101 protein-coding genes, 1 rRNA gene, 1 pseudogene and 1 riboswitch (1 of these 104 running past the window's edge) are annotated in these 115,343 nt (G+C 59.2%); of the genes and pseudogenes, 63 read left to right on the forward strand and 40 right to left on the reverse strand.

Going from position 1 to position 115,343, the window contains the following annotated elements; genetic code table 11:
* The first annotated feature begins 9 nt into the window (after positions 1-9).
* From rrf to E4633_RS11785, 5 genes are all read left to right on the forward strand, one after another.
* Positions 10-126: ribosomal RNA gene (rrf, locus tag E4633_RS11765) — 5S ribosomal RNA — on the forward strand.
* 207 nt (positions 127-333) lie between these two features.
* Positions 334-1,977 carry a methyl-accepting chemotaxis protein gene (locus E4633_RS11770; RefSeq protein ID WP_246038075.1) on the forward strand — a complete coding sequence of 548 codons (1,644 nt, stop codon included), beginning with the start codon at positions 334-336 and terminating at the stop codon, positions 1,975-1,977.
* 223 nt (positions 1,978-2,200) lie between these two features.
* Positions 2,201-3,838: a DUF3943 domain-containing protein gene (locus E4633_RS11775; protein ID WP_135870464.1), complete on the forward strand. Its 1,638-nt coding sequence runs from the start codon at positions 2,201-2,203 to the stop codon at positions 3,836-3,838.
* Between the two features lie 52 nt (positions 3,839-3,890).
* Complete coding sequence (locus E4633_RS11780; protein ID WP_135870465.1) at positions 3,891-4,697, forward strand: M48 family metallopeptidase; 807 nt, start codon at positions 3,891-3,893, stop codon at positions 4,695-4,697.
* A gap of 81 nt (positions 4,698-4,778) precedes the next feature.
* Positions 4,779-6,230, forward strand: a complete 1,452-nt coding sequence (locus E4633_RS11785; protein WP_135870466.1) for an aminoacyl-histidine dipeptidase — start codon at positions 4,779-4,781, stop codon at positions 6,228-6,230.
* Between the two features lie 5 nt (positions 6,231-6,235).
* On the opposite strand, the gene E4633_RS11790 is transcribed toward E4633_RS11785, so the two are convergent.
* Together E4633_RS11790 and E4633_RS11795 are read right to left on the reverse strand one after the other, a co-directional pair.
* Positions 6,236-6,478: a hypothetical protein gene (locus E4633_RS11790; RefSeq protein ID WP_135870467.1), complete on the reverse strand. Its 243-nt coding sequence runs from the start codon at positions 6,476-6,478 to the stop codon at positions 6,236-6,238.
* Positions 6,479-6,578: 100 nt separating this feature from the next.
* Positions 6,579-8,255 (reverse strand): B12-binding domain-containing radical SAM protein, encoded by a 1,677-nt coding sequence (locus tag E4633_RS11795; protein ID WP_135870468.1) that lies wholly within the window; start codon positions 8,253-8,255, stop codon positions 6,579-6,581.
* Between the two features lie 164 nt (positions 8,256-8,419).
* Here E4633_RS11795 and E4633_RS11800 point away from each other — a divergent pair, with 164 nt between their 5' ends.
* Positions 8,420-9,751, forward strand: coding sequence for a radical SAM protein (locus E4633_RS11800; RefSeq protein WP_135870469.1), 1,332 nt, complete (start codon positions 8,420-8,422; stop codon positions 9,749-9,751).
* A gap of 343 nt (positions 9,752-10,094) precedes the next feature.
* Here the strand turns inward: E4633_RS11800 and E4633_RS11805 are convergent, their stop codons facing one another.
* From E4633_RS11805 to E4633_RS11815, 3 genes are all read right to left on the reverse strand, one after another.
* Positions 10,095-10,430: a hypothetical protein gene (locus E4633_RS11805; protein WP_135870470.1), complete on the reverse strand. Its 336-nt coding sequence runs from the start codon at positions 10,428-10,430 to the stop codon at positions 10,095-10,097.
* Positions 10,431-10,666: 236 nt separating this feature from the next.
* Positions 10,667-12,130, reverse strand: coding sequence for a hypothetical protein (locus E4633_RS11810; RefSeq protein ID WP_135870471.1), 1,464 nt, complete (start codon positions 12,128-12,130; stop codon positions 10,667-10,669).
* Between the two features lie 345 nt (positions 12,131-12,475).
* Complete coding sequence (locus E4633_RS11815; RefSeq protein ID WP_135870472.1) at positions 12,476-13,033, reverse strand: recombinase family protein; 558 nt, start codon at positions 13,031-13,033, stop codon at positions 12,476-12,478.
* Between the two features lie 252 nt (positions 13,034-13,285).
* Between E4633_RS11815 and E4633_RS11820 the strand changes: the two genes are divergently transcribed.
* Together E4633_RS11820 and E4633_RS11825 are read left to right on the forward strand one after the other, a co-directional pair.
* Positions 13,286-14,575, forward strand: a complete 1,290-nt coding sequence (locus E4633_RS11820; RefSeq protein WP_135870473.1) for an HD domain-containing protein — start codon at positions 13,286-13,288, stop codon at positions 14,573-14,575.
* Positions 14,562-15,764 carry a sensor histidine kinase gene (locus tag E4633_RS11825; protein ID WP_135870474.1) on the forward strand — a complete coding sequence of 401 codons (1,203 nt, stop codon included), beginning with the start codon at positions 14,562-14,564 and terminating at the stop codon, positions 15,762-15,764. Before E4633_RS11820 ends, E4633_RS11825 begins: the two co-directional genes overlap by 14 nt.
* Before the next feature lie 359 nt (positions 15,765-16,123).
* On the opposite strand, the gene E4633_RS11835 is transcribed toward E4633_RS11825, so the two are convergent.
* The 5 genes from E4633_RS11835 to proC form a co-directional block, all read right to left on the reverse strand.
* Positions 16,124-16,828: a hypothetical protein gene (locus tag E4633_RS11835; protein WP_135870475.1), complete on the reverse strand. Its 705-nt coding sequence runs from the start codon at positions 16,826-16,828 to the stop codon at positions 16,124-16,126.
* 164 nt (positions 16,829-16,992) lie between these two features.
* A complete protein-coding gene (locus E4633_RS11840) occupies positions 16,993-18,228 on the reverse strand; it encodes a site-specific integrase (RefSeq protein ID WP_162604989.1) in 1,236 nt (411 codons plus the stop codon).
* A 363-nt stretch (positions 18,229-18,591) separates the two neighbouring features.
* Entirely contained in the window at positions 18,592-19,074 is a 483-nt protein-coding gene (locus tag E4633_RS11845) for a DsbC family protein (RefSeq protein ID WP_246038077.1), read from the reverse strand.
* 16 nt (positions 19,075-19,090) lie between these two features.
* A complete protein-coding gene (locus E4633_RS11850; RefSeq protein ID WP_135870478.1) occupies positions 19,091-19,375 on the reverse strand; it encodes an acylphosphatase in 285 nt (94 codons plus the stop codon).
* The gene (gene proC, locus E4633_RS11855) at positions 19,372-20,172 is read right to left on the reverse strand and encodes a pyrroline-5-carboxylate reductase (protein ID WP_135870479.1); all 801 of its coding nucleotides are present in this window, start codon (positions 20,170-20,172) and stop codon (positions 19,372-19,374) included. The genes E4633_RS11850 and proC overlap by 4 nt, the downstream gene beginning before the upstream one ends.
* 161 nt (positions 20,173-20,333) lie before the next feature.
* On the opposite strand from proC, the gene E4633_RS11860 reads away from it, so the two are divergent.
* The 10 genes from E4633_RS11860 (at position 20,334) to E4633_RS11905 (ending at position 34,292) form a co-directional block, all read left to right on the forward strand.
* Complete coding sequence (locus E4633_RS11860) at positions 20,334-21,503, forward strand: MFS transporter (RefSeq protein WP_135870480.1); 1,170 nt, start codon at positions 20,334-20,336, stop codon at positions 21,501-21,503.
* Between the two features lie 878 nt (positions 21,504-22,381).
* Complete coding sequence (locus E4633_RS11865) at positions 22,382-23,713, forward strand: hypothetical protein (protein ID WP_135870481.1); 1,332 nt, start codon at positions 22,382-22,384, stop codon at positions 23,711-23,713.
* A complete protein-coding gene (locus E4633_RS11870; RefSeq protein ID WP_198419434.1) occupies positions 23,703-24,140 on the forward strand; it encodes a cytochrome C in 438 nt (145 codons plus the stop codon). The genes E4633_RS11865 and E4633_RS11870 overlap by 11 nt, the downstream gene beginning before the upstream one ends.
* Entirely contained in the window at positions 24,128-24,778 is a 651-nt protein-coding gene (locus E4633_RS11875; protein WP_135870482.1) for a hypothetical protein, read from the forward strand. The genes E4633_RS11870 and E4633_RS11875 overlap by 13 nt, the downstream gene beginning before the upstream one ends.
* 43 nt (positions 24,779-24,821) lie before the next feature.
* Positions 24,822-26,315 (forward strand): fibronectin type III domain-containing protein, encoded by a 1,494-nt coding sequence (locus E4633_RS11880; protein WP_135870483.1) that lies wholly within the window; start codon positions 24,822-24,824, stop codon positions 26,313-26,315.
* A 94-nt stretch (positions 26,316-26,409) separates the two neighbouring features.
* On the forward strand, positions 26,410-29,517 hold the full coding sequence (locus E4633_RS11885; protein ID WP_135870484.1) for an OmcA/MtrC family decaheme c-type cytochrome: 3,108 nt from the start codon (positions 26,410-26,412) through the stop codon (positions 29,515-29,517).
* A gap of 120 nt (positions 29,518-29,637) precedes the next feature.
* Positions 29,638-30,255, forward strand: a complete 618-nt coding sequence (locus tag E4633_RS11890; protein WP_135870485.1) for a DcrB/PsbP domain-containing protein — start codon at positions 29,638-29,640, stop codon at positions 30,253-30,255.
* Between the two features lie 301 nt (positions 30,256-30,556).
* Positions 30,557-30,988 (forward strand): hypothetical protein, encoded by a 432-nt coding sequence (locus E4633_RS11895; protein ID WP_135870486.1) that lies wholly within the window; start codon positions 30,557-30,559, stop codon positions 30,986-30,988.
* Positions 30,989-31,003: 15 nt separating this feature from the next.
* Positions 31,004-32,485: a glycerol kinase GlpK gene (glpK, locus tag E4633_RS11900; RefSeq protein WP_135870487.1), complete on the forward strand. Its 1,482-nt coding sequence runs from the start codon at positions 31,004-31,006 to the stop codon at positions 32,483-32,485.
* A 193-nt stretch (positions 32,486-32,678) separates the two neighbouring features.
* The gene (locus tag E4633_RS11905) at positions 32,679-34,292 is read left to right on the forward strand and encodes a glycerol-3-phosphate dehydrogenase/oxidase (protein ID WP_135870488.1); all 1,614 of its coding nucleotides are present in this window, start codon (positions 32,679-32,681) and stop codon (positions 34,290-34,292) included.
* 174 nt (positions 34,293-34,466) lie between these two features.
* On the opposite strand, the gene E4633_RS11910 is transcribed toward E4633_RS11905, so the two are convergent.
* The 4 genes from E4633_RS11910 to E4633_RS11925 form a co-directional block, all read right to left on the reverse strand.
* Entirely contained in the window at positions 34,467-35,309 is an 843-nt protein-coding gene (locus tag E4633_RS11910; RefSeq protein WP_135870489.1) for a cytochrome C, read from the reverse strand.
* Positions 35,297-35,731 (reverse strand): cytochrome C, encoded by a 435-nt coding sequence (locus tag E4633_RS11915; protein ID WP_135870490.1) that lies wholly within the window; start codon positions 35,729-35,731, stop codon positions 35,297-35,299. Before E4633_RS11915 ends, E4633_RS11910 begins: the two co-directional genes overlap by 13 nt.
* Positions 35,731-37,035 carry a porin gene (locus E4633_RS11920; protein WP_246038080.1) on the reverse strand — a complete coding sequence of 435 codons (1,305 nt, stop codon included), beginning with the start codon at positions 37,033-37,035 and terminating at the stop codon, positions 35,731-35,733. Before E4633_RS11920 ends, E4633_RS11915 begins: the two co-directional genes overlap by 1 nt.
* A 95-nt stretch (positions 37,036-37,130) precedes the next feature.
* Complete coding sequence (locus tag E4633_RS11925) at positions 37,131-39,896, reverse strand: OmcA/MtrC family decaheme c-type cytochrome (protein ID WP_135870491.1); 2,766 nt, start codon at positions 39,894-39,896, stop codon at positions 37,131-37,133.
* A gap of 387 nt (positions 39,897-40,283) precedes the next feature.
* Here E4633_RS11925 and E4633_RS11930 point away from each other — a divergent pair, with 387 nt between their 5' ends.
* On the forward strand, positions 40,284-40,499 hold the full coding sequence (locus E4633_RS11930) for a GSU3473 family protein (protein ID WP_135870492.1): 216 nt from the start codon (positions 40,284-40,286) through the stop codon (positions 40,497-40,499).
* Positions 40,500-40,501: 2 nt separating this feature from the next.
* On the opposite strand, the gene E4633_RS11935 is transcribed toward E4633_RS11930, so the two are convergent.
* The gene (locus E4633_RS11935; RefSeq protein ID WP_135870493.1) at positions 40,502-42,604 is read right to left on the reverse strand and encodes a coiled-coil domain-containing protein; all 2,103 of its coding nucleotides are present in this window, start codon (positions 42,602-42,604) and stop codon (positions 40,502-40,504) included.
* 65 nt (positions 42,605-42,669) lie between these two features.
* Positions 42,670-42,746: riboswitch (cyclic di-GMP riboswitch) on the reverse strand.
* Positions 42,747-43,090: 344 nt separating this feature from the next.
* Between E4633_RS11935 and E4633_RS11940 the strand changes: the two genes are divergently transcribed.
* Both E4633_RS11940 and E4633_RS11945 read left to right on the forward strand, forming a co-directional pair.
* Entirely contained in the window at positions 43,091-43,297 is a 207-nt protein-coding gene (locus E4633_RS11940; protein WP_135870494.1) for a hypothetical protein, read from the forward strand.
* Between the two features lie 213 nt (positions 43,298-43,510).
* Entirely contained in the window at positions 43,511-44,248 is a 738-nt protein-coding gene (locus tag E4633_RS11945) for a C40 family peptidase (protein WP_135870495.1), read from the forward strand.
* A 75-nt stretch (positions 44,249-44,323) separates the two neighbouring features.
* On the opposite strand, the gene E4633_RS11950 is transcribed toward E4633_RS11945, so the two are convergent.
* The 3 genes from E4633_RS11950 to E4633_RS11960 all read right to left on the reverse strand — a co-directional run bounded on the left by E4633_RS11950 (position 44,324) and on the right by E4633_RS11960 (position 46,216).
* Positions 44,324-44,899 carry a hypothetical protein gene (locus E4633_RS11950; protein ID WP_246038081.1) on the reverse strand — a complete coding sequence of 192 codons (576 nt, stop codon included), beginning with the start codon at positions 44,897-44,899 and terminating at the stop codon, positions 44,324-44,326.
* Between the two features lie 275 nt (positions 44,900-45,174).
* The gene (locus E4633_RS11955) at positions 45,175-45,507 is read right to left on the reverse strand and encodes a hypothetical protein (protein WP_135870496.1); all 333 of its coding nucleotides are present in this window, start codon (positions 45,505-45,507) and stop codon (positions 45,175-45,177) included.
* A gap of 154 nt (positions 45,508-45,661) precedes the next feature.
* Positions 45,662-46,216, reverse strand: coding sequence for an NADPH-dependent FMN reductase (locus tag E4633_RS11960; protein ID WP_135870497.1), 555 nt, complete (start codon positions 46,214-46,216; stop codon positions 45,662-45,664).
* A 214-nt stretch (positions 46,217-46,430) separates the two neighbouring features.
* Here E4633_RS11960 and E4633_RS11965 point away from each other — a divergent pair, with 214 nt between their 5' ends.
* Complete coding sequence (locus tag E4633_RS11965) at positions 46,431-47,618, forward strand: hypothetical protein (protein WP_135870498.1); 1,188 nt, start codon at positions 46,431-46,433, stop codon at positions 47,616-47,618.
* Positions 47,619-48,324: 706 nt separating this feature from the next.
* Here E4633_RS11965 and E4633_RS11970 read toward each other — a convergent pair.
* Positions 48,325-48,699 (reverse strand): low affinity iron permease family protein, encoded by a 375-nt coding sequence (locus E4633_RS11970; RefSeq protein WP_135870499.1) that lies wholly within the window; start codon positions 48,697-48,699, stop codon positions 48,325-48,327.
* Between the two features lie 222 nt (positions 48,700-48,921).
* On the opposite strand from E4633_RS11970, the gene E4633_RS11975 reads away from it, so the two are divergent.
* From E4633_RS11975 to E4633_RS20985, 5 genes and pseudogenes are all read left to right on the forward strand, one after another.
* The gene (locus E4633_RS11975) at positions 48,922-50,019 is read left to right on the forward strand and encodes an MFS transporter (protein ID WP_135870500.1); all 1,098 of its coding nucleotides are present in this window, start codon (positions 48,922-48,924) and stop codon (positions 50,017-50,019) included.
* Positions 49,986-50,411, forward strand: coding sequence for a hypothetical protein (locus E4633_RS11980; RefSeq protein ID WP_135870501.1), 426 nt, complete (start codon positions 49,986-49,988; stop codon positions 50,409-50,411). The genes E4633_RS11975 and E4633_RS11980 overlap by 34 nt, the downstream gene beginning before the upstream one ends.
* A gap of 58 nt (positions 50,412-50,469) precedes the next feature.
* Positions 50,470-50,835 carry a hypothetical protein gene (locus E4633_RS11985; RefSeq protein ID WP_135870502.1) on the forward strand — a complete coding sequence of 122 codons (366 nt, stop codon included), beginning with the start codon at positions 50,470-50,472 and terminating at the stop codon, positions 50,833-50,835.
* A gap of 162 nt (positions 50,836-50,997) precedes the next feature.
* Positions 50,998-52,719 carry a DUF3592 domain-containing protein gene (locus tag E4633_RS11990; RefSeq protein WP_135870503.1) on the forward strand — a complete coding sequence of 574 codons (1,722 nt, stop codon included), beginning with the start codon at positions 50,998-51,000 and terminating at the stop codon, positions 52,717-52,719.
* Positions 52,720-52,871: 152 nt separating this feature from the next.
* Positions 52,872-52,997: pseudogene (locus tag E4633_RS20985) on the forward strand (putative Ig domain-containing protein); the annotation flags it as partial.
* Here E4633_RS20985 and E4633_RS20885 read toward each other — a convergent pair.
* Complete coding sequence (locus tag E4633_RS20885; RefSeq protein WP_281276773.1) at positions 52,997-53,125, reverse strand: hypothetical protein; 129 nt, start codon at positions 53,123-53,125, stop codon at positions 52,997-52,999. The pseudogene E4633_RS20985 and the gene E4633_RS20885 overlap by 1 nt on opposite strands.
* On the opposite strand from E4633_RS20885, the gene E4633_RS11995 reads away from it, so the two are divergent.
* The 5 genes from E4633_RS11995 (at position 53,115) to E4633_RS12015 (ending at position 58,274) form a co-directional block, all read left to right on the forward strand.
* On the forward strand, positions 53,115-54,563 hold the full coding sequence (locus tag E4633_RS11995; RefSeq protein WP_246038082.1) for an outer membrane protein assembly factor BamB family protein: 1,449 nt from the start codon (positions 53,115-53,117) through the stop codon (positions 54,561-54,563). The two genes, E4633_RS20885 and E4633_RS11995, sit on opposite strands and share 11 nt — an antisense overlap.
* A gap of 230 nt (positions 54,564-54,793) precedes the next feature.
* Entirely contained in the window at positions 54,794-55,252 is a 459-nt protein-coding gene (locus E4633_RS12000; RefSeq protein WP_135870505.1) for a tetratricopeptide repeat protein, read from the forward strand.
* Between the two features lie 231 nt (positions 55,253-55,483).
* Positions 55,484-56,065, forward strand: a complete 582-nt coding sequence (locus E4633_RS12005; RefSeq protein WP_135870506.1) for an antibiotic biosynthesis monooxygenase — start codon at positions 55,484-55,486, stop codon at positions 56,063-56,065.
* 62 nt (positions 56,066-56,127) lie between these two features.
* Positions 56,128-57,069, forward strand: coding sequence for a DUF2157 domain-containing protein (locus tag E4633_RS12010; RefSeq protein ID WP_135870507.1), 942 nt, complete (start codon positions 56,128-56,130; stop codon positions 57,067-57,069).
* On the forward strand, positions 57,069-58,274 hold the full coding sequence (locus E4633_RS12015; protein ID WP_135870508.1) for a hypothetical protein: 1,206 nt from the start codon (positions 57,069-57,071) through the stop codon (positions 58,272-58,274). Before E4633_RS12010 ends, E4633_RS12015 begins: the two co-directional genes overlap by 1 nt.
* A 137-nt stretch (positions 58,275-58,411) precedes the next feature.
* On the opposite strand, the gene E4633_RS12020 is transcribed toward E4633_RS12015, so the two are convergent.
* The 6 genes from E4633_RS12020 to shc all read right to left on the reverse strand — a co-directional run bounded on the left by E4633_RS12020 (position 58,412) and on the right by shc (position 65,544).
* The gene (locus tag E4633_RS12020) at positions 58,412-58,768 is read right to left on the reverse strand and encodes a helix-turn-helix domain-containing protein (RefSeq protein ID WP_135870509.1); all 357 of its coding nucleotides are present in this window, start codon (positions 58,766-58,768) and stop codon (positions 58,412-58,414) included.
* Positions 58,737-59,015, reverse strand: coding sequence for a cytotoxic translational repressor of toxin-antitoxin stability system (locus tag E4633_RS12025; protein ID WP_135870510.1), 279 nt, complete (start codon positions 59,013-59,015; stop codon positions 58,737-58,739). The genes E4633_RS12020 and E4633_RS12025 overlap by 32 nt, the downstream gene beginning before the upstream one ends.
* A gap of 184 nt (positions 59,016-59,199) precedes the next feature.
* On the reverse strand, positions 59,200-60,198 hold the full coding sequence (hpnH, locus tag E4633_RS12030) for an adenosyl-hopene transferase HpnH (RefSeq protein WP_135870511.1): 999 nt from the start codon (positions 60,196-60,198) through the stop codon (positions 59,200-59,202).
* Between the two features lie 120 nt (positions 60,199-60,318).
* The gene (dxs, locus tag E4633_RS12035; protein WP_135870512.1) at positions 60,319-62,226 is read right to left on the reverse strand and encodes a 1-deoxy-D-xylulose-5-phosphate synthase; all 1,908 of its coding nucleotides are present in this window, start codon (positions 62,224-62,226) and stop codon (positions 60,319-60,321) included.
* Between the two features lie 276 nt (positions 62,227-62,502).
* Positions 62,503-63,495 carry a hopanoid-associated sugar epimerase gene (gene hpnA / locus E4633_RS12040; protein WP_135870513.1) on the reverse strand — a complete coding sequence of 331 codons (993 nt, stop codon included), beginning with the start codon at positions 63,493-63,495 and terminating at the stop codon, positions 62,503-62,505.
* Positions 63,496-65,544 (reverse strand): squalene--hopene cyclase, encoded by a 2,049-nt coding sequence (shc, locus tag E4633_RS12045; protein WP_135870514.1) that lies wholly within the window; start codon positions 65,542-65,544, stop codon positions 63,496-63,498.
* Positions 65,545-65,773: 229 nt separating this feature from the next.
* On the opposite strand from shc, the gene E4633_RS12050 reads away from it, so the two are divergent.
* The 3 genes from E4633_RS12050 (at position 65,774) to hpnI (ending at position 70,525) form a co-directional block, all read left to right on the forward strand.
* Positions 65,774-68,422, forward strand: a complete 2,649-nt coding sequence (locus E4633_RS12050; RefSeq protein WP_135870515.1) for an MMPL family transporter — start codon at positions 65,774-65,776, stop codon at positions 68,420-68,422.
* A 403-nt stretch (positions 68,423-68,825) separates the two neighbouring features.
* Complete coding sequence (locus tag E4633_RS12055) at positions 68,826-69,371, forward strand: class I SAM-dependent methyltransferase (protein ID WP_407925458.1); 546 nt, start codon at positions 68,826-68,828, stop codon at positions 69,369-69,371.
* Positions 69,371-70,525, forward strand: coding sequence for a bacteriohopanetetrol glucosamine biosynthesis glycosyltransferase HpnI (gene hpnI, locus E4633_RS12060; RefSeq protein WP_135870517.1), 1,155 nt, complete (start codon positions 69,371-69,373; stop codon positions 70,523-70,525). The genes E4633_RS12055 and hpnI overlap by 1 nt, the downstream gene beginning before the upstream one ends.
* A gap of 68 nt (positions 70,526-70,593) precedes the next feature.
* Here the strand turns inward: hpnI and E4633_RS12065 are convergent, their stop codons facing one another.
* Genes E4633_RS12065 through E4633_RS12075 form a run of 3 tightly spaced genes read right to left on the reverse strand, consistent with a single transcriptional unit; the run spans position 70,594 to position 73,210 of the window.
* On the reverse strand, positions 70,594-70,806 hold the full coding sequence (locus E4633_RS12065) for a DUF2905 domain-containing protein (protein ID WP_135870518.1): 213 nt from the start codon (positions 70,804-70,806) through the stop codon (positions 70,594-70,596).
* A 32-nt stretch (positions 70,807-70,838) separates the two neighbouring features.
* On the reverse strand, positions 70,839-71,369 hold the full coding sequence (locus E4633_RS12070; RefSeq protein ID WP_135870519.1) for an epoxyqueuosine reductase QueH: 531 nt from the start codon (positions 71,367-71,369) through the stop codon (positions 70,839-70,841).
* A gap of 8 nt (positions 71,370-71,377) precedes the next feature.
* A complete protein-coding gene (locus E4633_RS12075; RefSeq protein WP_135870520.1) occupies positions 71,378-73,210 on the reverse strand; it encodes a cytochrome C in 1,833 nt (610 codons plus the stop codon).
* Between the two features lie 254 nt (positions 73,211-73,464).
* On the opposite strand from E4633_RS12075, the gene E4633_RS12080 reads away from it, so the two are divergent.
* The 17 genes from E4633_RS12080 to E4633_RS12160 all read left to right on the forward strand — a co-directional run bounded on the left by E4633_RS12080 (position 73,465) and on the right by E4633_RS12160 (position 94,052).
* Positions 73,465-74,763, forward strand: a complete 1,299-nt coding sequence (locus tag E4633_RS12080) for a cytochrome C (protein WP_135870521.1) — start codon at positions 73,465-73,467, stop codon at positions 74,761-74,763.
* A 74-nt stretch (positions 74,764-74,837) separates the two neighbouring features.
* Entirely contained in the window at positions 74,838-75,197 is a 360-nt protein-coding gene (locus E4633_RS12085) for a cytochrome C (protein WP_135870522.1), read from the forward strand.
* A 5-nt stretch (positions 75,198-75,202) separates the two neighbouring features.
* Complete coding sequence (locus E4633_RS12090; protein ID WP_135870523.1) at positions 75,203-77,407, forward strand: methyl-accepting chemotaxis protein; 2,205 nt, start codon at positions 75,203-75,205, stop codon at positions 77,405-77,407.
* 164 nt (positions 77,408-77,571) lie between these two features.
* Positions 77,572-78,378 carry a tryptophan synthase subunit alpha gene (trpA, locus tag E4633_RS12095; RefSeq protein WP_135870524.1) on the forward strand — a complete coding sequence of 269 codons (807 nt, stop codon included), beginning with the start codon at positions 77,572-77,574 and terminating at the stop codon, positions 78,376-78,378.
* A 131-nt stretch (positions 78,379-78,509) separates the two neighbouring features.
* Entirely contained in the window at positions 78,510-79,358 is an 849-nt protein-coding gene (accD, locus tag E4633_RS12100; protein ID WP_135870525.1) for an acetyl-CoA carboxylase, carboxyltransferase subunit beta, read from the forward strand.
* 111 nt (positions 79,359-79,469) lie between these two features.
* Positions 79,470-80,096: a LysE family translocator gene (locus tag E4633_RS12105; RefSeq protein ID WP_135870526.1), complete on the forward strand. Its 627-nt coding sequence runs from the start codon at positions 79,470-79,472 to the stop codon at positions 80,094-80,096.
* A gap of 63 nt (positions 80,097-80,159) precedes the next feature.
* Positions 80,160-81,434 carry a bifunctional folylpolyglutamate synthase/dihydrofolate synthase gene (locus E4633_RS12110; protein WP_135870527.1) on the forward strand — a complete coding sequence of 425 codons (1,275 nt, stop codon included), beginning with the start codon at positions 80,160-80,162 and terminating at the stop codon, positions 81,432-81,434.
* Between the two features lie 119 nt (positions 81,435-81,553).
* On the forward strand, positions 81,554-83,539 hold the full coding sequence (locus E4633_RS12115) for an LPS-assembly protein LptD (RefSeq protein ID WP_246038083.1): 1,986 nt from the start codon (positions 81,554-81,556) through the stop codon (positions 83,537-83,539).
* Positions 83,540-83,673: 134 nt separating this feature from the next.
* A complete protein-coding gene (gene rfbB, locus E4633_RS12120; RefSeq protein ID WP_135870529.1) occupies positions 83,674-84,741 on the forward strand; it encodes a dTDP-glucose 4,6-dehydratase in 1,068 nt (355 codons plus the stop codon).
* Positions 84,742-85,002: 261 nt separating this feature from the next.
* Positions 85,003-85,836, forward strand: coding sequence for a dTDP-4-dehydrorhamnose reductase (gene rfbD / locus E4633_RS12125; RefSeq protein ID WP_135870530.1), 834 nt, complete (start codon positions 85,003-85,005; stop codon positions 85,834-85,836).
* 29 nt (positions 85,837-85,865) lie between these two features.
* Positions 85,866-86,258, forward strand: coding sequence for a cupin domain-containing protein (locus tag E4633_RS12130; RefSeq protein ID WP_246038169.1), 393 nt, complete (start codon positions 85,866-85,868; stop codon positions 86,256-86,258).
* Positions 86,259-87,407, forward strand: coding sequence for a Na+/H+ antiporter NhaA (locus tag E4633_RS12135; protein ID WP_135870532.1), 1,149 nt, complete (start codon positions 86,259-86,261; stop codon positions 87,405-87,407). It abuts the gene before it with no gap.
* A gap of 23 nt (positions 87,408-87,430) precedes the next feature.
* The gene (locus E4633_RS12140; protein ID WP_135870533.1) at positions 87,431-88,504 is read left to right on the forward strand and encodes a mannose-1-phosphate guanylyltransferase; all 1,074 of its coding nucleotides are present in this window, start codon (positions 87,431-87,433) and stop codon (positions 88,502-88,504) included.
* Positions 88,505-88,675: 171 nt separating this feature from the next.
* The gene (locus E4633_RS12145; RefSeq protein WP_135870534.1) at positions 88,676-90,412 is read left to right on the forward strand and encodes an aldehyde ferredoxin oxidoreductase family protein; all 1,737 of its coding nucleotides are present in this window, start codon (positions 88,676-88,678) and stop codon (positions 90,410-90,412) included.
* Positions 90,413-90,431: 19 nt separating this feature from the next.
* Positions 90,432-91,598, forward strand: a complete 1,167-nt coding sequence (locus E4633_RS12150; protein ID WP_135870535.1) for a class II aldolase/adducin family protein — start codon at positions 90,432-90,434, stop codon at positions 91,596-91,598.
* A 198-nt stretch (positions 91,599-91,796) separates the two neighbouring features.
* Entirely contained in the window at positions 91,797-93,365 is a 1,569-nt protein-coding gene (gene murJ, locus E4633_RS12155; protein ID WP_135870536.1) for a murein biosynthesis integral membrane protein MurJ, read from the forward strand.
* A 135-nt stretch (positions 93,366-93,500) separates the two neighbouring features.
* A complete protein-coding gene (locus tag E4633_RS12160; RefSeq protein ID WP_135870537.1) occupies positions 93,501-94,052 on the forward strand; it encodes a methylated-DNA--[protein]-cysteine S-methyltransferase in 552 nt (183 codons plus the stop codon).
* Positions 94,053-94,319: 267 nt separating this feature from the next.
* Here E4633_RS12160 and mazG read toward each other — a convergent pair whose 3' ends face one another.
* The 3 genes from mazG to tgt all read right to left on the reverse strand — a co-directional run bounded on the left by mazG (position 94,320) and on the right by tgt (position 96,712).
* Positions 94,320-95,114, reverse strand: coding sequence for a nucleoside triphosphate pyrophosphohydrolase (mazG, locus tag E4633_RS12165; protein ID WP_135870538.1), 795 nt, complete (start codon positions 95,112-95,114; stop codon positions 94,320-94,322).
* Positions 95,115-95,248: 134 nt separating this feature from the next.
* On the reverse strand, positions 95,249-95,596 hold the full coding sequence (locus E4633_RS12170; protein ID WP_135870539.1) for a c-type cytochrome: 348 nt from the start codon (positions 95,594-95,596) through the stop codon (positions 95,249-95,251).
* Between the two features lie 9 nt (positions 95,597-95,605).
* Entirely contained in the window at positions 95,606-96,712 is a 1,107-nt protein-coding gene (gene tgt, locus E4633_RS12175) for a tRNA guanosine(34) transglycosylase Tgt (protein ID WP_135870540.1), read from the reverse strand.
* Between the two features lie 440 nt (positions 96,713-97,152).
* On the opposite strand from tgt, the gene E4633_RS12180 reads away from it, so the two are divergent.
* From E4633_RS12180 to E4633_RS12205, 6 genes are all read left to right on the forward strand, one after another.
* The gene (locus E4633_RS12180; protein WP_135870541.1) at positions 97,153-97,818 is read left to right on the forward strand and encodes a succinate dehydrogenase cytochrome b subunit; all 666 of its coding nucleotides are present in this window, start codon (positions 97,153-97,155) and stop codon (positions 97,816-97,818) included.
* A 9-nt stretch (positions 97,819-97,827) separates the two neighbouring features.
* Entirely contained in the window at positions 97,828-99,741 is a 1,914-nt protein-coding gene (locus E4633_RS12185; protein WP_135870542.1) for a fumarate reductase/succinate dehydrogenase flavoprotein subunit, read from the forward strand.
* The gene (locus E4633_RS12190) at positions 99,741-100,481 is read left to right on the forward strand and encodes a succinate dehydrogenase/fumarate reductase iron-sulfur subunit (protein ID WP_135870543.1); all 741 of its coding nucleotides are present in this window, start codon (positions 99,741-99,743) and stop codon (positions 100,479-100,481) included. The genes E4633_RS12185 and E4633_RS12190 overlap by 1 nt, the downstream gene beginning before the upstream one ends.
* A 181-nt stretch (positions 100,482-100,662) precedes the next feature.
* The gene (locus tag E4633_RS12195; protein WP_135870544.1) at positions 100,663-100,971 is read left to right on the forward strand and encodes a hypothetical protein; all 309 of its coding nucleotides are present in this window, start codon (positions 100,663-100,665) and stop codon (positions 100,969-100,971) included.
* 213 nt (positions 100,972-101,184) lie between these two features.
* Positions 101,185-102,864: a sensor histidine kinase gene (locus E4633_RS12200; RefSeq protein WP_135870545.1), complete on the forward strand. Its 1,680-nt coding sequence runs from the start codon at positions 101,185-101,187 to the stop codon at positions 102,862-102,864.
* A 19-nt stretch (positions 102,865-102,883) separates the two neighbouring features.
* Positions 102,884-103,621 (forward strand): alpha/beta hydrolase, encoded by a 738-nt coding sequence (locus E4633_RS12205; protein WP_135870546.1) that lies wholly within the window; start codon positions 102,884-102,886, stop codon positions 103,619-103,621.
* A gap of 85 nt (positions 103,622-103,706) precedes the next feature.
* On the opposite strand, the gene E4633_RS12210 is transcribed toward E4633_RS12205, so the two are convergent.
* Positions 103,707-104,207 carry a rubrerythrin family protein gene (locus E4633_RS12210; RefSeq protein ID WP_135870547.1) on the reverse strand — a complete coding sequence of 167 codons (501 nt, stop codon included), beginning with the start codon at positions 104,205-104,207 and terminating at the stop codon, positions 103,707-103,709.
* Between the two features lie 211 nt (positions 104,208-104,418).
* Here E4633_RS12210 and E4633_RS12215 point away from each other — a divergent pair, with 211 nt between their 5' ends.
* Complete coding sequence (locus tag E4633_RS12215) at positions 104,419-105,003, forward strand: exopolysaccharide biosynthesis protein (RefSeq protein ID WP_135870548.1); 585 nt, start codon at positions 104,419-104,421, stop codon at positions 105,001-105,003.
* On the opposite strand, the gene E4633_RS12220 is transcribed toward E4633_RS12215, so the two are convergent.
* A complete protein-coding gene (locus E4633_RS12220) occupies positions 104,996-105,331 on the reverse strand; it encodes a cupin domain-containing protein (RefSeq protein ID WP_135870549.1) in 336 nt (111 codons plus the stop codon). The genes E4633_RS12215 and E4633_RS12220 overlap by 8 nt on opposite strands.
* Before the next feature lie 65 nt (positions 105,332-105,396).
* Positions 105,397-105,873: a tRNA (cytidine(34)-2'-O)-methyltransferase gene (locus E4633_RS12225; protein WP_135870550.1), complete on the reverse strand. Its 477-nt coding sequence runs from the start codon at positions 105,871-105,873 to the stop codon at positions 105,397-105,399.
* A 265-nt stretch (positions 105,874-106,138) separates the two neighbouring features.
* Here E4633_RS12225 and trpB point away from each other — a divergent pair, with 265 nt between their 5' ends.
* The 4 genes from trpB to E4633_RS12245 all read left to right on the forward strand — a co-directional run bounded on the left by trpB (position 106,139) and on the right by E4633_RS12245 (position 110,861).
* Positions 106,139-107,329, forward strand: coding sequence for a tryptophan synthase subunit beta (gene trpB / locus E4633_RS12230; RefSeq protein WP_135870551.1), 1,191 nt, complete (start codon positions 106,139-106,141; stop codon positions 107,327-107,329).
* Positions 107,330-107,572: 243 nt separating this feature from the next.
* Complete coding sequence (locus E4633_RS12235) at positions 107,573-108,262, forward strand: transglycosylase SLT domain-containing protein (RefSeq protein WP_135870552.1); 690 nt, start codon at positions 107,573-107,575, stop codon at positions 108,260-108,262.
* A gap of 180 nt (positions 108,263-108,442) precedes the next feature.
* Positions 108,443-108,856: an LEA type 2 family protein gene (locus tag E4633_RS12240; protein WP_246038085.1), complete on the forward strand. Its 414-nt coding sequence runs from the start codon at positions 108,443-108,445 to the stop codon at positions 108,854-108,856.
* Positions 108,857-108,962: 106 nt separating this feature from the next.
* The gene (locus tag E4633_RS12245; RefSeq protein ID WP_135870554.1) at positions 108,963-110,861 is read left to right on the forward strand and encodes an ABC-F family ATP-binding cassette domain-containing protein; all 1,899 of its coding nucleotides are present in this window, start codon (positions 108,963-108,965) and stop codon (positions 110,859-110,861) included.
* Between the two features lie 198 nt (positions 110,862-111,059).
* Here the strand turns inward: E4633_RS12245 and E4633_RS12250 are convergent, their stop codons facing one another.
* From E4633_RS12250 to E4633_RS12270, 5 genes are all read right to left on the reverse strand, one after another.
* A complete protein-coding gene (locus E4633_RS12250) occupies positions 111,060-111,767 on the reverse strand; it encodes a DnaA/Hda family protein (protein WP_135870555.1) in 708 nt (235 codons plus the stop codon).
* Between the two features lie 7 nt (positions 111,768-111,774).
* The gene (gene ruvB / locus E4633_RS12255) at positions 111,775-112,791 is read right to left on the reverse strand and encodes a Holliday junction branch migration DNA helicase RuvB (RefSeq protein ID WP_135870556.1); all 1,017 of its coding nucleotides are present in this window, start codon (positions 112,789-112,791) and stop codon (positions 111,775-111,777) included.
* Between the two features lie 621 nt (positions 112,792-113,412).
* Positions 113,413-114,012: a Holliday junction branch migration protein RuvA gene (ruvA, locus tag E4633_RS12260; protein ID WP_135870557.1), complete on the reverse strand. Its 600-nt coding sequence runs from the start codon at positions 114,010-114,012 to the stop codon at positions 113,413-113,415.
* Positions 114,013-114,073: 61 nt separating this feature from the next.
* Positions 114,074-114,568: a crossover junction endodeoxyribonuclease RuvC gene (gene ruvC, locus E4633_RS12265; protein WP_135870558.1), complete on the reverse strand. Its 495-nt coding sequence runs from the start codon at positions 114,566-114,568 to the stop codon at positions 114,074-114,076.
* A 120-nt stretch (positions 114,569-114,688) separates the two neighbouring features.
* On the reverse strand, positions 114,689-115,343 hold the 3' portion of the coding sequence (locus tag E4633_RS12270; protein ID WP_135870559.1) for a YebC/PmpR family DNA-binding transcriptional regulator. The gene runs 89 nt beyond the window's last position; the window shows 655 of its 744 coding nt (coding positions 90-744); its start codon lies off the right edge, out of view; its stop codon occupies positions 114,689-114,691.

A 115,343-nucleotide genomic window follows, 5' to 3' on the forward strand; every position in this document is an offset into this window, starting at 1 on the left:
GAAGAGTTTCTCTGTGGCAATGCCGAGAGGGCCACACCCGTTCCCATCCCGAACACGGAAGTTAAGCCTCTCTGGGCCGATGGTACTGCATTGGTAACGATGTGGGAGAGTAGGTCGCCGCAGGGAATTTAATAGAGAAGCCCCACTGGATATCCGGTGGGGCTTTTCGCTTTTCCAGGTTCGTAAATCCTGCGAGATCGTCGCCTGGGGATATCTACCTATTAGATTGACACTTCAACATTTTTAATGTACTAATTGGCATATTTATATGCAATTGGGGCATTTATGTTTTTCCGCAAATATCTTTCCTCACTACGCAGCACTTATATCTTCATGGTTTGCTTTGGTCTCCTCATGGGGGCCGTCTTCCCCTTCTATTCCTCGATCTTCTTCGGCCGCAAGGCCTTCGCGCCTTTATACGCTTTCGGCTGTCTGGCCGCAGGATTCATCGTCGGCACCTTCTGCTATCACATCATCAAGGAAGCCTTGCGGCTTTATGTCGAGCAGCAACTGAAGACGTTGGTCATGATCACCGGTGAGGCTTCTGTCGGTGAAGCGACCGGGACCGGAGATGAACTGCACCGTCTAATCGAGTGCAATGAGGCTTTGATGCAGCGGGTGCTTGTCATGGTCGAAAACGTGACGAGGCTCGCCGCCGACATCTCCGGCAGGCACGACCGGCTTACCGCCGATTTCACCAAGACGGTCGATGACAACGAAAGACAGGCCGCAAGAGAGAAGGAAACGCTTGGTGCCATCGACGATATGAACGCCTTCTTCCGCGACCTTCTCCATGAGATTGAAGACATCGCTTCGCGTACCGACGAGCGCGCCTCAATCTCAGCTGAAATGAGCGCAGCAACCGACGCCATCGCCCTGAGCATCCAGGAATACTCCGCTTCAGTGATGGAGACTTCCGCTTCCATCGAGGAAATGGCCGCCAGCATAAAAGGTACGTCTACCAACATAGAGGCGCTGACCAACTCCACCGAACAGACTTACAACTCCATTCTCGCCATAGGCAACTCGATCGTCGATATCCGCGACAAGGCCAAAGGGACATCGGACTGTTCCGACAAGGTGCGGGTGCAGGCGGCGGACGGTATGGATGCGATGACAGCCACCATCGCCGCCATGACTGAAATAGAGGAGTACAGCGATCACTCAGTAGAGGCGATCAATCGGCTATCCCAACACTCATTGCGTGTGGGGGAGTTCCTTGACGTAATCAAGGAGGTCGTATCACAGACGAACCTGCTCTCTCTCAATGCCTCGATCATTGCCGCTCAGGCCGGTGAACGGGGCAAGGCTTTCGCCGTAGTCGCCGAGGAAGTGCGCGCCCTTGCGAAACGTACCTCCGCCTCTACGGATGAGATCGAGGAGCTGGTCGGCAACATCCAGAAGGAGACCGCTGCCGCCGAGACCGCCGCCAGACTGGGCAAGGACAAGGTTGCCGAAGGTGTGCGGGTTTCGGAAAAAGCTGACGAGGCACTGCACAGGATCGAGGAAAGTGCTGCGGAGGCCTCCCGGATGGTTCAACAGATCGCTGCAGCCACCAACGAGCAGGCGTCGGGGAGCCGTCTCATCACTGATGAAGCCGAGAAAAACCTATCACGTGTCAAACAGTTCAGCCGGGCCATTCAGGAGGAAGAGGCCGGGGCCCAGCTCATCGTTCGCAGCCTCGAGCGAATGCGTAGTCTTTCAGAGAAGATCACCCGTTCCACGGACGAGCAGGTGCGCGGCAACAGGATGTACATGAAGAGCGTCCAGGAAGACAACGACAAGGTCAAACGACTTAAAGAGACCTGCATGGAACAGATCGCCATCGGCGATGTGCTCAGAAACGACGTCACCGAGGTCGATCGGCTGATCCAGGGAACGGCCGAAGAGGCGAAGAAGATGCTGGAAGAGATCGAGGCGATCAACGGCCTGATAGGCGCCGTGCACCGCGAGATGGAGACTTTCCGCAAGTTGTAGCTCTTCTACCCGTATTATTCTCAAAGCCCCGCCGGTATTGCCAGCGGGGCTTTTTTGCGTCTACGGCGCGTGGATAGCTTTCTTGACAAAGCAGGCTACCTGTGTAGATTGTCATATGTTAATTTTACCGACATTTTCTGCCGCAACATGTCCACGGGCTTCGCTTCATGCTGTCTATCCTGCAGTGGCTGGTTCCTTGATCTTCCAGATGACAGGGGGCGGAATGAAGGGTTTTCTCCATGCTTTGGTATCTTCGTCGATCGCCGCGGTGTTTTTGGCGGTGTCGCTTTTTACTACAGGGATAGGTCATGCTGACGAAGGGATCTTGCCAGGTCGCGAAGCTCAAGCCCCCAGCGCGTCGGGCGTCTCGCAGGCAGCAGGCAGCGGCGCCGCCCCGTCCTTTTTTACGTGGAGAACGCCAGAGCGTCTTCATCCACTGTTCCAAATAGCAAAAGCCGATGTCGATCGTCACCAAACAGTTGCCGTAGATTTGAGGCCGGTTCTTTCTTGGGAGACCGGCGAAGGGAAAAGCTACCTCATCCCAGCACTCGAGATACCTGGTTTCATCATCGCCCTCAACGCCTTCGATAGAACCTTTCTCAACGACGATAGAACGGAGGAGGGAAGGAAAACCTACTCAACCAACCCGTCTTCATTCTGGCGCCAGCTGACGCACCAGGACTGGACCTTCGATCAGGACACCTTTCAGGTCAACCAGTTCGGCCATCCCTACGAAGGGGCGACCATGTACGGGCTTGCCCGTTCTTCCGGTCTGAACTTCTGGCAATCGCTGGCCTACAGCAACGCCGGAAGCTTTCTCTGGGAAATGGCTGGCGAGAATTCCAGGCCGTCCTTGAACGACCTCATCACCACCGGAAATGCGGGGAGCCTTCTGGGCGAGGCGCTTTTCCGCATGGCCGAACTCGTTCTTGAGGAAGGTGGGAGCCGCCCGCCCTTCGGTTACGAGTTGGCCGCGGCCGCGATTTCTCCGTCGACCGCCTTCAACAGGGAGGCTTTCGGCAAGCGCTTCGATGCAATCTTCCCAAATCACAAACCGGCGACGCTTTGGATGTGCAGGTTCGGGGCTAGTGTCGACACGCACTCAAACAACATCAGTGCCAAGGTGGCAGCGCGCTCGCGCGAGGGAATCGGCATCCTCGAGTTTTCCATGAGCTACGGGCTTCCTGGTAAACCCGGATACACCTATCACCGCCCCTTTGATTACTTCAACTTTGAAGTCTCGGCGAGGCCCACATCCAACAACCTGGTCGATACCCTGACCGTGCACGGCCTGCTGAAAGGGAAACGGTACGGAGTGGGTGACAATTACCGTGGCATCTGGGGGCTTTACGGGAGTTATGACTACATCTCACCGTACCTGTTCCGTGTCTCGAGCACCGCACTCTCCATGGGAACCACCGGACAGCTTTGGTTGGGGCAAAACGTAGCACTGCAGGGCTCGGTATTGGGCGGGGTTGGTTTCGGCGCCACGGGACTGGAGACCGATGTGGTCGAAGAACGCGGGTATCACTTCGGAGCGACGCCGCAAATGTATATCGGCCTGAGTGGACTCTTCGGGGAAAGAGCGATGCTGGACGTGACAGGGAGAGGGTATTACGTCAGCAGCTTAGGGCCTGATCATGACGGCTCGGAGTCTGTTTTCAGGGGGCACGCGCTTTTCACCTTGAGAGTTCATGGAAACCACGCCCTCGGCATACAATATTCCGAGTCGATACGCCAGACGAACTATGCTAATATAAGCAGCAAATCGCGCTCTGAAGGGACTATAAGTCTTGTGTATAGCTTTGTGAGTGACAGAACGTTCGGTGCGGTTGAGTGGAGGGATTCACCGAAACAGTAAGTACGGCTGCCGATTTATCTGTGTTGTCATAAAAAGAAAGAGAGGTGTGTAGATGAAATACTTGAAGAGGCTTTTGTTGCCAGTCCTGATCAGCCTTTCCATCATTTCCGGCTGTGCCGTCGACAAGTCATCGGTAGGGGGCTTCAACCTCATCTCGGTCTCCGAAGAGCAGCAACTCGGGGACAAGTTTGCCGTGGAAGTGGAAAAGCAGCACAAGGTCATAAGAGACCCGGAGGTGCAGGCTTACATCGATGGGGTCGGCAAAAGGCTCCTGACCGGGGTGCGCAAGCAGGACTTCCCCTTCACCTTCCAGGTGGTTCAGGACGAGAGCGTCAACGCCTTCGCCATCCCGGGGGGGCACACCTACGTGAACACCGGGCTCATCAAGGCGGCATCCAGCGAAACCGAGCTCGCCGCGGTCATGGCCCACGAAATGAACCATGTAGTGGCCAGGCACTCGACGAGGCAAATGACCCAGCAGTACGGCTACAGCCTCATCGTCAGCCTCGTCCTTGGGGGGCAGAGTGGTGAGCTCTCGAAGCTTGCAGCCGACCTTTTCGGCAAGGCGGGGGGGATGTACTACAGCAGGGAGATGGAGAGCCAGGCCGACTACCTGGGCGTCGAGACCATGTACAAGGCAGGGTACAACCCGGATGGCATGGTGAGCTTTTTCAAGAAGCTCGACGCGGCGGAGGAAAGGCAACCCAACACGATCGCCAAGTATTTCTCATCCCACCCCGAGACCATCGACCGGATCAAGGACATCCAGAAGGAAATCGCCCAACTGCCGCCGAAGAGCTGGCCCCCCGAGTCCAACTCGCAGTTCAACCGCATAAAGGTGAAGGTGCAAAAGCTCTGAACGGGGCGTGCATAGTGACAAAGAGGTAATATCATCCCCTGCGGCAGCGCCGCAGGGGCATCTTTATTTATGGGAGCAGTCATGACGGAAGCGATACGAGGTCTTGAACCCCAGATATTCTGGAGCTGTTTTGCGGCTATTGCCGCGATTCCCAGGCCCTCCGGGCACGAGGAGAAACTCGCTGACTACATCCTGAAGCGTGCCGGCGAACTCGGGCTGGAAGGGGCGAAGGATGATTGCGGCAACATCGTGGTGCGGCTGCCGGCCACGCCGGGAAGGGAGGGCGTCCCTTCGGTCTGCCTGCAGTCCCACCTGGACATGGTTTGCGAGAAGAACGCGGACAAGGTGCACGACTTCATGAGCGATCCTATCGAGCTGGTGCGCCGGGGGGATGTGCTCACCGCGAACGGCACCACCCTCGGAGCCGACAACGGGATCGGTGTTGCCACCTCGCTGGCCATCATGGAAGGGGGAAGCGGCGAGCACGGACCACTCGAGCTCCTCTTCACCGTTGAGGAGGAGACCGGCCTCAGGGGGGCGAAGAACCTGAGCCCGGCCCTGGTCAGAAGCCGGACGCTGCTGAACCTGGACTCTGAGGAGGAAGGGGCACTCTACATCGGATGCGCCGGCGGCAAGGACACCGTAGGGCGCTGGCGCCTTGCGACCGAAGCCGCGCCGGATGAGGCCGTGGCGTTCCGCCTTTCCGTGAAAGGGCTGAAGGGGGGGCACTCGGGGCTTGAGATAGACAAGGGGCTTGGCAACGCCATCAAGCTCCTGAACCGGGCGCTGCTTAGGATGGCTGAGCTCGGCGCGCGCCTGGCCGCCATCGACGGCGGCAACATGAGAAACGCGATCCCGCGCGAGTGCGCCGCCGTACTGTACCTGCCGTCCGAGCAGCAGGGGAAGCGCGAGGAACTGGTGGCCGAACTGGAGAGTACCTTCAAGGCGGAGTTGGCCGGGGTGGATCCAGGCGTGCGGCTCACCATCGCACGTGAGGTGGCGCCGCCCAATCAGGTGCTGGAAGGGGACCTGCAGCTGCGCGTCATGCGAGCCATCGCAGCGCTTCCCAGCGGCGTCCAGCGCATGAGCAGCGACATCCCCGGGCTGGTGGAAACCTCCACCAACGTGTCGGTGATCAGCACCACCGGCGATGCGGTCGTCCTCATCACGAGCCAGCGCAGCTCCAGCGCGTCGCGCCTTGCCGAGATGGTGGAGACAGTCGAGTCGACCCTGCAGCTTTCCGGCGCCGAGCTCGAGGTGAGCGAAGGGTACCCGGGGTGGCAGCCCAATATGGACTCGCACGTCCTGAAGGTCGCCAAAGGTTGCTACCGGCACCTGTACGGCAGGGATGCCGAGGTGAAGGCGGTGCACGCCGGGCTTGAGTGCGGCATCATCGGGGAGCGCGTCCCGGGGATCGACATGATCTCGTTCGGCCCGAACATGGAGAAGGTGCATTCCCCGGACGAGCGGGTCTACATCGAAAGCGTGGGCAACTACTGGAAGTTTCTGCTCGAGGTGCTGAAGACGGTGTAGCGGCACTACTGCTGCAGTTCGCAGAAAAAGCGGATCACCATGGGGACGATGGCATTGGTCCGGGAGATGAGCACCCTCTGGGTCATCTCCCGGCACCGTTGCCCGAGCCGGCACTCAAGCGAGATGTCGTGCAGACCGGCGCTGCACTGGAAGACCCGGAGCGTGTCGCCGTTGGTGTTCTCGCCTTGGTATAGCCCGTCTACGCTGACGCTGCCACGGCGCTGGCAGGAAACGGTGAAGTATTCCATGCTCCCCCCTTCCCGTCCTGGATTGGAGACGATTAAGTATCGCCTGCGGCGCCGGGACTGCAAGGGATGCAACGGATGCAACGGATGCAACGGATAGGGGCTAGATGATGACCTGCACCTTAAGTCCTTCCCCCGGTGCGGAGCGATAGACGAAGGTGATCCCGGTCGCCTCCTCGCGCCAAGGGAAGGTGCGGTAGTCCCGCGCGAAGCAGCGGCGATACTGCCTGATCCGCTCGCCGGGGGTGGAGGCCGGGCGTGCCGGGAGGGGGCTCTCCACGGTTTGCCTTAACTTGTCGAAGAAGGGCGGGGTGTTGCCGCTCGGGTAGCCGGTGAGGCAGAAGTCGTAGCAGAGGGCGTCGCGCAGGCGCTCGAGCCCCTCGCCCGTGAGGGCGTTTCCGGCAAAGCGCCATACCGCCTCGAAGAGCGCCGCGAGGGAGAGGTTGCCGTTCACCCCTTCCCCCTCGAGGAACTCCGCCGCCATCGAGAAGAGCTGCGACAGCGGGAAGTGCGAGGCGAACTCGTGCAGGCTCGCCGTGAACCTGCCGCTGTTGCAGACCTGATCGAGCAGGCGGCTGATCCCCTCGATGCGACGGATGTCGTCAAAGGAAAGCCAGGGGGTGCGCAGTATCTTGTACGGTGCCGCTTCCGAGTAGGCGTAACCTTCCTTCCTGGCAATGCCGCGCATCGCGGTTCCCTTCAGCACCTTCAACGGCTCGACCTGGATGTGGTCGGCACCGAGGGCGAAGAGCCCCTGCACCGAGGCGAGAAAGCCCTCCAGCGACTCGCCGGGAAGCCCCGCCACCAGATCGAGATGAACCGTCACACCCGTCGTCGCCTTGAGCCTCGCCACCTTGCCGTACAGTTTCTCCAGGCTCGATTTCCGCTCCACCTTGGCAAGCGTCTCTTCTCCCCCCGACTGCACCCCTATCTCGAAACGGAACACGCCGGCGGGAACCTGCGCCAGGAGGGCCAGGTTATCCTCGGTGAGCAGTTCCGCCGCGATCTCGAAGTGAAACTTGCTGCCGCGGTTGTGTTCGAGGATGAAGCGCCAGATCTCGTTGGCCCGTCCCGCATCGAAGTTGAAGGTACGGTCGGCAAGCTTCACCGTCTGGGCTCCTGCCTCGATAAGTATGAGCAGGTCCTTTTTGATCCTTTCCATGGAGAAGGAACGCACGCCCTGCTCGATCGACGACATGCAGAAGGCGCAGGAGAAAGGACAGCCGCGCGAGGTCTCGTAATAGACAAGCGGCTTTTTCAGGTCGACGAGGGACGCGGAGAAGGGGGAGGGTATGTCGTCGAGGTGCGCCATGGCGCCTCGCTCCGGATTGGCGATCACCTCTTCCCCTTCCCGGTAGGTGAGGCCGGCGATCTCGTCCAGCGGCTGCCCCCGGTGCAGGGCGCCGATCAGCTCCCGGCAGGTCGTTTCCCCTTCGCCACGGACGATGCAGTCCACCGAAGGGTTCCGCACCATGAGGTCGAAGGCTCCGAAGGAGACCTCGGGTCCCCCAAGGGCGATGAAGGCGCTAGGCTGCAGCTGTTTCAGGTCCGAGGCGAGCTTAAGCGTAAGTTCGGTATTCCAGATGTAGCAGGAGAAAAGAACGACGTCTGCCTGCTCCGCGTGGAGTTTCGCCAAAAGCACGTCCGGGTGCTCGTTTATGGTGAGCTCGAGAATGCGGTATTCGACCCCGGGAAGCTGAGGGGCCGATACGGCGAGATATGGGAGGGCCAGGGAGGCGTGGACGTACTTGGCGTGCAGTGTGGTGAACAGTATCTTCATGGGCGGGGATTGTAGCCCATTTATGTGCGGTGGTGACAGAAAAATGGTGGCGCCTCCTGCTTGCCCGCCGCACGCTTTTTTGCTACTGTAAGCGGCTGTCGGCGGTGCCTGGATCCGGGGCCGACCGCGCAGACCGAAACCGGGGAGTGCCCCACAGGGAAGACATGAAAAGAAAGAGACTGCCGAAACTGCTCTACGCCGATAGCCAGGGCAACATCTACGACCACCCGTACCTCACCATGGCCGGCATGAGCGCCAACGAAGCCGTGCTTCCCGAGTCGGTGGAGCTGATCCCGCTCCCCGAGGACAGCCGCCTCTTCACCATACCCGACACACCGCCCGTCGCCTGGGACGAGCGCGAAGGGCGCTTTCGCACCGTGAGCCACGTCAAGGAGGGACGGCGCAGCATGAAGATCCAGGCCGTCTCCGCCTTCATGGCCCCGGGCTACATGCGCACCCTGCTCCCCGCCTGCGAATACGCCGAGAAAAGGGTGCACCTGCCGCTTTGGTCCTACACCGCAGTGGGATGGGACGAGGAGACGGAGCGCTTCGTGGTGGCGGCGACCCGCGTGGACGCCAACGAGAACTGGCTTCCGAAAAACTACGATGACAGGAAGCTAGATCCCCTGGTGCGCAAGATGCTCGCCGAGTTCCCGAAGAACAGGCTGATCGAGCAGCTCTCCCGCTGCGCCGTCGACTACCACTGCTTCGCGGCAAAGAACCTTTTCTTCCGCAGGTGGGAAGCGCCCATCCCGACATCGCCTGTCTGCAACTCGCGTTGCCTCGGGTGCATCAGCCTGCAGCCGTCCGATTGCTGCCCCTCGAACCATGAGCGCATCCCGTTCGTGCCGACACCGGAGGAGATCGTCGAGCTCATGCTGCCCCATCTTTTGCAGGCGCCGGAGCCGATCGTCTCTTACGGCCAGGGGTGCGAAGGGGATCCGATCATGCAGGCGGACACCGTTGCCGAGGCGACCAGGAGGCTCAAAGCCGGCAGCTCACGCGGCACGGTTAACTTCAACTCGAACGGCTCCATGCCGGACCGGATCCGCATGCTCTGCGACGCGGGCATGGACTCCATGCGCTTTTCCATGAACTCGGTGCAGGAGGGGTTCTACAACAACTACTACCGTCCCAAGGGGTACCGCTTCGCCGACGTGGTGGAATCCGTGAAGACGGCCAAGGAGCGCGGTCTCTTCACCATGATCAACTACCTCGTCTCGCCGGGCGTGACGGACAGCCCTTCCGAGGTCGAGGCGCTTCTCAAGTTCATCGACACGACCGGTGTGGACATGCTGCAGATGCGCAACCTCTCCATCGATCCCGCTTTCTACAACGAGAGGATGGGTGCGGAAAAGAGGGGGATCGGGATGTACCGGATGCTGCAGGAGGTGAAGCTGGCGTTCCCGAAGATCCAGTACGGCTACTTCAACCGGACGCGCGAGAACTTCTTCCCGGAGGGATATGAGAAAGGGTGGCCAATTTCAGGTACTTAGCGGATTCGGCGGGATGCCGCGTACGTCCAACTTTCCGTCTCTGGTTGTACAGTTAGTAGTACATCCTGTCAAGCAGTTTGGCCTTTTTTTGCTTCAAATTCCCCCTACAGCCCACGAAAAGGAAAGGGGCATACTTCTCGTATGCCCCTTTTCGCTCCGGCTAGGTTTTAACACTTTAAGCTGCTTGTTTCCATACCTTCCTAGCTATTCTACGCATTAACTCTAATTTGATCGGATCGCACCTCAGCGGAGTGCAATCGGTGCATTCCTTTTGTTCATCCCAAACAGGGGAAAAAATGCAATTACACACCTTGCAATGCTTAACTTTTGGGAAAACCATATCTTAGACCTCCAACGCCATGAGGTCATTTAAATTGCCGTCGATTCCGAGAATTTCGTAAGCCTCACTGAGACGAATGATCCCACGGCGCTCAAGCATCTCCTGATTCTTTGCGAGCGTCATATAACGAACTATGCTCTTCTCGTCTTTATCCAGCGTGGCTCGCACCCAACGTTTAAACGCCGCCATGCATCCGTTAAACCTTTCGTTCAATATTTGCAGTAGTTTGTGCCCAATCGCACACTTCTGAGCTACATCGTTAAGGTCTTTGTTGATCTCACGGGCTGTCATATCGCAATTACATTTAGTAGTGGTGTAAAACTGCTTCTGCTTTTTCATTTTATGACTCCAGTATAAATAATATTGAGAGCAAATAATTTTGTTCTCACTATATTATATACGTTTGAGTCGGGTATTTTATAAGTAGTTTCTGAATTTTTTTCAGAATAATATCAAAAAAATTAAACTTCTTAACCATCTTAGTTATGGGAGAACCCCGAGGGTGGGACCCCCTCGCACTTATTTAAATACTATACCTGTAGGATTTAACTTTTAATTACTCAGTTACTACTTGTTTATTTATCAATACTACCTCTTAGTTGTAACCATTCTGAATACCTCTTTTTATATCCACTAGATTCATGTATCCATTCTGTTTCATACTCCTCCTCAGATTGCGGAACATCTTCAACGTTAAGCTCACGTCTCAGAGTTTGAATGTCAAGCTCATAAGCAGTTAGATCAGCTTTACAGCGTATAGTTTTACCAAATTGCTTGTTTACCTCTTCAGCCATAACGTATAGCAATTCTTCCTTATACTTACGTTGAACTATAAAACTGTCGTGTATTCCAAGTGCTACAATACCTTGTCGCCCCAAATTTAGCATTATCCCCTCAGCTATCTTTGAGTCAATATACTGAAGCTTAATGCCAAAACCAGATAAAATGTATTTTCGAATTGGAGCATGTTTTTCCTGAAAAGCTGATATTACTGATTTTATAGAAACATTAGCGAATAAGTCAGTGTAACCCTCTTCCAAAATCATATCCTTGGCAGCTTTAATAGCTCCATTCATATTTTTGCTATTTAACAAGATGTTGAATATTCGCTTTAGAGGCTTTCGAGCACTATTTGGCAGGTCACATACACGATAAACGTCATCTTCAGGAACGGGCAAACCCTCAATTATATACAAAATATTTGCATGATATCCGCTGAAATCAATTTCTATTGTAGTTTCATTGTCGATGGTTATATAGGGTCTGTACCTGCTTGGCACAGATTGCCACCAACCATTGTAAAATCGCCCTCCTTCTGTAAATAATGAGTTATTGAAAATTCGCTTCATCTTTATCCTGCTGTAGTCAATAAACTCAGGCTGGTCGTCATGGTCTAAACGTTGCTTTGCTCTTGCCTTTTCATTGAGTTTATCTATTTCTCTTTCTGAGATGCGCAACCCGATGAAATGACTTTGATATAAAGAGTTAATAAATTGAAGATTTTGACGCGTTTTAGTTGTTTCGTTTGTTTCGGTATAGTCTATTAATTTCTTTTCGGCATCCTTTAGGATAATGACCTCTTCGTCGTCAGCCCTTCCGATAAAAGTTGGAGAAAATTCAAATCGCTCTTCTAGAAGTTGAATTAATTTGTCTGTGGCTTTCATCCTAGCGTTTCTGAAACGTTTCTGTTCTTTGAAGCTAAAACCCTTTACCCCTTCGATATAGGCTAATTGTTTGAGTGCATCGATTATTTTTACAGTAGCATCATACCTAATTTTGATAACGTTGTATCTACTTATCAAATTATACGCATTGCGATTTCTCGAATAAGATGTGTAAAGTGTTGTGTTGACACAGTAATTTTTGTATATATTGACTATAATCAGCCGCAAGTGTTCGTTATGACGTTCGTGCCACCTCTTAAATCCACAACTTTCCTTTATCTCTTTGGCTATGTACGTAACAGCGTCGTAAAAACGTTCAGAACAAGCTGAAACATTGGTGTCAAGCGGAATAGAATAGTCATAATCTGTGGCCATGTGGGCGTCCTTGTTAAAGAGAAAAATTTACAGGAACATTTTCAACAGAAAGTTGTGTGGGGGAGCTTTAGGTGGGGTTCAGACCGGATGATCGCCCCCTCCTCACGAGACCGCCGCCACTTCCTATAACGGATGTACATCTAACTTCTAACTTCGGATTGTCCGAAGTTGTGCCAATACGCTGCCTCCATTAAGAGTTTTGCTTTTTCGGACGGGTCCGAAAAAACTGCAAGACATTTCATCGGAAATTGTTCCGACGGATGCCTCGGAGGGGGCAAAAGTTGAAAAAAGGCCAATAACGAGCATAAACAGGTTGAAATACTACCAATAATTTCGTTAATGACGTTACGCCGTCCTTAGGTACTGGTAGAGAGTTTCCCTGCTTATTCCCATGTCTCGTGCTATAGTTGCCTTTTTCTCGCCCGCGGCGACTCTTGCCTTGATCGACGCAACATGGTCTTCAGTTACGCTACGTTTCCTGCCCCCGTATTTCCCCTTGGCCTTGGCTATGGCAATCCCTTCTTTCTGGCGTTCTTTGAGTAATGCCCTTTCGAATTCGGCGAAAGCGCCCATTACCGAAAGCAGAAGGTTTGACATCGGGCTGTCTTCACCTGTGAAAGTTAGGTTCTCTTTGACGAACTGAATTCGTATCCCCTTGTCTGTGAGTGTTTTGACTATTCGGCGTAAATCATCAAGGTTACGCGCTAGGCGGTCCATTGAATGGACGATCACGGTATCACCATGACGAACGAATTTGAGCATAGACTCCAATTCAGGACGCTTGGTGTCTTTGCCGCTGCACTTGTCAGTGAACACCTGATCTAGCGGAAGCCCTTCTAGTTGCCTGTCGGTGTTCTGTTCAATTGAACTGACGCGAACATAGCCAACGAGTTGCCCCTTCATGCTACCCTCCTCCAAGCAAGAATAGTGTCAGGTTAGATTCTAAAACATACTGTTGGGGTTGTCAAGCAACAAGGCAGATAACCCTATTCTGACACAGCTCGGGAAATTAGCTGACGTCAGTCTAGGGTATACCCATACTTAACATTGTACAAACTTTGGGCCTTCTCTTGCTATCGCAGAAATAAAACTTTATATGTTTTGGTTAATGTGCTAAAAGGTCAATTGCTAAACGTAGATAAAAAGGAGGTCCTTTTGAAGAATGCACTGCTTCAACTTCTTTCGCCCGAAAAGCTAGGGACATTTTCAGCAGTTAAAAAGCATGCGGAAGCTCTGCTGGATCACTCAGCAAAGTTTAAGTACTTCACCTTGCATGGCAAAGTTCATATTGACAATATGCTTAAGATAGCTTCAATGCTTGTCGAGCATGGCGTAGGGCTGAATGAAAGAGAAGCCTATTTATTAGCCTTGTCTATATGTATTCATGACCTAGGAATGGTCGTCCCTTTGAGCGAAAAAAGCCATCAAGAACTTTTTCAAGGTAGAGACCAAGCGACTGACTCAGCTAATGTTGAAGCATATATCAGAGAGACCCATAACGAATTGGTTAAAAATTATGTTGATCAAAATTTTTCTTTTTTAAGTGCTTTGGGTATTTCGGCATCTGACTGTGGACTCCTTGTGGAAATCGCACGGTCTCATCGTAAGACACAGTTAGCAACTCAAGCGGGCTTTCCGAAGAAGATAGGTGCGCTGCTACGAATAATAGATGAGTTAGACATCGGGCCAGAAAGAGCACCGATAAGCGTTTTGAGAAGCACATATAAAGAAATGGATGGCACGTCTTGTTGGCATTGGTTTAAGCACAATATCGTAGATGAATGGGATGTTGGTCATAATGTGTTTGTGGTAACAGAAAATACGAAAAAAACCATTATTTTCAAGCTTATAGTAAGGCCTCCAACTGAGAAAAGTATTGCGTACTGGCTTCACCAGATACGAAGGCCAATAATTAAGGTATTAATTGATGAAAACTCAGCGCGCATCGTCAACGAAGAATTTGGGGTTATGATACGCATTGAACCTTCTCAGGAATTGTCTAAGGCAAATCTACTTGACACTGACTGGAAAGAAATAGAAGAAATTTCCCTCTCTCATGGTCGAAAAACAATTTTGTTGGCTGATGATGAAGTTAGAAAAATGGAAGATTTAATGTTACCGCTTATGGCCAAATATCACATTATATTCTCACCCAACGCAAATGATGCCGTTACAAAGCTTGCAGCCAGTAAGATTGATTTAGCAATAGTTGATATGCAAATAGGTTCTAACGTATGGACGGCAGAAGAGACTGACAATTATAAGGCTACTGGCCTAAATCTCATCAAGCATATCACTGCGGAATGCCCTGAAACTAAGATCGGTATTTTGACAGGTACAAGGCATGAACTTTCTGGAATTGAATCATACAAACTAGCTTTTTTCCTCAAAAAACCTGTTGATCCTGAAGTATTTGAAAGGACGGTGGAAGATGTTCTCGGTTGAATCTGCATTAAAGGTTGAAGTATGCGAAATTGAATATGATAGCCTCTTTGCTCCGCTGATGGAGGTAATAGCTAACAATAATTCTCTCAACTCAGCATTTCTTATGAGTATGTCTGACCAACTGAGCAATGACAATGTGATTTGCTCTTATAATATGAACTGCAAGCCATTATTCGGTTCTAAGTTTGAGGATTTTAAAGCCTACCTGCAAGAAAGGTTTTCAAAAGTCCCCACTCCACACTGTCACAAGCTTAGTCCTGAAATGTTCAAGGTTTTTAGTCAGTTGGTTGAAGATGGTGAAATTGCGTATAAAGCTTGTTATCTACCAGCAGTAGGAGTTTCAACTCAATATTTGTTTATCGGTGTCTTCAGGCCAAAGCAAGAAGATTTTAAAATTGAGGAGCTGAACACTGACGTCTTAGATCTGTTGTCTTACGTGGACAATATCAAAGAGTCAGAGGCTTTAAAAATAAGATTAGAAGTCTTAGAGAACTATGTTAAGGAAATTGGTCATGATATCGCGAGTTCAGTGCAGGCAACAATAGCAAAATTAAGAAACATGTCGCGGGGGTTGTATGATGAACCCCAAATGAAAACAAAAGCAAAGGAAGCCGAAGCAGAAATTATGGGAACATTTCGTGTGGCTGAACAGCTTGGAATTGCCGTTGATCCAGAATACAACATTCAGAATGGTGGCGACTTTAGGATACTGGACAGCATAAACACTGTGAGGGACCACTTACAGAGTGAGGCTAACGAAAGGCATATTGACATTAATTTAAAGCTTCCATCCAATTGCTCATCCTTATCAATATGGGGCGATCAAAAGGCTATTGAATCTGCAATAAGTCAGTTGCTTCATAATGCTATTAAGTATGGTTTCGGCTCTAATCCGATTGAAATTGCTCTTGATGATTTTAAAAACAACATTTCAGTGAAAATAACTAATAAAGGGATACCTATCAATAAAGAGGAAATATCTCGCTTGTGGGATTTTGGTTTTAGAGGTAAAAACGCGTTAGATAAACATGTAAATGGGGCTGGAATTGGACTGTTTACTGTAAAAAAAATCGTAGCTGCTCATGGTGGTGAAGTATTTCTTAGAATATCAACATCGAATGCACAGTATAATTCATTTGGGTTTAATATTCCCAAAAGAGATCTACTCTCCAAGATAAAGCTGTTGTAGTCGGGAGTGTTGACCAAAACTGTGCTTTACCTGCAAGAAATTTTCTGACTTGACCCATCCACTCTGTGGGAGTGTATCTTTTTTTGCTACATGCTTGCTACACAGTGATCTATTCAAGGAACTAAACGCTCCCTCGGTGTTTAAGCCCAAGTATTCAATAATATTGGGGCGTAGCCAAGCGGTAAGGCAACTCGTTTTGATCCCGTCATTCCCAAGTTCGATCACTGGCGTCCCAGTCCTAAATATACAGAGGCTAGCTCATAAGGCTCGCCTCTGTATATTGGTCTAATCGCGTTTTTCGCATAAACACGAAGTGATTATTTGTTAATGCACCTAATCTACATTGATATGTGACGTTTCTATTTTTTAAGAAGACCAAGTATTTCATTTTCTAATTTTCCAGTTGATACACATTTAATTATAGTACCTTTGCCGGCATCATATTCACCAGTTGTATTTGTATTGAACATAGTGTTTGAAGTTGATTCCGGAATATTACCTATAAACACCGTATTCCTATTAGCATGTTCATTATACATTTCACCTTTAACCTTTACTGTCCAAATGTAACGCGTGTTTACCGTAACCTGAGTGCTATTTTTGTCTGATTCAGCTGGTGCAACGTAAATATTCATTCTTCCTTCTAAGCTTGGTTCTCTCACAACGATTGCATAAGAGGCCCATGCTGGATGAGGTTGTTGGTCACCTGCCATCTTAAATCGGGATTTACCTGCCACTCTATAATCGAATTTTTCGACGTTATTACCTTGCGTATATGTCCTTTCGGTGAATCCACAGTCAACATAATCGGACGGTGTATTTGTGCTAAAAGAAATATTAATAATCCTTGATTCTTTGTCTATGTTATTAATTACATAGAAACTCTTAGATATCTCCTTAACTAGACCATCCCAGACCTGTGTGTTCTGCTTTTGCACAGTAGCCTCGTTGGCTATTTTAGCCTGAACTGGAGCAGTATAGTGGGTCGAGTTTACACCTTGCGTGGCGCATCCCGCCAAACTGAAAATAGATACAAAAGCTAAGGTCCTGATGGTTAGTTCCATTTTTATCCCTCCGAAGATAATTTGTGAGCTACCAGCAACGATTCACAGGTATATTATGGCTAGGTGGATTAGCGTTAAAACATTAGTATATTAATACTTTGCCTGTGGAAAAGCTAGTGAAATAAGGGGCGCGATTTTCAGAAAATTTGAGGATATGCATGCGGCTACAAGCTCCTCTCATGACATTTGGCAATGAAAGTATTGATTCGGGAAAGATCAATGTCGTACGACAATCTTTCAATTGCCTTCCTGAGGACGTGTACGGAATAACCTTTACCATAGCGCCCGAATGTCATGTCATTGACGACATGTCCGATCAACTCGGAAACTAGCTCTTTAGGCTCCCCTAACTGTTTTAGTTCATCAACAACGGTATGCCTGAATGAATGGAAGACCTTTCCTTTTTCTGTCTGTATATTTGTTGCAAACCAGTGATTGAACTGTCCACCCCACTTCTTCCCCCAAGACTCGCGCCACTGGATAAAACCCCACAAATTTCCTGTGTCTCTGCCTTTTGCTCTTACTCTGCAAAACTCTAAGAAACCAATTTGAATCAGCACCGAATGGATAGGGACGAGCCTAAGCCCAGCTTCAGTCTTGGTTGTTTTTTCTCCTTTGCAGTTAATGTCAAAGACCCACACCCCTTCTTCCTGTCGGATGTCGGCCCTTTGCAGTTGACATATCTCTTCCTTTCTCATTCCGCTATATAGCGCAATGAGTGGTATCCATACATTACACTCGTCACCATCCTTTAATGGAATGGTGGCGAAGATCATTTGAAGGTCTTTTGTGTCAAATCTCTTACGTTCCGAGTCGTGGCGACCTGTCAATGTTAAAATTAAACCTTCTGCGCAATTTATAGGGCAGAGGGTAAGCCGTACAGCCCACTTGAACATAGAAGATAAATGGACGATGTGCGTATTGCAGGTCCGCTGGCTTACGCCTTCGGCCATCAGTGTTGAGCGTAGACGTACAACATCTTCTCGCGTGACAGCGTTTATATCCCTGTCTCCTATGATCGCAACGTTCTTAGCGAAGATGGTCTCATAGTCCCGTAGCGTCCGTTTCTTTAGGTTGGGCTTCTTTTCCTCAAGGTACATGCGGATCGCATCAGAGAGCATTTTCTCTTGTGCCTGAGGCTTCTTCTTTTCTTGAAGATGGCTTAAGGCTATCTCCATCTGTTCTGGTGTTAAAATTCCAGAGCGCATGAGGATAAAGGCAGTCTTCGTCTTGCCCCTCAGGGGCTCTACGGCAGCCTTAGCCTCTGAGAGGCTAGAAGTTTTGAGAGATTTGACAAGGTGCTGGCGGCCCCCGAAGTGGGCCTTAAGGTCGGTAGGAATCTTGATAAGGAAATAGTAGTTTCTGCCTCTGCGGTACAGATATTCGGCTACGGAAACCATTGGACACAACCTCCAAAAGTTGTACATCTGGTTATACACTTTTGGAAAGTTGAACCGCCTTGTGGGGGTAACACGCTGGAAATACACAAGTAAAATTCAGTTCCCGAAGATCCAGTACGGCTACTTCAACCGGACGCGCGAGAACTTCTTCCCGGAGGGATATGAGAAAGGGTGGCCGATCAAAGGCAGTTCCGGTCCGCGATGATCTTCCGAGTCCCTCTCCCCCTGGGAGAGGGTGCCCGGAGGGCGGGTGAGGGCGTTGCCACGGAGTGAGGTATTGTAGCCGCCGAGGCCCTCACCCAGACCCTCTCCCGAGGGGAGAGGGGAGTGGTAGTTGCACGGCGGGAGAGGGAATGAGGAGGGCTATTTCAGCAACTGCTCCAGCTTCTTCAGGTCGAAGCCCTCGACGATCCTGCCGTAGATCATGAAGGTGGGGGTGGCGTTCATCTTGTTCTCCTTCGCGATCTCTTCGTGCTCCTTCTGAAGCTTAATCCCGGCTGGGGTGATCTCGGAGAGCTTTCTCTTGTCGAAGGTGTCGGAAGCCGCCTCGTGGAACGCCTTCGCCTTGTCCTTCGCAGACAGGATGTACCGGACCTTGTCCTTGGACATCGGATGCGTTTTCAGCGGGACGAAGAAGACGTAGCGTGTGACGTCGGCCCGCTTCTGGAAATAGGCCTCCGCCTTGCGGCAGTAGGGGCAGTCCGGGTCGGTGAATTCGATCACCGTGGTCTTGCCGTTACCGATCTTGACCGCCTTGTCCAGATCGAGGCTCTCCTTCGCCGCAAATGCCGATGCAGCGATGAGTAACGTGAGCAGGACCACAAGCAGCGTCATCCATCTATTCATTGCGTCTCTCCTGTGACTATTCATCGCCGTACCTGATGCTGAAACCGGTGCACTCACCGGTGTACTGACCCGCCTTCTCGATCAACTCGTCCACGCGTGCGGCTTCCGGACCCCGCCGGCACCACTGCACCATGGCCCGGACATCGTCTTCCTCCCCTTCGAAACACCCCTCGACGGAGCCGTCGGCCAGGTTGCGCACCCAGCCGGAGACGTTATGGCGGGCCGCGGTCCGGGCGGTGTGGTGCCTGAAGGCGACCCCCTGCACCCGGCCGCGCACGAGTACCATCGTCCTTACTTTCACTTTTCCCCCAGCTCCTTGGAGCGCGCCACGCAGACGTCGACCGCGTTGATGGTGGCGGCGCGGAAGCCGTCGCGGTCGAGGGAGTGCATCGCGGCGATGGTGGTCCCTCCGGGGGAGGCGACGTTGCTTTTCAGTACCGCCGGGTGTTCGTGGCTCTCGAGGAGGAGCTTCGCGGTGCCGAAGACGGTCTGGGCGGCGAGGGCGGTCGCAATGTCACGGGTGAGGCCGTGCTTCACGCCTGCGTCACTCAATGCCTCGATGAAGGTGAGCACGTAGGCCGGGCCGCTGCCGGAGACGCCGGTTACCGCGTCGAGGAGCTTCTCTTCCACGACGCAGGTGGTCCCGACCAGGTCGAAGATCCTGCGGGCGAGCACCAGGTCGTCCTCGGTGGCGTTGTAGCCGCGGGCGATCGCCGATGCCCCTTCGAGCACGAGCGCCGGCGTGTTGGGCATGACCCGTACCACGCGGGCGCCGGCCCCCAGCATCCCCTCGATGGCTGCGCTTTTGACCCCGGCCATTATCGATATGAAGAGCTTGTCCGGCGTCGCTTCAAGGTGGGAGAGCACCTGGGAGGCGACCTGCGGTTTCACGGCGAGGATCACGGTGTCGCTCATCCGGCAAAGGGCGACGTTGTCCGAGAGCACCTGCACGCCGTAACGCTCGGCGAGCTGCTTGCGGCGCGGCTCGGAGGGCTCGGAGACCGCCAGCTCGGCGGCAGGAACGCCACCCGCCAAAAGCCCCTTGATGATCGCCTCGGCCATGTTGCCGCCGCCGATGAAACCCGTTCTCTTCTCCATGCCTTGCCTCCCGCCTCTGTAAGGATTTAGTTCCAGTGATACGTAATAAATCCGACCCCAAATGTCAATAGAATTGATTAGATTTAATTATTGTTGGTGCGGCGGCTGAGGCGGTTGTCACAGTGATCCGATAGGCTAGACTGAAACCCTGGAGGTGCGCCGTGTTCAAAGGCATTACCGGCAACGTTATCATCCTGGGGCTTGTCAGTTTCTTTACCGACGTCTCAAGCGAGATGATCTACCCGCTTTTGCCGTTGTTTCTTACCGGAGTGCTTGGAGCAGGTCCTGTATTCCTCGGGGCCATTGAGGGAGTGGCTGAATCCACCGCCTCCTTTTTGAAACTTATCTCCGGCATCGTGTCTGATCGTGTGCGCAGCAGGAAAGGACTGGTTCTGTCGGGGTACGCGATCTCCTCGTTGATGCGGCCTCTGATCGGGAGCGCCGGCACACCGCTCACCGTGCTGCTCATCCGGACCGGCGACCGGGTAGGGAAGGGTATCCGCACCTCGCCGCGCGACGCGCTGATCGCCGATTCCGTGGAGCCTTCCATGCGAGGGAAGGCCTACGGGTTCCACAGGTCGATGGACCACGCCGGGGCTTTGGTCGGGCCTCTCATCGCGACCTTTCTGCTTGCCTACTTCATAAGCGACCTGCGGCAGCTCTTCTGGCTTGCCGGCATCCCGGGGATCGCGGCTGTCCTTCTCATCATATGGAAGGTGCAGGAAACCCGACAGGTCCTTCAACCCGGGCGGCGGTTGCACCTGACCGCGCTTCCCGCAGGTCCGCTCAGAAGATACCTGCTTATCCTCTTTCTTTTCACCCTCGGCAATTCCTCAGACGCCTTTCTCCTTTTGAAGGCAGGAGCGGTCGGGACCCCGGCATACCGCCTGCCGCTTCTGTGGGCTTTCTTTCACCTGGTGAAGATGCTCTCCACCATGCCCTTTGGCGCCCTCTCAGACCGTATCGGCAGACGGTCTGTGATCGTTGCCGGCTGGTGCGTCTATGCCCTGTCCTACCTGGGCTTCGGCCTCGCCCGAAGCGAGGTCGAGATCTGGCTCCTCTTCGCGCTCTACGGAATCTTCTTTGGCCTTACCGAGGGGGTGGAAAAGGCGTTCGTGGCCGACCTGGCCAAGGAAGCGGAAGTCGGCGCCGCGTTCGGGTGGTTCCACTTCGCCGTTGGTGCAGGCGCACTGCCGGCGAGCCTGCTGTTCGGAAGCATCTGGCAGCTTGAAGGGGGCGCTGCTCCCTTTCTCTTCGGCGCGTCCCTGTCCGGTGTGGCTGCCATTCTACTTGTCACCGTGGTAAAGGTGCCGTCTCAGTGCCGGCACTGAGTCTGTGCCGCCTCCTGAAGTCATTCCCCCCACAGTCAAAGTCATTGATTCCTCGTCGGAAACAACAGCCCGTGTGACTTTTCCTCCTGAAAGAGCATTTTTTCCCTAAAGCATGTATTAGCATTGCCGATAATGACCTTTATGTCTGGAAGCTTACTCGTTCTGTCAAAAAATAGACAATACAAGGCAACTCTATGACTACATCATGCCTGTTATTCCAGTGGTCTCTGAGTGGTTTGAGTTATATTCCAGATGTTTATGCAATTGGTAAAGATCGTGCAAATTGTTCAGTGTGCGAGACTCCGGCGGGAAGGGCAATTAGCTTCGGCGCGCGGGCCTAAGAGCGGCAATCCCGGCACAACGTAGCCAGAAGTCTTTTGTATCAAGGTATAAGTACTGCTGATGCGCCGTGCCCCGCACAAATCGACGACCGCTCACTGTGACAAAAAAGTGACTTTTCCTCATTGTACTTTTGTAGCAACGGTGTGACGGTGTCATAAATATTTACTAATATCATTTCTGCTAATGCCGGCTGCGAGCAGCCACTGTATTAAATAAATTTTACCTGAGTGAGCAAAAAATGTTTCCAATCCGGCTTGCACTACAAAAAAGCTGCAGTAACTTTAGCAGTGGTCCCAATTAGTCAAGCACATCCGCTAACATGATTCTAAGATTTTATTAATATAGAATAATGACTGGTGTGCCAGCACGCCTAAGAGTATTCCCGATTATTTCGTTTTTCTTATAAGTAGAAACTTTACAATTTGTGACAGTAATGGATGGCGGCATCTCCGCTTGGAGAACCGGCTCCCTGTCGTTCGTTCACGCAGCAGCGGATTACTGACTAACGATTCACACTACGAAAAGGAGGGGATGTCTTGATAAGCCACCAAGAAGAAGGTTCAGGACGCGGAAAAAGTAGTCTCCTGAGGACTGCATGGGTGGTGCTGGCGGCGTCTTCGGTGATGCTGGCCCAACCGGTCCTGGCAGCTGACTACACTATTACCGGCAGCTCCAACACCTACCTGCGCATGACCAGGACGATCAGCAAGGACGACCTCTACCCGCTGTACGAGTACCTGCGTTTCTCGGTATCCACGGCGGAGAAGGACGGCAGCTCCGTCTCGCTGCACCTCGGCGCGTGGGGTCGGCTCGACCTCGTCGACAAGTCCAGCGATCACTACACCGACGGTGATCTACAGTACGGCTTCCTTAGCTACCAAGGTGCGAAAAACAACCTGGTGGTGAACGTGGGACGCCAGTTCGTCACCGAAGGGGTGGCGAGCGAGAGGATCGACGGCCTCTACGCGAGAAGCGATTTCGCCGCCGGTTTCACGGGCGCCGCCTTCGTCGGGCAGCCCGTGGTCACCGACCCGAGCTACAAGGGAGGCGACTACATCTACGGCGGCCGCCTGGCCCAGGGCAAGGCGGGGCTCTACACCATCGGGGTGAGCGCGCTCAGAAACGAGTCCGATATCGCCCGCGACCGCGAGGAAGAGGGGATCGACGTCTGGCTTCATCCCGTGAAGCAGGTCGACCTGACCGGCCGTTCCAGCTACAACTCAATCACCTCGGGGTGGATGGAGCATGCCTACACCCTGTCCCTGGCGCCCATCGATGCAGTGACCTTGAGCGCCGATTTTTCCCGGATCAACTACAGCGACTACTTCTACAACGTGACCACCACCGCGTTTGCCCTTAAGAACAACGGCGGTGTGCTCGATCCCAACGAGGAGCTGACCACGTACGGCGCGAGCGCCGCCTGGACGCCTAAAAAGGACCTGACCGTCGCGGCTGAGTACAAAAAGTACGACTACGACATTCAGGGCTCCGGGGACTACGTGGGCGGGAAGGTGGCTTGGACCGCACCGGGGTCGCTCTCCGTCGGGGGGTCGGTGCACCGGATGATCGGGGACTCCGAGCGGCTGCGCTACTACGACTACCGGCTTTACGCACTGAAAAAGGTCGGCCACGCCGAACTGGGACTCGACTTCTACAACGTGATCTTCGATCGCCCCATCGACAGCGTGAAGAGCAGCTTCGCGTTGACCGGCATCGCAGCTTACGAGGTCACCGAGAAACTGAAGGTCGGCGGGGACGTCGAGTACTCGCAGAGCCCGGATTTCGACAGGGAGTGGAGAGCGCTCGTCAAGGTCGCTTACGCTTTCGACATGAAAACCGGCGAAAAGGGGGGCAAGAGTGAAAAGTAAACTTCTGATTCTGCTGATGATGCCGCTTATGGCATGTGTTCTCTTTGCCTGTGCCAACACTAACAGCGGCGCGAGGATCCATCCGGAAGCGGTTACGGGAACCCCGAACTGTACCGAGTGCCACACCGACGCCTATGCGGCCATGAACCACCAGGCCGTCGACTTCTTCAAAAAACACAGCATCTTCGCCACCAACGCGAGACGCTCCTGCAATTCCTGTCATGCCGAGTCCTTCTGCAGCGACTGCCATGCGCACAAGGAAGAGCTCAAACCCAGCGTCAAGTACTCCGAGGCGGTGGAGCGCACCATGCCGCACCGCGGTGACTACATGAGCCAGCACAGGATCGACGGCAAGATGAATCCTGCCTCGTGCGCCAAGTGCCACGGACGTCAGAACAACGAGAGGTGCGTGACATGCCACAAATAACGACAAAAGTTCTGTCTTTTGCGGTTCTTGGTGCGCTGGCGCTGGCCCTTTCGGGTTGTGGGGATGCAAACCCCAAGGCCACCTTCGATCCCGCGGCAGGGAAGCACCCGGCGAACTGGCTTCCGGCCGGGCACTCCGCGGCTGCCGAAGAGGACGTGAACGGCTGCGCCGAGTGCCATGGCGACGATCTCAATGGCGGTATCGCGAAGGTCACCTGCTTCGGTACAGCGGGATGCCACATCGGTGGGACCACGGCTATCCACCCGTTGGGGTGGGGGCAGGTCGCGTACCTGCGCCACCCGGCCTACATCGAAGCCAACGGTACGAGTACCTGCGCTACCGCCCTTTGCCACGGTACCGATCTGCTCGGCGTGACCGACAGCGGGCCTTCCTGTCTCAGCTGCCACCAGGGCGGCACGGCGCAGGCACCCACGATCCATCCGTGGGGTGCCGGCGGTGATCCGGACCTCAGTAAGCACTCGACCTGGCTTAAAGCCAACCTCTCCAACGGTAATTATGATTTCTCGACCTGCAGAAACGCAGTCTGCCATGGGACTGATCTGAAAGGCGCGTGGTTGAGTGGGCCGAGCTGCTACAACTGTCACACAAACGGTCCGCCGACGAGCCCGCAGAACTAGGAACCGGTGGTTCATTTCCCTGATAGCAGAAGGAGAACATAATATGTGCATCCCCTGGAAGAAATACCTTGCTGCCTTGCTGCTCCTCTGTCTGCCGTTGCTGTTCGCCGGCTGCGGCGGCGGTGGCGGTGGTGGCGGCGCTACCAAGACGGTCACAGGCGTCGCCAAGGTCAGTAATTCGATCGCCAAGGCGCATGTGGCTGTATACCGGCTTTCCCTTGATGGAACCCGCGGAGAACTGCTCGGTACGGGAACTACGGCGGACGACGGCAGTTACTCCGTGAAGGTCCCCGCTTCGGTCACCGGACCGATCCTCGTCAACGTGACAGGTCAGAGCGGTGCTTCCTACCTGAGTGCGAGCACTGGGCAAAAGGTCGACTTCACGAGCGCCGATTCCTTCAGCGCGGTTGTTGCCGACTTCAACCCTAATGTCCCCGTAACGGTGAGCCCGCTCACCGACATGGCGGCCCAGAAACTGCCGGTGATCCTTGGCAGACTGAACACGGCGGGGATCGACATCACCACCCCCGTGCTGCAAAGCGCGATCATGCAGGCCAACGGGCAGGTCGACAACCTCTTCCTCGTTACCGACATCCTCGCTTCGCCCACGGAAAGCATCAACTACCAGGCGGCTCTTCTGGTGATCGACCAGATGATCAAGGACTCCAATCTCTCCGACACCACCGCCGTCATGTCCGTCCTCAGCGCTGGCATCGCTGATGTGAGCAAGGCTCCCTACCAAACCTTCGTTGGGCTTTTCACCACGGCGGCCACCGAGGTGGTGGCGCGCACCCCGGCCCTTGCTACCACGGTGAACAACATCGTCCAGCAGGTCACCAGCGCAACCGAGCCGGCCTTCGCCGATGTTAATCCGCCGACCACGGTCACCGGCCTCGCCGCGACCACCTACGCCATCAATTCGACGACAAGCGCGGTGGTGCTCGTGTGGGAAGCCTCAACCGACAATACCGGTGTGGCGGGCTACGATGTTTACCGCGACGGCGTCAAGGTCGGCACCGTGACCACGAACACCTTCACCGACCAGCCGGTGACCTCGAATGTCACTTACTCCTACACGGTGGTCGCCTTTGACGCCATCGGCAACCGTGCGCCCGCCAGCGCCGCCCTCTCGGTGAAACCGAACCAGGCTTCGCTGAACGTAACGGTGAACGGGCAGATCTCCAACGACCTGCTTTCGCAGCTCGATATCATCGCACCCACCGCGCCGACCGGTCTTGCCGCGGTGACCTCGGCGATCTCCGGCACCAACAGTTCGGTCGCACTCACCTGGACCGCTGCTACCGATAACGTCGGCGTCACCGGGTACGACGTCTTCAGGGACGGCGTGAAGATAGGCACCTCGACCTCGACCAGCTACACCGACCAGTCGGTCACCTCCGCCGTTACCTACTCCTACACGGTGAAGGCGTTCGACCAGGCAGGTAACCGCTCCGCAGCCAGCACCGCACTCTCCGTAACCCCGAACAAGGCGTCTCTCGGGGTGACGGTAAACGGCCAGGTGATAACCGGCCCGTGAAGAATATAGCTCTGAAACAAAGGGGGAAAATTCTGGAATCGTTAGCAGTTGACAACGCACTATCCGAGCAGGACACAACAAACAGGAGGAAACTATGATTGGCAGAAACTTAAGGTACCTCGTAGCACTCGTTGTATGCGTGCTGCTGCCTCTCGCAGGCTGCAGCGGAGGGGGGTCCACCACCAAGATCACCAGCAAGGGGACCGAGGTGACCGTCGGCGGCAAGGTCGACGTCTCCAAGGCCACCGCGAAGACCGCGTTCCTGTCAGCTACTTCGGCTACCGCGACGAACCATGTCTTCGTCTATGATGCCCAGGACGGCGCCCAACTCGGCACCGCCGTCATCGACAGCAACGGGAGCTTCAGCGGGCTCACCTTCACCCTCCCTGCGGCCAAGACCGTCCTCGTCTTCAAGGCCGTCGTGGCTCAGGGTACCTTCCGCTCGCTGGTGCCGATCGATCTCAGCAATCCTCCTGCACCGGGCGTCATCACCGGCGCAAGCCCGATCTCCATCCTGATCAGCCAGCAGTCCACCGACATCGCGAAAACCGTGTCGGCCATGCTCGGCCTTCCCGGTGTACTTGGCGATGCGGGTCAGACCCTGACTTCCGTCGGCAAGACCTACACCGACTGTGCGACCCAGGTTACCAACGCAGGCGGCCAGATCCTCTCCTACACCACCAGCGGCCTCGCCCTGACTGGTACCGTCTCCAACACCGACATGCTGCCGGCGGCTGATGCCTCTACCCTTACCGTTGACGACCTGAACAACATCCAGCTCTCCGGCGCCGTAACCAGCGCCTTCGTCCCGGGCAAAAAGCCGATCGTCAACTTCACCGTCACCAACAAGGCAACCGGCAAGGGGATCAAGGGTCTTAGGACCTTCGCCCTCCACGTCGCCAAGCTGGTTCCGGAAACCAACGGCTCCAACTCCTACTGGCAGAACTACATCAGCGCAGGCCTTCCGCTTTCCGCCATCCCGGCCAACGTTCCCAGGGGGAGCACCACCCCGACTGCTCCGACCGTTCCGGGCACCGACGCTTCCGACCTGTACGTGAACGGCGTGAAAACCCAGAGCGGCTACACCGTCATCGACCACGGCGACGGCAGCTACACCGTCACCTTCGGCGCCGACATCACCGCCAACACCAATGTCGCCTATGACGCCAACGCTACCCACCGTATCGGCATCTCGGTGCGCTCCGTTGCGGTTCCGGGCGGCTACGCCGGCCCGATCAACCCGGCAACCAACGCAGTACAGGCCGTGTTCACCACCCCGAACACCACCAACATGTTCTACGACTTCACCCCGGCAACCGGCGCGGTTCTGGTCGACACCAACAACGCGCGTACCTACGCACGTGACATCGTCGCCACCAGCGCATGCGACAGCTGCCACTACAAGCTCGGCCTTTCCGCCGGCAACATGCTTTCCGGCCACACCGGCTCCAGGGTTGACACCAAACTCTGCGTAATGTGCCACACCAACCAGTTCGACAGCGGCGAAGGCGAGTTCGTCACCTTCATCCACCGCATCCACATGGGCGAAACCTTCAACGACGCCAACGACACCTGGACCGTTCCGACCGGCGTCCTCGTGACCTACGGCGAGCAGACCTATCCGCAGGATATGAGAAACTGCGTGTTCTGCCACAAAGGCAAAGACGTCAACAACTGGAAGTCCAAACCGACCCGTAAGGCCTGCGGCTCCTGCCACAACGCCTTCGACTTCGCCAACCACCAGGGCGGCCAGACCGACGACTCTTCCTGCGCAGGCTGCCACGCCGGCACCACCTCGACCGTAGAAGTAGCCACCGCCCACCTCGCGGTACAGGATCCGGACCCGGCTGCTCCTGAACTCGGCGGCACCAACACCCACACCTATGCCGGCTACCTCCCGGCAGCAGGGATCACCGTTCCGGGCGCTGCAGTCGTCACCTGGGATGTGAAAACCGTAGGTCTCGATTCCAACCGTCACCCGTCCATCACCTTCCGTTTCGTGAAGAACGGTACTGCGGTTGCATTCAACACCTACCAGGCAGGCGTAGTCACCGACATGATGACCGGCTTCACCGGCGCACCGAGCGTATACTTCGCATACTCGGTACCGCAGGACAACATTCCGTCCGCGACAGTGGCTCCGGCTGACTTCAACGCCTCGGCTAATGCATGGATCAAAGCGGTCTGGAACGGTACCAACACCAATGCGACCATGACCGGACCGGACAGCAACGGCTACTACACCATCGTAATCACCAACCAGACCATCCCGACCTCCGCCAAGATGCTGACCGGCGGCATCGGCTACAGCTATGGCAGTGGCAGCACCCCGCTGACCCAGACCGACCTCAGCTCGCTTACCGTGCCGTCGGCTCTGAAGACCAAGTGGGCCTACAACGCCACCACCAACGTGGGCGGCCTAATCGTGGTGACTCCTAACGTCTGGAAAACCGCAACCGGCTTTACCGCACGCCGTACCATCGTCAGCAACGCGAAGTGCAATGCCTGCCATGCTGCACTCGGCATCGCACCGACCTTCCACTCCGGCCAGAGAAACGATGCACCTACTTGCTCGTTCTGCCACACCGTGAACAAGACCAACACCGGTTGGGCCATTAACGCGAAGGATGCGATCCACGCGATCCACGCCGCCGCGAAACGTACCAACAAGTTCTCCTGGGAAGCAACCGCAGGCGACAAGTACTGGAACACCACCTATCCTGGCTACCTGCAGGATTGCGAGCAGTGCCACGTAACAGGCACCTATGACTTCAGCGCAACCGCATCCGCCGCTGCCGTCACCAGCCTGCTGCCGAGCACCGCGGCAAACGGCACCATCAACGCCGCGGCCTACTCGATCCTCACCGGTTCAGAGAACGTTCTCTCCACCGACTACGTCAAGTCGCCGTTCGTCACCGCAGGTGCCTCCTACGGCGCCGCCTTCAGCTACAACGGCAATACCGGTGTCACCACCGCTGCAGCCGACACCACGCTGATCATCTCGCCGATCACCGCGGCCTGCTTCTCCTGCCACGACACCACCCAGGCGCAGGCGCACATGAAGCAGTTCGGCGGCGCGATCTACGAGGCGCGCAGCACGGCACTTCTCAAGTCCGAGACCTGCCTCGTCTGCCACGGCACCGCTTCCAACGTGCTGAACGAAAGGGTCCCGACCATCAAGGCAGTACACCGCTGGTGGTAAAATGATGCAATCCTGAAGGGGGAAGGGTGACCTTCCCCCCGACGGGGCATCAAGGTAATCCGCAACACGATAACCCGAGGGTGGCGACGCCCTCGGGCTATTTTCTATCCAGGAGATGCCATGAGAGATGTAGTTCGGCTGATTGTACTTTGTGTTTTGGTAACGGCGTTGGCAGCATGCAATGGGAAACCGGTTGATCAGCCATCGAAAAAGGGGGACGCGAAGGTTTCCGCCGAGGGTAGCGCCGCAAACCAGGAACTTGCCGCCGCCTTTCTGGACGGCGTGAAAACCGGCGACAAGGCCAAGATGCAGAAGGCGGCAAACCTGACCCCGGAAGAGATCAAGTCAAGTCTGGACAAGCTGGTTCACATCAAGCAGAACAAGATGACGGACGCCCAGCGTGCGGAATGCGAGAGCGTGCTGAAGATCTCCGGAGACATCGAGTTCTTCGCCGACAAACTGCGCAAGGTGCTCCCCGCGTCCGCCACGATAAAAATCAGCGGAACCAGCCAGGAGCTGACGCCGGTCAAACACCTGGTGCATACCGTCAGCGTGACCTATCCCAAGGCGCAGGACGCCATCAAGGACAAGACCGGCAAGACGGTCAAGGAACTGAGGCTTCCCCTGCTGCAGGTGGATCACCCGTTCCAGGCAAAGCAGGTTCACGAATTCGCCTTTTCCAGCGAGGTGTTCGAGAAGATATCGAACAGGGACTTCGAAGTTATTTCCTACTTCTGACACGCCCAATTATCAAGCTGACAAAGGAACAAATTGCAAGCAAAAGCCCCGACCGGTTCGGGGCTTTTTTGTTATTGCCACTGGAGCAAATAAAGAGCATCTCCTCATCTTTTTTGCTACACTGTCGCACATGAGAGTCTTGAGGTTTTTCAGCATACTACTATGCCTGATGGTTACATCTGCTGGTGCCGAGAATCTCGGTACACCCAGCCTCTCTCCTCCCATTACCGCTCTGCCTCTCCCTAAAAGTGATGATACTGCGCGTTTCTTCAAGACCGACCGTTTCATCACCAGCGCCGGTATGAGTTTCAACGCTGCGCCGGACCTAACGCTTGAACCTGAGCTGGGGATAAGCTATCGCGGCGCCGGACAGGAGCTGCACGGCGGCATCGAACAGTCGATGCACCGGCTGCATGCCCAGGCCGGCTGGCGCCTGTCGCTCTCGCAGGCGCTTTATTTCTCGGCCGGGGCAAAGTTCTCCATGCTTTCCGTGGAAACCCGGGGACTCACCGCAGGCGAGGAATTCGGCATCCGTCCCGAGTCGGGCTATCGCAACGTCTACGAGTTCTCCCCAAACCGTACACCGAGGTGGACCGGTGAGCTCGGCCTGCACCTCACCCCGCGCACCGATCTCATGCTTTACTATGACCAGGAGCCGGTCACCGGATGGTCCTACAGCGGCCAGCACCAGGAGGATAGGCTCGGCACCAGGTTCATCTTCAGGTTCAAATAGGGAAAAGGAGGACGTGTGGCATACCTGATTTCCATCGACCAGGGGACCACCAGCAGCCGGGCGACGTTGTACGGACCGCAAGGTGAGGCGCTGGCTACCGCCTCGGCCCCGCTCACCCAGCACTACCCGGAGCCCGGCTGGGTCGAGCACGACCCGGAGGAGATCCTCGAGGGACAGCTCTCCTGTCTGCGCGAGGTCCTGGCGTGCGCCGCGGAGCGGGGCGCTTCCGTCGCCGGAATCGGCATAACGAACCAGCGCGAGACGACGCTCATATGGGAGCGCGAGACCGGGCGCCCACTGCACCGGGCCATCGTCTGGCAGGACCGCAGGACGGCGGACGTCACGCAGCGCATGAAGGGGGAGGGGCTGGAAGCCGAGGTCCGGGAGCGGACCGGCCTTCTGCTCGACCCCTACTTTTCCGCGACGAAGATCGCCTGGATCCTTGACGAGGCGGGCCTCCGGGAGCGCGCCGCGCGCGGCGAGATCTGCTTCGGCACCGTCGACTCATGGCTCATCTACCGTTTGACCGGCGGTAAACGCCACGTGACCGACATCACCAACGCAAGCCGCACCATGCTCTTCAACATCAAGACGCTCGAGTGGGACGACGAGCTCTTAAGGATTTTCGGCGTGCCGCGCGCCATCCTCCCCGAGGTGCGCATGAGCGCGGGGAGCTTCGGGGAGACCTCCGCCGAACTCCTCGGGTGCCGTATCCCGATCACCGGCGCAGCCGGGGACCAGCAGGCGGCGCTCTTCGGCCAAGCCTGCTTCGCACCCGGTATGGCCAAGGCGACCTTCGGCACCGGCGCCTTCGTGGTGATGAACTGCGGCGAACGACCGGGAAGCGGTGAGGGGGTGCTCTCAACCATCGCCTGGCAGTTACCGGGGGAGGCGGTTCAGTACGCCCTTGAAGGGTCGATCTTCATCGCCGGCGCCGCGGTGCAATGGCTCGAGGAGGGGCTTGGCTTGATCGGGGGCGCCGCCGAGGTCGAGGGGCTTGCCGGCAGCGTCGCCGACAGCGGCGGGGTCTACTTCGTCCCGGCCCTCTCGGGTCTCGGCACCCCCTACTGGGACCCGTACGCCAGGGGTGTCATCGCCGGGCTCACCCGGGGGAGCGGCAAGGCGCATCTCGCCCGCGCCGCCCTCGACGCGATCGCCTTCCAGACCGTCGACGCGATCCGCGCCATGGAGTGCGCGGGGGGGATTGCGCTTAGCGAGCTGCGGGTGGACGGCGGAGCGACCCGCAACAACCTCCTGCTGGAGATCCAGGCGGGCCTTCTTGGCGTCCCGGTGCTGAGGCCGCGCTGCACCGAGAGTACCTCGCTCGGGGCCGCGTTTCTCGCCGGAATCGGCGCCGGAGTCCTCGACAAGGAGCGGATCGGGAAAAGCTGGAGCCTCGACCGACGCTTCGAGCCGTCCCTTTTGCCGGAGCGGCGCGCGGAAATGTACCGGGGATGGCAAAAATGCGTGCAACTCTCGCTCGGTTGGGCTAAGTAAGAAAGGCAGACAAGCAAAGGAGCTAAAGGCAAAGGCCTTGACGCGAAGACGCCAAGGCGCAAAGACGCGGCGTGCAGGCAGGGGAACAGGGACCCTGACCGAGTGACCTCGCCGGCAAAGCCCGACGATAAAGAAGGTCGTACCTTGTGGCTTTGCGCCTTTGCGTTAAAGATTTTGGTTTTGGAGGCAATTAGTGACGGACAGGAACGCGAACCTTGATCTACTGAAAAGCGGCCGGACCTTCGACATGCTGGTAATGGGAGGCGGCGCGACCGGCTGCGGCATCGCTGTCGATGCGGCCAACCGCGGCCTCTCGGTCGCCCTCGTCGACCGGGGCGACTTCGGCGGCGGTACGAGCAGCAAGAGCACCAAACTCCTCCATGGCGGCGTCCGCTACCTGGAGTCGGCGGTCATGCACATGGACCGGGTGCAGTTCAACCTGGTGCGCGACGGGCTGCACGAGCGCACGGTCCTTTTGAGGATCGCCCCGCACCTTTGCCACCGCCTCACCCTGGTGACGCCGCTGTACGGCCTGGGACAGGTTCCCTACGTCTGGTCCGGTCTCAAACTCTACGATCTTCTGGCCGGCGACGCGGGACTCGGGCACAGCCGTTTCGTTTCCCGCGGCGAGATGCTGCGGCGCTTCCCGATGATCCGGGAGGAAGGGCTGAAGGGGGGGGTGCAGTACTACGATGGGCAGTTCAACGACGTGCGCATGAACATCGCCCTCGCACGGACCGCGGCCAGGGAGGGGGCGGTGATCTGCAACTACGTGGAGGCTGTCGGCCTGGTCCGGGAGAAGGGGAGGGTGGCAGGTGCCGTCGTGCGCGATCCTATCAACGGGACTTCCTGGCAGATACGCGCCCGCTGCGTGGTCAACGCCTGCGGCTCCTCAGCGGACATGGTGCGCCGCATGGACGACCCGACCGCCGCTTCGCTACTAAGGGTGAGCCGCGGCATCCACATCGTGCTTCCCGGTCGCTTCGCGCCCATGGAGGCGGGGGTGATGATACCGAAGACCGACGACGGCCGCGTCCTCTTCATCCTCCCCTGGGAGGGGGCGTGCCTCGTCGGTACCACCGAGGAACCGGCCGATGCTGACGAACTGCCGCTCGCGCGGGAAAGGGACGTGGAGTACCTGCTGCGCCACGTGAGGCGCTACTTCAATCTCGGGGCGAAGAGTCAGGACATCACGGCCTCCTGGGCCGGGCTCAGGCCGTTGGTGCATGATCCCTTCACCGCCGATACCGCCGAGCTGGCCCGTGATCATGTCATCAGTTGCTCTCCCACCGGCCTCATCACGATCGTCGGCGGCAAGTGGACGACCTACCGGAAGATGGCGCTGGACACGGTGGACTACGTGGTGAAAAACGTGGGACTTGCTGCCACCGGGCCGTGTCGTACCGACCGCCTCGTGCTCGACGGAGGGGAGAATTTCAGGGACGGGAGTGCCGTGGAGCTTTCCCGGAACTTCGGTCTCGACCTGGACGTGGCCCTGCACCTGCACCGCTCTTACGGCGACCACGCCCTGGAGGTGGCACGGCTTTGTCAGGGGGGACTGGGCGAGAGGCTCGTTGCAGGGCATCCCTACCTGAAGGGGGAGGTCATTTATGCGGTGCGCTACGAGATGGCCCTCACCGTGCTCGATTTCGTCGAGCGGCGCGTTCCGCTCGCTCTCTTGGACCGTGCGGGGGCACGCTCCGCCGCAACCGCCGTGCTCGAACTGATGGCGTCCGAACTTGGCTGGGACAGGGGGCGGCAGGCAAAGGAGCGCGAAGAGGTGCATGAGCGGTTGGGGGGCAATTGACGCCTTGATAACGGTTGATCTTCCAATACCTCCCCTCTCCCTCCGGGAGAGGGTGCCCGGAGGGAGAGGGGAGGTGGACGTTGTGTGGCGGGAATCATTGCTTATCTGGAAAAAGGAAATAAGAGGGGGGCGCTGCGACGGCAGGCCCCCCTTTGTTCTTTCCGGTATGACTTTTTAGAAGTGGCACGCCGCGCAGAGGCGTCCGGTATTGGTGACCACGACCTGGGTTCTCGCGGTGGTGAATCCGGTGAAGGTCGGGCCGTAGCTCTGGTAGTTCGGCGTCGTCGGGGTGGTGCCGGTGATCCGGGTACTGCCGATACCGACGGATATGGTCGGCGGGGTTCCGGTGCCGTGGCAGACCGGGATGGAGCACTCCGCCGCACCGTAGGTCTGCACGTAAGCGCCGTGGGCGGGGAGGATGGTCGGTGCGATGCCGGGGCTCGTCGTGAGCCTTGCCGGGAACCAGTCCAGCGGGTGGTACGAGAAGGCGTTCCCCGCGTGGCAGCTCGAATCGACGACGCCTGGCCGGTCGTCGAAACAGGAAGGGCCGGAACCGGGGGCGCCCCGGTAGTCGGCACCGTGGCAGAACACGTTGGCGCATCTGGCCGTCGCGGTTTTCGCCTGGGAGGTAAAGGTGGTTCCAAGCGCGCCGGGGGTGAGGTCCGCTGCCGGGACACCCATGGCGACCACGCGGTCCCTGATCCAGGCGCCATGCCTGGCGTAGTCGTATCCACCCCATTCCAGCGGATGTACGTCGGTCTCATTCCCCATGTGGCAACTCGTGCAGGCTACCTTGGAGATGCCCCCCTTCAGGTCCGTGCCGTGGCAGGGCGTACAATCCTGCAGACGGCCGATGGCGGCGACCGCGTGGCGGGCGGGTAGCCAGTCGTCGGGATGTTCCTCTTTGTCCGGGTCGTAACTTGCGTGGTTGTTGGTGTCCCCACAGCCGGCAAGCGACAGCAGCAGCAGGCACCAAAGCATCACGGTAGCTCGGGCTGGTCTGGTTACTTGTGGCATGATTTGCACCTCTCGTTGTTTTGCCGTCCGTGGCACTTAAGGCAGGAGGCCGGGTTGATACGCCCCTCGATCCTGTGCCGGCTCAGGTAGTCCCCCCGGTGCGGGAGCGCCAGTTCGGGCCTTTCCTTGTACTTGTCGCTGGGGAGGATCTCTTCCTTGTGTGCGTGGCATTCGACGCAGAAGGACTCCTTGTGGCAGGCGCTGCAGGCTTCCCGCTGCTGGGCGGCGTAGAATTTGTGCTTCAGGTAGAAATCCTGTGCCTGGTGGTTCAGCGCCGCCCACTGGTCGGTGTGGCACTCGGCGCACCTGGGAAGCCCCTTGACCTCCTCCGGATGCACGCGGGCGACGCTGGTCGTGTTGGCGCAGGCATAGAGCAGGGAGAGCATCAGGAGCATCAAGGCAAGCAAGGCTGTCTTTTTCACTATTTCCCCTCCTTTCCGATGCCGAAGGCGTAGGTGACTTTCACCAGCCCGCGCAGTTCGTTGTCGAAATCGGCGCTCCGGATGTAGTCGAGGTCGGCGGCCACCCTAAGGTTCGGCGTGAGATCATATCCGGCCGCACCTGCCAGGGAAAAGGTGTTCTCCCTGCCGTTGATGCTCCTGTCGAAGTCGACGTCGAAGAAATCCAGGGCGACGTCGATGGGGCCGAACTTCTGGGCGGCCCATACGCGGTACTGGTTGTAGCGCAGACGGTTGGTGGAGCCGTCCATCCGGTGGTACGAGACCCCGGCCGCAAGCCCCCCTGCGGTGCCGAAGCTGCCGGTCGTCCCGTAGTAATCGGCGTTGCCGGCGATGTCGTACTCGTAATGGTTGTACTCGGCCGAAACGGCGATGCTCTTGGTGGCGTTGTAGCCGATGCTTCCGCCTGCGTTCCACATCTCCTCCCCGGGAAGGATGATGCCGTTGGTGAGGCTCAGAGCGCTCGTGGTGACGTGGTAGAAGTAGTCGTCGTAGTGCACGTTCTGCAGCGAGGCGCTGAAGCGCAAGGAGTCCGTGGGCGTGACGCTCGCGGTATAGGAGTGTTCCATCCACCCGTCGCTGAGCGAGTTGTAGGTTGATCGGCCGCTTATGTCGACCATGGCGATGGGATGCAGCCACAGGTCGATCCCTTCCTCCTCGCGCACGGCGTCCGGGCTCGCCTCGTCCCTCAAGGCGCTGATGCCGATCGTATAGTACTTGGGGACGGAGTGGGCGAGTCGCCCGCCGTAGATGAGGTCTCCGTCGTTGAAGTTTGGTTGCGTCACCACGGGAGAGCCGACAAAGGCGGCGGCGGTGAACCCTGCGGCCAGGTCGCTGCGCAGGGAGAGGCCGTCGATCCGCTCGGTGGCCACACCTTCGACCACCCACTGGCGCCCCGCGTCCACCCGGAAGTTGTTGCGGTTCGCGCGGTAGCTCAGGAAGCCGTACTGGATGTCGCCCTCCTCGCGGTGCTCGAAGCTGCGATCCCCCAGATCGACCCTCCCCCAGCCGCCGAGCTCCAGGGAGATGGCGCCGTTTTTCGTGGTGTCGCTTGCGGAGAGGTGCAGGTATTCGTAAAGCGGGAAGAGGTTTTCATCGTCCATCCCCTCCCTCATGCGCAGGATGGTGGTGGAGTTCCCCGAGATCGAGGTCGCACTCGCGCCCTGGTGGAGAAGGAGCACCAGGAAGCAGGACAAAAGCACGGTCCGCATGGGCTTTGAGGCAAAGGGAGGCGGATCTCCCGTCTTTTTCGCAGTTTTAATTTTCAAGACATTTCCTCCTTTCTTGATGCTGTCTCAGGTTGCCGTGGGGAAATGCAAAGTGGAAAAAGCCGGGGGCGTAAAGCCCCCGGCCGGTCGTGCTGTTACCAGTTCAGCATCTGCTTGATGAGAGCTTTGGTCGCACTCGTGGTTGTGGTCGTGGGGGCAACGGAAACCACCGCCGGGCGGTTCGCGGCGTGCATGGTGATGACGTCTGCGACCTTCCCTTGGCCGTGGCAGAGCGCGCATTGCTCGGTCAGCGACGGCAGGTCCGTGCGGACGACACCCATGTCGGTGTAGGACGGGCCGTTAAGAGCCGCGCCTAGCTGTGCGCCGTTTGCCTGCATGTGGGCCTTGGCAAGCGGGGTGTCGTGGCAGCTCACGCAGGCGGCGGTGATCGGTGCCACCACCAGGTCTTGATCGTTCGGGACACTGGCACGGGCGGCCGTGAGGGTGGTGGTGCTCGGCGTTGCTATCGAGGCTGCACTGCGGGTCACCTGGGTCGACGGGAGCGCCCTCGGCGCCAGCGCACTCACAACATCCGGGGTGTAGCTCTGCTGGCTGATGTGGCAGGCCTCGCAGTTGCCCAGCATGTTCGGGAAGGTGATCTCCTCACCGGCGATGAGCGTGATGCCGGCGCTCGGGCCGTTGCGCACGTCGCGGATCGGGTCGGTGCGGGTTGCACCGGCATGGATGCCGTGGATCAGGTCCTTGAAGTTGTTTGAGAACTCGGGGAAGGTGAGCGCATACCCCGCGGTCGTCTTGTTGAAGGCCGGATCCCAGGTCGTCAGGATGCTGAGCTGAACCGGCGTGAAGTTGAAGCCGGAGAGCTTGGTATTGCTGATGGTGCGCCCCGAGGTGGTCAGGTTCGGGTTGTGGCAGGTCACGCAGACCTGGGTCTGGTAGACGCGCTGCCCGCCGTGGGCTTCGAAGAACTCGTGGCAGTTCTTGCACTTGTCCGGATCGACTACGGTGCGGCGCACGGCGTCGCCGGTGACGGGGACGATCACCGCCCGGGCGTGGCGCCCGGCGATCGAGTTGTCGAATCCGGTCTGGGTGAAGTAGCTTTGCATCGCGACGGCGCGCATCTTGGCGCCGGCCGGGAAGGCGGAGGCGGCGTTGATGGTCGCCGTGTAGTAGCCGCTGCCGTCCGGACCGGTGATGCTGCCTGTTGCGGCGTTGTTCGTATTGAGCAGGGTTGCGATGGAGATCGCATCCGGCTGCGCCGCTACCTTACCTAGGTTGTTGTAGTCAGCCGGGATCGCCGTGCCGGTCTCGAGCTGCGGCATTGCGTAGGCCAGAAGGAAGCTCGGACTGCCGGTGAACCCTGGGAGTGCCACGGTGAGTCCTGCCGCCGGTGTCGCCAGGGTGATCGGCGTGTTGGTCGCCTGGTTGAGGATGCGGAACTTGATGGCGAGGTTGTTGCTCGCATCGACGGTGGCGCTGGCCAGGTCGTAAGTGAAGCTGGTGAGCCCTGCGGGCGCTTCGGGGTTGAGCGGAGTCACGATGGCCTGCGCGTGCGATTCTGTGATCGCGGTCGGGGTGTGGCAGGCGTTGCAGCTCGCATCGTTCAACTGCACCGGATGCGTCGTGGCGGGGTTGGTGGTAGTGGGGGTGATGGTGCCGGTGGAGAAATGGACGTTGTCGTGGCAGGCACCGCAGGCTTTTCTGCTCGGCATGGTGCGCCAGTTGTTGCCCTGCGGCGTCACCGCCTGCTCCTTCGCGGTGTCGGCACGGTGGCACTTGCGGCAAAGTGCTGCGCTCTGCGGGTAGGCGACCTCATTGAAGTGGACCCCTGCATAGCTGTAGCCGGTCAGGGTGAGGTTGCTCCCCATGTGGATCTTGTGGACCATGGTCACGAACTCGCCCAGGATCTGGGCCTCGTCCGTCGAGGGGTCGGCAGTGCTCACGTCGGCGGTCACGTAGGTGTTGCCGGTGAAGGCGCCGCTTGTCGCGGTCGAGATCGCCCTTCCATAAGCGCGCTGGCTCGTATGGCAGATCGCGCAGTAGCGTGTGTCGACCCGGTCGAGGTGAGGCGTGGTGACACCTAAGCCCCACCCCTGCTCGTTGAGGTTATTCGGATCGCCCGGGTTGCCGTGGCACTCGTTGCAGTATTTGGTGAGCACGATGTTGCGCTGCGCCGCGTTGGAGGTCGACGAGGTCACGCGGGTCCCGGTGGCCGGAACGAAGTCGTAGACGAGGTTGATGGCGTTCTTGTACGCCACGGCCGGACTCGTGCCGGGGATGTTCCCGCCGTAGGCGACCACGAGGCGGTGCGTCTTGCTGGGATCGTAGGTGAGATCGCCCAGGTCGTTTCTGCGGTTGTTGCCGGTGAAGGTCATGGCATTGACTTGGCCCTGGATCAGCTTTACGTCGCGGGCGAAGGTGTAGCGGTACTTGCCGTTGCCCAGATATTCGAGCTTCCCTTCACGGTCCGAGGTCGGCCTGGATGCGGCTGCGGCGGTCCCGCCGGTGGGGACGGTGGTTACGATATAGTTCACCCAGTGCGAAGGCGTGCCGTTTGAGGCGGGTATCAGTTTTGCGAGCGAGAAACCGAGGTTGTTGAGCCGCCCCGTGGTATCCCTGCTCCCGATCCCTTCGACGGCCTGGCCGCTGGTCGTTTTCAAGGTGAAGGTGACTACGGGTGGGCTTTGGATGGTGACACTGTCGACCGTGCTGGCGTTCTGGTCAAATGTGATGTTCGCCAGTTGATCGGTGGTGGCGGTGCTCAGGTTAGTAAAGGCGCCGCCGGGTGCACCGGGCTCCCCCTTGGGACCCCTGTCCCCTTCGCAGCCGCCCAGGAAAAGTGCGGCTGCAGCGGTTGAGGCAATCAAAAAAGACGAGAATTTCCCTAAAACCTTGCGTTGCATAATTCCTCCTTGTCGCGGGTCTGGCCTGCATAACCGGATCAGAGTGTTCCGTGAGAGCGGGGGAGGGGTGACTTATGAGCTGTCGTAGGCCGTCACGTTCATGTGAGCACCTCCTCAGTTTTATTAGTAATTTCAAACATAGTGAAGAAACTTAGCAGTTGTTCATGAAATGGCAAGCGTTTGGAGACGGTTTTTTGGGTGGCGGAGAGGGGGAAGTGAACGGAGGGATGTCTGCGGTTATTGGGTTGGGCGATGGGGTGTATCGTTGAGGGCGATGTCTTGTTGAATAGATAGCCGGAGTAGGCTAGAATGACACTGGTCGATGAGAATGATTCATGAGGAAGGAGGCGGGAGGAGTTTCACCAGGAACAAAGGAGCGTGTTAGAGATGGGAATCACGGTGATTTTTGAAAACGGCGAAGAGAAGAACGTCCCTTCTTATATGCTGGACTACCTGATCCGGGAGAGGAAGATCGTCGCCTTTATGAGATCTTCGGGATGGGTCGAAATCGGACGTGATCCGATCAGAAAATCGCAGCAACCCCTTACCAGATCCGGAGAGCGGTGGAGCGATTTCCTGTTCAAGAGAAGTCAGCAGTCCTAGCTTCAGGCAGGTCCTACCAAACGCAGGGCCGGGCATCGCTTGAGACGCTCCATCTTCTTCTCAGCTGAGCCCTCAAGCGATACCGGTTCCATCATCAAGCCGACCTCTTCGGCAAAACAGATAGCCCCCCTCACCGTTCTCACATAGGAATCGTCGTCTTGCGGCTGCTCTTCAGGGAGGTAGACCCTGGTCCGCTTGCTCTGCGTTCCGTAGATCGCCGCGAAGACCTCTTTCTTATCCTCTTTGCGCAAACAGCAGATATATCCCTGGCAGCTTTCCTGACCTCCGTTTCCTTCCGGCGACAGATAGGCGTTGTTGATCGAGTGGTGCAGTTCCAGCACGTCCTCCGTATTTCGCACCTCAATTGCCGAAAGGCCGCTTTCCAGCATGAACAGAATCGGCGCTCCGTCGTCCGCCCCGAAGTGGAAGCCGCCCCCCGCAAGGTCCCCCAGGGGGACGAAGAAAGGTTCCTCCTGGCCGGGCGGGGGGGATGCGACATCGGCGCCGGCCGTGGGGCCGCTTGAGGGGGGCGTTGCGGACCAGTCATGTTCCTGCTGCTGCGGGACATTGAATTCCTCGAAGCGCGCCACTTCGCCAAAGGCCGGGTTCGGGGGGAGGGGTAAAGGAGACTGCCGCGACCCGTCGTCCTTTTGCTGCACCTTGGGGGACTCGAGGTGCGGCCGGTAAGGCCAGTCGTCGGCGGGACTTTTCTCTAGCTGCGGTGCCGCCGCCGGAAGGGCCTGGTCGCGTTCGGCCTGGACCTGCTCCAGTTCGCGGCGCAGGTCTGCCAGATCGTGGCGCAGATCGGCCAGTTCGGCTTCGGCGGCGCCGAGTTTCTCGTCCGAGGCGGTGGCGCGTCGGAGGGCGTCGTCCCTTTCTTCTCCGATCCGCTGGAGTTCTCCGCGCAGATCATCCGGCTCGCTCTCGGCGGTCGCTTGCTGCTGCTCCAGCAGGGCGGCACGGTGCTGTGCAGCATCCTGCGCCGCTTCCGTTTCGGAAAGGAGACGGCGCAGTTCGGCAAGCTCCTGCTCCTGTCGCTCCTTCTCCTGCGTCACCGCGGTCAACCGCTGCGAAGCGTCCTCCCGCTCCCGCCTCAGCCGTTCTAGCTCCAGGTGCGCCTCTTCCAGCTTCGCGGCCGTCTCGCGCTGCCGTTCACCTGCTTTTCGCTCCGACTCGAGTGCCGCATCACGCTCTTCGGCAAGCTGTGCCAGATCCTGTCTTGCCTGGGCCAGGTTCTCCACCATGGCCTCGTGCTCCTGCTCCGTACTGGCGTGCTGCCGCGTGAGCGCTTCGAGCCGCGTCGCCAGACCGGCAGCCTCGTCGAGGGCCTGGGCTGCCTTGGCCTCCTTTACATGAAGCTCCTCTTCTGTCTGTCTTGCTTGCCCGAGGATCGCCTCCTTCTCAGCGGTCAGGGCGGCGCATGCCTCCCTTGCCGCGGACAGTTCTTCCGCGTCTTGCTGGTGTTGGAGGGAGAGCTGTCGCAACTGGGCGGTCAGGGCGTCGCGCTCGGCCAGAAGGGCCTGGTGCGCCTTGCCGGTTTCGGCCTTTGGCTGGCTGCCCGGCTCGGACGCTTCCTGGCGGGATGCCGGTGGAGCCTGGATGGCAGGAGAAAGGAGCGGGGTGGGGGCGGTCGTGGCAGGCGGCGCCTCCTCCTTTACCTGCGCCTTCTGGGCGATCGGGAGTGTGGGCGCTCCGGCCAGACCCTGCTTTAACGCGGCGGCCACCTTGGCCCCCGGGAGGCGCAGGATCTTCGAGTTGCGCACGACTACCTCGCGCATGGCGGGACTGTAGCTCAGGTCTACGCGCTCGGGCGAGAACCCCATGGCCCTGGCACATTCCAGTGCCTCTTCCAGGTCACGTGAGTACTCGGCTTCACTTGTTCCCTTGCCGGGAGCGGTATAGACGAAGATCTTGCGGTCGTTGACGACAAAGGTGAGATAGACCTTTACCAGCGTCTTCTTCCTGATGGCGCACAGGTGTGCCTCCATCGATTCGGGGCGGGAACCGGGCGAGGAACTTCTGGTGACAGGTGCGGAGCGAAAGAGGTCGAGAACCTCGGATTCCGCGACTTCGATACAGCCGATGGTGCTATCCAGTGCCAGCATGAGACCTCCAGTACCCGTTTGAATCGGTTACCGAATGAAAAGCCGCGTTGCCTTGTAAATGATATTTCGGCAACCCGGCTGTCTGCATGAGACCCAATGGGCTTTCCGCCCCACCCTCGCGGGTGGTTTAGTATTGTCGTGTATCGTCGGTATGAGGATGCCCGCAGAGGGGACCCTCTATGTAGGAGCTTGAATACATTACCCTAATTGCATATGGTAAAGCAATGGCCTTTTGTCTACAGGACCGGGTGTGGGGCGACGGGATGATCCGAATTGGACAGGTACAAAATTCCCGTCCTTTTTGAGCAGTGAAGTTGACTTTCCAGGGCGGGCGCATAGAATCGTATACGGAAAAAGTTCGTCTCTTTTAATGGGACTTACCCGCACTGTCTCTAGTAATATGATTAATATACCAGATGGATAAATGCCGGCACGACAGTATCTCTTTGTTTCTTCATTCTGTTGTGGTGGCAGGCGGGAGGAAGTATGGCTGACATAGAGCACGACGAAAGCGGGTTCACCTGTGAGTGCGGCCTGCGCAACGAATATCCAGGGTATGTCCAGTCTCACTGGAGTGTGAAGCTGTCATACTCATGCGCTTGCCACAGGCAGTACATACTGTACCGGGGCACCGTGGTGAAGACCTCGCGCGAGTCCCAGGAGATATTCGACAGCGAAGCCTTCGGCGACTGAAACCCCGTCACGATCCCCGCCAATCAATAGCGCTTTCCCACACGCCAAGTTGGCTGCCAATTTGCAACACATGACGCGGAACCGGCCACTTCCGCCGGCAGAATCCGTTGATTATGGCTCCGAACGCCCTTTTCGGTGACGGAGCGTTGACTCCGCGTCAAAACACCGGCTGCGCCCCCTCAAATATGCGGACCCGGCCGGATGGGAAAAACAATGGCAATAAATCCGCTGCAGACACAAGCCTTGCCCGCATCGCCGCGCGAACTCCGCGTACAGAAGAAGAATGACTCCGTCACTATGGACTTCCAGTCCCTGCTACATTCGATGAGCGTCCCTGAAGAGGCGAAGTCGGTATCGCCACAGACCGCTGCGGAACTGCTCCGTATCCAGATGATGCAAAGTACCCTCGCCCTGTCCAGCGATCGCCCTGACACTGCCATCCAGGGACAACGGGCCATTGCTGCGCTCCTGCAGGGACTCGACCAGGCACCCGGCAGGCAAATGCGGAGCACTGCGGCGCTGGAGACGGCGGAAGCGCAGGAGTGGGCGTCGTCGATGCCGTCCCCTTCCACGACACGGGACGCCGAGGTCGACGGCGTCAGCCAGACCGCCGCGGAGTTCCTCGGCACGCCTTACCTTTTCGGCGGGGAAGGGGCGAGCGGCATCGACTGCTCGAGCTTCGTCCAGCAGGTCTTCCAGGCTCATCACATCAACCTCCCCAGGACGGCGCGTGAACAGATCACCGTCGGCAGCGATGTCGCCCCGGGCGACCTCCAAAAGGGCGACCTGGTCTTTTTTCAGACCTACGCCTCCTATCCGTCGCACGTCGGCATCTACCTTGGCGACGGCAAGATGATCCACGCATCATCCGGGAGGGGAGAAGTCACCGTCTCCGACATGAATAGCGACTACTACAGCTCCCGGTACCTGGGGGCGAAACGCGTTATCTGATCCTGCTGCAGGCCGTTCGTCGTAACGGAACGCTCGCTACGCCCGTTCCCGTCTCGCCAAGCCATGTTCCCCTTCCTAGATGTCCGCAAGGTCGTAGAATCGGTTGATGACTTCCTTTACCCTTCCCATGAGCGCCTTGAGGCGGCCCCGAGCAGTGTCTTCGCGCGCGGCATCGTCGGGGGACCAGATCTGGCGCACCGTCGCTATATCCACGTTCTTGCGTGTGGTGATCTCGTCGTAGTTGTCGGTGATGCCGCAACAAAGCGCCCGGTTCCACTCCTCCCGGCTCGCCGATCTCCACTTGGACCTGAATTCCTGGAAGGTCGGCTCGTCGCCGAAGTTCATCTCACTCACATCTATCGATATCGGTTCGCCCTGTGCGTTGCGGTGCACCCTCTCCACATAAGCCACATGCCAGTAGCTCTTGATGGTGAAAATGGCGACGTCACCCTCGGTGACCTCGGTGACCTCAGTGTTCCTGAGGGTGGGCATGTCGTCACGCATCGGTATGGGAAACGAGGGAATCCTCGACTTGACGTAATCGACGCAATATCCTCCCCGGTCCATCCAGTCCTCGCAGTTGCAGGCGGCATGAGAGGTCCGGATGCCGAAAGTCATCAGAAAAAGAAAGATCAAAATACTGCTTTTCATGCGGTTCTCCATAAAGCTTTGCCGTTCCGCGCGGGAATTTGCGCAGACGAAGGCTCGGGCGCTCCGGTAGGCGACGTAGCGGCCGAGCAGTACATCACGCAGAGGTGCACCTGCGCGGCTCGGGCGCTCAAAGCGCGCATGCGGCCCTTAGGGCGCGGACGCGATGATCCAAGCGCTGTGCGTGGCGCATTCGGGTACTGTGCCGGGTGCTGCGGCGTGAGTCGGCATTTCCTTTGCCGACCTAGGCGGCGCAGGATGCGAATTGTCAGTGTGGATCAGCCTTGGAGTTGTTCGGGAGGGGCACGGCCGGAGTGGGGGATGACGGCGGAGGAGCGGCGCAGCGTTGGGGTGGACTGGACAACGGTGCCGTAACAGGTGACGGCAACGGCCTCGACCACCTTCGGCAACACGGCGACCAGGTCGTGGTGCTGCTTAAGCTGGCTGGAAAGATTCTTCTGCTGGAGTTCGAAGGTGACGCGGTGTAGCGGCTTGGGTCGATTGGGGCGCGAGAGGTCGGGCACCCGTGCGCCTGCACAGAGCAGGGACAGGACGACCAGGAGTATCACCAGAACCTGGGGGCGAATATGGGGGATGCGGTCACTTCTCATAGAGTTCTCGGCGCTCATTAATAGCATGTTTACCCGTAAAAGGGAACCTGCTAGTCGAGTCCGAGGCTTTGAATAACACATCTGGGACGAGAAGGCCCCCGACTATACGACGGGGGCCTTCTTCTCAGTACCATATTATTATGTTGCCGCCGGCTTATTCCGCGTGCTGCTTCACCCACTGGACGTAGCGGTCCATCCATCCCTGCAGGAACTTCACCGTGTCGGGGCTCGCGATGTTCCCATCCCCGTCGAAGAAGCCATCCTTCACCTGGATGAACACCTCGGGCTGCCCCATGGTCGGCGCATCGAGGTAGGCAAGCGTGTTGCGCAGGTGCTGCTGTGCCATTGCGGAACCGATTTGTCCGATGGATGCCCCGAGTATGCCGGTCGGTTTGCCGGTCCAGACGCTCGTACCGTAGGGTCGCGAGGCGTTGTCGAGGGCGTTTTTAAGCACGCCCGGCATGGAGCGGTTGTATTCCGGCGTCACGAAGATGAGACCGGAGCATCCTTTTACATCACCCTTGAGTCGGACTACCGACTGGGCCTGCTTGTCGTCGTCATCCTGGTTGTAAAGCGGCAGGTCGCCTATTTCCAAAAACTTGAAAGAGAACTCTGCAGGGCCCAGCTTTACCAGCGCATTGGCAAGCTTTCTGTTGATGGAATCCCGACGCAGACTCCCCACGATTACTCCAATCTGGTATTGCCCCATCTTCCATTCCTCCCGTGATTTGTGACATCGACCCGCAGATATGACTATAGCACTTCGTCTCGTGTTTGCTTTGCTACACAAGGATCTCAGTTCATCTTTGACGGAGCAGATTGGTTGGGGTTTATAACTGAATATTTAGATATTCTTTGACAGTAAAATGAAAAGGAATTAAAAGAATTGTAGGAAAAAGTCTGGCTCAGGAGGGGACCTTTACATGATCCGGTTTGACCACGAACAGCCGATGACCGGGGATGCGGCGATACCTCCCGCAAACGGTAGGGAGGTCGCCTTTTGCTGGTGGGGTGCCATCTTGTGGAACGCCATCGCGCAACCCACAGGCTTCATCTGTCTCAATGCGCTCATCAAAGGCGAGGCGTTGGCGGCACTCGGCCTGCTGTTCCCGTTGGTGGGGCTCCGGCTTCTCTGGCAGGCGTTCAGGAAAAGGCGTCAGGTGCGGGATCTCGGTGAAATCCGACTGCACATGGACCCATTCCCAGCGTCGATTGGCGGTGAAGCCGGAGGGAGTATCGATCTTCCCGTCCGCTACAGCGCTGACAACGTCTTTCTGGTTTCCCTTCGCTGCGAGAGGGGCATCAAAAGGGATGATGACACCCACATGGAACTGATGTGGGATGAGCGAGGCTATGCTGCATCGATGCCGGCTGGCACCGGCACAAGAATCGCGTTTCGCTTTGCCGTTCCCGCCAACCAGTTGTCGAGCAGCAACGTGCATGTCTGGACGATACGGATCACCGCCGAACTGCCCGGTCTGGAATTCGACCGAAGCTTCATCATACCGGTGCTGAGGGCCGGTAGGCCTAAGCGCTCCCAACTGACGGTTCCTCTGGCTTGCGAGCTCAAGCCCCCCATGGATATCCCCTCCCGCACGGTCCGAATCCGACATCACCCGGCAGGAGTGCAGTTGCTATTTCCCTGTCGGCGCAATGCGAAGAGCGCCTTGCTCTCCGCATTTTTCAGTGCGTGGTTTTTGGGTGGCGTCGTCATTATCGTGGTGAAGAACCCTGGGGCGGAAGCCGTCATGCTGCCGCTCTTTGGGTTGATCGGTGGTGGCCTGCTGCTCTATTCCGTCTGGCTGTCGGGAAACTCCATAGAAGTGAGCGCCGGTGCCGGTGAATTGAACGTAGTACGCCGTTTCTTGGGGCTCTCCCTCCCCGCATCCCGCATCGCCGCAGTTGCAGTCAGGAGAGTCGAGCCGGTGAGAAGCGGCGCGCACGGTACAGGCCCCTGTGCGCGGCTGCTGTACCGGATCACGGCTCAATGTAGTGATGGCACAGGCATCACCGTTGGAGATGGCGTGGAAGGAAGACGCGTAGCCGAGGAAGTTGCACGTCAGCTGCGCGAGGCCTGCGGCGTGCTCCCTAGCACCGCGGAGGACCTCTAGGGTACGGCGTGTTCACGATGTACAATTGTCAGGGCTCTGCCCCGCACATCTTACGTATCTTGCCCGCCTCCCGATCTCTACAGCCTTGGGTGGAAACCCGTACACTCCAGCAGATAGGTCGCACATCACGTAGGATGATTAATCTAACGCGATGGAAAAGTCATACACCGCGATGGATGATTAATCTAACGCGATGAATAAGTTATGCACCGCGTTGGATGATTAATATACTGAGTCGTATGACTAATATGCCGCGATGGATGATTAATCTAACGCTATGGAGAAGTCATACATCGCGATGCACGATTCATATGCTGCGATATACGATTAATATACTGCTTAGGATGATTAATCCAACGCAATGGAAAAGTCATACACTGCGATGCACGATTAATATACCGCGGAGGATGATTAATCTAACGCAATAGAAAAGTCATACACCGCGATGGATGATTAATCTAACGCGATGGAAAAGTCATACAACGCGATGGATGATTAATCTAAAGCGATATAAAAGTCATGCACCGCGATGGATAACACGTTTACCGCGATTGATAACACGCACATCACGTTAGATGAAATTTCGAGAAGTGGGCGGGGGGGGGAGCACAGGATATCGCACCGCAGGTATCTTTCATCCGCAGTCGTGTGGAAGGGGGAACCAGGAAAATTTCAGTTCCCAGGGCTAATGCGACGTGGCTGGGAATTATTTCTCAGGGGACTTTTTCTTTCTTATCCGTTCAAATTCGGCCTGGAGACGGTCCAGTTCATGGTCGGACAAATCCTCCAGGTCTACAAGCGAGTTCCTTGCGCCTTTCTGTGCTTTGAGAAGCTCATCGAGCTTGAGATGAAGAGCCCGTGCATCACGGTTCTGTGTGTTTTGTATAAGAAACACCATCAGAAACGTGACGATGGTCGTAGCGGTATTGATGATGAGTTGCCAGGTATCTGAAAATGCGAAAATTGGCCCCATGCCCGCCCATACTAGTAAAATCGCGATGGCGATCGCGAACGCATAGGGGGAGCCGAGCGCCTCTGCCGACGAACGAGCAAAGGTATGAAAGGTATCTTTCAGTGGCATGTGACCTCCTCGACAAGCTTTAATGTTGATCTTTATTATTACAGAAATTTTGGACTGTGTGATCTAGACGTCGAGAGCCGTTCCTGAGATTTTCTTTCCATTTTCTTTTAAAGCCGGTGAGGCCACCGGCCAGCTTCCGGCCCTAGGCTGGAAAGCTTAGAAAAACGAATTGCAAGGGGCGACGAGGCAGTCTTGGGTACAAAATTGGGAAGACATAACGCCATGCCTCTCTACTGCTTGGGTATCTGCGGACTCGGTCATTTCGCTATCGATTTCGGCTGTGCTTTCACGGTACTTGCTCTCCACGCTCACGGTGCTGTGGCCGAGCAGTGGTACTTCACCATGATCGTGGCTTACAACTTGCTCGCCTTTGGTAGCCAAGCACTGGTTGGCTCGTTGGTTGACCGCTGGATGGGATTTGCGGAGGGAGTCGGGTTGGGACTTGCCTTGACCGCCTTTGGAGTTGCCCTTGCGGTCTCACAACCTTTTACCGCACTAGCCTTTTTGGGCTGTGGCAATGCCATCTTTCATGTGAGCGCGGGGGGCGTGGTCTACCGGGCAAAACCGGGCCGGGCCGGCGGCCCTGGGATTTTTGTGGCTCCGGGAGGGCTGGGGCTTGTGACTGGTATCGTTCTTGGCCGCCAAGGAGCGTTTTCGCCGCTTTGGATAGCTCCTGTTCTTTGCATGTTAGCAGTCTGCTCCTATCGCCTTTTGTACATCAACAAATACAGTTTCATTGGGACGACGTCTGACGAGAAGTTAACGCGGGAGCGGGAGGCCCAGGTGACGGTACTCCCATCTCAGACAGCAGTTTTGGCCCTTTTGTTGCTGGTGGTTGCCCTTCGTTCCTTCGCTGGTTTTGCGCTTCCTGCACCGTGGAAAGCGGGGCAGGGGCTATGGCTGTTGGCGGCTGCTGCCTTTGCCGGCAAGGCCTCGGGCGGGTTCCTCGCCGATCGTTTCGGCTGGCAACCAGTTTGCAACTGGGTGCTTACTGCTGCCGCTTTGCTCAGTCTTGTTCACAATATTTCGCTGCCCGCCGCCTGCGGCGCTCTTTTTTGTCTGCAAGCCACAACTGGCGTCACCCTTGCTGGAGTGCAGGCCATCTTCCCCGGGAAGTCTGCCTTTGCTTTTGGCCTTCCTTGCCTGGCGCTTCTGGTCGGGGCGTTGCCATTTTATCTGCCCGAACCGTTGGGGCCCATCCCGCCAGTGCTGCTAGTAGGCGTCGGACTCGTTGCCGCTCTATCGGCCCGTGTGGCACTTACCACAAACTCGAAAGGAGACCTCACATGTACTGGCGATGCACCTTCTGTGTTGCGCTGACCGGCTTTTTTTTGTCAATCGCCGCCCGTGCGGATTTGCTTCCACCTGACGGGAAGCCGTTCTACCGGGGAAAGATAAAGATGACCATCGAACGTTTACCTGCTGGTGTCGTTCTTTTGTATGCGCATTCATACGACTCGGCATCCACCACGGCCGCTGAAAGGGAGACTCTGACCATAGACGGGACGGGAACCCTTTACGCAGTGAATAAGACTCTTGCCGCCAGAGCAACCGACCTCAAAAAGGACCAGATGTACCAGCTCAAGCATTTCAATAAATTTGACTTTCCGGTAAGCCGCTCAACGCCGCACCCGATCCAACATCTAAGCTGTTCTGTCACCGGCAGTGCGGCCTCAGCGTATAAACTTTTCTGTACGGAAAAAACAAAATGAATGGCACGGCATACCTGGTTTCATCACCAAGCGCTTGCAGACTCAACCGGAGCGACTCATGGTAGATCGCGAGTACGCGCTTCAGTTTCTAGCGGCGCTGTTGGTAACCCAACTGAGCGAACTACCGGTCGTGTGGTACCTGCTCTCGCGTCATGTGGCAGGGGAGCACCTTGGAGCCGTGAGGATCGCGACTGCCTGCTTTTTTGCCAATATGGCGACGCTTCCGTACCTATGGTTCGTATACCCGGAAATCTTCCCGTATCGTGTAGCCATCACGCTTGGTGAAGCTACCGCTCTGTTTGCAGAAGCGCTGCTATACATGATCATGCTTCGTGTCTCTCTTCGCTCGGCATTTTTCTGCTCACTGGTTGCCAACGTGTTTTCGGTGCTGGTCGGCTTGATCATCATGCCGCCATTCCCGTAAGTGGGGGGCGGGTGGGGAAGGAAAAGGGGACAGGCTACTTTTTCTGACGGAGTAACAAGGCTGAAACTAACCGGGGAGCCGCAGGCGTCCCCGGCTGTCTCCGCTATGCCCAGTGGGCTTGACTCGAGCCGTTGCATGAAGAGTCCTTAGAGTACAAAAAACATGGCTATTTCTGAGACATCTAATCGCATGCCCCAAAAATCCCATACGGTCTGGCCTCTCTATCTTTTCCTCTCCATCTTTTTGGTTATTGGTAGCGGCTGTCTGCTCTATGCCCCAGTCAAGGCGGTGAAGACACTTGTCTTTATCCGGAATGCAGCCGTTACCACCGGAACCGTGGACGATATGGTGGCAATGCACGGTTCGAAATCGACCACCTACGCCCCCTCAATCACCTTTAATACCCCGGGTGGGAGGTCGATCAGGTTCATTTCCCATATAAGCGGCAGTCCGTCGGCATACAACGTCGGGCAGCGGCTGGAGGTCTACTACGACCCGGCAAACGAGGGAAACGCCGAGATCAAGGGCTTCATCCCCCTCTGGATGCCGGTCATCATCCTCTCGGCCCTTGGACTTTCTTTCAGCGGGATTGGCGGGGGGATGATCTACGCCATGCGCCGTTCCGTAAAGGATGGGGAAAAGAAAGAGGCGCTGCTGCAGAAGGGGGTGCCGGAGTGGCAGGCTGAATCGGACTGGCAGTCGGCAACGATCAGGTCGTCCACCGGCAGGGAAGGGGTATTTTTCTGGCTCTTAGCCGCTGTCTGGAACGCCATCGCCCTGCCTACTGGATTCATCTGCCTCAACGCCGTAATCCACGAAGGCAATCGTCTGGCGGCAATCGGGCTGATGTTCCCGCTGGCTGGATTCTGGCTCCTCTGGGAGGCCGCGAGAAGGACACTCCAGATACGGACTTTCGGTGATATCCAGCTCCGGATGGACCCGTTCCCCGCCTCAATCGGCGGTGAGGCCGGCGGTACGGTCGATCTTCCGATCCACTTCAGCAGCGGCAATGTCTTTGCCGTGTTTCTCTGCTGCGAACAGGTTATCAAGCACCGGGATGGCAGCCGCAAGGAACTGATATGGCAGGAGGCCGGCCGTGCTGCGTCAACGCTTGGGCCTGCCGGCACACGGATCGCATTCCGGGTCGCCGTTCCAGCCACCGAGCCGCCAAGCAGCGATTCCCATCTTTGGACGCTAAGAATCACCGCCGAACTTCCCGGCCTGGACCTGGATCGAAGCTTTATCATTCCGGTGATCCGGGAAGAAACGCCCAGGACCTCCCGCCTGAACGTGCCGTTGGCCCCTGACCTGATGCCCTGCGAAGAGCTCCCTGTTGGGACGGTACAGGTAAATCGTCAGGGCGAGATGCTGATGCTCCGCTACCCCTGCCGCCGGAATCTGAAGACCGGCTTGTTGTGCGCATTTTTCAGCGGCTGGTTTCTCGGAGGAGTGTCAATCTTCGTGTTCAAGTCGCCCGGAATGGGATTTGTGGTCCTGCCCATTTTCGGCATGATCGGCGCAGGCTTGCTGCTGTATGCCATATGGCTCTTAAGCAACTCGCTTCAGGTTACAGTCGGAGCTGGCGGGCTATCCGTAGTGCGTCGGCTATTCGGCATCCCTATCAACAGGTCCTCCATAGAGACGGCTCTGGTCAGGAGAATTGAAATCGTTAAGTATGGGGCCCGCGGCACAGGAACATCTGCGAAACTGATCTATAAGATCACGGCTGTTTGGGGCAATGGCACAACCCTCACCCTGGGAGACGGAGTGGAAGGGAGAACCGTTGCCGAGGAGATTGCCAGACAGTTGCGGCAGGTGTGCAGGGTAAGCGTCCCGACGTTGTCTTCACATACACCATCAATGAGACCGGGAGGGCGGGTGTGAAAGCGGTCAGCCTATGGGTTGTAGTAATTTGCACCGTAATTTTGGCAGGGTGTAGCGGCGGTGGAGGCAGTTCTTCGAGGGATTCTGCGGCGCCGCAAGCGTCGTATGCTTCGCCCCAGGTTTACGGGGAGAAACAACCTATATCGTCATTGGTGCCGACGATCACCGGTACGGCGACATCGTATAGTGTGACCCCTTCGCTGCCTGCCGGTCTGGTACTGGATGCGACAACGGGCTCTATTTCAGGTACGCCTGTAGCCGCCGCGAAAACCGCTGATTATACGATCAGGGTTACTGGACCAAGCGGTTCCACAACGACCAACTTGAGCCTCACCGTAGTGCCTGTGGTCTCCGTCTCCAGGATGGTGGTGGCCAGTACGTCGGTCGCTCCGCTCGTGACGCTCAACGCCGCATCCACAGGTCTTAGTGGCAACGTCTACGCAAAGGCTATTGATCCAGACGGTGTTTTCAGTGTGCCTGTTACGGTGAATGCCAGCGCCGGCAACTACGTTCTCGAGCTCTCGACCCTGAGTTCCGTGAGCACGGGCCTCCATACCGGGCAGGTTGTTGTGAACCTATACACGGATGCCGCTTGCACAAGGCCTCAGAAGATGCCGAGCGTGTGGGTAAATTACACGGTGAACGTCCTCGATTCGGGCGGTGCGTGGCCAGGCAATCACTTGACTGCGCTTTCGTCTATTCAGGGTGCCTCCGAATGGGCCACGTTTCAGGGCAATGCCGCCCATACGGGATATGTTCCTGTAAGGCTGGACCCCAACCAGTTCAGTACGCGTTGGCAGATCTCAGTCCCTGCGCTCCTCTATTACAACAGCTGGTGCAACCTAGCCACAGTGACAACGGAGGGCGGGAACTTCTACATGGCAGGCAACGATGCGGTCACTGCTCGCAGCGAGTACGACGGATCCACTTTGTGGAGCTACAGCTTCAGCGGACTGCCAAATCCCTCTGTAAACCCGCCAGCCGTCAGCAATGGCGTCGTCTACGTGGCGGCTGGACAACAATCATCGACTTACATGTACGCCTTGGATGCCATGACCGGCTCCAAGTTATTCCAATCCGCCATGTCTTCCCAGTGGGAACACTACCTCGCTCCCACAGTGGGGTCATCGGGAGTCTATACCAACGCGGGCACGTACGGTGGATTGTACGCGTTCAACTTCCAAGGGGACCGGCTATATTTCGCGGGGGCCGAACAGCAGTCCGCTTGGACCCCAGCAGTCGATGCCAACTCGGTGTATGTCTACACTGGTGATGCGCTGCGTGTGTTCGATCCGGTCCTAGGTACGCTCAAGACAAGCATCACAGACACAACATTCACGAACTACATTTACCTAATTAATGGATCGGCCGTGCTGGGGGCTGCCAACTCTGTGTTCGCGGCGGTGTACGGCAACAGCAATCTCAACGGCGGCGATATAGGCAACTCGCTCGTGCACTTCAATCTAGTATCGAACACGGTCGACTGGAGCGTCAGGGGCGTCTACCCGTCGACGCCTGCTTACGACAGTGGAGTTATCTACGTGGCTAACAACAATCCGTTGCGCCTGGAAGCGCGCTCAGAGGCTGACGGTAAGCTGATCTGGTCATGCACGCCTCCGGCATCGGGTGATACGAGATTCGTGAGCGAGGTTCTGCTCACGAAGGATGCCGTGATCGTGAGCACGAATCTCTCGACGTACGCGATCGATCGCTCGACGCACCACGTGGTGTGGAGTTACCCGTCGGCGGGGAATCTTGTGCTGTCTCCCCGCGGTATCCTTTATATTGAGGGGTACAGCGCACAAGGCTCTACGACGACGCTTACTGCGATCAATGTTCATTGAAAGAGCAGTACGTGTGGAGTGGGGGGCGTTGGTAGCTTGTATAAGGAACGTGGTGGACCCGTAAGATAATAAGTTTGTTCTCTGGAATCTTATCAGCTTTTACGTGTCCCCCTGCTTCCCCTCAAGGAACTCAAGCACATCCCCTCCCGCTCGCACTTGCCCCACTCGCATGGACGCTCAAGCTCCTCAGCGCAAGATTCCAGGGAGGCACCGCCTCCTCTTTCAAGAAAATGGCGGGAGCCGTCGCATTTAATCTCGGGGCCGTCCTCTCCGTTGCCATCCTCTTCAGTCTTTCCCCCGCTTCTTTTCTCTGGCTGTTGGCCGACACGGCGACGCTTACAGGACGTATGGAACAGGCGGAAGGGCTTTATATGAAGGCGGAACCAGTTCTCGCAAATAATGAGGACTTCGTCTTCACTCTCGGGCAATTCTATGCCCGTAAGGGTGACTGGAACAGAGCTGCGGAATACTACGTTCGCTCCTACCAGAAGGACCCGACGAACTGGATGCCGGGGCCCTTGGTCAGTATCCCGGACTCCCTGTCAAAGGCGGGACGGCACGAGGAAGCACTTCAATGGTGTGAGCGGATCATGTCTCAGTATGCCGGAAATCGGGAAGTGACGAATGTGATGAAAAGGAAGAAAGTGGAGATAACTCAGGTTCTGAAATCCAAAAAACAGGGGCTGTAGTCACTCGGCGGCCTGAGGAAAAGGGGACAGGTCCTATCGTTCTTGCCGTTGATTGGACTAGCTACGTAGATGGGCCCGTGGCCGGAAGTGAAGTTGAACGTGTTGGATCGGTATGGGCGAAAATAAAATTACTGATATAACTTATGGTGCCACCCGGTATTCTAGAGTGGGACGGGAGTAACTCAACGAGTTAAAGCACGTCCTCTCCGGCCCTGAAGAGAGGAAAAAACCATGAGCACAGAGTTATCGACTGATAGGAAAAACGCGGAGGGCGCGACGGTTGTTATTACTCATCGCTTGCGCGAAAACAAGCAGGCAGAATACGAAAGGTGGCTTGAGGAGATTGCGCCTCTTTGCAAAGCTTCGCCTGGTCATTTGGACTGGCACATCGTTCGTCCAATACCGGGATTGACTGAAACCTATACGGTCATCATTCGATTCGATACCGAAGAGCACTTGCGAGAGTGGATGGAATCTCCGACGCGCGCTCGCTTGATAGAAAAGGTTCGGCCTCTGTTTGTGACCGATGACGATTTCTTTATCAGTAGCGGGCTGGATTTCTGGTTTACACCCGCGGGGGCGAAGGCCAAGATACCGGTACGCTGGAAACAGTTTCTGGTTACATGGTCAGCCATCTATCCTTTAGCGTTAAGTATGCCGTTCGTAGTTAATCCCATTATGGATTACCTTGGGGCTCCCAATAACCGTTTTCTAGCTACATTGGCAGTAACTGGAGTTGTCGTCTTCCTTATGGTGTACGTTGTAATGCCTCGCTATACAAGACTTGTTCAGCGATGGTTATTTGTAAGATAGGGGAGCAGGGGGACCCATTGAAATTATGCGTTGCCCACCGAACAATATGAAGGGAGGCAAAGTTGCAAAAGGCACTGAATGATCTTGAGAGCAGCGAAATCCTGAGCCGAGAGCAGGCTGCGCTGCTACGCAGGATCTACGGTCGAGAGCTATTTTCTGTGCACTGGGAACTGCGGCTGCTCCTCTATGGCGGCATCTTGATCCTGACTGCCGGACTCGGTCTGCTTGTCGCCGAACATTTTGCCTCCATCGGCCACCTCACCCTGCTCGCGGCCATCGCCCTGGGGTGCGTGGCCTGTTTTGCCTACTGCCTGCGCCACGGTGGCGGTTTCTCCCCCGAAAGTCTCGCGACGCCCGACGCGGCGTACGACTACGTCCTCCTGCTCGGCTGCCTCCTCCTCGGGACGCTACAGGGGTATCTGGAACTCCGCTACCAGTTCCTCGACCAATACTGGAACTGGTGGCTGCTGGCCTCCGCCCTGATCTATCTCCTCTGCGCCCATTACTTCGACAACCGCCTGGCCCTCTCCCTGGGCCTCTCCACCCTTGGTGCCTGGCTCGGTGTCAAAACCAGCCACCTTGGCACGGGGTTATGGGATGGTGCTTTGCGCGATAGCGCTCTCTTTTTTGGAGCCCTGGTCATTGCGGCGGGGGCGGCCCAGACCCGGCTTGGTTGGAAACGTCACTTCCTTCCCGTTCATCTGCACCTCGGGGTCAATGTACTCCTTACCGCCCTGGTAGCCGGGGTCGGCTCTCGCGCCGCCGGCTCGGCCTATCTTGCCGGTTTGCTGCTGACCGGCAGCGGCAGCGCCTTCTACGCCCTCCGGGAGCGTAGCTTCGCCTTCCTCCTCTACGCCGTCCTTTACGGCTATGTCGGCATCACTATCTTCATGCTCGATCTGGGGCACTGGAGCAGTGAAGGGATCATATTCTACTTTCTGGTCAGCGCGGTGACGCTGCTTACGGCCTTGGTGGCCTTGCATCGTCGTTTCGGGAGTGCTTAATGATCGACCTCTACGAGAAAGGTGAGCGCCGGGTGGCTGTGGTGGAGGAGGCCCTGCGCTGGAAGGAGGCCGGGATGATCACCGCGGAGCAGGCCGCTGCGGTGGCAGAGCGCTATCGTCCGGAATTGGTGCGGGTAAACCTCTTCATTCGCATCCTCCTCGCCGTGTTCACCGTGGTCGGAGTGGTTGCCCTCGTGGCGATGCCCGCCGTGATTCTAAAGGTTGAGGAAACCGGTCTCACCATGTTGTGCCTGATCTTCGCCCCACTCTGCGCCTGGGTCGCGGATCACGAACTCATTGCCGGTCGCCGCCTCTACCGCTGCGGGGCCGAGGAAGCGTTGCTGCTGCTGGCGGTCGGCATGCTCGCCCTGGCGGTCGCCATCCCCGCCCACGACTGGGGGCACGATACTGAACGTCTGGCCTTGCTGATGGCGCACATGATCTTCCTAGCCGGTGCGATTCTGCTGACGGTCCGCTACGGCTATGCCCTGATGGCGTTCGGGGCGATGCTCGCCCTCGCCGGCCTTCCCTTCCATCTTGCAGACATTCTCCATTGGCAGCAGCCGCACCTGACTCGGTTCGTCCTCCTGCTGATGCTCGGTGCAGCGGCGATCTGGTCGCAGCGGCGACTTGGCCGCCGTGACAGCCTGCACCGGGGATACGTCTGGTCTCTGGAAACAGTGCGCATCTCCGCTTGGGCTGGGATCTACCTTGACGTGAACCTCTTTGCTCACCGACTCCTCTGGCGGGAATGGCTTGGGTGGACGCCGGGAGAATCGATATTCTCCTGGAGCGATGACATCTGCGCCCTGCTTACCGCCATCCTGCCGATGGCTTCCCTGGCGATGGGAATCGGCCGCCGCGACCGGGCACTGCTCTGGTTCGGCGTTGTATCCGCCATCTTGTCGATCCTCACCCTGAAGTACTACGTACATCTCGGGCATCTTCCCGAGGAGTTGACGGCTGCGGGGCTCTTGGTGGTCGGCCTCGCCTTCGGCCTGCTGCGTTGGCTGCGCGCCGGTTCGAAGCGCTGCCGGGGTGCCTTTACCGCCGAATCGCTTCTCGAACCGCGTCTTTATGGTCTCGATGCCGAGGCGCTAGCGGCAATCCAGCCCCTCGCCCCGGAGCCCAGGATGTCGCAGCCCAAGGGATTCCAACCGGGCGGCGGCACCTTCGGAGGAGGCGGTGCATCCGGCGGCTATTAGTCATCAAAGAAGAGAAGGGATTAGGATGAGAGGATGAAGTGAAAAGGGGACGGGCTACTTTTATCACCACAGATGGCAGAGGGGAGAGCCCCACAACGTCCTCAGCCTCTGGAAAAAGGTAAACCTGTGACTTTCGATTATAAAAAGACCCTATAGTCGCTTACGTTTAGTGCCTCGGCCAGCTTTCTGGCCCACTCTCTTCCCATCTGCCGCTTGCCACTTTCCAACTCCGAGATGTGTCTCTGCGGAATACCCGTCAACTCCGCGAGCTGCCTCTGAGTCATGCCTTCCCGGTGCCGTGCACCCTTGAGCGCCATCCCTTGAGCGTTTTCCGCATAGCCCGGAAAGGCTTCTTCGATGGTAACGTACTCGTTTGCCTCCAGTACACCGATCTCTTTGGCGTAGCTTCTGAGCAGTTTGATCTCGTCTTGACTGCCGATGAAGCGGGCTTCTGCTTTTTTGTCAGTAGGGGGCTTTTTCGTGCGTTCCAACATAAGTTAGCTCCACAAGGTTGATTTCTCCGCCGATCTCTTCCCATACGGCAACGTAAGTAGGTTTTCCCTTCTTGATATGACGGTGGTGTCTTTGGTAACTGAGCTTTCCATAATTCGGCCAGTCGCCTCTGACCGGCCCAGATCTCGATATCTCGTGCAGCAGGAAGAGGAGAGCAGTCTTCACCTTTTCTGGCAGCTTCTCTTTCTGCTTATTCGCCTGTCGAGTCAGCCTGACCGTGTAACTCATAATATACCTTATTTGTGTATCAAATCCCAACCTAGAAATTCAGGTTGCCGGGGCGGTATAGGACAGGGGCGCGGTGCGCAGGGGCGTTTTGGATTATAGATTTGAACAGCCGACATTACAAACGCGAGAAGGGGCAGCCCTGCGGCTGCCCCTTCTCGTCTTTCAACGTTGATCAAAGTCCAAGCTAGGACAGGTTCCACAAAAACATTTCCCACATGTCTTTCCAGCTCTTGCCGATCTCGGAGACGACGGTCGGTTCGAAACCGCAGTGCATCATGCACTGGGCACAACGCTGGTCCTTGCCTACGCCGTACTTGTCCCACTGGGTTTTCTCCATCATCTCGGCGAAACTGCCGTAGTGCTCGTCGGTAATCAGGTAGCAGGGGGCCTTCCAGCCGCGCGGATTGCGGGTCGGGTTCCCCCACGGGGTGCACTCGAGATCTTTGTCGCCCTTCAAGAACCTCAGGTACATCGGCGTGGAGAAGAAACGGAAGCGCTTGCTCATCTCGTACACTTCCTCGAACTTTTTCTGGATCTCGCGGCGCTCCAAGAAGAGCTTCTCGCCTACCGCTTCGTAGCCGAAGCCGGGGGCAACGAGGAAGCCGTCAACGCCCGTGTCGCGCAGGTGCGAGAAGAGCATCTCGATCTCGATGAGGTTCGTTTCCTTGAAGATCGTGGTGTTGGTGCAGAGACGGAAGCCGAGCGCCTTGGCCTTCTTGATGGCGGACATGGCGATCTTGAAGGTACCGGGACGCTCCAGGATGCGGTCGTGGGTCTCTTCCATCCCGTCCAGGTGGACGTTCAGGACGAAGTTAGGATGCGGCTTGAGTGTGTCGAGCGCCTTCTCCAGCAAGAGGGCGTTGGTGCAGAGGTAGATGTGCTTGCCGCGCTCAAGGACCGCATCGATGAGCTCGAAGATGTGCGGGTAGAGGAAGGGCTCGCCGCCGGTTATCGTGACAACCGGTGCCGGGCATTGGTCCACCGAGTCCAGGCACTCCTGCAGGGTCATCATCTCCTGAATGGTGTCTGCGTACTCGCGGATCCTGCCGCAGCCGGAGCAGGCGAGGTTGCAAAGATGGGTGGGCTCAAGCATGAGAACCAGGGGATACTTCTCCACCTTTTTCATCTTGTTGCTCATGATGTAGCGGGTCAGGTCGTAATTCAATCGCATCGGAAAACGCATCGTAGATTTATCCTTCTCGTCTCTGGTTTTTTTCTGTTTCTGACACAGCTGCGGGACAGGCCGAGGTTACTCTTCTTTCAGCCTGTCCCGCTCTAGTTGTCGGTCCGCTTCAAAGTTGCGTTACTTCACTACGGTAAGCTGGGGATGCGCGCTTCCCGCACCCTGCAGGAAGGCCTGGCAGGTGGCGGCGATGCCTGCGGCGTCGATGCCGAGGTCGGCTCTCAACTGAGCCTGGCTTCCCTGTTCGATGAACTTGTCGGGTATCCCGATCCTCTTCACGCGCACGGCGGTCATCCCTGCGTCGGCTACCGCCTCTAGTACGGCGCTGCCGAAGCCACCCATCAGTGCATTCTCCTCGACGGTGACGACGCAGCCGGTACGGCCCGCCTGGGCGAGGATAAGGTCGCGATCGAGCGGCTTGACGAAGCGGGCGTTCACCACGGAGGCGAAGATCCCTTTCTGCTTCAACATGGATGCCGCTTCGAGGGCGGGGTAGACGGTGGAGCCGATGGCGACCAGGGTCAGATCGCTCCCCTCGACGAGGAGTTCGCCCTTGCCGACCTCGAGCCCCTTGGGATCCTTGTCCATGGCGACGCCGTAACCCGCACCGCGCGGGTAGCGAAGCGAGATGGGACGGCCGTGGTAGATGGCGGTCTTCAGCATGTGCTGCAGCTCGTTCTCGTCCTTCGGGGCCATCACGGTAAGTTCCGGGAGGTGGCGCAGGTACGACATGTCGAAGGCGCCGTGGTGCGTCGGGCCGTCGTCGCCGACGAGGCCGGCGCGGTCAAGGGCCAGAGTGACCGGGAGCTTCTGCAGACAGATGTCGTGGAACACCTGGTCGTAGGCCCGCTGGGTGAAGGTCGAGTAGATCGCGGCGACCGGACGGAATCCCTCGACGGCAAGACCGGCCGCGAAGGTGAGCGCGTGCTGCTCGGCGATCCCCACATCGAAGAAGCGTTCCGGAAAGCGCTTCGCGAAGGGGGTGAGTCCGGTGCCGTCTGGCATGGCGGCGGTGATGGCGAGGATCTTGTCGTCCTTTTCGCCGAGCTTCACCAGGGTGTCGCCGAAGACCTGGGTGTAGGAGGGGGGCGCCGGTTTGGCCGGGGCCGCACTCGCGGGTTTCATCGGGGCCACGCCGTGGAACTTGTCCGGCATGTCCTCGGCCGGTGCGTAACCTTTCCCCTTCTTGGTCATCACGTGTACGAGGATCGGCCCTTCCAGGCGTTTCACGTTTTCGAGGACGGCGAGCATGCTCTGGATGTCGTGCCCGGCGATGGGGCCTACGTACTCGAAGCCGAGCGCCTCGAAAAGGGTCCCCGGGGTGAGGAACCCCTTGAGCGAGTTCTCCGCCTTCTTGGCGAAGTGCAGGATGTTGCCGCCGATGGCCGGGATGCCGGCGAGGAGACCCTCCATTTCCTTTTTCAGGTTCCGGTAGTAGGTACCGGTCATCTTGCGCGAGATGAAGGAGGAGAGGGCGCCGACGTTCTTCGAGATGGACATCTCGTTGTCGTTCAAGACGACGATCAGGTTCTTTTTGAGGTGTCCCGCCTGGTTTAGCGCCTCGAGCGCCATGCCGCCGGTGAGTGAGCCGTCGCCGATGACGGCGATGGAGCGCGCGTCACCCCCTTTGAGGGCGTTCGCGACCGCGAGGCCGAGCCCCGCGGAGATCGACGTGGAGGAGTGGCCCGCACCGAAGGGGTCATGGGGGGACTCGGAGCGTTTAGGGAAGCCACTGATCCCCTTGTAGCAGCGCTGGGTGTGGAAGCTGTCGCGCCGCCCGGTCAGGATCTTGTGGGTGTAGGCCTGGTGACCGACGTCCCAGACGATCTTGTCCTTAGGGGAATTAAAGCAGTAGTGCAGCGCGATGGAGAGCTCGACGACGCCCAGATTCGAGGCGAGGTGCCCCCCTGTCTTGGCCACGTTTTCCATGAGGAAGCTGCGCACCTCGTCGGCGAGCGGCGTGAGCTCCTCGGCATCCAGCTTCTTCAGGTCGTCGGGACCGTTTATCTTGCTTAGCAGTGTGTACATGGATCTCCTTGAGAACCCGTAACGGTTAAGAAGCGAAAAGCAAAACCAACTGGTGACCCGTAGCCCTTTAGGGCGAAGGGACAACTTGTGGCCCGTAGCTCTTTGTGGCGAAGGGACAACTTGTGGCCCGTAGCTCTTTATGGCGAAGGGACATGGCCATGCTAAAAGCAAATAAAAACAATTGGTAACTTATGCCCCGCAGCCCTTAAGGCGAAGGGATAACTTGTGGCCCGTAGCCCCTTTAGGGTGAAGGGGTAACTTGTGGCCCGTAGCCCTTTAGGGCGAAGGGACATAGCCGTTATCTTTGAACCACCGCACGGCACGTTCGAGCGCGTCTTCCACCGGGGTTTGCGGCAACCCGAGCTCGGCTGTCGCCTTGCCGGAATCGAAAAACATGAACTTCTTTGCCATCTGCACCCCGGCGAGCGGGATGAGCGGCTCCCGCCCGGTAACCGCGGAGATGGCGTGGTTCGCGTAGGCCGCCATGAGGATCGGGTAGTAGGGGAGTTTCACCCGCGGCGCCTTGAGCCCCGTGATCGCCGAGAGCATCTCGAAGATCTCGGCGAGGGTGAGGTTGCGGTTCCCCAGGATGTACTTCTGCCCGATCCTTCCTTTCTGTGCGGCGAGCAGGTGTCCGCGGGCGCAGACCTCGACGTCGATCAGGTTGAGCCCGGTGTCGAGATAGGCCGGCATCTTGCCGTTCAGAAAGTCGACGATGATCTTTCCCGTCGGCGTCGGCTTCACGTCCATCGGCCCGACCGGCGTGGAGGGGTTCACGATGACGAGGGGCAATCCCTTGTCGAGGTACGATTCGGCGGCGCGCTCGGCCAGGAACTTGCTCTTCTTGTAGTCCCCGACCATGTCGTCGAAGCCGACCGGCGTCTCCTCGTTTCCGGGGGTGCCGTCGCCCGGGTTCCCCAGGGTGCCGACGCTGCTCGTGTAGACCACCTTTCCCACCCCGGCGGCAAGCGCCGCGGAGAGGATGTTGCGGGTCCCGGTGACGTTCACGTCGTACATCGCCTGCGGCGTCCTCGTCCAGAGCCGGTAATCGGCGGCGGCGTGAAAGAGCGCGTCGCAGCCGGTAAGTGCCATGACCAAAGGCTCACGTTCGGAGAGGTCCCCCTCGTGCAGTTCGACGTCGAGCCCCTTGAGGTTACGCCGGTCTGAGCCCGGGCGAACGAGCAGGCGCACCAGCCAGCCGTCTTTCAGCAGTTCGCGCGCGATGCTCGCGCCGATGAAGCCGGTGGCTCCGGTGACGAAAGCCTTCATCTACTCCTCGGACAGCCCGCCGGTCAGGGTCCGGTAGGTACCGAGCGCCATGAGCGGGAAGCAGTTGCGGTAGATGTGGTACTTGATCATGAAGTACTTCGGGAACCCGGTCCCGGTGTACTGCGTCTCGTCCCAGGTCCCGTCCGGGTTCTGCGTCGAGATGAGGTACTGGATGCCGCGCACCACGGTGGCGCAGTTCACCTCGCCCGTAGCCATGAGGCCGAGCAACGCCCAGCCCGTCTGCGAAGCGGTGCTCTCGCCCATGCCCGCAAGGGACGGATCGTGGTACGACTCGCAGGTCTCGCCCCAGCCGCCGTCGATGTTCTGGCGCGACTTGATCCAGTTCACCGCCTTCTTCACGTAGGGCGCTTCCATGTCCTCGCCGATGGCGGAGAGCCCGCAAAGCACGCTCCAGGTGCCGTAAAGGTAGTTCACCCCCCAGCGGCCCCACCAGGGTCCTTCCGGCTCCTGGTTCTTCTTCAGGAAGTCGAGCCCCCTGACCGCCGCGGGGTAGCTCTTCGGATAGCCGAAGCTCCCCATCAGCTCGAGCATGCGCCCGGTGAGGTCCGCGGTCGGCGGATCGATGAGCGCCTCGAGGTCGGCGAACGGGATCTTGTTGAGGAAGTGCTTCGTGTTGTCCTTGTCGAAGGCGCCCCAGCCGCCGTTTTTGCTCTGCATGCCGAGGCACCAGGCGATGCCGCGCCGCACCGACTCCTCGAGCGCCTTGGGATCCTTCACCTTGATGTCCTTCAAGGCCATCATGACGAAGCCGGAGTCGTCCACGTCCGGGTACCAGTCGTTCTGGAACTCGAAGGCCCATCCTCCCGGCTCGAGTTCGGGCGACTTGATGCGCCAATCTCCCGGCCTTCTCACCTCGCGCTCCAGAAGCCACTGAGCCCCTTTGACCAGTGAGGGGTGATCCGTCGGAACGCCCGCGTCGACGAGCGCCTTCAGCGCGAGGGCCGTGTCCCACACCGGCGAGATGCACGACTGCAGCACGATTTGATCGTCGTTCTCAATACAGAAGTTGTCCAGGGCCTTCAGCCCCTGCACCATGACCGGGTGGTCGTTCTCGTATCCCAGGGCGCTAAGCGCAAGGACCGCGTTCAGCATGGCCGGCTGGATGCCGCCCCAGTCCCCGGTTTCCTCCTGGTGCTCGAGTATCCACTCCTCCGCCTTCGCAATGCCCGCCTTCCTGAAGGGGCGGATCGGGCTTCTCTCGTAGACCTTCAGCACGTGGTCGAGCCCGATGAAGAAGTTCTTCAAGGTGAGGATCCCCTCCTCCTTGGTGAAGGAGTAATCGATGGCGCGAGGCGGCCGTACGAAAAGCTCCTGCACCCGCTGGGACGGGTCGATCCCGTGCACCGGGCGGTGGTGCATCACGATGGAGAGCGGGATGATGGTCGCCCTCGCCCAACTGGAGAACTCGTACATGTTTATGTAGGCCCAGTTGGGCAACATGTTGAGTTCCACGGGCATGCTCGGGACGCCGAGCCAGTCGAACTCGCCGAAAAGGGCGAGGAAGATCTTGGTGAAGACGCGCGCCTTGATGATGCCGCCCTTCTCAAGGACGAAGGCGCGTGCCTTCTCCATGGCGGGGTGGTCGGCCGGGTAGCCTGCAAGTTTCAGCGCGAAGTACGCCTCGATGGTGGTGGAAAGGTCCCCAGGTCCACCGAAGTAAATAGTCCATGAACCCTCCTCTGTCTGTTTGGAGAGGAGGTATGCACTCATCTTCCTTTCGCGCTCACGATCAACGAGCCCGAGGAAGTGGAACAGCATGATATATTCAGCCGTGATGGTGACATTGGATTCGAGCTCGGCCCACCAGTAACCTTTGGGGAGCTGTTCCCTGAAGAAGAAGTCACGGCATCCTTCTATCGCGACATCGAGGGGACTCTTTGCCTTTCCAGGCTTACTCTTCCAGAGCGACGCGGGGAACTGATGCACCGTTGCCCCTGCCTTTTGTTCGGCGGTCTGTTCCGGCTCACTAACGATGCCGTTAAATGAGGTGAGTGCATGTGATATGGGGTGTTTGAATGGTGCGTTCACCACATACTCCTTTGGTCCGGATTGGTCTAGATTAACTCAGTGTATCCGTTTTGCAGATAGTTACAAGGATCGAAATCTATCACGCTTTTCCAGAAAAATACACTGTTTTTTCGGAATTATTATTTTTTTTCTTAATGAAAACAATGAGTTGCTTCGCGGTGTTGATTGTGTTTGTCGTGTGTGCTAGGTTGCGGCGTCCTAACTTTCCCCACGCAAAGGCAACGATCCCATGAAAGAAACGGCTAAAAGCAGCCTCCTCTTCTCCTTCGCGGCGCGGCGCCCCTGGCTGGTGCTCGCCATCGCACTCGTGCTCTCCGTACTTTCGCTTTGGCTCACTTCCCAGCGCATGGAGTTTCTGACCGGCCGGGACGACCTCATGCCCCGCAACACCGCCTTCAACCGCGATTACCAGGCCTTCCGCGCCGAGTTCGGCAGCATGGAAGACATCGTCGTGGTGATCGAGGGACAGGACCCGGAGCGGGTGGGGGCCTTCGGAACCCGGCTGCACGACGTCCTGGCGAAGGACAGGGCGCATTTCTCGGACGTCTTCTACCCTTACGCACTCCCGTTTTTCCGGGACAACGGCCTGCTGTTCATGCCGCTTGAGGACATAAAGGAGTTGCGCCGCAACCTGACCCTCGCCGCGCCGTTCCTGCGCGCGCTTTCCGCGAAGCCTTCGGTGCAGACCCTCTTCACCCACCTGACCGGAAGCATGGATCAGTACTTGGCCGGTGATGAGAAGAAACTCCCCGAGATAATGTTCATGCTGGACAAGCTGGGTGCCGGGTTCACGAGCTTCGGGACCGGGAAGGGGAGCGTCCCCTCGATGGAAAGCGTCTTCATGAACAAGGATTCGGCCTTCGCGCGTGCCGGGCGCCAGCAGATCCTCACCGCGCTCCCGGTGCGCGACATCTCCGGCTTTGTACCGGCCGGTGCGGCCATCGCCGTGGTGCGGGGCGAGGTAGCGCGGCTGAAGGCGCTTCCCGAGTTCAAAGGGGTGACCGTCGGGCTCACCGGCACGCCGGTACTGGAAAACGAGGAGATGGCGACGAGCGAGAAGGACATCACGCTCGCCACCGTGGTCTCTCTGGCGCTCACCACGGTCCTGCTTCTCTTCGCCTTCCGCGGCGTGCTGAACGTAGCCGCCGCCATGGTCTCGCTGCTCGTAGCCATCTCGGTCTCCTTCGGCTTCGCCACCGTTGCGGTCGGGCACCTGAACATACTCTCCATGGTGTTCGCCGTCATGCTGATCGGCATCGGCATCGAGTACGGCATCCAGGTGGTGCTGCGCTACCAGGAGGAGTTGCGCCGGGGCGCCCCCGAGCTTCCCGCCCTCGAGACCGGGCTCACCCGCAACGTCTGGGCCATCGTCATGGCAGCGGCCACCGTCGCCGCCGCCTTTTTGACCTTCGTCTTCACCGACTTCCGCGGCATCTCCGAACTTGGCATTATTGCCGCCGGTGGGGTCGTCATCTGCGTCCTGGTAACCTTCACGGTGCTTCCCGCCATGCTGGTACTCTTGGTGCGTTACCGCAAGAAGCCGTCCCCGGTGAAGGGATCCATCGAAATGGAGGACCGGCTGCTCTCCCGCATCGTCTTCGGCAACCCGAAGATCGTGATCGGACTTACCGCCCTTCTTTGCCTGGCCTCACTCTACCCGCTCTCTCGCGTCTCCTTCGACTACAACCTGATGAACCTGCAGGCTAAGGGGCTCGAGTCGGTCAACTACGCCTACAAGCTCATGAAGAGCAAGGAGAATAGCGGCTACTTTGCCGTCGTCATGGCGAAGGACGCCGAGGATGCGCGTGCGAAGACCGCGAGGCTCGAGGCGCTCCCGACCGTGGACCACGTGGTGAGCATAAATACGCTCGTGCCGGACCACCAGGCTGAGAAGCTTGCGGAACTGGAAGCGGTGCGCCGGGAGCTCGCCGACGTGAAGCCCGCACCGTACGAGGAGGACCTCTCCCTGATGGAGCTCCCACGCGTCTTCGAGGCCTTCAGGAACTCGTCCGTCAAGGTGAAGGAGCGCCTCGAGAAGGAGCGCCGCCCTGAGGCGAAGCAGGCGGCCGCCTTCGTGGCGACCCTGGACAAGTTCTTCGCCGGTCTGGAGAAGGAGCGCGACCGCAACGCCGTCGGCATGCTGCAGGATTTCCAGGGGGGGATGTTCCGCGACCTTCCGGCTAAGATCGAAATGCTGAAGCAAAGCCTCGCCGCGAAGCCAGTAACCGAGGCAGACGTCCCGAAGGAACTGCGCTCGCGCTTCGTCGGCAAGACCGGAAAGCTCATGCTTCAGGTGGCGCCGAAAAAGGAGATCTTCAACCGCGAGCCGCTCGAGGCCTTCCTAAAGGACGTGCGCAGCGTCGACGCCCACGCGACCGGGGAGCCGGTGATGGTCTACGAGTCGATGACCATCATGCGCGACTCCTACCGCCTCGCCTTCATCTATGCCTTTGCCGCCATCGTCGGGATCCTCCTCGTCGCCTTCAGGAGTGTCAAGTTCGCGCTCATCGGGCTTGTCCCGCTCGTCGTAGGTCTCCTCTTCATGGTGAGCGGCATGTGGATCTTCGGCATCAGCTTCAACTCGGCGAACATCATCGTGATGCCCCTGGTGCTCGGCATCGCGGTCGATTCCGGGATTTACATCATAAATCGCTACCGGCGCGAGGAGGGAAGTGCGGGGAGCGTGATCTTAAGTTCCACCGGCGTCGGGGTGCTGCTGAACACGCTGACCATCATGGCGAGCTTCGGCGCGCTCATGGTGGCGCGGCACCAGGGGGTATTCAGCATCGGCGCCGTGATGTCGCTCGGCATGGTCGCTTGCCAGGTTGCCTTCATGGTCACGCTGCCGGCGGTGCTGACGCTTGCCGCTAAGAAGTAATAAACGCGAGTTCTTCAAGCTCCGACCTTGCGGAGGTGCTGCAGGGAATTTCGTGGAAGCATGGGTGCGTTCGTATCGGAGCAGTGAGCATGGCATCACGTTCCCCCCTTTGCGAAGGGGGGGCATGGGGGATTTAGCTTTGGTCGGACCATACAAGACCTGCTGACAATACGACCGCGCGCGCTCCTTTTTCTCCTCCAAGAGGAAAACAAGACCTGGAATCCCGTGGTGCCAACGAGAGCTTAGGGATAAAAGCAAATCCCCCCCGTCCCCCCTTCGCAAAGGGGGGGGGCGCTGGGGCTTGTGCAGCTGAGATAAGGATGAGGAGCTGAGGTCTTGGCAAAGGGGCAGAGGGGGAGAATTGGGCACGGTCGGGATGAAAAATGAAACGCTGCGGGGGGCGGTGCCCTTGTCGCATTACTTCCTGAGGGAACGGGTGCGCCCGGGGGGGCTGGTCGTGGACGCTACCTGCGGCAACGGCTTCGATACCCTCGTTCTGGCACAACTGGTCGGTGCATCCGGGACGGTCTGGGCCTTCGACGTGCAGCCCTCCGCCATCGCCGCGACGCGCGAGCTTCTCGAGCGGGAAGGGTGCCCGGACCGGGTGCGGCTCATCGAGGCGGGACACGAGCGCCTCGGCGAGTTCGTACCGGAGGGGATTACGGCCGCGGTCTTCAACCTGGGCTACCTCCCCGGCGGGGACGCCGCCCTCATCACCGATCCCGCCAATACCGTCGCCGCTTTGGAGCAGGCAGCACAACTCCTCGCACCGGGGGGGATCGTCACCGTCGCCATTTATACCGGGCACGCCGGCGGTCCGGAGGAGGCGCAGGCCGTGGAGAACTGGGCGGCCTCTCTGCACCCCGGCCGCTTCAACGTCTGGCGGCACCGGCAGTTGAACCGCCCCGAAACCGCACCTTATCTCGTCTTCGTGGAAAGGATCCGCTGATGTTACGCGACGCCCTCCCGTTTCTCCTGGTCGCTCCTTCGCTCGCTTACGCCGCGATCACCCTGCACTGCGGGCGGACTTTCTTCCGCGGCATAAAACCGCTGCCCGACCACGCGCCTCCCGTATCCGTCCTGAAGCCGGTGCGCGGCGTCGACGGCGACAGTTTCGAGAACTTCGCCTCCTTCTGTCTCCAGGATTACCCCGAGTACCAGATCGTCTTCGCCGTCGCCTCTGGCGACGACCCGGTAATCCCCATCATCCGCCGCCTTATCGCCTCCTTTCCCGAGCGGGACATCGAGCTCGTCGTCGATCCGTCCATACACGGCGCCAACTACAAGGTCTGCAACCTCATGCACGCCTACGCTAAGGCGAAACACCCGCTCATCGTCGTCTGCGACAGCGACATCAGGGTGGAGAAGGGGTACCTGCGCGCGGTCTGCGCCCCCTTCATCGATCCAAAGGTCGGGCTTGTCACCTCGCTCTACCGCAGCACCGAGGTGCGGGGGGCGGGGTGTGCCATCGAGGCGCTCGGCTTTTGCTGCGAGATGATGCCCAACGTGATGACGGCGCTGAAGCTCGAGGGGCTTTCCTTCGCCCTCGGGGCGTCGATGGCGGTGCGGCGGGAGGCCTTGGAAAAAATCGGGGGCTTCGAGGCGCTTGTCGATTACCTGGCCGACGACTACCAACTAGGCAACATGATCTTCAAGGCGGGTTACCGGCTCGAACTTTCACCGTTCTTCGTGGAGAGCATGATGCGCGGGGACGAGAAGCTCTCCGAGCTGTTGTCGCGGCAGTTGCGCTGGGGACGCACCATGCGCGTCTCCCGTCCGGGCGGGTATCTCGCGTCCGGGATAACCTTGCCTTTCCCCGGGGCGCTCCTCGCGGTGCTCATTTCCGGTTTCTCGGCGGCGGGGTGGGGGGCTGCGGCGCTCCTCTACCTCGTGCGCTCCGTGGTATCGACGGCGTACAGCCGGACGCTCGTCAAGGACCGGCTCCTGCCGCGCTGGTTGTGGCTCGTGCCGCTGCGCGACGCGCTCTCTTTTGCGGTGTGGGGATTGTCGCTCATCGGCAACCGCGTGCGCTGGCGCGGAGACCTCTTCGAGCTGGAGAAGGGCGGAAAGATTGTGCCGCTTGGCGCAACCCCCGACAGGTAACCGCCACTCAATGCTCCCGCCCCCCGGAGGGGGAGGGGAGTGGGAATCAGGGGGAGGAGAGTCGGCGTTTACTTGCGGAAGAACCAGAGGATCAGTGACAGCAAGAGGGAGATGATGATGCTGGTGGCAAGCGGGAAGTAGAAGGTGAAGTTCTCTTTCTTCACGTAGATGTCGCCCGGCAGCCGACCAAGCCATGGTATCTTGCCGCCAAGGGTGAAGATGGCGCCGATGGCGGCGATGATGAGCCCTAGTATGATGAGGGATTTGCCGAAGGAGGGCATGGTGTAGTCCTTGAGGTTTGCCCGGGAACGTCCTACTTCCTGACGTAGCGTTCCTTCTCGCTGTAGATGCAGCCGCAGTATTTTTGGCGGTAAAGACCCATCTCCTTGGAAAGGTTGATCCCTTCCTGCCAGCCGGTCCTGAAGTCCTCGTAGTGGAATTCCACCCCGTAACGCTCGCCAAGTTTGACACCCAGTTCGCGTATCATCTGCTGGTTCTGATACCTGCTGTAGAGAAGGGTGGAACTGAAGCGGGCAAAGCCCAGTTCCGCCGCGGTTTTCGCCGCTTCTTCGAGCCTCGAGCGGTAGCAGTAGGCACAACGCCCCTGCGGCTCGCCCGCCACGTTGGAGAGGAACTCCTCCAGGAGGTACTCCTCCCGGTAGATCACCTCGAGCTCCACCATCTGCGCGTAGCTCTTCAAAGCCTCCATACGGAGCTTGTACTCCGTGTAGGGGTGGATGTTGTGGTTGAAGAAGAGCCCGGTGACGTCAAGCCCGGCGGAGCGCAACTCCTTGACCGGATAGATGGCGCAGGGGCCGCAGCATATGTGCAGAAGTATCTTCATGGTCCGCCCTATGGACGCGCCCCCCCTGGCCCACCCAACAGGTACTTTATGGCATCCGCCTTGACCTTGGCAAAGGCGTCTGCGTAGGCCGTGCCGGGAAGCTGTGCCGCTATGTAGTACCCTCCCATGATCGGGTTGCTGAGCGATACCTTGCCGGTGCCGCTGTTCACGGCAAGGGTGGCGTTGTTGATGGCGCTTTCCACGTCGTTATCGAGGATGCCGTTGTTGAGCCAGTCGATGGAATCGTAGATGAGCCGCTTGGTGTAGATGCGGTTGTGCGCGAAGGCGCCGGGGTCGTTTTGCAGCAGGCTCGAGTTGAAGAACGCACCCATGGTGTTCGCGCCGCCGCCGGGGAACGCGGCGTTGTAGTCGGAATTCTTGTTCGCCAAGGGGCGCACCTTGGAGCGCGAGGGGTTGAGCGTGCTGGCCGGCAGGGACGGGTCGGTCTTCAGAACGTTCAACATCGCGAGGGCTGCAGCGTAACCGTCCTTTTCGGACTGCAGGAATGCTGGGCTCAGCTCATGCTCACCGATGTGACAGTGGGCGCAGGTCTTGCTGGTGATGGTCGAGATGATGCCTGCGCTGTCCTCTTCCACCGGGAGGAAGGTGTGCGTGGCGTTGTTGTTCATGTGGCAGGTCACGCAGGGGCCGCTGTTGCCGGTGCCGTGTTCGTTTGCTACCCCGATGTACCTATGCAGGTAATAGTCCGGAACGTAGTTGCGGCCGGTGAACTCGTACCCGCCGGTGCGGAAGACCAGGGTTGCCGCGGCGCGGTCGTGGGCTCCCGGGGTGTTGGTGTTGCTGAAGTCCATCCCGGCGGCAACCGCGTCATAAATCATCGAGCCGATACCACGGCCGGAGTGGCAGGGGACGCAGATGTTGGATGCGGTGACGTCGGGGTAGGTCGTTGCCTTGTTGTTCAGTTTCAACGTCGGAGAGCTGTTAACCGACGAGAAGTTGTAATAGATGACGGCCGGGGCAACGGTGCGTGCCACCCAGCTGTAGGCGCGTCCCTTGCCGTTATCGTGACATACGTCGCAGCCGGTGACTTCCTTGCTCTTGTCGGGTGACGGGGCGTCCGCAGGCTGTGCCGCACCGGGAGCTACCTTCTGGGGGTAGTTCTGCACCACTTGGTAGCCAGGACCGGCAAAAGGCTTCTGGACCTTGAAGCCGCTGGTCACGAAGTTGATATAGCCGGTGGAGGTGTGGCAGCGCACGCAGTAGTACTGGAAGGTGGTGGCGGCCGGTTCGTAGGTGCCACGGGTCTTGAAATCGTAGTTGGTCCTGGCCTTGGTCACGTTGCCGTGCCCGGAGTCGGCCCAGTCCCTGTTCACGTTGATGGCAGCGGTCGGATTGTGCGGGTTATGACATTTGCGGCAGTTGCCGACATAGTTTGAGCTCACATACGAGGCGCGGTACTTGCTGTCGGAGAAGCTGGTCGTCATGTTGCCGAAGTGCTGCGGGGCAAGCCTGACCATGAGATCGTTCGGGAAGGCGAGGCCGTGGCACTTGCCGCATTTGCCCGAGGCGTCAGGATTCTGGAGCGCCACACCACTGCCGCCGCCGTGGCACTTGGAGCAGGAGCTCGGGTGCCCGGGGTGGGGTTCGTGGCAATCGGCGCATCCTGCCGCGTTGGCGGTGTTGTGGGATGAGGCAAGCCACTCCTTTACGATGAGCTCGCCTGTACCGGGGGAGACCGAACCGCCGTGACAGCTTGCGTCCATGCACTTCTGGGATTGGGCGAGCTTGGAAACACTCCCCGAGGTATCGGCTGTGCTGCCCCCGCATGCGGCGAGGAGGAGAGGAATGAAGATTATGAATACAATATTTCTTAGCAACATAGCATGCCCTCCCAGACTTTTAGACGCTACCTTATAGCATTTTCCACAGCAAAAAAGTAGAGAAAAATGAGCGCTAACTCACAGGGGCGCCGCTTTTCTGTTTCCTCCTTTTTGTTAAGTTGACTTCACTTCGTCAATATTGTAATAATCATCCGTCCAATTGCGCCAAGTATGCATCAGGCGGGGAATTCGGCCGGGCCAGTGTCATTGGTTGTATTTAATTTTCAGTACTGATTGCAATGCAGGAGTCCATCATGTTTCTCAGAAAGCATACTTCCGCAGTCATGTTCTTTCTCGGTATCTCCCTCGCTCCCCTGCTGGTCCCCGGTCATGCCGATGCCATCCCAGCCTTCAGCCGGCAGCACAAGACCGAATGTTCCACCTGCCATACCATCTACCCCGAACTGAACGAGTTCGGCGACGCCTTTCTGAAAAACGGCTACGTATGGCCCCACAAGAAGGGTGAGGCGTCGAAGGGCACCGAACAGGCGGGCAACGAGTGGGCCGTCATCTCCGGCCTGCCGCAGCAGATCCCGATCTCGCTCACCGCGAGCGCCGATCTCGCCTATGACGAGGACGCCGCCGACGGCAACAAGCTCGACCTTTCGGCAAGATCCATCACGCTGCAGGCGGGTGGTTCCTTCCGCGACCTGGTCGGCTTCTTCGCGACCTACAACCTCTACTCCCAGGGGATGCAGCGGGGATCGAGCCTCTCCACCCCCGCAGAGAACACCAACGTTCCTCCCGGCAACACCCCGGACCTCGACGAGCTGTTCCTGGTCTGGCGCCAGGCCGTCGGCACGCCGGTCAACGTGAAGGTGGGGCGTTTCGAGCCGAAGCTCTCCCTTTGGAAGAAGAGTAACCGCATCCTTCCCGTACCTTCTTACGCCTCGACCACCTACCGCGTCGGTTTCTCCCCGTTCAGCAGCGATGCCACCGAGGACGGCGTCGAGCTGAACGCGCTTCTGGGCAACCGTCTCTTCGTCGCTGCGGGCGTCGTGGACCGAAACGGCCAGGACCGCGAGGATGGCTACGGGCACATCTCCTACAAGATCGGCGGAACCGACCTGAAGGGGCAGGAGCCCGAGGTGGACCTGGAGCATGACAGCATCTGGGACTTTTTGAGCGTGACCCTGGGCGGCTTCGGCTACTGGGGGCAAAACGGCGAGTTGGACGGCGACGGCATCTCGCGCAACCGCAACAACTTCCGCCGCATCGGCGCCGAGGCCGACATCCTTTACAAACGTCTGCACCTGAAGGGGAGCGGCAGCTTCGGCAGGGATTCCAACCCCGACTTATCTCTCTTCGCGACGAGCGTGGACAGCCGCGCCTACACCCTGGAAGGTGAGTACTACCTCGGTGCGCCGGTCAACCTGGTACCGCTTTTCCGCTACGAATACCTGAACGCCGGCTACGGCGCGATCAAACGTTTCACCCCGGCCCTGGCCTATGCCCCGCTGCAGAACCTGCGGCTTTCGCTTGAGTACACCCACAGCATTGCTCCGGAGGGGACGGGCAACATCGCCTTCGCCTCCATCGCCTTCAGCCTCTAGCCCAAGGCACCGGAAATGCTAAGCACGGCGGCTTCTGCCGTCGTAGATAATGTCTCGGAGGATTCAGCACCACTATGAAAAAGCTCCTCGTTACCATGCTCCTCGTCGCAGCTACCGCAACCACTGCCCACGCCGGTCTCAGAGTCATCGGCAGGGGTGACGCCATGCGTCTTGATCCCTCCTCCTTTCCCCCGGCCATGAAGGCGAACTACGAGATCGTCAGGGTGAAATGCGTTAAGTGTCACACCCTCGAGCGCACCATCGTCGCCATCCAGACCGGTGTCGCTCCCATCTCCGGCCAGCCCTTCGACCGCAGCGCTACCAAGGCGTACGGCATCAAGATGCTGAGGAAGCCGGACTCCAACATGAACAAGGCCGAAGTGAAGGCGTCCGTCGACCTGATGAACTACCTCCTCTCTGAATCGGAGAAGTAACCAAGATGAAAGACCTGACCCTGCGCAGCCGCCTGATCGGGTCGTTCCTGATCATGGCCGTCCTGGTCGCCTTCACCGGCGGTTTCGGTGCCCTCAACATCAAGCGGGTCGGCGGCCAGATCCAGAACATCCTCGAGCAGCTCTCCAAGCAGCAGAAACTGGTACTCCTCATGGGGGTGACCCAGAAGTACTGCCACGTGAGCCTCATGCAGGCGGCCCTGGTTCAAAACGACCCGGAGAAGCTGCAGGAGTACATCGACGACTACCAGATGAAGCGGGACACCCTGCTCAGTCAGGCCCAGATCATCCTTGAGGGGAACAAGAAGCTCGGCGTGCTCCCGGCAGAGAAGGGGAGCGTGGTCGAGAAGCGCACCCGGCAGTTCCTGACGAGCTGGGCCGAGTTCGAGAAGGTCGCCGACGAGCTGATTGCGCGCAAAGAAGCCCTCATGAAGGGGGTTCCCCCGGGGGTGATCAGCCAGGCGGCCAAGGATGCCCTCGCCGATGCGCGTCTCAACAAGCTCGCCAACGAGGAGATCGCCGTCGCCAACGACAAGGCGAAGGAGGACCTGGACGACATCCTCGTCGAGGTCGGCAACCGGATGACTGCGGCGAACAAGCAGGTGACCGAGATCCAGCGTTCGGCCGGCTTCACCTTCGCGGCGGTCATCGTGGTCGCCGTGGCCCTGGCCGTTCTTCTCGGGATGCTCATCACCCGCAACATCGTCTCGCGCGTGAGGACGATGGGCTCCGCCGTGAACCGCGGCGCCGAGGGTGATCTCACCGCCGTCATCGAACTCGGGAACCAGGACGAGATCGGCAAGCTCGGCAGCGATTTCAACGAGATGGTCGGTAGGCTCTCCGGGATGATCGGCAAGGTCTCCCGCTCCTCGAGCGAACTCGCGGTCATCTCCGACACCATGGCCAAGGCCTCGCACACCGTGGTGCAGTCGGCGAAGACGCAGGCCGAGAGCGTCTCCAAGACCTCGGCCGCCATCGTACAGATCAACACCTCCGTGAAAGGGGTGGGCCAGGGGGTTGATTCCCTCTCCATTTCCGCCTCGGAAAGCTCCTCCTCCATCCTCGAGATGGCCTCGAGCGTCGAGGAGGTCGTGCAGAACATGGAGAACCTGGCACTCTCGGTGAACGAGGTGAGCTCCTCCATCGTCGAGATGGGCGCTTCCATCAAGCAGGTGGGTAACGGCGTGGTGAGCCTCATGGAGGTATCCACCGCGACGGCATCCTCGGTCATGGAGATGGACAGCTCCATCAAGCAGGTCGAGCGCAACGCGAACGAGACCGCGGCGATTTCCAAGGCGGTCCGCGTCGACGCGGAGACCGGCCGTGAGGCGGTCGAGGCGGTGATCAACGGCATGCAGGAAATCAAGCACGCCTCGCAGATCACGAGCGAGGTCATCCAGACCCTTTCCGAGCGCGCCACCGACATCGGCGACATCCTCTCCGTCATCGACGAGGTCGCCGAGCAGACGAACCTTCTGGCCCTGAACGCCGCCATCATCGCGGCCCAGGCCGGCGAGCACGGCAAGGGTTTCGCGGTCGTCGCCGACGAGATCAAGGAGCTTTCCGAGAGGACCTCCAGCTCTACCAGGGAGATCTCGCAGGTGATCCGGGCGGTGCAGGACGAGACCCGGCGCGCGGTGGAGGCGATCGATCAGTCCGAGCGCTCCATCGCCGAAGGCGAGCTCCTCTCGCAGAAATCCGGTGCGGCGCTTACGAAGATCGTGGTGGGGGTAACCGAAGCGACCGCGCAGGTGACCGAGATCGCCCGCACCACCGTCGAGCAGGCCAAAGGGAGCCAGATGATCCGCGAGGCGATGGAGCAGGTCTCCGAGATGGTGGCCCAGATCGCCAAGGCGACCCGCGAGCAGGGGCAGGGGAGCGAGCTCATCATGGCGGCCGTCGAGAACATGAAGAGCCTGACCTCCCAGGTGCTCTCCTCCACCCGCGAGCAGAACAAGGTGGGGAACCTGATCGCCCAGTCCACCGAGAGCATCACCGAGATGATCCGACACATAAAGCGCGCCTGCGACGAGCAGTCCCGCGGCTCCGAGCAGATCGTCATGTCCGTCGAGGACATCCAGCAGGCGACCGAGGTGAACCTCGAGTCGACCCGCGTCATGGACGAGGCGGTGTACAAGCTCTTCCGCCAGACCGAGATGCTGAAGCAGGAGATGGAAGCGTTCAAGATCTAGGGACGCCTTGGGCGTCCACTTTAGCCGTACCGATCAATTCCCCCTCTCCACGAGGGGGACTTTTTTTGTTATAAGGGGAGGCCGTCCGGAATTAGCAGGAAGGCCTTAACGTAGAACTTAGAACGTAGAACCTAGAACGTCTTCTAAGGTTTTAAGGAGTTGCCATGGGCAGGATTGCCGATAGATTCGCAGCACTCAAAGCAAAAGGGGAAAAGGGGCTGGTGACCTTCATCACTGCCGGCGACCCGGACCTCGCCACCACCGAACAGGTGGTACTGGAGCTGGAGAAGGCCGGGGCCGACCTGATCGAGCTCGGCGTCCCGTTCTCCGATCCGATGGCGGACGGGCCGACCATCCAGCTCAGCTCGGACCGTGCCCTCGCCTCCGGGACCACGCTCCCGGGGATCCTCGAACTGGTCGCGCGTCTGCGCGGGAAAACCCAGATCCCCATCGTCCTCATGGGCTACTTCAACCCGATCTTCACCTACGGGGCCGAGCGCTTCGCCTGCGATGCCGCCAAGGCGGGTGTGGACGCGCTCCTCGTCGTTGACCTTCCCCCGGAGGAGGCGCCCGAGCTGAAGGAGCACACCGACCGTTGCGGCCTCGACCTCATCTTCCTCCTGACGCCGACCTCGGACGCCGAGCGCGTGGCGTCTGTTGCCCGCCAGGGGAGCGGCTTCATCTATTACGTCTCGGTGACCGGCGTGACCGGCGCGAGGAGTGCTGTGGCCGACACCCTCGCCGAACGCGTAACCTCTGTGCGGGACGCGCTCAGCCTGCCGCTCGTGGTCGGCTTCGGCATCTCTACGCCGGAGCAGGCCGGGCAGGTGGCGCAGGTCGCCGACGGCGTGGTGGTGGGGAGCGCCCTGGTGAAGTATTTCGAGAAATACCAGGGGGCGGAACTGTTGCGGGAGCTCTCCGCCTTCGTCGGCGCTCTAAAACAAGGGGTGCGGCAATCGTCCGCAGGATAATCGTGTTATTCCGGTAGGTTGGCGCGCAAGGTGCACCGTTTTGTTTGACATGCATGAAGCGATCTGCTAAGAAACAGCGCTGATTTACGACTAAATAAAACAGTTGGGGACTTCCCCACGAGAGGGCACATATGGCTTGGTTCAAAAGAGACAACCCGCCTAAGGCAAGAGGGCCGGAGCACAAGGTGAAGGTGCCGGAAGGGCTTTGGACGAAGTGCGTCAGCTGCGCAGAGACCATCTATACGAAGGACATCGAGAGCAACCTGAACGTCTGCCCTAAGTGCGGCCACCACTACCGCATCTCCACCAAGAGGAGGATCGAGCTGCTCATTGACGAGGGGACCTTCGTCGAGTTCGACGCCGGTATCGTGTCGGTCGACTTCCTCGAGTTCAAGGACAGCAAGAGCTACCAGGAGCGCATCGACCAGGCGCTGGCCAAGAAAGGTAGCAAGGACGCCATCGTCTGCGGCTCCGGCAAGATCGAGGGGACCCCGGTGCAACTGTGCGTCTTCGACTTCTCCTTCATGGGGGGCTCCATGGGGAGCGTCGTGGGCGAGAAGATCACCCGCGGCATCGAGCGCGCCCTTGCCGAGCGCACCCCCTGCATCATCGTCTCCGCCTCCGGCGGCGCCAGGATGCAGGAGAGCATCCTCTCCCTCATGCAGATGGCGAAGACCTCCGCGGCCCTTGCCAAGCTCCGTGAAGCAGGGCTTCCCTTCGTCTCCATCCTGACCGACCCGACCACCGGCGGCGTCACCGCGAGCTTCGCGATGCTGGGCGACATCAACATGGCCGAGCCGAAGGCACTCATCGGTTTCGCCGGCCCCCGCGTCATCGAGCAGACCATCCGCCAGAAGCTCCCGCAGGGCTTCCAGCGCTCCGAGTACCTGCTCGACCACGGCATGGTCGACGTCATCGTCGAGCGGAGCAAGATGAAAGCACAGCTCTCCAGCATCCTGCAGATGCTCTACAGAAACTAAAAAAGCAGGTCGAGGTCGCGGTACCAGAGAGGTTAAGGCAGAGGGGGGAAGCTTCCAAACCTTAACCTTTCTCTTTTTGGGCCTCCAAACCTCGAGCCGCCCGGAGTCGCCATGGTTTCCCTTACCCAGCTCGCCCTGTTCGCCGTCGCTTCCACGCTCCTCATCTTCACCCCCGGCCCCGACATCATCTACGTGATGACGCGCGGCGTGGCACAGGGGAGAAAGGCCGGCCTCGCGGCGGCGGCAGGGTTCGCGCTCGGCAACTTCGCGCACACCTTCTTCGCCATCGTCGGCCTCTCCGCCCTGATCACCTCTTCGGCGACCGCGTTTGCCTGCGTGAGGTACGCCGGCGCCGCTTATCTCATGTACATCGGCTTCAAGATGCTCCGCAGCAAGGCGTCCATCGTCCCTGAGGGGGCGGCGGCGGAACTTGCCTGCCGGGTGATCTTTCGTCAAAGCATCCTCGCCAACATCATGAACCCGAAGGTGGCGCTCTTCTTTCTCGCCTTCTTCCCGCAGTTCGTCGAGCGCTCGCGCGGCGGCGTTCCCATGCAGATGCTCGTTCTCGGCAGCACCTTCGTCGTGCTGACCATGCTCTGCTTCGGCCTCGTGGCACTTCTCTCAGGGGAGATCGGGCGCTGGCTGAACCGCAGCGCGGGCGCCGGCAACCGGATCGGACAGGTGGCCGGCTGCATCCTGATGGCCCTCGGGCTGCGTCTTGCCTGGCCCGAGGCCTGAGCCCCTTCAAACCCCGATTGATATGGACTTTTTCATGCTCATTACCTATAATCCCGCCCTGTCATGACCTACGCGGAGACCCTTGAGCACATCTACGCCCTGGGACGCTTCGGCATCAAGCCGGGGCTCGACAGGATCGTCCCGCTTCTCGCCGCACTGGGCAATCCGCAGGACACCTTCAAGACGGTGCATGTGGTCGGCACCAACGGCAAGGGGTCGACCTCTTCCTTTCTCGCCTCCATCCTCGGCGCCGGCGGCTACCGAACCGGACTTTTCACCTCACCGCACCTGATCTCCTTCACCGAGCGCATGAAGGTGAACGGCGCGGAAATCGAGGAGGATGAAGTGGCGCGGCTGGCCGCCCTGGTGCTTGCTGCCGCGCCGAAAGAAAGTACCTTCTTCGAGATCGTCGCCGCCCTGGCAGCCCTCTATTTTGCCGAGAGCGGGGTGGACATCGCCATCTTCGAGGCGGGGATGGGGGGACGCCTCGACGCCACCAACGCACTCAGCGGCATCCTTTGCGCCATCGCGCCGATCTCCCTCGAGCACACCGATTATCTCGGCAGTACCGTCGAGGAGATCGCCGCGGAGAAGGCCGGGATCTGCAAGCCCGGCGCCCCGGTGGTGACGGCGCGCCAGCTCCCCGAGGCGCAGTTCATCATCGAGCACAACGCGGACCGCCTCGCCGCACCACTTTACCGCCAGGGGGAAGCCTTCGACGCCTTCTGGATGGACCGCTCCCTGTACTATCGTGGCGTTTCGCACACCCTGGACGGGCTGCAATGCGGTCTTTTGGGGCGCTATCAAAGCGGCAACGCGGCCCTCGCCCTCGCCTGCGCGGAGCTCCTCGGGGCGATCGGCTTTCCGGTAACGCCTCAGGCCATGGCCGCCGGGGTGGCCAACGCCCGCTGGCCCGGACGGATGGAGCTCTTCGGCGACGCACCTCGCGTGCTGCTGGACGGTGCCCATAACCCGGCCGGTGCCCGGGCCCTTGCCGAGGCGCTCGATGACATCCCGCGCGGGCGTCTGTTCCTTGTCATCGGCGTGATGGCCGACAAGGAGCTTTCCGGCATCCTCTCTCCGCTTTTGCCGCTTGCCGAGCGGGTTTTCGCGGTGACGCCGGCCCTCGACCGCGCTCTGCCCGCCGTGGAACTTGCCGGCTACTGTCTGGGGGCCGGGGTCGAGGCGCTGGCGGCCGGAAGCGTCGGGGAGGGGGTAGAGCTTGCGAGAAACGTGGCCGGTGACGACGACCTGATCGTGGTATGCGGTTCCCTCTTCACCGTGGGTGAGGCGAGGGGCCACCTGAAATCCAAGACCTTCGAGCCGTTCCGGGGATGAAACGGGACGGCACACTGCACGGCGGGAAGTCCCGCCCGAACCGGAGTACGATGAAATCTGCAAGAGCCTTGTGGCTCCTAACATACCTTTTTTTCTCCGCCGGGATTGCCCGGGGCGAGATGGCCATTCCCAACAAGGAGGCGACCATCAAGGCGGACCACCTGTCGGTGGACACCCCAACCGACAGCTACCACGCCGAGGGGAACGTGCTCATCACCCAGGAGGGTGCATCCCTTCTCGCCGACAGCGTCATCTATCACAGGTTGACCGGAGATGCGGTTGCCGAGGGGAACGTCCGACTTGAGCGCGGCGGCGATACCATGAACGGCAAGAAGCTCCTTTTGAACCTGGTCACCCAGCACGGGGAGTTGTTGAGCGGCGAGCTCTTCGTGAAAAAATCCAATTTCCGCCTGCGTGCCGACCGGCTTATGAAGACCGGGGATGCCGACTACCGGGTGGAGCGGGGAACCTTCACCACCTGCGACGGCGACCGCCCGAGTTGGCATTTCGAGGCGAGCCGGGTTGATCTCACCCTGGATGAATACGCGACGGCGAAACACGCGGTCTTCTACGTCGGCGACGTCCCGTTGTTCTACACCCCGTACCTCGTCTTCCCGGCCAACACCGACCGGCAGTCGGGTCTCATGATACCGAAGCTCGGCTTCTCATCGAAGCGGGGCTTCTACATCGACCAGCCGTACTACTGGGCCATAAACCAGAGCCAGGAGGCGACCTTCAACCTCGACATCGAGACCTCCCGCGGCGTGGGGAGCGGCGTCGAGTACCGTTACCTGCGGCCGCACGGCAGTCAGGGGTACCTGCACGCCTTCGGCATCTACGACACCAATGAGAGCGGGTTCCGCGGTGAGGTGCAGCAAAGGCACCTGGAAATCCTCACGCCGGACCTGACCCTTGCCTCCACCATCCACATGATCTCGGACCGCCGCTACTACCTTGATTACGGCGAGTTTTCCGGCGAGTACAACCGCCAGCTCCTCGAATCGACCGTCTCTTTCGACCGGCGCTGGGACCGCTACGGTTTGAGCGGCGACCTGCGTTACGCCCAGGACCTCGAGGCGCCCACCAACGATGCCACGCTGCAGCGCTTGCCGAGACTGAGCTTCGTAGCCGCAGGTGACAAGATCGGTCCGCTTCTTTTCTCCATGGACTCGAGCGTCTCCAATTTCATCCGCGACATCGGGGCAACCGGACAGCGCCTCGTCGTGCACCCGCGGCTTGCCTACTACGCGAAGCCGGGCGGCGCGCTCGACTTCTCGATGTACGGAGGGTTCCAGCAGCGCCTTTACAATGCACGCGGCGACAGCCCCGATCCCGGGTGGCGGCAGATCGGGCAGGCCGACGGCGGGGCCACGTTGTCGCTTCCCCTGGAGAGGATCTACGACGGAACGACGCGTCACCTGCTGGTTCCCGAGCTCCAGTACGCTTTCGTGGAGCGGCGCGCCGATCAGAATCTCCCCCTCTTCGACTACGACGACCGCGTCTTGGGGCAGAGCATCGCCTACCTTTCCCTATCAAACACCTTCACCAGGAAGTTCGTCAGGGAGGGGATGCCGGACGAGTACCGCGACATCCTGTACCTGAAGCTGGCCCAAGGGTACCAATTCTCGGGTGAGCGCCGCGACCTCCTCACGCTGGTCGACGAGGGGAACAAGCTGACCGACCTGATGCTTGAGAGCGTGGTCACCCCGATGCAGAACCTTTCCCTGCTCCTCGACGGGCGCTACAACCTGGAGGACAACGACGTCTCCACCGCCAACATCGGGGTCGAGTACAAGGGGGAGGGGAAGAAGGACATGGCCCGGCTGACCTATCGCCACAGTAGGGGCGAGCTGGACTACCTGGACGCCGGTCTGGTCTTCCCGCTCGGGACCCGGTTCACCGCAGACCTGGAGGGGCGCTACTCCTTCGACAGGGGCGCTTTCCTGGGCTCCCGCTACGCCCTGGAATACCGGCAGCAGTGCTGGAGCGTGGTTCTGGCCTATTCCGACCGGGTGCGGAGTCACCAGGTGACCGGCGAGCAGCAGTTCACGATAAACTTTTCGCTGGCCGGGCTGGGATCGCTGGGGCCGATGCGGACCATGTAGCCGATTGCCGCGGTCGCCCGGCGAAGCCGTAAGAAGTTGACATTATTCTTTTCACCGGTGTATCTAAGAGGAGCCGCTACTAAAGCCGGAACACCGCGCTAAGGACAGCGGCAGATCCTGGTCTGGAGGTTCACATGAAGGATGCATTTACCCCCACCTCGCTTTTGGTTACCGGAGGAGCGGGTTTCATTGGTTCCAATTTCATCAATCACTTCATGGCCGGCAATCCCGGCTGCCGGGTCGTCAACCTCGACCTTTTGACCTATGCCGGAAACCTCAAGAACCTCACCGCGGTAGAGGCGAACCCGCAGTACCGTTTCGTGAAAGGGGACATCTGCGACGCCTCCCTGGTGGCGCGTCTTCTGGAAGAGGAGAAGATCGACGCCGTCGCGCACTTTGCCGCCGAGTCGCACGTCGACCGCTCCATCACCGGTCCTGACATCTTCGTGAGGACCAACGTCCTCGGGACGCAGACCCTTCTCGAGGCGAGCCGCAAACACGCCGAGAGTCTCCCTGCTTTCCGCTTCCTGCAGGTCTCCACGGACGAGGTGTACGGCAGCCTTGGCTCCGAAGGGTACTTCACCGAGGAGACCCCGCTTGCCCCCAACTCCCCGTACTCCGCCAGCAAGGCCGGGGCGGATCTCCTGGTGCGGGCGTACTTCGAGACCTTCGGTCTGCCGACCCTTAATACCCGTTGCTCCAACAACTACGGCCCCTACCATTTCCCTGAGAAGCTCATCCCGCTGATGATCCACAACATCCTGAAGCGGCGCTCCCTGCCGGTGTACGGCGACGGTCTGAACGTGCGCGACTGGCTGCACGTGAAGGACCACTCCGCGGCGATCGAGCGTGTGCTGAAGAGCGGCAAGCCGGGCGAGATCTTCAACGTGGGCGGGAACAACGAGTGGAAGAACATCGACATCGTGAAGCTCGTCTGCGATCTGATGGATGAGCGGCTTGGGCGTACGCCGGGCGAGAGTCGCGGGCTGATCACCTTCGTGAAGGACCGCAAGGGGCATGACCGGCGTTACGCCATCGACGCCTCGAAACTGAAGCGCGACCTCGGGTGGGAGCCCAGTTACACCTTCGAGCGCGGCATCGCCGAGACCATCGACTGGTACCTGGCGAACCAGGCGTGGGTCGAGGAAGTCGCCTCCGGCGCCTACCGCGAGTACTACGAGATGCAGTACGGCCAGGCTTAGCGGCTTTAACGGACGTTCAACGTTCAGCGTTCAACGTTCAATGGAATGTGAACTGAGTATTGCCGCTGCATCTGTGGCGGCCGGTAAGGCTCTGTCGGATTGTGTAGTGACGAAAAAGTACAGGACGGTTTCCAAGCTGCCCGTTCTCGGCTAGAATCTAGCCTTGTTTTTATTTCCGGTGCCGCCACGGTGCCGCCGCGCGTAGCAGAGGCACTTTGTCGAACGCTGAACGCTGAACGTAGAACGTTTCCTGGAGGACAGATGATTCTGGTAGTCGGCAGCAAAGGGATGTTGGGGCAGGAGTTGATGGCGCTTTACGGCGACCGCGCGCGCGGCGTCGACATCGACGAGATCGACATCACCGACCTCACCTCGGTGCAGCGCGTCCTCACCACCATCAAGCCGTCCGTGGTGATCAACGCCGCGGCCTACACCGACGTGGACGGCTGCCAGGACAACGCCGAACTCGCCCTGCAGGTAAACGGCGAGGGGGTGGCACATCTCGCCATGATCAGCAAGGAGATCGGCGCGAAACTCGTGCAGGTGAGCACCGACTACATCTTCGACGGCAAGAAGGGTACCCCCTACCTCGAGGACGACCTGGCGTCGCCTTTGAGCGTGTACGGCGAATCGAAGCTCGCAGGCGAGATGAACGCCTGGTTCAACCCGAACCACCTGATCGTGCGCACCCAGTGGCTCTACGGGCACGGAGGGAAGAACTTCGTGGAGACCATGCTTCGGCTCGCCAAGGACAAAAAGGAGATCTCCGTGGTGGACGACCAGATCGGTTCCCCGACCTGGACCGGCGACCTCGCCCTGGCCATCAAGGCCCTCCTGGATAAGGGATGCGAGGGGGTCTACCATGCCGCCAACGCGGGATTCGTCTCCTGGAACGGTTTCGCCAAGGAGATCTTCCGCCTGGCGGACCTTGACGTCACGGTTCTCGCCATGACCACAGAAGAGCTCGGCCGGCCGGCGCCGCGCCCGCTCTATTCAACCCTGGACTGCGGCAAGCTCTCCCGGGATACCGGCTTCACACCGCAGCCCTGGCAGGAGGCGCTCAGGCGCTATCTGGAGCTCAGGGAGGAAAAATAACCATGAAACAAGAGCAAACGGAGGCCGTCATGGAACGCGGAGAGCGTCCCTGGGGGACATACACCGTACTTGAAGAAAACGGCAGCTACAAGATAAAGCGCATCGAGGTGATGCCGGGACAGAGGCTGTCGCTGCAGATGCACCACCACAGAAGCGAGCACTGGATCGTCGTTTCCGGCACGGCACGGGTCACCTGCGGTGAGACGGTCAAGATCATCAACATCAACGAATCCACCTTCATCCCCATCGGCTCGACGCATCGTCTGGAGAACCCGGGCGTCATCCCCCTGGTGATCATCGAGGTGCAAAGCGGCGAGTACCTGGGCGAGGACGATATCGTCCGCTTCCAGGACGACTACCACCGCGTGGATCATGAGTCCGAGGCCGACGGCGCCGGGGCCGGCGTGGAGCCTGTCGTATAGATGAAAAAGCAGCTAAGCCTGCTGCGGGAGTTCTCGGTTCCACTGGCTGCCGGCGTCATCGCCGCGCTCGCCTGGGCCAACCTCGCCCCGCAGCAGTACCACCACTTCCTGCATGACCCGCTTCTTGCGGGTCTTTCTGTTCACTTCGTCACCAACGATCTGTTCATGGCGTTTTTCTTCGGCATCGCGGCCGTCGAGATCACCCAGAGCTGTCTGCCCGGCGGTGACCTGTACCCCTTGAAGCGTGCGGTGAACCCGCTGCTTGCCACGGTAGGGGGGATACTGGGGCCGGTTGTGCTCTATCTCCTCCTCAACGCCTGGATCGGCGCACCGTCGCTCGCCCGCGGATGGGGCATCCCGACCGCAACCGATATCGCGCTTGCCTGGCTTGCCGCGCGGTTCATCTTCGGCAAAGGGCATCCGGCCATCGCATTTTTGCTTTTGCTGGCGATAGCCGACGACGCGGTGGGGCTCATCATCATCGCCCTTTTCTATGGCGATCCCCTTGCGCCCGTGCAGCCGGTTTGGCTTTTGCTTTGCGGTGCGGCGCTTGTCGTCTGTTTTTCGCTGCGCCGTTTCAAGGTGGCGAACTACTGGCCCTATCTCATTCTCGGCGGTACGCTGAGCTGGTCCGGCCTGCATCTTGCCCACCTGCATCCCGCGCTGGCGCTGACCTTTGTGGTACCTTTTCTGCCCCATCCCCCCATGGAAAAGCGCCACATGTTCGACATCGATCCCGAAGACCTCACCCCGCTTTCCAGGTTCGAGCACGACTGGAAGCTCTTCGTCGACCTGGGGCTCTTCGTCTTCGGTCTGGTGAACGCAGGCGTGACCTTCGGAGCTGTCGGTACCGCCACCTGGCTTGTGCTCGCCTCCCTGATCGCCGGCAAGATGGTCGGCATCACCGGCTTCGGACTTTTGGGGAGTAAACTGGGCTTCCCGCTTCCCATAGGCGTCGGGGTGCGCGAACTCGTGGCGACCAGCCTCACCGCCGGCATCGGTTTCACCGTTGCCCTCTTCGTTGCAGGAGAGGCCTTTGCTGATCAAGAACTGGCCTCTTCTGCGAAGATGGGGGCGATGTTGAGCCTCTGCGCCTTTCTCCCTGCGGCCCTCGTGGCCAAGGCAGGACGCGGCAGGCGATCATCCTGACAACGCCGTTCATGGAGGAAACCATGTACATAGTCATTCTCGCCGGTGGATCCGGGACCAGGTTCTGGCCCCTGTCCCGCAAGAGCACGCCGAAGCAGCTCATGTCGGTTTTCGGTGGCAAGTCCATGTTGCAGCGGACCGTGGAGCGGGTCCTGCCGCTTGACCCGAAGCGGATACTGGTGGTCACCAACGCCCTGCAGGCCGCCGAGACCAGGAACCAGTTGGCTTACATAAAGGACGTCCCGGTCGACGTCATCGAGGAGCCGGTGGGGCGCAACACGGCGCCCGCCATCGGCCTTGCCGCCTCGATCATCGCCCGCTTCGATCCCGACGGGATCATGGCGGTGCTGCCGGCCGATCACTACATCGTTGACGAAGAGACCTTCCGGGCGACGCTCGTTACCGCACGTTCCGTCGCGGTGAGCGGCGCCTTGGTGACGCTCGGGATCACGCCGACGCGGCCCGAGACCGGCTACGGCTACATCCAGGCCGCTGTCGCGGGAGGTTCCGGTGCAGCTGCCGTCGAGCGCTTCGTGGAGAAGCCGAACCTCGAGCGGGCCATGGAGTTTCTGGCGAGCGGGTGTTTCTACTGGAATAGCGGCATGTTCGTCTGGGGTGCCTGTGCCATTTTGGACGAGATCGGGCGACACATGCCAGAGCTTGCTCAGGCGCTGGCACGGCTCACCTTCGAGTCCCACGTATGGGAGATCGCCGACCTGAAACCCCAGATAGCCGAGATCTACGGCGCCATAAAAGGTGAGTCCATCGACTTCGGCGTCATGGAGAAGGCGAAGGACGTTCAGGTGATACCGGCGTCGTTCGGCTGGAGCGATGTCGGATCCTGGAGCGCGCTGCCCGAGGTGATGGACGCCGATACCGCGGGGCACGTGGTGATCAACGCGAGCGGAGCGGTATCGGTGGGAGCCAGTGAATGTCTCGCCTATGGCGGCGGCAAGGTAGTGGCGCTCGTCGGGGTAAGCAATCTGATCGTGGTGGACACCCCGGATGCGCTTCTTGTCTGCGCGAAGGATGCCGCACAGGACGTGAAGAAGGTGGTAGAGGAACTGGAGCGGCAGGGGAAGGTGGAACTGCTTTAAAACGTTCAACGTTCAGCGTTCAACGTTCAAGTGAGTTCCTCCTCGAATTCCACCGTCATCGTACTTCCTTAATTTTTCGAAGCGACAAGATGCCGTATCGTTGCAGGTCGATGACAAGGAGCCGTTGTCGAACGTTGAACGTTGAACGCTGAACGGGTTTATGAGGTTTTTATGGGCTGGACCGGAAAGTTGCTGCACGTTGATCTTACCCGCGGTACCTGCGAGCGCAGGGAGATCCCTACTGAAATCCTGCACGCCTACCTCGGGGGACGGGGCTTGGGTGTCCGCCTCATGCGTGACTTCTTCCGCCTCGATCCCTTCGATCCGGATATGCCGATCATCTTCGCGGTCGGCCCTCTTTGCGGCACCAACTCCCCCACCGCGGCCCGCCTTGCCTGCGTCTCCCGCTCACCGCTCACCGGCACGATCTACGACTGCTCGGCCGGAGGTCGCTTCGCCTGGCGCTTAAAGGCCGCCGGCCTCGATGCTGTCTTCATCACCGGCCAAAGCGCTCACCCCGCAGTTCTCGCCATCGACGGCGCACGTGCGGAACTCCTCCCCGCCGGGTCACTCTGGGGGAAAGGGGTGAAGGAGACCGTGGCCTCCCTGAAGGAGCGCGGCTCGGTAACCGCCATCGGCCCCGCCGGCGAAAACGGCGTCCTCTTCGCCAACATCATGATGGGGGAGGGGAACTCGATCGGCCGCGGCGGGCTCGGCGCCGTCATGGGCGGCAAAAGACTCAAGGCGATCACGGTGCAGGGAGAGGGGACTACGCCGGTTGCCGACCGGGAACGCTTCGACGCCGCCCGCGCCGATGTCATGCGCCTCTTCCGCGCCTCTCCGGTCATCTTCGGCGAACTCGGCATCTCCGAATACGGCACGCCCGCCCTGGTCGACCTGATGGCGCAGCGTCGCATGGCCCCCACCGAGAACTTCCGCGCCACCTTCTTCGCCGACTCGGGAAACTACTCCGGCCCGGCGATAAAGAGGGAGTGCGGCGCCAAAAAAGAAGGGTGCTACGGCTGCCCGATCCAGTGCAAGAAGGCGAGCGCACAAGGGGAGGCCCTCCCCGAGTACGAGACCGTGAACCACTTCGGCGCCCTGAACGGCATCTCGGACCTGCACGCCATCGTGAGGGCGAACTCGCTTTGCAACGAGCTCGGCATGGACACCATCTCTGCGGCGGCCACCCTCTCAGCTTTCGGGGAGGCGCGGGGACGCTTCCCGGACGCATCGGAGGTAGCGAGTCTTCTCGCCGACATCGCCCACCGCAGTGGGGACGGGGCGCTCCTGAGCCTTGGCTCGCGCCGCCTTGCCGAGCATCTCGGGCACTCCGAAGTCTCCATGTCGGTTAAATCCCTTGAGCTTCCCGCCTACGACCCGCGCGGCGCCTACGGCATGGCGCTCGCCTATGCGACCTCGAACCGCGGCGGCTGTCACCTGCGCGCCTACCCCATCTCGCACGAGATCCTGAGAAAGCCGGTCCCGACCGACCGCTTCTCCTTCTCGGGCAAGGCCCGCATCATCAAGATCGCCGAGGACGTGAACGCAGCGGTCGACTCCCTCGTAGCCTGCAAGTTCGCCTTCTTCGGCGCGACGCTGGAGGAGTACGGGGAGCTGTTGACCGCGGTGACCGGCGTAGAGTACGGCCCGGAAGCGCTCAAGGCAATTGGAGAGCGCATCTACCTGACCGAGCGGTTCTACAACTGCGAGAACGGTTTTTCCCGCAAGGACGACACACTCCCGGAGCGCTTCTTCACCGAGCCGGGGAGCGGTGGCGAAGGGATCGACGTCCCCCCCGTGGACCGGGAGCGCTTTTCGGAGGAACTGCAGAAGTACTACCGGATTCGCGGTCTCGACGAGAACGGCGGCTTCGGCGGCCGCAACATCCTGGAGGAGCTACCCTAACCCGGGAGCGAAGTGAGAGATGCGAGACCAGATCGATAAATACACGGGAAAACTCCTTGCCGACCGTTCCGCCTGCCCCGACGGCATCGCCTTCGCCGCGCAGGACGACGTCCTCATCACGGCAGGCGCGCAAGGGCTCGTCGAACTTGCGGGAAACACGCTCTCGCGCCTGAACTCCCTGGCGCTCGTCGCCGCGCGTCCCTCGCTCCCCTTTGCCGACTTCCTCATCGCACGCGCTGATGAACAGGAGGAGTGCATCGTACCGCAGGACACCGAGACGCGGACCTTCCTGCACGACATCCCCTTCCTGCGTCAAAAGGACCTTTCCGGCGATCCCTCCCCCGTCCTTGCCAAGCTGCTCGGCAACCGGAAAGGGGTGATCGTTGAAGGGGTGGGGATCGTGGCCGTCGGCGCCATCACCGTGGAGCAGGCCTTCATCAACTACTCCTCGGTGTTCCACTCCACCTTCGTCAAATACCTGCAGGACGTGCTGGCTGACGGATTCAGGCTTCCTGGCGAGCGTGAGGCGTTCGAGGCATTCCGCAGCCAGTGGTTGAGGCCCCTCTCCGCCGTAGGGCTCGAATTCGTCCCGTCGTTGCCTGGGGATAAAGAAGCGATTCTCGCCGAGATCGAGCGGGTGGGGCATTACACCGTGGAACGCGGACTCGTCGACTCCTTCTTCGGCAACATCTCCGCCGTGGCGGGAGAGCTCATCTACATATCGCAGACCGCCGCGAGCCTCGACGAGCTGAAAGGGTGCATTGACCCGGTTCCCGCCGACAACTCCTCGACCACCGGGATCACCGCTTCCAGCGAACTTTTGGCGCACCGCAAGATCTACGAACAGACCGGCTCGCGGGTGATCCTGCACGGCCACCCGAAGTTCGCCGTGGTGATGAGCATGCTGTGCGACCGGAAGAAAGAGTGCAGCATCAAGGACTGCTGGAAGGACTGTCCGCACGTGCGCGACCTGGGCGGAACGCCGGTCGTAGCCGGCGAGATCGGCGCCGGGGGGCTGGCAAAGCGCGTTCCTCCGGTGATCGGAGCGAGCGGGTCCGCCATCGTCTACGGGCACGGCGTCTTCACCCTCGGGCGCGAGGGATTCGGCGAGGCCTTTGCCACGATGGTCGACGTCGAGAACTTCTGCCGGGAGGAGTACTTCCGGCGGGTGGAAGAGATGCTTTAACGCAAAGACGCAAAGGCGCGGAGACGCAAAGAAAGGCTTCAAACCTGTTCTCATGCATCAGCGTGCGGCGCAACAAGTCTGGAACGCTCAGCGTCCTCCGGATTATGCCTTTCCACCCTGATTTCAGGTTTTCTTCGCGTCTTTGCGGCTCCGCGTCTTTGCGTTGAGTCTTGATGCTTTTGATTTTTTGGAGGGATTTTGTCTGAAAAGAAGAACATAGCCCGCGCCGCAGGCGTTTTGGGCGCTGCCACCATGCTGTCCCGCATCATGGGGATGATCCGCGACATGGTGGTCTCCCGCCTGTTCGGCGCAGGCCTCTACACGGACGCCTTCTTCGCCGCCTTCCAGATCCCCAACATGCTGCGCCGCTTCTTCGCCGAAGGTGCGCTCACCTCGGCCTTCGTCCCCACCTTCTCCGAGTGGCATACAACGAAAGGGGAGGAGGAGACCCGGGCGCTCGCGAACGTATGCTTCACCGCGCTCACCATCGTGATGGCGGCCGTCACCGTCCTCGGCATCATCTTTTCGCCGCAGCTCGTGCACCTGATGTTCCCCGGTTTCTCCGGCAACCCCGAGAAACTTTCGGTCACCATCCTGCTGAACCGCCTCATGTTCCCGTACATCTTCTTCGTTAGCCTGGTGGCGCTCTGCATGGGGATCCTGAACACGCTGCGCCACTTCTTCACCCCGGCCATCTCCACGGTGTTCCTGAACATCTCGATGATCCTCTCGGCCCTGTTGCTGCACGACCGCTTCCAGGTCCCCATCGTGGCGCTCGCCGTCGGCGTCTTGATCGGCGGTGTCCTGCAGCTTGCACTGCAACTCCCAGTGCTTTACCGGATGGGTTTCCCGATCCGCCCGAACTTCAACCTGAACCACCCCGCGTTGAAACGGATCACGCTCCTCATGGGACCGTCGGTGTTCGGCGTCGGCGTCTACTACCTCAACATCACCGTCGGCTCCATCCTCGCGTCGCTGCTCCCGGAAGGTAGCGTCTCCTACCTTTATTACGCCCAGCGGCTCTTCGAGTTCCCCCAGGGGATCTTCACGGTGTCGGTGGCCCAGGCGGTGCTTCCCTCAATGAGCCGGCAGGCGGCGGTGGGGGATATGGACGCCCTCAAGGAGTCGCTCAATTACGGGGTGAGGCTCACCCTCTTCATCACCATCCCGGCCATGGTCGGGCTCATGTTCTGTGCCACCCCCATCTTCTCGCTCCTCTTCATGGGCGGGGCCTTCGACTACGCCAAGGCGCAGAAGTGCGGCGTCGCCCTTTTGTACTACTCGATCGGCCTCACCTTCGTCGCGCTCGTGCGCGTGCTGGTCCCTGCCTTCTACGCGCTGAAGGATACGAAGACCCCGGTTACCACCGCCTTCATCGCCTTCCTGCTGAACTTACTCTTCAGCCTGCTCCTGATGGGGCCGATGCTGCACGGGGGGCTGGCGCTCGCCTCTTCCCTCTCGGCGCTCGGCAACATGCTGCTGCTCCTGTGGTTCTTGAGGAAAAAGATCGGTCGCTTCGGTGGGGGGGCGATCACCGTGTCCGCCCTGAAAGGGATCGCCGCTTCGGTGCCGATGGCCGTTGCCGTGTACTGGATCATGGGCCTCATCGACTGGTCCATGGCCGGCAGGCGCCTCTTAAAGGGGGGCGTACTCGGGGGAGGGGTGCTGGCGGGGATCATGATCTTTCTTGCCGCGTCGCACCTCTTGCGTTGCGACGAGGCGCGGGACGTGGTCGCCCTGGTGAGGAAAAAGCTGCTCAGAAGATAGACCGGGGCATGGCTGGAACCGGACGCGCAAGAACGTGCAGATTCCGCTGGAAAGAAAGGGGGACGAAATGGTATCGTCTCCCTTGTTCTTTGTGGCATGTCACGGATCTTGCGCGTTTTTTTATGGAGTCGACCTATGAAACAGGAAGCAGCAGCCACCGCCTGGAGCATTTACGAGAGCGCCGCCGGTTTCGGCCTTGTCGCGGCAAGCAATAAGGGGCTTTTGGCCCATCATCTTCCCTACGGTCTGAAGACGCGCGCCGATGCGCTCGAGGCCGCCGGCATGTCCCATCCGCTGGCGAAAGAGGGGAGCGATCTGACCCGGGCCGCGGCCGCGCTCCTAGAGCGTTACTTCCGCGGCGAGCAGGTCGGTTTCGACCTCCCCCTGGACCTGACCGGCTTCACCCCCTTTCAGCAGGAGGTCTACCGGATGGTCGCCGCGATACCTTACGGAACGGTGCAAAGCTACGGTGAGGTGGCCGGCGCCTGCGGAACACCGAGGGGGGCGCGGGCCATCGGCGGCGCCATGGCGAGGAACCGGCTGCCGATCATCATCCCCTGCCATCGCGTAGTCGGGGCGAGCGGAGTCATGACCGGATTCACCGCCCCGGGAGGGATCGATTCCAAGCGGGAGCTTCTCATGATGGAAGGGGTAAATGTCGTGGTCGGAGGGGGCGTGATTCGGTAGAATTCCTACACTTATGCACAGGATTTCCACCATGGCTTTAAGCCTAATTAGGCTGGCCTAACTTTGTTGGGGGTGATAATCCTCAAATGTATACAAAAATTTGTAAGTAGCTGTTTTTTCGTTCGAATATCTGCGTGGCCAATATTTATGCAGAACGCGGAAAGTGCTTAAAAGGCGTAGGTTTCTAAAATTGTCAACACCGTTATCCACACCTTTTCCACAAAATGTGTGGATAATTCTCTGGTCCTCCAAAAACATTAACTAGATTCAACGTTTCTCCATTTTCTTGGCCTCTTCCCAGAGCCGGTCCATCTCCTCGAGGCTCGTGTCCTGCAGCCGTTCCCCCCTGCCGTGCAGGGTGTCCTCGATGTGGCTGAAGCGACGGGTGAAACGCTGGATGGTCTTCCTCAGGGCCTCCTCCGGGTCGATCGCCATGAACCTCCCGAGGTTCACGATGGCAAAGAGGAGGTCGCCCAGTTCCGATTCCATCTCCTGCTGGTCCCCGGCCGCCATCGCCTCCTGGAATTCCTGCAGTTCCTCCATTACCTTGGCGAAGACCTGGTCCGTGTGCTCCCAGTCGAAGCCGACCCGCGCCGCCTTTTCCGTGATCTTATGCGCCTTCATGAGTGCAGGGAGGTGCGGCGGGATGCCGGAGAGGGCCGATTTCCGCTCATCTCCCTTTTCTCCCTTCTTGATCTTCTCCCAGTTCTCCACCTGCGCCGCACTGCTTTCGATCACCTGGTCACCGAAGACGTGGGGGTGGCGACGCACGAGCTTCTCGTTGATGGCGTCGAGCACCTCGTCCATGGTGAAGGCGCCGCGCTCCTCGGCGACCGCCGCGTGAAAGACCGGCTGCAGGATCAGGTCCCCCAGTTCCTCCTTCAAAAGCGCGTCGTCCTTGGCGTCGATCGCCTCGATCACCTCATAGGACTCCTCCAGGAGGTAGCGCTTGAGGGAATCGTGGGTCTGCTCGGCGTCCCAGGGGCATCCCCCCGGTGCGCGCAGCTGGCGCATGATCGTCATGAGTCGGTCGAAGCGGTCTTGAATGGTTTCGGTGGACATGGATGGGTTCTCCGGAAGGAATTATTCCCTCCCCCGGAGGGGGAGGGGCAGGGGAGGGGGATGATTGCGGACACCAGCGGCTTTCCCCACGCCCAGCCTACCCCATTAGGGGGAAGGCTAGCAGAGGGGTAAAGCTATTTTAGTCCGCTCAGGTAGTCGACCAGGGAGTCGATCTGCTTTTTCGAAAAGGTGTCGTAGGGGGGCATGGCGGTGCCGGGATAGACCTTCGCCGGCTCCCGGATCATGCGTTCGAGAAAGCGGCGGTCGCGCGCGCTCCCCACGTGGGTGAGCGCGGGGCCGACCACTCCCCCCTTGTCTCCAACCACGTGGCAGTCCCGGCAGCGCTCGTTGAAGAGTGCCTCCCCGTAAAGTTCCAGCTGCGCCGGGGACTTCTTCTGCTGCGGAGCCTGCGTCTCCTCGTGCCTGGAACAGCCGGCGGCAAGCGCGGTCGCCATAACCGCTACGAGTAGGCACCTATTCATGGCGGCCTCCTATTTACCCTTCATGTAGGCGGCGAGGAACTGCTCCTTGTACTCGACGAAGCGGTCTTCCTCGATCGCGGTCCGGATCTCGGACATCATGTTCAGGTAGAAGTGCACGTTGTGGATGCTCGCAAGGATCGCCGAGAGCACCTCGTTCGAGGTGAACAGGTGGTGCAGGTAGGCCCTCGTGAAGTTGCGGCAGGTGTAGCAGGTGCAGTTCGGCTCGACCGGGTAGAAGTCGCGCCGGTAGTTCTTGTTCGTGAGCCTGATGCGGCCGCGGTTGGTGAAGAGGGTCGCGCTCCTCGCGTAGCGGGTCGGGATGACGCAGTCGAACATGTCCACGCCGCGCTCGACACTCTCGAGGATGTCCTCGGGAAGGCCGACCCCCATGAGGTAGCGCGGCTTGTCCTCGGGAAGATGCGGCGCCGTGTAGCCGACCACCTGCTTCAAAAGTTCCAGGCCTTCACCGACGGATACCCCGCCTATGGCGTAACCGGGGAAATCCATCTTCACGAGCGCCTTGGCGCAGCGCTTTCTGAGATCCTCGAACACGCTTCCCTGCACGATGCCGAAGAGGTACTGGTTCTCGCGTTTGTGCGCCTCGCGGCACTGCTTCGCCCAGCGTATCGTCTTCTCGGTCGAGCGCTCCGCGTACGCCTTGTCGCAGGGGTAGGGGATGCACTCGTCGAAGTTCATGATGATGTCGGCGCCGAGCGCCTCCTGGATGGCGACCGCTTTGGCCGGGTCGAGGAAGATCTCCTCGCCGGTGTCCTCGTGGCGGAAGAAAACCCCCTCCTCGGTGATCCGTTTCTTCGGCAGGGAGAAGACCTGGAACCCGCCGGAGTCGGTGAGGATCGGGCCGTCCCAGCACATGAACTTGTGCAGCCCCCCCGCCTTTTCCACCAGGGCCTCCCCCGGGTGCAGGTGCAGGTGGTAGGTGTTGGACAGGATGATCTGCGCGCCGGTCTCTTTGACCTGGGCAGGCGTCATCGCTTTCATGGCGGCGTGGGTTGCCACCGGCATGAATATAGGAGTCTGGATCTCGCCGTGTGCGGTTTTTACTACGCCCCGGCGCGCGGCGGACCTTTTGTCTTTCTTCAGTAGTTTGTAAATCATGAACCTTCCATTGCTTATCGTGTTTTACTGCGGACTGTTATCCTAATTAGCAGAGAGGGGTGTAAAAAGCAACAGCAACGCCGCGTAAGCGGAATTTCAAAACATGGTTAGTGTGATTTAGAGGGGGCTAACTTGCTTGAACCATTAATTGTATGCTGTATACAAAAAACTGTTGCATTTTCGTATAACGGCATTTAATATGCGCGTCTATCAACCCGCCGATTTTTGTGCTATAGATACCATCCGAAGATGCTCATGTGAATTTAATAAAAGGAGAAAAGCTATGCAGACACTGATCCCGTGGCGAGGTCCTCCATCCCCTGAAGCGGAAGCCGCGAGTCCGCCCCGTCATCGGGTCTTCGGGACTTGTACTCCTCCGGTGTACGCAAGCATTTCCACCATCTGATTCAATAGATAAAAAGGCAAAGGGACAAAAAAACATGCGAATCTTAACTAGCTCTGTGGGAAGAAAGATCCTGATGTCCATCACGGGTCAGCTCCTGATCCTCTTCATCCTGATCCACCTGATCGGCAACTCCACCATCTTCTTCGGCCCCAACGGCATCAACGCCTATGCTGAGCACCTGCATAGCCTGCCGCCGCTCGTATGGGCCTTCCGCCTCTTCATGGGCGCAGCCATCGCCGTTCACATCTGCTACGGCGTCATGCTGACCCTGGAGAACAAGGCTGCCAACCCTGGCGCCTACGCGGTGAAGAAAAACCTCAAGGCGAGCTTCGCCTCCGAGAACATGATCTGGACCGGTCTGCTCGTTCTGGCCTTCATCGTGTACCACCTGCTTCAGTTCACCGTCCATGGCACCCCCGACGTCGTTATCGGCCTCGACTCTGCGAACCGTCCGGACGTCTTCCGGATGGTGGTCACCAGCTTCGGCAACGGCCTCATCGCACTGGCCTACGCCTTCGCCATGATCATGCTGTTCCTCCACCTTTCCCACGGCATCCCGAGCTTCCTGCAGACCATGGGTTGGAACAACGAGAAGACCATCCCGGCCTTCGGTACCGGCGGCAAGGTTATCTCCGCCGTTCTCATGCTCGCATACATCTCGATTCCTGCCGTCATCCTGGCTGGCTTATTGAAACTTTAGGGGGTTCAAGTGATACTCGACGGAAAATGTCCGAAAGGACCGATTCAGACCTCGTGGGACAGGCACCGCTTCGACCTGAAGCTGGTTAACCCCGCAAACAAGCGTAAGTACAAAGTTCTCGTTGTAGGCACCGGCCTGGCCGGTGGCGCAGCCGCAGCTACCCTGGGTGAGCTCGGCTACAACGTCGAAGCCTTCTGCTACCAGGATAGCGCGCGCCGCGCCCACTCCATCGCAGCACAGGGCGGCATCAACGCCGCGAAAAACTACCCGAACGACGGCGACAGCATCTACCGCCTGTTCTACGACACCATCAAGGGTGGCGACTTCCGTGCCCGCGAGGCGGACGTCTGGCGTCTGGCCCAGGTGTCCAACAACATCATCGACCAGTGCGTCGCACAGGGCGTTCCGTTCGCCCGCGACTACGCAGGTTACCTGGATAACCGCTCCTTCGGCGGCGCCCAGGTCTCCCGTACCTTCTACGCCCGTGGCCAAACAGGTCAGCAGCTCCTTCTGGGCGCCTACTCGGCTCTTTCCCGTCAGGTGAAGGCCGGCACCGTGAAGCTCTTCGCCCGCACCGAGATGCTCGACCTGGTCGTGGTTGACGGCGAGGCCAAAGGCATCACGATCCGCGACCTCATCACCGGCGAGATCCGTACCCACGTGGGTGACGCCGTGGTGCTCTGCACCGGCGGCTACGTCAACGTGTTCTACCTCTCCACTAACGCGATGGGCTGCTCGGTCACCGCGAACTGGCGTGCCCACAAAAAGGGCGCCTTCTTCGCCAACCCCTGCTACACCCAGATCCATCCGACCTGCATCCCGCAGCACGGTGAGCACCAGTCCAAACTGACCCTCATGTCCGAGTCGCTCAGAAACGACGGCCGCTGCTGGGCTCCGAAGAAAAAAGGTGACAACCGTCACCCCAACGACATCCCGGAAGACGAGCGCGACTACTACCTGGAGAGGAAATACCCCTCCTTCGGTAACCTCGCTCCCCGCGACATCGCCTCGCGTGCGGCCAAAGAGCAGTGCGACGACGGGCGCGGCGTCGGCCCTGGCGGCCGCGGTGTGAACCTCGACTTCTCCGACGCGATCAAGCGCGTGGGCGAGCACACCATCCGCGAGCGCTACGGCAACCTCTTCGAGATGTACGAGAAGATCACCGACGAGAACGCATACAAGCAGCCGATGCGTATGTACCCGGCTCCGCACTACTCCATGGGCGGCCTCTGGGTCGACTACAACTGCGAGAGCAACGTCCCGGGCCTCTTCGTCCTCGGCGAGGCGAACTTCTCGGTGCACGGCGCGAACCGCCTGGGTGCTTCCGCGCTCATGCAGGGCCTCGCCGACGGCTACTTCGTCATCCCCTACACCATCGCGAACTATCTGGCGAAGACCAAGCCGGGTGCCGTGAAGGCGGACCACCCCGAGTGCAAGAAGTCGGTTGAGGACGTTAAGTCCTACAACAACCGCCTCCTTAACATCAACGGCAAGAAGACCGTCTCCGAGTTCCACCGCGAGCTGGGCAAGATCATGTGGGAGAACGTCGGCATGGCGAGGAGCGAAGAGACCCTCAAGGACGCCATCAAACGGATCCCGGCCCTGCGCGAAGAGTTCTGGAAGAACGTCAAGGTCACCGGCAAGGGCGAAGAACTGAACCAGCAGCTGGAGAACGCCGGCCGCGTGGCAGACTTCCTCGAGTTCGGCGAGCTGATGGCGAAGGACGCACTGCACAGGAACGAGTCCTGCGGCGGTCACTTCCGCGTCGAGCACCAGATGCCCGACGGCGAGGCGAAGCGTGACGACGAGAACTACTGCTACGTTGGAGCCTGGGAGTTCAAAGGTGTCGACAAAGAGCCCGAACTGCACAAGGAGCCGTTGACGTTCGAGAACGTTCATCTGGCGGTAAGGAGTTATAAATAATGAACCTCACACTACACGTATGGCGCCAAAGTGGTCCCAATCAGCCGGGCAAGCTCGAGCAGTACGATGCCAAAAACGTAAGTCCGGATCAGTCCTTTCTGGAGATGCTTGACGAAGTGAACGAGCAGCTGATCAAGGAAGGGAAGGACCCGATCGTATTCGACCACGACTGCCGCGAAGGTATCTGCGGTATGTGTTCCCAGGTCATCAACGGCGTGCCGCACGGCGGTCAGGAGCGTACCACCGTCTGCCAGCTGCACATGAGGAACTTCAGCGACGGCGACACCATCTACATCGAGCCGTGGCGCGCTCTCGCCTTCCCGGTCATCAGGGACCTGATCGTCGACAGAAGCGGCCTCGAGAAGATCATGCAGGCCGGTGGTTACACCTCCTGCCACACCGGCGGTGTTGCTGACGGTAACGCCATCCTCGTCCCGAAAGTGGATGCGGATTACGCCATGGACGCCGCCGAGTGCATCGGCTGCGGCGCTTGCGTCGCCGCCTGCCCGAACGGCTCGGCGATGCTCTACACCTCCGCCAAGGTGGCGCAGCTTGCTGCACTGCCGCAGGGCAAGGCTGAGGCTGCACAGCGCGTCTGTGCCATGACCGACGCTATGCAGGAAGCAGGTTTTGGCAACTGCTCGAACCACTACGAGTGCCAGGCCGCGTGCCCGAAAGGGATCAACGTCAAGTTCATCGCAAGGCTGAACCGCGAGTACCAGAAGGCGCTGTTCAAGTAACAAGCAGCTTATGCAGCAAACAAGGGGCGGAGGGGAAACCTTCCGCCCTTTTTTATGTTCGCGATCACGGTGAGCTTGCGCCGACCTTGTTATAGCAAAGGTGCGGCAGCGCTCTCATTGTGCTTGCTTCCTACGCCGCTTTGTCTTAATTATCCCTGGTAAGCAAAGACCGGGAGCCGCAATGGACCAGCATCTGACCTACATTTTCGCCGCCAACATCTTCCTCACCTTCATCGACGCCACGGTCGGCTACTATGCAGCACCTGCAGTGGCCCTGCTTGTCGGAACCGACGAGGAGGAGGTCGGACGTACCGTCCTCAGTGTCCGGCGGCTGTTGTCCTGGGTCGTCACCCTGTACATGTTCTTCAACTGCCTCGCCTATTTCGACAACAGGGAATGGCTTTTGTATTTCACCTCTGCAGTACTTGCCGTGGATATCACGGCCCAACTGCTCCTTTTTCGCAAGGTGATCGGGCGCAGAGGGCGCTGAACCTGGAGGAGCATTAAGAGCTCAAGTCACCGTTGCGGAGCCTTTCTCTACGACGGTTGCCATTGCTTAAATTAACTCTTTATCAATTTGAATTAATGTGTTAGCTTTACGGTTCGTTTGCGACATCAGCGGACGCCCGAGGCTAATATGAGCTGTAGAGCATCTTCCATCGCAAGATTGAAGGCCTGCATATGGCGAGATGGGGCAGCCAGTATGGAGCTTGTTCTCTTCGGAGTACTATGCCTGATGGCCGCCGTCGTCTCCCTTTTTGTCATAATGCCGGCGAACTACCTGCAGGCTCTTCCCCCCTCCATCAATGTGCTGCTTGCCCTTTTCGCCGTTCTCGCGCTGGTTCTCTTCCGGGAATCCTGCCGGGGGCGGTGCCACCCAAAGCTACTCTTTTATCTGCTGCTCGCCTTGCTCAACCTCGTATGGTTTCCAAACGGTGCGTCACACGGGAGTATCCCTTTTTATTTTTTCTGCATCGTGATGTACCTCCCCATCTTCTTCCGCGGACGGGAACGGTGGGTACTGGTCGCGATTGCCATCGCAGACATCATTGCACTGCTCGTGCTGGAGCTATGTTTCCCGCAATGGGTCGTTCCCTTTCGCTCAGAGACTGAGCGGATCGCGGACCACGTGGTCGGGCTGATGGTGACGGCCGGTGCCTGCACAACCATGCTATGGGCCTTGCTCAGAAGGTACGATCAGGAACAAGAGCGCCTCGTGTCGGTGAACGATGAACTGCAGCGAACCCTGCTTGAGAGTGCGCTCGTGGAGGGCGCGCTGCAGCAAAACCGTGAAGTACTGAATGCCGTCATCGAGGGGACCACGGATGCTGTTTTCGTGAAGGATGTGAACGGCCGCTACCTGCTCTTCAATAAGGCATCTTCCCAGATGACCGGAAAGGGACTGCCTGAGATACTCGGGAAGGACGATACGGAACTCTTCCCGTCTGAAGTGGCGCAGCTGGTCATGGAGGAGGACCAAAGGGTCCTGGGCTCCAACGTCATCCGCATTGTCGAACACATGCTGACACTGCCAAACGGAGAACGCATTCTGGTTGAATCCACCAAAGGGCCTCTGCACGACAAGGAAGGAAACGTGGTCGGGGTTTTCGGGATCAGCCGGGACATAACGCAGACCCGAAGGATGGCCGAGGAGCTGAGCCTTTTGAACGAGGAATTGGAGCGGCGCGTCATCGAGCGCACCGCCCGGCTCGAGGCCGCCATGAAGGAGCAGGAAACCTTCAGCTATTCCGTGTCGCACGACCTGCGCGGGCCCCTGCGCCACATCAACAGCTACACCTCCATCGTGCTTGAGGAGTACGGCTCCGACCTTCCGCCCGATGGAAAGCAGTACCTGGAGCGGGTATGCGCCTCGACGCGCAGGATGGGAACCCTGATAGACGACCTGCTCGAACTCTCCCGCATCGGGCGCTCGGAACTCAACAAGGTGCCGGTTAACTTAAGCGAAGTGGCCTGTTCAATAGGGAGCAAGCTTCAGGATGCCGAGCCGCGGCGCCGGGTGGAGATGCTGATCGAGCCTGACCTGGAGGTGCACGGAGACCGGGGGCTTTTGGAGCAGATGCTGGAAAATCTCGTCGCCAATGCCTGGAAATACTCAAGCGTCCGGGAGCTGGCCCGGATCGAGGTGGGGCGCAGCGGGGGGGCTATGAAAGATACCTTCTTCGTGCGTGACAACGGCGTTGGGTTCGACATGGCCTACCAGAACAAGCTTTTCGGTGCCTTCCAGCGGCTGCATGGTTCCGAGTTTGAAGGAACGGGAATCGGGCTCGCGACGGTGAAGAGGATCGTCGAGCGGCACGGCGGCAGTGTGTGGGCCCACGGGGTGGTCGACGAGGGCGCAACCGTCTATTTCTGCCTCCCCTGATCATGCCGCGGGAGGGCTCATGCTCAGATTGCTCAAACTCCTGCTGGTCTGTCTGGTGGCGCTTGTGCTGAGCGCCATGGCCTGGCAGCGGCAGCTTCTCTACTTCCCCACCCATCATGACCGGGACAACGGTCTCATCCCGTGGCGCGACAAGGGCGAACTCATCGGGGTTTATCGCCCGGCCGCGCCCCCTGCGAACGTCTGGCTCATGACCCACGGCAACGGCGGTCAGGCAAGCGACCGGGCTTACGCCATTCCCTCCTTTTCCCGCACGGATGCGGTCTACATCCTTGAGTACCCGGGATACGGCCTGCGTCAGGGAACCCCCTCCAAGGAGAGCATCAACGAGGCGGCCAAAGAGGCCTACCTGCTTTTGCGGCAGCAGTATCCCGATAGGCCGGTCTGCGTGGTGGGAGAATCCCTCGGCAGCGGGCCGGCGTCCTTTCTCGCCACGGTGACGCCGCCACCGGACAAAATCGTCCTCGTCGCCCCTTTTGACAAGCTGCACAGGGTGGGACAGTACCACTACCGGTTTCTCCCGGTGCGTCTGCTTCTGGCGGACGACTGGGACAACGTGAAATCGCTCGCGGGATATAAAGGAAAGGTGGAGATCTTCGGCGCGATGAACGACGAGGTCATCCCGGCACGGTTCGCAAAGACCCTGGCGGAGAGCAGGCCGGGGACGGTGTTTCACGAGATCCCGGGGGGGCATAACGACTGGGCGACACCGGGGCGGGTCAGCATCAGGAATCCCTGACGGCAAGGTAAAGGTAGGTTCGTCTCGGGAGGGGCGTTTGTGAAAAAGAAAGGGCGCAGCCGATGCCGGCCGCGCCCTCGTCGCGTTATGCGATCCTGGAGAACTTTTCCTTCGGCACAAGACAGATGGCGCACTTGTCAGGTGCCTCGTCGTACACCGTGTTGCCGCAGACTTCGCAGACATAGATCGGGCGGTCGGCGAGATCGACGCCGTTTTGCACGGCGGCCAGCGCCTGCTGGTACAAGTCGTGGTGTATCTCCTCGACGGCGAGGGCGAACTTGAAGGAGTTCTCCGCCGCGCGATCTCCTTCATTTTTCGCCTGCTCGAGAAAGGGCGGGTACATCTGCTGGAACTCGAAGCCTTCGCCTTCGATGGCTTCCTTGAGGTTTTCCACGGTCCCCTTGATCCCCCCCATAGCGCGCAGGTGCGCGTGGGCATGCACCGTCTCGGCATGTGCCGCGGCACGGAACAGTTTCGCTACCTGCTGCAGCCCCTCCGCCTCGGCTTTCGCAGCAAAGGCAAGGTATTTGCGGTTTGCCTGACTCTCCCCGGCAAACGCTTCGGCAAGATTCTCCTTAGTCGACATCACTTCCTCCCTGTTATAAAAATGTGCTGTTTGAATATAGACAGAGATCTTCCACTGTCAAGGACGGGAAACATTATATTTATCTGATATGTATACGGTTTTTGGGTAGGGTAGGGGGCTGGTGGAGGCTCTTGACATTGGCCGCATCCAATGTAATCTGCGAAAGGCAGTATTAGCGGGCGCTTTGACGGCGGTATGAGAGAGGCTCCGTATGGCGAGCGAGATCACCAACCTTCAGGATATGCTGGACCGCATCAACCAATCGGCCGACGACGAGGGGCGTGTCTCCTTGGGGCAGATCGTTGAATCGGTGGGGGATCGATCCTTCGGACCTTTGCTGCTCATGGTGGGGGTGATCGCCGCCTCCCCGATCAGCGGCATGCCGGGCGTACCTACCACGATGGGGATCTTCATCTTGCTGATCGCGGGGCAGCTCTTCTTTCGCAGGGAACACTTCTGGCTGCCGAAATGGGTCCTGCGGCGCTCGCTGGCGAAGGAGAAGGTGCACACGGCGGTGCGGTTGTTGCGTCCTTCAGCCCGCTTCATCGACCGCTGGTTGAGACCGCGCATGTCCGCCCTGATCCAGGGGGGGAGCACATACTTCATCTCGTTTGTCTGTGCAGTCATAGCGATCGTCATGCCGATGATGGAGTTGGTCCCCTTCTCCGCCCACGGCGCCGGGGTCGCCCTCACCGCTTTCGGCCTGGCGCTCATTTCCCGCGATGGTCTGTTGGCCCTCATCGCCTTCGCCGTGACCGCCGTGAGTTTCGGCGTGGTTATCTACCAGTTCAACTGACGCCGCCCGGAAGGTACTCCTTGCGCACGGGTGAGAACACCTCGATCGCCACCGAGTCCTCGATGATCTCGGCGCGATGCTCGGCCGCTCCCGCGATGCACCAGCTGTCCCCCGGCTGCACCTCGTGCGGGACACCGGCTATGGTCAGCCTGATCCGGCCGCTCACGAGGTATCCCGTCTGCTCGTGCGGGTGACTGTGCATCGGCAGCAGGGCTCCCTTTGCAAGCAGGAACTCGACCATCAGCGTCATTTCGCCGTGCACCAGGGTCTTCTGCATGATCCCCGGCAGGACTTCTCGATAACCTTCGCCGCACTTCTTTTCGAACATCCCTCTCTCCTTTTTCAGATGCGCACCGCCTCCAGTGAACCGCCCGCGCCGGCGGGGGAGGGGAGCTACGCCCCTTGCAGCGCTCCGGTCTGTCGCAGCGCCTCGTACAGCACGATCCCCGCCGAAGTGGAGAGGTTCAGGCTGCGCACTTTGCCGATGATCGGGATCCTGACCGCGGTATCCGGGTTTGCGGCGATGAGTTCTTCGGGAAGCCCCTTGGTCTCCTTGCCGAAGACGATGAAATCGCCGGGAAGAAAGGAGAACTCGACGTAGCTCTTGTCCGCTTTCTTGCTGGTATAGATGAAGCGTCCCCCGGGGAAGGAGGCCGTCAGGGCTTCCAGATTGTCCCAGTAACGGATGTCGACCTCGCTCCAGTAGTCGAGCCCGGCCCGCTTCAGGTAACGGTCGTCGGTGGAGAAGCCGAGCTTACCCACCAGGTGCAGGATGGTTCCGGTCGCCCCGCAAAGCCTCGCTATGTTGCCCGTGTTGGGCGGTATCTCTGGTTCGACCAGCACTATGTGAAATGGATTCTGCAACGCCATCGGTCACCTCTTCTGGATTAATCGGCAGGGTGGAAAACAGGGCTCTCTCAGAGGGAAAAATCGTCCTCTCAGGAGTCGTTTTTTACCCCGGAAAATGAGCTCGAGAAACAGTGTTTATATGTAGCCCAAAGCCGAAAATAAGGCAAAGAGAAACGGCTAAAAGTGAGTAACGGCGGTAGGTTGCCTAGGGGGGGTGTTCTGTAAGCTTGCAATTTATCGACAGATAGTCTATTATGCCCCCCTCATACACCGACTGGAGGCACCCTTGGACACGCCTGACCACACTGGACACTTCGGCCGTTTCGGCGGCAGATACGTCTCCGAAACGCTCATGCCGGCCTTGCTCGAACTCGAGAAGGCGTACCACCATTTTCGCAATGAAAAGGGGTTTCAGGAGGAGTTTGCCTATTACCTCCGTCAGTACGTTGGGCGCCCGAATCCCCTCTACCTGGCCGAGAAACTCACCGCGAAAATGGGCGGGGCGAAGATATATCTGAAGCGTGAAGACCTGAACCACACCGGCGCGCACAAGGTGAACAACACCATCGGACAGGCGCTGCTCGCGAAGCGCATGGGCAAGAAAAAGGTGATCGCCGAGACCGGCGCCGGGCAGCACGGTGTGGCGACGGCAACCGTAGCGGCCCTCTTCGGCATGGAGTGCGAGGTCTTCATGGGTGTAGAAGACATCCGCCGCCAGTCGCTGAACGTGTTCCGCATGAAGCTTCTCGGTGCCAAGGTGACCCCGGTAAGTTCCGGCACCGCAACGCTCAAGGACGCCATGAACGAGGCGATGCGCCAGTGGGTGACCTACGTGGAAGATACCTTCTACATCATCGGCACCGTCGCGGGACCCCATCCCTATCCGGTTATGGTGCGCGACTTCCAGTCCATCATCGGCCGCGAGGCGCGCGAGCAGCACTTAGAGGCCGAAGGCCGGCTCCCCGATTACCTGGTGGCCGCCGTGGGCGGCGGGAGTAACGCCATCGGTCTCTTCCACCCCTTCGTCAACGATGCAAGCGTGCAGATGATCGGCGTCGAGGCCGCGGGGTACGGCATCGAAAGCGGCAAGCATGCCGCTCCGCTTTCCGCCGGTAGCGTCGGGGTGCTGCACGGCAACAAGACCTACCTTTTGCAGGACGAGTACGGGCAGATCGCCCACGCCCACTCCATTTCCGCAGGCCTCGACTACCCGGGGGTCGGCCCAGAGCACTCATACCTCAAGGAGCTCGGCCGGGCAAGCTATGTCTCGGTCACCGATGATGAGGCCCTGGAGGCGTTCCAGGTACTAACACGCGAGGAGGGGATCATCCCCGCCCTGGAGTCTTCCCACGCCGTGGCTCACGTACTGCGTCTGGCTCCGACACTTTCCACCAACGAGAGCATCGTCGTCTGTCTGTCGGGCAGGGGCGATAAGGACATCCATACCGTGGCTGATGTTATGGGGGTGCAGCTTTAACATACGAAATTTTGAGGCTTTAGTGGGGGAGGGCCGCACTGGCGGGCCTCCCTTCTTATTTTCGATGATTGCAAAAAATTAATGTGAGGGTTGCAAGAGAGTCGGAATAGATTACACTAGTACACCTCTGGTTGGCGACGAGCCAATGCGATTCTAGAGAAAGGAGATGATTGGCGCGGGCTTCACTACCGACATTAAGTATCACTACCTAAAGCCGGCAAAAGCCATATCACAAAATTGATCATGAAAAGAAAAATTGTAGTGCTGGTCGCGTTGCTTCTGATGACGGCATCGTGCGACCAGTCCCACCTGCAGCAGGCGCAGGTACCGGTGACTCCGTCGGTGTCGGAGTCGGACCGGGCGCTGTTGACCTGGGCGGAAGGGAGCGAGAAGCAGGGGGACAAAACAGCCCCTGCAGCCCCGTCCGTGCAGATGGACCTTCCGAAACAGACTGAACTCGACGGGAGGAAGAAGCTGGTTCCCGCAATCTACGCCACCTTTGCCCGCAGGACGACCTCTGCAAGGGCCAAGTGGCTCGCGGAAATCTGCTATGAGAAGACGGAGGGAACCATTTTCACGCCGCTGGATTTGGCCGAGATAGCTCTGGCGGAAACCGGCGGGCACAAGCTCTCATCGAGAGCGGTATCATCCAAGGGTGCCCTTGGGGTGTGGCAGTTGATGCCGGAACGGGCCGAGAGCCACGGCTTCACACCGCAGGACATGTGGGACGACGAGAAGTGCGCTGAGGCGGCCGTGAAGGAGCTTTACGAGAAGCTCGACATGGCCGGTGGGAACAAGGCCCGTGCGAAAAGGCTCTATTGTGGAACAGGGCCGGCTGCCAGAGCCTATGACAAAATCCGCAAGCGCTTCCGCACGGAGATACTGCGGGAGATGCAAAGGGGCATGCTGATGCAGGTTGCCAGTAACCGATAGTCCTTTTGCTGTTTGAGTAGACGTTGTGCTATAGTGGGCGGGTTCCTTTCGGGGCTCGCCCGCTTTGTTTTTCACCAATCCCCTTTCCAGGAGTCCGTTTTGAGAAGACTTGCTTTGCTGCTGTTGCTGTTAGCCGTTCTTTCTGGGTGCAATACGTTGGTCAAGACGCCGGTTGTTGTAATGAAGGACCTGAGTGTGGTTTCGGTGGATCCCGCCGGGGCAGGCATGGAGGTCTACCTGAGACTCAAAAACCCGAACAACTTCGACCTGAAGCTCTACGGGTACAGTTATGACCTGAAGGTGATGGCGCTGCCGCTCGTGAAGGGGGGGGCACGCGAGGAGATCAACTTTCCGGCCAACGAGGAAACGGACGTCCGCATCCCCATTCGCGTGGCGTACGCCGACCTCCTGGAGATCCTGAAGCGCAAGCCCGATCCGGACAAGATACCCTACCAGCTGGCCGCCGGTCTCGACCTCGAAACCCCGCTCGGGCAGATGTCCGTCCCGGTGAAGCACACCGGCACCTACGCCATTCCGAAGCAGTACCGCCCGACAGCCATCTTCGGCAAAATCGCCGACTTCTTCAAATTCTAATAACTGATCAGCATCGCCCGAGAAAGCGCACCTCTCCCCGAAGGGGGGAGGCCGGGTGGGAGGAAGCCGGGGCAGTTCCTTTCCCGGCCCTGCAGACGGAGTTTACATGAACGTTGTTGATATCACCGGGCTCTCCAAGAGCTTCGGTTCGCGGGTCCTTCTGGACGACGTGACCTTCGCCATCGGGGAGGACGAGCGGGTTGGGCTGATCGGCGCGAACGGCGCCGGCAAATCGACCCTCCTTACCATCCTCGCCGGGCTGGAGGACCGTGACGGCGGCTCCATCGCCATGAAGCGCGGCGCCTCGGTAGGCTACCTGAGCCAGGAACCGGTTCTTGACGACGAGGCCACCGTCGCCTCGGAGATAGAGAGCGGCCTCGCCGCGATCCGTGCCGCCATGGCGAGCTTCAACGAGCTCTCCGACAAGATGGCGGCGAACCCCCCTGACATGGATCGCCTCCTGGCGCGCCAGGGTGAACTCTCGGTCTGGATCGAGCACCATGGCGGCTGGAACACCGACCACCGTGTACTCGAGATGATGACCCATCTGCAGCTCCCCGACCCGCACCAGGTCATCGGCACCCTTTCCGGCGGCACCAAGCGCCGCGTTGCCCTGGCTAAGCTTCTGCTGCAGGCCCCGGAACTTTTGCTCCTCGACGAGCCTACCAACCACCTGGACGCCGACACGACCCAGTGGCTCCAGGATCATCTGAAGGCCTACCCCGGCGCCGTGATGCTGATCACCCACGACCGCTACTTCCTGGACGAAGTGGTGACGCGCATGCTCGAGCTCGAGCGTGGCGGCATGATCTCCTATCCCGGCGGCTACTCGAACTACCTGATCCAGAGGGAAGAGCGGCTCATGAACGAGGCGACACGCCGCTCGCGTCTTTTGAACCTGCTGCGCACCGAGACCGACTGGATCCGGCGCGGCCCCCCGGCGCGCTCCACGAAACAAAAGGCCCGTATCGACCGCTACCATGCCCTCGAGGAGAGCCTCTCCGGACCGGCGCGCCGCGATCTGAAGATCGGCTTCAACACCGAGGAGGGACTCGGCGGCACCATCCTCGAGCTGGACGGGGTTAGCAAGTCATTCGGCGCGAGAGACCTCGTGAAACGGCTTTCCTTCGGCATGAAGCGTGGCGACCGGGTCGGGGTGATCGGCCCCAACGGCTGCGGCAAGACGACCCTTATCCGGATGATCATGGGTGAGGAAGAGCCGGACCAGGGGAAGGTCGTGGTCGGCAAGAAAACGCGGATCTCCTATTTCGATCAGTTGCGCGAGGTACTCGACCCGAACCAGACCATCTACGATTTTTTCGGCGAGGGAGACTACGTCACCACGGCGAACGGCGAGAAGCGCCACAAGATCGGCTACCTCGAGGACTTCCTTTTTTCCCCCGAGGACAGAAGGCGCCCGGTAGGGAGCCTCTCCGGTGGCGAAAAGAGCCGCCTCATCCTGGCGCGGCTCATGCTGCAGGACTCGAACCTCCTGGTGCTCGACGAGCCGACCAACGACCTGGACATCCCGACCCTGCAGTTGCTGGATGCTTCCATCTCGTCCTTTCCCGGCTGCGTGCTGATGGTGACGCACGACCGTTTCTTCCTGGACAAGGTGGCGACCGGGGTGCTTGCCTTCGAGGGGGAGGGGGGGGTGACCTTCTACGAAGGGAACTACGCGAACTACCGCGAGCGCCGGGAGGCGGCACGCCTGGCGGCCTCGGCGCAACGCGTCGAAAAGAAGGAAGCCCAGGCGGCGAAGGCGGAAAAACCGAAGAAGGGGCTCACCTACGCAGAGCGGATCGAGCTCGAGAAGCTGGAGGGGAGCATCGCCGCGCTGGAAAAGGAGTTCGCCGAGGTGGAGGCCCTCCTGGGAGACCCTTCGCGCTACGGCTCGGTCGAAGGCGGCATCGCCACCATCACCGCTGATTACGGCAGGCTGGAGGCGGAACTCGCCAAGGCCTTCGAGCGGTGGGAGGAGCTGGAAACAAAGAAAGGCAGTTGACAATGCATGATTGACAATTGACAGCTGGATACCTGCCCGGTCGATTGCGCCGGGCTTAAAATGACGAAGGCTTCTGGAGATGTGATCTCTTCAGAAGCCTTTTGCGTTGAAGCCGTGTTATTGATCCCCTCTCCCTCCGGGAGAGGGTGCCCGAAGGGCGGGTGAGGGCGTCGGCAGATGGGGCATGCGCAGCAACCGTCAACCGCTCTTGAAGATTTCCTTCGCGAGCCTCAGGCTCACCTTTCTCTTGGTGGCGATGGCGGTGCGGTTGATGGTCTCCAGCGCGTAGACGAGCGAGGGGATGTCACGCCTCACCTTCAAGAGCATCTCGTCGATAACGTCATCCGGCAGGGCCATCTGCCGGTCTTCGGCGAGCTTTTTCAGGATCATCCGCCTCGAGTCGTCGTCTGATACGTCCATGCGGGCGACGAGCCCCCACAGCAGGCGACTGGTCAGGTGCCCGTCCAGGTTTGGAAGCTCCTTGGGCGGGGTGAGTCCGGAGATGACGATCTTTTTCCCGGCGCTATAGAAGGCGTTGAAGAGTTCCCAAAGCTCGACGCGGACCTCCTGGTAGTCGGGCAGCAGGTTCAGGTCGTCCAGGATAAGTGCGTCGGCACCGGCGAAGTGCTCGGCGAGCGGCGAGGGGCCTTCGTTGCGGAAGTCGCCACGGTAGAGGGACCCTGCGTCACGGAAGGAAAAGTATCTCCCCTCCAGGGCGACGGCAAGTGCGGTCAAAAGGTGAGTTTTTCCCGATCCCTCGGGGCCGTAGACGTAGAGGAGGTTTTCCGCGTCGCTGCCCGAGGCGAGCCTTTGGGCGAACTGGTAGGCGGTCCTGTTGCCGCTGCAGACGACGAAGTTTTCAAATCCGAAGCGCGGGACGACGGGGAAATCGAAGATAAGCTGCATATGACCCCTAAAACAGTTTGCCCTGCGGCGGCTCAGGCGCCACCCTGCCGAAGTGGCTGTAGGCGGCAGCGGTCGCGACGCGCCCCCTCGGGGTGCGGTTCAGGAATCCGTTCTGGATGAGAAACGGCTCGTACACGTCCTCGATGGTGTCGCTCTCCTCGCTGATGGCGGCCGAGATGGTGTCGAGCCCCACCGGCCCCCCGCCGAACTTGTCGATGATGGTCAGAAGGATGGCGCGGTCCATGTAGTCGAACCCCATGTCATCGATTTCGAGAAGGGCCAGGGCCTGGTCCGCCACCTCGCGTGTGATCACGCCGTTGGCGCGCACCTGGGCGAAGTCGCGCACGCGGCGCAGAAGGCGGTTCGCGATCCTTGGGGTGCCACGGCTCCTGCGTGCGAGCTCCATGGCGCCGTCCGGCGCGATCTCCATGCCGAAGATGCGCGCGGAACGGGTGATGATGAAGGCGAGTTCCTCGTGGGTGTAGAACTCCAGGCGCGAGATGACGCCGAAGCGGTCCCTAAGCGGTGAGGATAAGAGCCCGGCGCGGGTGGTGGCGCCCACCAGGGTGAACTTCGGGAGGTCGAGCTTGATGGTCCGGGCACTCGGCCCCTGTCCGATGATGATGTCGAGCTGGAAGTCTTCCATGGCTGGGTAGAGGATCTCCTCCACCACATGGGAGAGACGGTGGATCTCGTCGATGAAGAGGACGTCGTGTGGTTCCAGGTTGGTGAGGATGGCGGCGAGGTCGCCGGGGCGCTCGATCACCGGGCCGGAGGTGGATTTTATGTTCACCCCCATCTCGCAGGCGATGATGTTAGCGAGGGTGGTCTTGCCCAGTCCCGGCGGGCCGTAAAGAAGAACGTGATCCAGCGCCTCGCCCCTGCCGCGCGCGGCGTCGATGAAGAGCCCGAGGTTTCCTTTCGCCTTTTCCTGCCCCACGTAGTCCGCCAGCGCGCGGGGGCGCAGCGATGCCTCGAGGAGGTCTTCTTCGGTTCTCTCGGCGCTGATAAAGCGGGTGGTCATACCTCTCCTTCTTGCGGCTTTTACCGCCTCTTAGCAGGGTGCCAAGGTATAACAGTTGGCGTTAAAGGTCAAGGGGGATGCCCGGTTACAAGAGGTCGGAGCCGCGTATAACGGCAGGTGTCGGGATGTGGTGTTACGGGGGGGGGCGTGGCGCAATTCCTGTCGGGATGGCGCCCTTGCGACGTCGATTTCAGCTGCCGGTAATGAAATGGCCCAATTCTCTTTGGGTTTTCAATATGCGAAACGAAATAACGAAATTCCGATTCCGTTTTCACTAATCGGAACGGAATAGTGAAATTCCGGTTCGCGTTTGCGCTATTCGGAACGGAATAGTGAAATTCCGTTCGGGTTTGCACTATTCGGAACGGAATAGTGAAAATCCGGTTCGCGTTTGCACTATTCGGAACGGAATAGTGAAAATCCGGTTCGTGTTTGCACTATTCGAAACGGAATAGTGAAAATCCGGTTCGGGTTTGCACTATTCGAAACGGAATAACGAAATTCCAGTCCGACTTTGCATTATGGCAAGCGGAATAACGCAATTGGGGGGAATTAGATGTGATATTGCTGCACGCCGGTGGCTGGACCGGCTCTCGTGCCGTATTGGCGCGACCACGTTGGTTATTTCATAAGGATTTTCAACGCCTGCTTCAGGAGCGCCTCGACGGTGGTGTCATCGGGCACCTTGAGCTCGGCGAGCGCTTTCTGTACCACTGATTCCTTGTAGCCAAGGTTGATCAGCGCGGAGAGAACATCCTCGCGCACCTCCTGCTTCGCGGGAAGAGTGGCCCCCCCCGGCGCCGGATGTGCCATGCCGAGCTTCTTCATCTTTTCCTTCAGTTCGAGCACCAGGCGTTCCGCCGTTTTCTTCCCGATCCCGGGGATCGACGAGAGTCTCGCCAGGTTGCCGTTCACCAGTGAGTCGGCAAGCTCAGCGGGCTCGCTGTTGGAGAGGATGCCGTTGGCGAGTTTGGGGCCGACGCCCGAGACACCGATCAGGAGCTGGAATAGTTCCTTCTCCTGCAGCGTGCGGAAACCGTACAGGTTGATGGCGTCCTCCTTCACCGAGGTGTGGATCTGCAGCGTCGCGGCCCCCCCCTCGGCCGGAAGGGCGTAGTAGGTGGAGAAGGGGATGAAGACGTGGTAGCCGACGCCGTTCACGTCGAGGATGACGTAATCGGGGGCCTTATAGGCGATCTTGCCGGTCAGAAGAGCGATCATGGAAACCTCTGTTCAATGCACAATTGACGATGCGACTTAAGTGGAGCCCGACGCTGCTTGCCTACCTGATGCTTTTCAGCAAGGCGCCGATGCCGGCGGAGTGGGCGTGGCAGATGGCTACGGCCAGGGCGTCGGAGGCGTCCTCCTGGGCGATTTCCGGGAGGTTCAAAAGCGCCTTGATCATCTGCTGCACCTGCGCCTTCTCCGCGCGCCCGGTTCCCACCACCGCCTTTTTGACCTGCATGGCGGTGTACTCGTGCACCGGGAGCCCCACGTTCACGGCGGCGACGATGGCCGCGCCGCGCGCCTGCCCGAGCTTCAGCGCGCTCATGGCGTTCTTCGCGAGAAAGACGTCTTCCACCGCCACCACTTCCGGCTGGTACTCGGCGATGATGGCGGAAAGCCCGGAGAAGATCTTCTCTAGCCGCTGCGGGAAGTCCTTCGCCTTGTCGGTGAAGATGGCACCGTTATCGATGTGGACGAGGCGGTTGCCCTGCTTTGAGATGAGGCCGTAGCCGGTCTTGCGCGAGCCTGGATCTATGCCGAGGATGATCATGGGAATCCGAAACGGACAGGATGCTGTCCGCTTGCCTTTGAAGTTGAGAAAACAAAAACGCGGCGGGCGGAATTCCTCCGCGCCACCGCGCTCTTAGTACCACAAAACGACGTGCCTTTGCTACATCATCTTTTCCATGTCCTCGGCGGAGATGTCGAAGTTGGCATAGACGTTCTGGACGTCATCGTTGTCCTCAAGGCGATCCATGAGCTTTAGCATGTTCTCGGCATTCTTGCCGTCGAGCTTAACCATGGTCTGCGGGATCATGGTGATCTCCGCGGACTCCGGTTTGAAGCCGGCCGCCTCGAGCGCGGTCTTCACTTGGTGGAACGCGCTCGGATCGGTCAGCACTTCGTACTGTTCTTCCTCATCGACGACGTCGTCGGCTCCCGCCTCGATGGAGGCCTCGAAGAGCTTGTCGAAGTCGGTGGTTTTGGGGTACACGAGGAGCCCCTTCTTGTCGAAGAGCCAGGAGACGCAACCGGTCTCGCCCATGTTACCGTTGCACTTGGAGAAGGTGCTGCGCACGTCGGAAACGGTGCGGTTGCGGTTGTCGGTCATGACCTCGACAAGCACCGCGGTGCCGCCCGGACCGTACCCTTCGTAGGTGGTCTCCTCGTAGTTGACCCCTTCCATCCCGCCTGCACCCTTCTTGATGGCGCGCTCGACGTTGTCCTTCGGCATGTTCTCGCCCTTGGCCTTATCGATAGCAGTTCTCAGGCGCGGGTTCCCATCCGGGTCGCCACCGCCCAGTTTTGCGGCAACGGTGATCTCC

It is taken from the genome of Geomonas terrae (genome assembly GCF_004791675.1).
Classification (GTDB): domain Bacteria; phylum Desulfobacterota; class Desulfuromonadia; order Geobacterales; family Geobacteraceae; genus Geomonas; species Geomonas edaphica.

What these genes read in the sequence shown, in the direction of transcription:
- E4633_RS11770 (WP_246038075.1), top strand. Translation starts at nt 334, where the DNA reads ATGGTTTGCTTTGGTCTCCTCATGGGGGCCGTCTTCCCCTTCTATTCC.
- E4633_RS11775 (WP_135870464.1), top strand. Translation starts at nt 2,201, where the DNA reads ATGAAGGGTTTTCTCCATGCTTTGGTATCTTCGTCGATCGCCGCGGTG.
- E4633_RS11780 (WP_135870465.1), top strand. Translation starts at nt 3,891, where the DNA reads ATGAAATACTTGAAGAGGCTTTTGTTGCCAGTCCTGATCAGCCTTTCC.
- E4633_RS11785 (WP_135870466.1), top strand. Translation starts at nt 4,779, where the DNA reads ATGACGGAAGCGATACGAGGTCTTGAACCCCAGATATTCTGGAGCTGT.
- E4633_RS11790 (WP_135870467.1), bottom strand. Translation starts at nt 6,478, where the DNA reads ATGGAATACTTCACCGTTTCCTGCCAGCGCCGTGGCAGCGTCAGCGTA.
- E4633_RS11795 (WP_135870468.1), bottom strand. Translation starts at nt 8,255, where the DNA reads ATGAAGATACTGTTCACCACACTGCACGCCAAGTACGTCCACGCCTCC.
- E4633_RS11800 (WP_135870469.1), top strand. Translation starts at nt 8,420, where the DNA reads ATGAAAAGAAAGAGACTGCCGAAACTGCTCTACGCCGATAGCCAGGGC.
- E4633_RS11805 (WP_135870470.1), bottom strand. Translation starts at nt 10,430, where the DNA reads ATGAAAAAGCAGAAGCAGTTTTACACCACTACTAAATGTAATTGCGAT.
- E4633_RS11810 (WP_135870471.1), bottom strand. Translation starts at nt 12,130, where the DNA reads ATGGCCACAGATTATGACTATTCTATTCCGCTTGACACCAATGTTTCA.
- E4633_RS11815 (WP_135870472.1), bottom strand. Translation starts at nt 13,033, where the DNA reads ATGAAGGGGCAACTCGTTGGCTATGTTCGCGTCAGTTCAATTGAACAG.
- E4633_RS11825 (WP_135870474.1), top strand. Translation starts at nt 14,562, where the DNA reads ATGTTCTCGGTTGAATCTGCATTAAAGGTTGAAGTATGCGAAATTGAA.
- E4633_RS11835 (WP_135870475.1), bottom strand. Translation starts at nt 16,828, where the DNA reads ATGGAACTAACCATCAGGACCTTAGCTTTTGTATCTATTTTCAGTTTG.
- E4633_RS11840 (WP_162604989.1), bottom strand. Translation starts at nt 18,228, where the DNA reads ATGGTTTCCGTAGCCGAATATCTGTACCGCAGAGGCAGAAACTACTAT.
- E4633_RS11845 (WP_246038077.1), bottom strand. Translation starts at nt 19,074, where the DNA reads ATGAATAGATGGATGACGCTGCTTGTGGTCCTGCTCACGTTACTCATC.
- proC (WP_135870479.1), bottom strand. Translation starts at nt 20,172, where the DNA reads ATGGAGAAGAGAACGGGTTTCATCGGCGGCGGCAACATGGCCGAGGCG.
- E4633_RS11875 (WP_135870482.1), top strand. Translation starts at nt 24,128, where the DNA reads ATGCCACAAATAACGACAAAAGTTCTGTCTTTTGCGGTTCTTGGTGCG.
- E4633_RS11880 (WP_135870483.1), top strand. Translation starts at nt 24,822, where the DNA reads ATGTGCATCCCCTGGAAGAAATACCTTGCTGCCTTGCTGCTCCTCTGT.
- E4633_RS11885 (WP_135870484.1), top strand. Translation starts at nt 26,410, where the DNA reads ATGATTGGCAGAAACTTAAGGTACCTCGTAGCACTCGTTGTATGCGTG.
- E4633_RS11890 (WP_135870485.1), top strand. Translation starts at nt 29,638, where the DNA reads ATGAGAGATGTAGTTCGGCTGATTGTACTTTGTGTTTTGGTAACGGCG.
- E4633_RS11895 (WP_135870486.1), top strand. Translation starts at nt 30,557, where the DNA reads ATGAGTTTCAACGCTGCGCCGGACCTAACGCTTGAACCTGAGCTGGGG.
- E4633_RS11910 (WP_135870489.1), bottom strand. Translation starts at nt 35,309, where the DNA reads ATGCCACAAGTAACCAGACCAGCCCGAGCTACCGTGATGCTTTGGTGC.
- E4633_RS11925 (WP_135870491.1), bottom strand. Translation starts at nt 39,896, where the DNA reads ATGCAACGCAAGGTTTTAGGGAAATTCTCGTCTTTTTTGATTGCCTCA.
- E4633_RS11930 (WP_135870492.1), top strand. Translation starts at nt 40,284, where the DNA reads ATGGGAATCACGGTGATTTTTGAAAACGGCGAAGAGAAGAACGTCCCT.
- E4633_RS11935 (WP_135870493.1), bottom strand. Translation starts at nt 42,604, where the DNA reads ATGCTGGCACTGGATAGCACCATCGGCTGTATCGAAGTCGCGGAATCC.
- E4633_RS11940 (WP_135870494.1), top strand. Translation starts at nt 43,091, where the DNA reads ATGGCTGACATAGAGCACGACGAAAGCGGGTTCACCTGTGAGTGCGGC.
- E4633_RS11945 (WP_135870495.1), top strand. Translation starts at nt 43,511, where the DNA reads ATGGCAATAAATCCGCTGCAGACACAAGCCTTGCCCGCATCGCCGCGC.
- E4633_RS11950 (WP_246038081.1), bottom strand. Translation starts at nt 44,899, where the DNA reads ATGAAAAGCAGTATTTTGATCTTTCTTTTTCTGATGACTTTCGGCATC.
- E4633_RS11955 (WP_135870496.1), bottom strand. Translation starts at nt 45,507, where the DNA reads ATGAGAAGTGACCGCATCCCCCATATTCGCCCCCAGGTTCTGGTGATA.
- E4633_RS11960 (WP_135870497.1), bottom strand. Translation starts at nt 46,216, where the DNA reads ATGGGGCAATACCAGATTGGAGTAATCGTGGGGAGTCTGCGTCGGGAT.
- E4633_RS11965 (WP_135870498.1), top strand. Translation starts at nt 46,431, where the DNA reads ATGATCCGGTTTGACCACGAACAGCCGATGACCGGGGATGCGGCGATA.
- E4633_RS11970 (WP_135870499.1), bottom strand. Translation starts at nt 48,699, where the DNA reads ATGCCACTGAAAGATACCTTTCATACCTTTGCTCGTTCGTCGGCAGAG.
- E4633_RS11975 (WP_135870500.1), top strand. Translation starts at nt 48,922, where the DNA reads ATGCCTCTCTACTGCTTGGGTATCTGCGGACTCGGTCATTTCGCTATC.
- E4633_RS11980 (WP_135870501.1), top strand. Translation starts at nt 49,986, where the DNA reads ATGTACTGGCGATGCACCTTCTGTGTTGCGCTGACCGGCTTTTTTTTG.
- E4633_RS11985 (WP_135870502.1), top strand. Translation starts at nt 50,470, where the DNA reads ATGGTAGATCGCGAGTACGCGCTTCAGTTTCTAGCGGCGCTGTTGGTA.
- E4633_RS11990 (WP_135870503.1), top strand. Translation starts at nt 50,998, where the DNA reads ATGGCTATTTCTGAGACATCTAATCGCATGCCCCAAAAATCCCATACG.
- E4633_RS12000 (WP_135870505.1), top strand. Translation starts at nt 54,794, where the DNA reads ATGGCGGGAGCCGTCGCATTTAATCTCGGGGCCGTCCTCTCCGTTGCC.
- E4633_RS12005 (WP_135870506.1), top strand. Translation starts at nt 55,484, where the DNA reads ATGAGCACAGAGTTATCGACTGATAGGAAAAACGCGGAGGGCGCGACG.
- E4633_RS12015 (WP_135870508.1), top strand. Translation starts at nt 57,069, where the DNA reads ATGATCGACCTCTACGAGAAAGGTGAGCGCCGGGTGGCTGTGGTGGAG.
- E4633_RS12020 (WP_135870509.1), bottom strand. Translation starts at nt 58,768, where the DNA reads ATGTTGGAACGCACGAAAAAGCCCCCTACTGACAAAAAAGCAGAAGCC.
- E4633_RS12025 (WP_135870510.1), bottom strand. Translation starts at nt 59,015, where the DNA reads ATGAGTTACACGGTCAGGCTGACTCGACAGGCGAATAAGCAGAAAGAG.
- hpnH (WP_135870511.1), bottom strand. Translation starts at nt 60,198, where the DNA reads ATGCGTTTTCCGATGCGATTGAATTACGACCTGACCCGCTACATCATG.
- dxs (WP_135870512.1), bottom strand. Translation starts at nt 62,226, where the DNA reads ATGTACACACTGCTAAGCAAGATAAACGGTCCCGACGACCTGAAGAAG.
- hpnA (WP_135870513.1), bottom strand. Translation starts at nt 63,495, where the DNA reads ATGAAGGCTTTCGTCACCGGAGCCACCGGCTTCATCGGCGCGAGCATC.
- E4633_RS12050 (WP_135870515.1), top strand. Translation starts at nt 65,774, where the DNA reads ATGAAAGAAACGGCTAAAAGCAGCCTCCTCTTCTCCTTCGCGGCGCGG.
- hpnI (WP_135870517.1), top strand. Translation starts at nt 69,371, where the DNA reads ATGTTACGCGACGCCCTCCCGTTTCTCCTGGTCGCTCCTTCGCTCGCT.
- E4633_RS12065 (WP_135870518.1), bottom strand. Translation starts at nt 70,806, where the DNA reads ATGCCCTCCTTCGGCAAATCCCTCATCATACTAGGGCTCATCATCGCC.
- E4633_RS12070 (WP_135870519.1), bottom strand. Translation starts at nt 71,369, where the DNA reads ATGAAGATACTTCTGCACATATGCTGCGGCCCCTGCGCCATCTATCCG.
- E4633_RS12075 (WP_135870520.1), bottom strand. Translation starts at nt 73,210, where the DNA reads ATGTTGCTAAGAAATATTGTATTCATAATCTTCATTCCTCTCCTCCTC.
- E4633_RS12080 (WP_135870521.1), top strand. Translation starts at nt 73,465, where the DNA reads ATGTTTCTCAGAAAGCATACTTCCGCAGTCATGTTCTTTCTCGGTATC.
- E4633_RS12085 (WP_135870522.1), top strand. Translation starts at nt 74,838, where the DNA reads ATGAAAAAGCTCCTCGTTACCATGCTCCTCGTCGCAGCTACCGCAACC.
- E4633_RS12090 (WP_135870523.1), top strand. Translation starts at nt 75,203, where the DNA reads ATGAAAGACCTGACCCTGCGCAGCCGCCTGATCGGGTCGTTCCTGATC.
- trpA (WP_135870524.1), top strand. Translation starts at nt 77,572, where the DNA reads ATGGGCAGGATTGCCGATAGATTCGCAGCACTCAAAGCAAAAGGGGAA.
- accD (WP_135870525.1), top strand. Translation starts at nt 78,510, where the DNA reads ATGGCTTGGTTCAAAAGAGACAACCCGCCTAAGGCAAGAGGGCCGGAG.
- E4633_RS12105 (WP_135870526.1), top strand. Translation starts at nt 79,470, where the DNA reads ATGGTTTCCCTTACCCAGCTCGCCCTGTTCGCCGTCGCTTCCACGCTC.
- E4633_RS12110 (WP_135870527.1), top strand. Translation starts at nt 80,160, where the DNA reads ATGACCTACGCGGAGACCCTTGAGCACATCTACGCCCTGGGACGCTTC.
- E4633_RS12115 (WP_246038083.1), top strand. Translation starts at nt 81,554, where the DNA reads ATGGCCATTCCCAACAAGGAGGCGACCATCAAGGCGGACCACCTGTCG.
- rfbB (WP_135870529.1), top strand. Translation starts at nt 83,674, where the DNA reads ATGAAGGATGCATTTACCCCCACCTCGCTTTTGGTTACCGGAGGAGCG.
- rfbD (WP_135870530.1), top strand. Translation starts at nt 85,003, where the DNA reads ATGATTCTGGTAGTCGGCAGCAAAGGGATGTTGGGGCAGGAGTTGATG.
- E4633_RS12130 (WP_246038169.1), top strand. Translation starts at nt 85,866, where the DNA reads ATGGAACGCGGAGAGCGTCCCTGGGGGACATACACCGTACTTGAAGAA.
- E4633_RS12135 (WP_135870532.1), top strand. Translation starts at nt 86,259, where the DNA reads ATGAAAAAGCAGCTAAGCCTGCTGCGGGAGTTCTCGGTTCCACTGGCT.
- E4633_RS12140 (WP_135870533.1), top strand. Translation starts at nt 87,431, where the DNA reads ATGTACATAGTCATTCTCGCCGGTGGATCCGGGACCAGGTTCTGGCCC.
- E4633_RS12145 (WP_135870534.1), top strand. Translation starts at nt 88,676, where the DNA reads ATGGGCTGGACCGGAAAGTTGCTGCACGTTGATCTTACCCGCGGTACC.
- E4633_RS12150 (WP_135870535.1), top strand. Translation starts at nt 90,432, where the DNA reads ATGCGAGACCAGATCGATAAATACACGGGAAAACTCCTTGCCGACCGT.
- E4633_RS12160 (WP_135870537.1), top strand. Translation starts at nt 93,501, where the DNA reads ATGAAACAGGAAGCAGCAGCCACCGCCTGGAGCATTTACGAGAGCGCC.
- mazG (WP_135870538.1), bottom strand. Translation starts at nt 95,114, where the DNA reads ATGTCCACCGAAACCATTCAAGACCGCTTCGACCGACTCATGACGATC.
- E4633_RS12170 (WP_135870539.1), bottom strand. Translation starts at nt 95,596, where the DNA reads ATGAATAGGTGCCTACTCGTAGCGGTTATGGCGACCGCGCTTGCCGCC.
- tgt (WP_135870540.1), bottom strand. Translation starts at nt 96,712, where the DNA reads ATGATTTACAAACTACTGAAGAAAGACAAAAGGTCCGCCGCGCGCCGG.
- E4633_RS12180 (WP_135870541.1), top strand. Translation starts at nt 97,153, where the DNA reads ATGCGAATCTTAACTAGCTCTGTGGGAAGAAAGATCCTGATGTCCATC.
- E4633_RS12190 (WP_135870543.1), top strand. Translation starts at nt 99,741, where the DNA reads ATGAACCTCACACTACACGTATGGCGCCAAAGTGGTCCCAATCAGCCG.
- E4633_RS12195 (WP_135870544.1), top strand. Translation starts at nt 100,663, where the DNA reads ATGGACCAGCATCTGACCTACATTTTCGCCGCCAACATCTTCCTCACC.
- E4633_RS12200 (WP_135870545.1), top strand. Translation starts at nt 101,185, where the DNA reads ATGGAGCTTGTTCTCTTCGGAGTACTATGCCTGATGGCCGCCGTCGTC.
- E4633_RS12205 (WP_135870546.1), top strand. Translation starts at nt 102,884, where the DNA reads ATGCTCAGATTGCTCAAACTCCTGCTGGTCTGTCTGGTGGCGCTTGTG.
- E4633_RS12210 (WP_135870547.1), bottom strand. Translation starts at nt 104,207, where the DNA reads ATGTCGACTAAGGAGAATCTTGCCGAAGCGTTTGCCGGGGAGAGTCAG.
- E4633_RS12215 (WP_135870548.1), top strand. Translation starts at nt 104,419, where the DNA reads ATGGCGAGCGAGATCACCAACCTTCAGGATATGCTGGACCGCATCAAC.
- E4633_RS12220 (WP_135870549.1), bottom strand. Translation starts at nt 105,331, where the DNA reads ATGTTCGAAAAGAAGTGCGGCGAAGGTTATCGAGAAGTCCTGCCGGGG.
- E4633_RS12225 (WP_135870550.1), bottom strand. Translation starts at nt 105,873, where the DNA reads ATGGCGTTGCAGAATCCATTTCACATAGTGCTGGTCGAACCAGAGATA.
- E4633_RS12235 (WP_135870552.1), top strand. Translation starts at nt 107,573, where the DNA reads ATGAAAAGAAAAATTGTAGTGCTGGTCGCGTTGCTTCTGATGACGGCA.
- E4633_RS12240 (WP_246038085.1), top strand. Translation starts at nt 108,443, where the DNA reads ATGAAGGACCTGAGTGTGGTTTCGGTGGATCCCGCCGGGGCAGGCATG.
- E4633_RS12245 (WP_135870554.1), top strand. Translation starts at nt 108,963, where the DNA reads ATGAACGTTGTTGATATCACCGGGCTCTCCAAGAGCTTCGGTTCGCGG.
- E4633_RS12250 (WP_135870555.1), bottom strand. Translation starts at nt 111,767, where the DNA reads ATGCAGCTTATCTTCGATTTCCCCGTCGTCCCGCGCTTCGGATTTGAA.
- ruvB (WP_135870556.1), bottom strand. Translation starts at nt 112,791, where the DNA reads ATGACCACCCGCTTTATCAGCGCCGAGAGAACCGAAGAAGACCTCCTC.
- ruvA (WP_135870557.1), bottom strand. Translation starts at nt 114,012, where the DNA reads ATGATCGCTCTTCTGACCGGCAAGATCGCCTATAAGGCCCCCGATTAC.
- ruvC (WP_135870558.1), bottom strand. Translation starts at nt 114,568, where the DNA reads ATGATCATCCTCGGCATAGATCCAGGCTCGCGCAAGACCGGCTACGGC.